Source organism: Micromonospora sp. NPDC093243 (genome assembly GCF_044753725.1).
Lineage (GTDB): Bacteria > Actinomycetota > Actinomycetes > Mycobacteriales > Micromonosporaceae > Micromonospora.
Genome location: NZ_JBIVNT010000010.1, coordinates 170,365 through 264,605 on the forward strand (window position 1 = coordinate 170,365; position 94,241 = coordinate 264,605).

Consider the following 94,241-nt stretch of genomic DNA (forward strand, 5'->3'; position numbering starts at 1 on the left):
TGATGACAACCGATCTTCGCGGGCATCAGCAGAACATGCCGGTGGCACCGTACCGGCTCCTGACCCAGGTCGATTCGCACCGCGGCGACCGCGTGGTCACGGCCACGGTTCGGCACGAGTCGGGAGAGGTCGGCGCCCGCGGCACGATGGGTGTGGCCGGCACGGATGCGGTCGCAGACCGAATCGAGACCATGCCAGCTCATCGCCGCAAGGGCCTAGCCAGCGCGGTCATGAGTGCACTAGCCAGTTCCGCGATCGAAGAAGGCGCGGAACACGGCATTCTCATCGCCAGCGAGGACGGTCAACGTCTGTACCTGACGCTCGGCTGGCAGCCGGTAGCCGAGGTAGTGATCGCAACGACGCCTGGCAACACGTATCCGTCCTGAACGCGCACTCGATGGTGCGCAGGCCGTCGACGTTCCGCTCGAACAGCGTAGTCACAACGTCAGGGCTTGGCCGGCTGAGGTGCGGGGGTGAACGGGGCCAGGAGCAGGTCGGTGAGACGCTGCCTGGCGTGCTTGTCACCGCTCAGGCGCAGCGTGCCGGAGTCCAGTGCCGCTGCCATGGTGATTTGGTGGCCGCAGACGGCACGGAGGGTGTCGATGTCGGTGGTGAGCGTCGCGTCGGGGTCGGGCGCCGTGCCGCGGCGGATCTGAACCGAGTCGTCGGCGACGTCGGCGAGGTACGTCTCGGCGTCGATGTGGAACTCGTAGACGCCGCGTAGGTCCGCGGCTCGCGCCGGATCGAAGGTCGCTTTGATGCTCAGCAGCAGGGAGTCGATGCCGAGGGCCCCTTCGGGTGGCTGCGGTGACTGGCTCCCCCAGCGGCCGAACTGCAGGAGGACGGGCTCCAGGGCGCGGCCCCATTCGGTGAGTTCGTAGAGGTGGACCCGCGTCGGGGGGCCCAGGTCCCGCCGTTGCACCACGCCGTGCTCGGTCAGCTGGCGCAGCCGCTGGCTGAGCACGTTCGGGCTCACGCCGGGCAGGCCGCCGAGCAAGTCGTTGAAACGTCTCGGGCCGAGCAGGAGGTCGCGTACCACCAGCAGCGCCCATCGCTCGCCGATGACATCCAGTCCACGCGCGACACCGCACGGATCCCCATAGCTACGCATGCCGCTCACGACTTCCAGCCTACCCGAGTCCTTTTTTAGGAGTTCCACTTGTTCCTTAGGAGTTAGCACTCTAGCGTGGCTCTCATGAGCCTGCCCGACACCGAAGCGTCGAGCCTGTCGCAAGGTGATCTGAAGCTGCTGGACACCCCGTTAGCGCAGCGCCTGCTCGTCGCGCCCCTGGCACGCCTCGCCTACACCAGCAAGGACGGGACGCCGCGGTTGATCCCGGTGAACTTCCTGTGGACCGGCGAAGAGTTGGTCGTCGGCGCGTTCGCTGGCACCTACAAGATCCGTGACCTGCGCGCACGGCCGGACGTGGCGATCTGCATCGACACCGCAGACGGGCTACCAGAGGTGCTCATGCTGCGCGGCAAGGTCACCCTGATGGAGGTCCAGGGCGTCCTGCCTGAGTACGCCGTTATCCAGCGTGCGGGAATGGGCGACGAGGTGGGCAACGCCTACCTGAAGGCGATAGACAAGCCGGGCCTGCGGATGGTCCGGATCGGCCTGCGCCCAACGTGGGTCGGAGTCGTCGATTTCCAGGAGCGGTTCCCGACGCGGACACCGGAACCCGTCCGATCCGCGCTCAGCGGCGGCCGATAGCCAGCGCAGAATGCACCATGACGGAGGGCGAGAGATGCGCAAGATTGTCGTGTCGATGTGGACCACCCTCGACGGGTTCGTCGCCGGCCCAGACGACGAGATGGACTGGCTGCTGGTCGACGACCAGCTGCAGAAGTACGAGCGTGACCTGGTGGATAACGCCGGCAGCCTGATGCTGGGCAGGGTCACGCACGCCGACTTCGCCGGCTACTGGCCGCTGGCCGCCCAGAACCCCGATGAGCCGGACGAGGTGAGAGGGTACGCCCAGCGAATCGACGTCCTGGAGAAGATCGTCGTCTCCGCCTCAGGAAACACCGCAACCTGGAAGAACACCCGGAGACTCACCCACGTCGACCCCGACGAGATCACCGAGCTCAAGCGCGAGCCCGGCGGGGACATCGTGGTCTACGGCAGTCTCAGAGTGATCCAGTCCCTCGCCGACCACCGGCTCATCGACGAGATCCACCTCCTGGTGCACCCCGTGTACCTGCGCCGCGGCAAGGCGCTGTTCAACGGCGAGCAACCGCCCGCACGACTGCAACTGATGTCCGCCGAACCCTTCGCCTCCGGGGTCGTCCTCATGAAGTACCACCCCGTCAACGACATCCGAACCGCCTCCTGAGCTCCAGCCGACCCGCCAGACCCGGATCTCCTCGCCGGACGAGCGGACGTGCCGGCGCGCATGCCGGCAACTGCGGCGGGGCCCGACGTGCACATCGGGCCCAGCAACGGTGCGCCTCGCCCGCTGTCCCCGACGGGACGCCCGCTTGGCCGTGACTCGGGTTCCCGCGTCGTGCGGTCTGGCACAGGAAGCACTGGCGGTCTCGAGAAGGACTAGGCGGATCCGATGGGGCTGACCGCGTACGCCTGACCCGTCACGGCCGTCAGGAGGGCGGTCAGTGCGGGGGCGGGCGGCGTGTCCCGGGTGACGGCGACCATACGGCGCCTGACCGCGACTTCGGCGACGTCACGGATCGCGACAGCGGGGTCGTTGGCCGGCAGGGTCAGTACCGGCAGGAGGGCGACCGCGGCCGCGGCACGGACGAGTTCCAGTTGCACGTCGGCGTCGCTGCAGCGATGCCGCACGTCAGGCTCGTATCCGCCGAGGGACCGGCAGGTCCCGACGACCATGGCGTGGTGACCGGTGCCCTCGGCGGAAGCTGCCCAGACCTCGGAGCGCAGCTGGGCAACCGCGACGGGCCCTCCCGGCCGGGCCAGCGGATGCGCTGCCGGTAGCACGATCTTCAGCGGCTCTTCGAGCAGGAGCGTGAAGCGCAGTCCGGCCGGGCGGGGCCGGGGATGACCGTCGTACTCGTCGCCGATGACCAGGTCTACCGCGCCCAGCCGCAGACCCGGCAGCGACTGTTCGAGTTCCAGCTCGAAGATCTCCACGCGGACCTGGGGGTGATCGGCTCTCAGTCGGGCCAGGGCCGGGACCAGCAGGCGACGGGCCGCCGATTGCAGGCCCCCGGCCCGCACGGTGCCCCGGATGTCACCGCTCAGCGCGGCCAGGTCGGCCTCTGCCGCTTCGGCCGCCGACAGCAGTACACGTGCGTGCTGGGCCAGCAGGTGTCCGGCGTCGGTGAGGCGTACGCCCCGTCCGGCCTTGTCGAACAGCCGGGCACCGACCTCTTTCTCCAGGATGGCGAGCTGCTGGGACACCGTGGAGGGGCTGTAGCCCAGCGCCGCGGCGACCGCGGCCAGGGTGCCGCGTTCCTCGAACTCCCGCAGGAAACGCAGCCGCCGAAGGTCCAACACGGTCATGTGGGTATCCTAACGAGTTAGCTCCAGGAATCATCGCTGGACCTGATGAGTCCGGTTGCGAATCCTTGGAGCATGGGTCCCGCACTATGTCTTCTGTCCGCCGCAGGCTTCGGCGCGATGGCGATCTTCGGCAAGCTCGCCTACGACGCCGGAGTTTCACCCGGCGCGCTGTTGCTGGTGCGCTTCACCCTGGCCGCCATGCTGCTAGGGGTGCTCCTGCTGGTGAGGCCGGGCCTGCGCCGCGCGGAACCGGATCAGCACCAGAGTGAGGCGCCCGGCCGGCCGGCGATGACGCGCGGCCGCCTTCTGGCCACCGCCATCGGGCTCGGTGCCATCGGCTACGCCACGCAGGCGAGCCTGTTCTTCTCCTCGCTGGAACTGATGGACGCCTCGCTGCTCGCCCTGATCCTCTACACCTACCCGGTCCTGGTCACCGTCGGCGCGGTGCTGCTCGGCCGCGACCGGCTCACCCCGAGACGCGGCGCCGCGCTGGTGGCCGCATCGGGCGGAACCCTGCTGGTCCTGCTCGGCGCCGGCGGCGTGAGCTTCCACCCGCTCGGGGCGCTGCTGGCCTTCGCCGCCGCGATCACCTACACGATCTACATCCTCGTCGCCGACACCGTCGTGCACCGGCTGGCGCCGGTGGTGCTGTCCGCGCTGGTGATGGCCGGCGCCGCCGGCAGCCTCGGCGGCCGCGCCCTGTTCACCGGCGGGGTCGACCTCGACTTCGGGGCGTGGGGATGGTTCTGGCTGGCCTGCATCGCGGTGGTTTCCACCGTGGTGGCGATGCTGGCCTTCTTCGCCGGCCTGAAACGGACCGGCCCGTCGACCGCCGCCATCCTGTCCACCTTCGAGCCCGTGGTCACCGCCGCCCTGGCCACGCTCATCCTCGGCGAAACCCTGACCCCGGTGCAGTTGGCCGGCGGCGCCCTGGTGCTGGCCTCCGTCGCAGTCCTCCAGCTCCGGCCCACCCGAACACGAACCGAAACTCAGCTCCTTGGCGTGCCCGACAGCTCCGACCCCAGGAGCCCCCGGCTGGAGCCGGCGCATGACGGCTCAACCGAACCGACGGCGGTCGCGCGGTAGGCCGCACGAGCCCGTGTGGAGTCGTGATCACCTGGCCGGGAAAGGACTGGACGCGATGATGCTCGGGCTTGTAGCTTGCAGCTGACCGAGACACCACCTGAGGAGGTGAGACCCATGAACGCTGTATCGATGTGGGTGCTCCCCCTTGCCGTCACGGTCGGGCGATTGACGTAGGTGTCGCCGGGAGCGCCTCGCCAACAGGCCCTCCCGAAAGGCAACACCTATGCACTCTCCGCAATTCACCGCCGAGCCGCCGTCGACCGATACGGTCAGGCGCGACTCCACCGTGGTCGACGTTTCCGGGCTCCCATCGCCGGCCTCCGCCACCGGTCACCCGCCCCTCATGTTCGACGTGATCATTGCCGGGTGCGGGCCCACTGGTGCGATGCTGGCCGCCGAACTGCGGCTGCACGATGTGCGGGTAATCGTCCTGGAGAAGGACACCGAGCCCGCGTCGTTCGTCCGCATAGTCGGTCTGCACATTCGCAGCATCGAGCTGATGGCCATGCGCGGGCTGCTGGAGCGCATTCTCGAACGCGGAAGACAGCGTCCGGCCGGCAGCTACTTCGCCGCCATCGACAAACCCGCCCCCGAGGGCCTGGATTCCGCGTACGCCTATCTGCTGGGCATCCCGCAGCCGGTCATCGTTCACCTGCTCGAGGAACATGCGATCAAACTGGGTGCGCAGGTCCGGCACGGCTGTGCGGTGGCCGATTTCGAGCAGGACGACGACGGTGTGACCGTCAAGCTGGCCGACGGGGAGCAGCTGCGTTCGCGCTATCTCGTCGGCTGTGACGGCGGGCGCAGTACGGTGCGCAAACTGCTCGGCGTCGGCTTCCCCGGCGAGCCCTCGCGGACCGAGACGCTGATGGGCGAGATGGAAGTGGGTGCGCCGCAGGAGGAGATCGCCGCCAAGGCGTCCGAAATCGGCGAGACCGACAAACGATTCAGCCTCAGGGCCGCAGGCGTTGGGGTCTATCGCGTCGTGGTCCCCGCCGCGGGGGTCAGCGACCGTGCGGAACCGCCCACCCTCGAGGATTTCAAGCAGCAGTTACGCACCATCGCCGGAACCGACTTCGGCGTGCACTCCCCGCGCTGGTTGTCCCGCTTCGGTGATGCCACCCGGCTAGCCGAACGTTATCGGGTCGGGCGGGTGCTGCTGGCCGGCGATGCGGCACACATCCATCCACCCATCGGCGGACAGGGTCTCAACCTGGGCGTTCAGGACGCATTCAACCTCGGCTGGAAACTGGCCGCACAGATCCGCGGCTGGGCGCCGGAAACACTGCTGGACACCTACCAGGCCGAACGTCATCCGGTAGCCGAGGACGTGCTGGACAACACCCGCGCCCAGATGGAACTGCTGTCCACCGGACCGGGCCCGCAAGCGGTGCGCAGGCTGCTCACCGAGCTGATGGACTTCGACGAGGTGAACCGCTACCTGGTGGAGAAGATCACCGCGATCGGCATCCGCTACGACTTCGGCGAAGGCCCCGACCTGCTCGGCCGCCGCCTGCACGACATCGACGTGAAACAGGGCCGCCTCTACGGTCTGCTGCATCGCGGCCGCGGCCTGCTGCTGGACCGCACCGAACGCCTGACCGTCGGCGGCTGGTCGGACCGGGTCGACTACCTCGCGGATCCCACTGCGGTACTGGATGTTCCGTGCGTCCTGCTACGCCCCGACGGCCACGTCGCCTGGATCGGTGACGATCAGCAGGACCTGGCCGACCACCTTTCCCGCTGGTTCGGCAAGCCCGCCGACTAGTTTCGGACTGATGCGAGCACGCCTGTCCGGGGTCGAGACCATGACCGGGACGGGGCCGTGTGGTGGGGCCGCATACGCGGCGGGACAGCGAGCGAATCTGCGGCGCTGCCGGCCAGGAGTTGGAAGTCGTTCTCGTCGGACATCCACCGCCCGCTGGCATGGCGGAAATGGCCATGCCAGCGGCGGTGCCGGTCGCGCCGGCGTCGACGGCGCGATGGGTGACCTTGCCTCGCCATACCCGACGCCAGCGGCGCGTTGCCAGCTCAGGGCTGTCGCACGAGGCTCCACTACCGGACCACGTGGCGAACACGTCCACCAGGTGGTCGGGTTCTCGGTGCGATGTCAGTCGGGCAGGTCGGCGATCCGGGTTGACAGCTTGCGCAGCATCGCGAGTTCGTCGGGGTTCAGATGATCGAGGAAGCGTGAGCGGACTGAGACGACGTGGTGCGGGGCGGCGTCCTCCAGAACCCTGAAGCCGTCGTCGGTCAGGTGCAGGATGCAGCCCCGCGCGTCCTGCGGATCGGGCTCCTTGTCGATGAGTCCCCTGCCCTGCATGCGTGCCGCGTGGTGGGACAGCCGGCTGCGCGACCACTCCATCTTGGCGGCGAGGTCCTTGAGCGCCCACCGACGGTTCGGCTTCTCCGACAACGTGCTCAGCACCTCGTAGTCGGCCGGTGACAGCCCCGAGTTGCGGGCCAGGTCCCGGCCGAGCCGCGCCGGCAGCGCGATCAGTAGGCGCCGGAATGCACGCCACGCGTGTTCTTCGTCCTCGCTCAGCCAGGCTGCGTCCACGTGCTCACCGTACACCTCGTTGACACGTCATAGAAATTCCGGGTACGGTCGTTGACATGTCATCGAATACCTCGAGCGAGCCCCTGCAGGTCCTTGTCATCGTCGCCAGCACCCGACCCGGGCGCCTGGGACCCGCAATCGCCGACTGGTTTGTCCGGGCAACCCTGCCGGAAGCCGCAGGTGGCGGAATCAGCCTCGACGTCGCGGACCTGGCCGACATCGGGCTGCCGCTGCTCGACGAGCCCGAGCATCCCTCCAGCGGCAGGTACGTTCACGAACACACCCACGCATGGAGCCGCCGGGTGGCCGCGGCTGACGCCTTCGTGGTGATCACACCGGAGTACAACTACGGCATGCCCGCGGCACTAAAGAACGCGCTCGATTTTCTCTACCACGAGTGGGCATGGAAGCCGGTGGGGTTCGTCAGCTACGGCAACACCTCGGCGGGCACCAGGTCGGTACAGATGACCAAGCAGGTCGTCACGACCCTGAAGATGATGCCCATCGGTGCCACCGTCGCCCTCCGCATCGCCGACAGCACCCGCGACGGGCAGGTGCTCGAATCCGCGGGACTGCAAGAATCCGCTCGTAGAGTGCTTTCTGAGCTGAGCCGGGTGGCCCGAGCGATGCGATCCTTGCGCACCGGGACCGACGGTGAAGACACCAGCATTGCTGTGCCGGTCGAAGGGCTGAGGCTGAGCACGGCCCAGCCCGACGACCTGGCCGAACTGCTCGTGCTCCAGCGGTGCTGCTGGGTGCAGGAAGCCCTCGCGAACGACACCCTGGACCTGGCTCCGCTACGGGAGACACTCGATGACCTGCGCGCGTCGATGTCGACCTGGCAGCTGTGGTGCGTACGCCGGCACGGCCGCCTCGTCGCCGCGGTCCGCGCCAGGGCACACGGGCGGGCGTGGCTGATCGGTCGCCTCATGGTGGCCCCCGACCAGGCCGGCAATGGCATCGGTTCCTGGCTGCTCTCGTACGTCGAAGCACAGGCCCCTCAGCAGACCACGCACTGCGAGCTGTTCACCGGCCACCGCAGCACGCGCAACATCGGCCTGTACGAGCGCGCCGGCTACGCCCTCACTGCCATCGGCGGAGCCCCGCACGGCAGCGTCCACCTCACCAAGCAGCGACAGCTGACCGCCTGAATCCCATGCTCGACAGGCAGTTCCGTGGAAGGCGGGCTCACTGCTGCGCGATTCGTCGAGGCCCGGCGGCCCTCCGAGGGGCCGCCGGGCAACGCGGGTGTGCCGCCGAATCAGCTCTGCTTGTCGAGGAAGGCGAGCGTGACCGCGGCGAACAGCGGCGAGTCGGCGAGGTCGTAGTGGGTGAGTCCGGGCAGAATGGCCAGCGCGTGCCCGCCCTTGGGCCGGCCCTCGCCCATCCAGCCCCCGTCGCGCAGGCCCCCGTCAAGCAGCTCGAAGACCCCCACGTAGTGGCTCGGCGGCGCCATGTCGGCGTCGGCGGCGACGATCAGCGTCGGCACCTGCAGACCGCGGACGTCCTCCGTGTAGTCGAAGTCCTTCGCCATCGCCGAACCGATCTTGTCCAGCAGCCGGGGGAAGTCCTCGGGACGCGGCGCCACCCGCTGGTAGAGCTCGTACATCGGGGTTTCCTTCATGAACTCCGCGGCGGCCGCGCCGACCTGACCCTGCTGGTCAAGCATCTCCGGGTAGATGGCGTCGCGGCGGATGTGCGTCGACGCCGCCACCAGGCGGCCCACCAGGTGCGGGTGCCGGACCGCCGCCAGGAGTGCGACCCCGCCGCCGAGGGAGTAGCCGACGACGTCCGGCTTCTGCAGCCCGAGGTGCTCGATGAGCGCGGCGACGTCGTCGGCCATCAGCGTCACGTCGAGCGGCCGGTCGATGTCGGCGGTCCGGCCGTGACCCTGCAGGTCGACCAGGATGATCTGGTGGTGCTCGGCCAGAGCGGGAAGGATCGGCGCGAACATCTCGCCCGAGCAGAGACCGCCGTGCAGCAGGACCATCGGGCGCCCCGCGCCGTGCGTCTCGTAGTACAGGTTGATGCCGTTGACGTCGGCGTACTGTCCCGTGCCGGCGCTCCACTGCGTGGCGGTCATGATGGGCTCCTCGCGTGTCAGGTCGAACAGACACCGGTACTGACCGGCCGGGCCCCGGGAACTCATCGCTGCCGGCCGTGAAATTTCCGAGCCCGTCCGGGATCGAGCGCCGCGACACGGTCAGCCCCGCGGCCGACCGGTCCGCACGCGGGAGGATCCTCGGCTACCTTCGTCGGGGTGAGCGACGTGACGACCAGCGCACCCATCGAGTCGCAGCTTGAGGCGTACCGGTCGGAACTGACCGGCTACTGCTACCGGATGCTGGGCTCGGTCTTCGAGGCCGAGGACGCCGTACAGGACACCTTCGTGCGGGCCTGGCGCGGCTTCGATCAGTTCGAGGGGCGTTCGGCGCTGCGGTCCTGGCTCTACCGGATTGCGACGAACGTGTGCCTGACCATGCTCTCCAGCGCGCAACGGCGGGTCCTGCCGATGGACCTCGGCCCGGCCGGGTCCGGCCGCGCCACTGGGCCTGGTGAGCCACGCCCGGACGAGTTCTGGGTGGGCCCCGCGCCGGACAGCCGGCTGCTGCCGGAGCGCAGCGATCCGGCCGACGTGGTCGCCGAACGCGAGTCGGTCCGGCTGGCCTTCGTCGCGGCGCTGCAGCACCTGCCGTCGCGGCAGCGGGCCGTGCTGATCCTGCGCGAGGTGCTGGCCTGGTCGGCCCAGGAGGTCGCCGACCTGCTCGACACCTCGGTGCCAAGTGTCAACAGCGCCCTTCAGCGGGCCCGGGCCACCCTCGCGGCCGCCGACACCACCGCCGACGTGTACAAGCCGATGGACGACGAGCAGAAGGCGCTGCTCGCGCGCTACGTGAAAGCCTTCGAGGCGTACGACCTGCAGGCGCTCACGACGCTGCTGCACGAGGACGTGACCCTGTCGATGCCGCCGCTGCCGCTGTGGCTGCGCGGCCACGACGACATCGTCGCCTGGATGTCCGGAACGGGCAGCGGTTGCCGCGGGTCCCGGCTGGTGCCGGTGGTGGCCAACGGCATGCCGGCGTTCGGCCAGTACCGGCCCAGCCTCACCGGCTCGGGACACGACCCGTGGGCGCTGATCGTGCTGGAACTCTCAGCCGGGCGGATCGCGGGGGTCACCAACTTCCTCGACACCGACCGCCTGTTCCCGATGTTCGGGCTGCCGGCCCGACTCGGGTAACGCGCCGGTCAGCCCTAGCAGGCCGACGAGCCGCAGCAGCTCCGCGCCGGCGCCGCTGACGACCAGGCGCCAGCCGTGTCGCCGCGCGGTCAGGCCCAACCGGGCCAGCGCCTCGACCGTCACCACGTCGGGCCAGGTGACCCCGGTGACGTCGCAGGTGACGACGCCGGGGCCACGGCCGCGCAGCAGCTCGGCGAGGTCGGCGCACAGATCGGGGATGTCGGCGCGGGTCACCGCGCCGACAGCGAAGGAGATCGCGGGGGCCGCCATCTGGGTAGGACCACCCGCGCCCGGGAAACTCATCGCACCCCGGACCGATGAGTTGCCAACGGCCCACCGGTCTGACGGATATGACGATCCGACAGACACTGCGTACCGACGGCCCGGTCCTCCTGCCCGGAGACCAGGGCTACGACGATCACCGCAAGCCCCTCAACCCGGCGCTCGACCCTCGGCCCGCCGTCGTGGTCCGGGCAGCCGGCACGGCCGACGTACGCCGGGCGGTGCTGGCCGCCCGTCGCCACGCGCTGCCCTTCGCCGTCCAGGCCACCGGTCACGGCACCCACGTCGCGCACGACGACGCGCTGCTGCTCTGCACCGGGGCGATGGCGTCGGTCCTGGTCGACCCGGACCGCCGCGTCGCCCGCGTGGGCGCCGGCGCCCGGTGGGGCGACGTGCTGGCGGCAGCCGCACCGTTCGGGCTCACGGCCCTGTCCGGATCCTCACCGGATGTGGGTGTGGTCGGCTACACGCTGGGCGGCGGCCTGGGCTGGTTGGCCCGCAGCCACGGCCTCGCCGCCGAGAGCGTGCTGCGCGCCCAGGTCGTCACCGCCGACGGTGAGCTGACGACGGCCAGCGCCGACCGGAACCCCGAGCTGTTCTGGGCGCTGCGTGGCGGCGGAGGTTCCTTCGGTGTGGTCACCGCTCTCGAGTTCCGCCTCTACCCGGTCGCGCGGGTGTTCGCCGGTGCGGTCACCTTCGGCCGCGAGCGGGCGGCGGAGACGATCGCCTTCTACCGGCAGTGGATCGAACGAGTGCCGGACGCGCTCAGCACCGCCCTGCTTCTCACCCGCGACGGCTCGATGGTGATCAAGGCCCTCTACGCCGGTGACCCCGAACGAGGGCGGGCGCTGCTGGCGCCACTGTGGAAGGTCGCCGGAGCGGTCGCGGCGGACACCATGCGCGTCGTGGACTACGCCCAGGCCGCGATGGGTGGCACGTTCGCCCGTACGTTCGACCAGGTGCGCACGCTCGACGACGACCTCGTGGCCGCGCTGGTGGCCGAGCCGGACGCCACCGTTGAGATCCGCCACTGGGGTGGTCGCATCGCCCGCGACGACGGGGCCGCCGCCCACCGCGACGCCCCGCTGTCGATCATCCTCGACACGATCCCGTCGCCGCGGACCACGGAGGCGCTGTCCCGCTGTGGTCGCGGCAGCAGCTTCCTCAACTTCCTGTACGACCCGTCCCGGACCGCGTCGGCTTTCACGGCGCGGAACTGGGCGGCGTTGCGCCGGATCAAGGCCACCTACGACCAGGAGAACGTCTTCGGCGCCGGCCTCGCCGTCCCACCGGCCGCGATCTCGGCCTCCGCCTAGGCTCACCCGGCAGCGGGCTGGCGGAGGCCCTACGCGCTCAGCACGGTGATCCACTCGGCTGTTCTCGGGCGGTAACCGTGCCGGTCGACGAGTCCACGCACGATCGCCGGCACGTGACCGGCGCCGTAGACGATCGCCACGTCGATCGGCTCCGACGAGCGTGTGCGGATCAGCTCGGACAGCGCGGCGAGCAACCGCTCATCCCGATCGCCGCCGAACGTACGCTCGAAGTGCTCGGCGAACTCGCTGACCGCGTACGTCTCGTCGGTGGCGCTGGGTAGGTCGTTCAACTCGACCTCCGGCGAGAGCAGGCGCCGCGTGCCACCGAAGAACTGCGCCACAGCCACGAACGGGATGACGCACCACATGAGCGCCCGGTGCCGCAGCGGCATGGCCCGCCAGCCCTGGGCGAACTCCGCGGCCGTCACGTCCGGGTTGATCAGCTCCACGCCGAGCGACCGGTACGCGATGTTGTCGACCACGAGTCCGGAACGCTTGTTCGCGGGCATGACCCGGTAGGTGAGCGTGATCGCCCAGCCGAGCACTGAGCGTCCGCTGACGCCCTCGACGACGAGCACGTCACACCGCCGGAGCCGTTCGGCCACCGCCGTGTAGAACTGCGGACTTGCCACGTGCAGCATGGGGAAGAGAACGAACTGCAACTGGCTGCCGGGGCGCCGAAGGCGCACGACCGCGGACCGGGTGCCGATGATGCTGTGCTCGATGATCTGCATGTCTGCCTACCTGGCGTCTCGAGCCCCGAGAGTTCACAAGGTAGGTCCGGACGGCAACCGGCCCACGCCGCGCGTGTGTGGTCAGCCCTCCGACTGCTCCAGCCTTCAGCACACCGCCTAGCCGCGGTCGGGGACGGCCATCTCGCCGAGTTCGGACCAGTCGTTCTGCGGAATCGTCGTGTTGACGATCCGGGGAGTCTCGGCGAGGTGCGGCGGCAGGGTCCGCTGGGCGGTGCGAAAGTGCTCGGACTGCACGTGCGCAGCGCCGGCGTCCCCGTCCCGGAACGCCTCGACCAGCACGTACTCGGTCGGGTCGTCGATGCTGCGGGACCAGTCGAACCACAGGCAGCCCGGCTCCGCCCGGGTGGCCCGGGTGAAGTCGCCGGCGATCTCGGGCCACCGGTCGGCGTACTCCGGCAGCACCCGGAACTTAGCGGTAATGAAGATCATCTGGCGTCTCCCCTTTGGCTGGCTGCCGAGCGGCCTCGGGGCCGTGATGGCTGTCGGGCCGTGGTGGTCAAGCTACCGGGCGGACCGTGCCGCGTCGGGTCAACCTGCCTGGATCGAGAGCGTCAGGTCGGTGAACGAGACAGCCGTGACCCCGTCCACCGTGTACGCCCGGAACGCCGCGTCCTTGGCCAGGTCGACCACGAACGGCGGCGCGGTCTCCGCGGTCGTCCCCGCCGTCGTGGAGGAGAGCCCGGCGTCGGCCAGGTCGAGCGCCGCGTCACGCAGCGCGTACGCGCCGAAGACGTCCGTGGTCGGCGGGGCCGCCGGGCGGCTGTCCGGGACCAGCGGTGCGTTGGTCGCGCCCTTCGTGACCTGCCACTGGCCGGGATCGTAGGTGTCGCCGTCGGTGAGATAGCTCCAGCGGACACCGCTGATCGACCAGTGCCCGGCAACCTGACCCACCTGGGCCGAGCGCAGGTCGAGGATCGACACCCCGTTGCTGCCCACCACCCGGGCCGTCTCGTTGACGGTGCCGGCGCCGGTGACGATCAGAGCGGTGTCCTCGCCCACCCCGTACACCCGGTCGTGGCCGGTGTCGGCGGCGAGCCGGATCGAACGCCCGTTGCGACCGCGCGCGTCGAAGTGGGTGTCGACCAGCCCGGAGGTGAAGAAGTTGAACCCGCCGGCCGGCCAGTAGCCGAGGACCTCGTCGGTGTCGAAGTAGCCGGGCTGGGCGCCGTCGCGTACGCCGTGGTAGCTCGAACCCCCGGTGATCATGTCGGGGCCGGCGAAGATCTGCATGCCGGCGCTGGTGCCCGCGACCGGCGCGCCGGCGAGGAAGCGTTGCCGGACGGCGGCGAGCACGGCGCCGTCGGAGCCGTCCGGGTGGATCATGGACTGGACGTAGCGGAACTGGTCACCGCCGGCGAAGAAGAAGCCGGTCATGGACGCGGCCAGGGCTGCGTGCTCCGGGTCGTCGCCGCTGCCGTCCCGTTTGACGTTGACCGGGATCCAGGTGGCCTCGGCGGCCCCGTACCGCTCGAGGAGCTTGCCGACCTGGTTGGCGCTCGAGTGTGGCGTCGCCGACGACGCGCTCAGCACGCCGATGCGGGCCTGCGCACCGCCGGCCTGGCGGACGAACTCCCCGTAGACGGCGCTGTTGTCGTCGTCGAGCGCGCCACCGATCAGCATCACCGTGCCCGGGCCGGTGCTCGCACCGGCGGGTGCGGCGGAAGCGGCGGACGACGGCACCGCCGCCGCGGCTACAGCGATGATCAGGGCGGTCAGCAGCGGCAGAAACCTCGGCCGGTTCATGGGCTGACGCTAGGTCGTCCGGTCGACACGCGTCAAGGAAGGCGAATCTGTCGATGCGCGCGGGTGTGCCCGTGGTCGGCCGCGATACAACCTTTCCTGCCCTGGCCCTCCCCTGGCTCCGGGCCGCCTAACGGGGGCGTGAGCAGAAGAGGGCGGGTAACGACACGGTGCGGACCGCCCTTCCCCGGGAGGGATCGCGCCCAGCGCCGACGCGGTGTGGGCAGTGATTCGCGATTTCGGAGCTGCCGGAGTCGGGGTGGAACGCGGCGTAGGAAATGCGCCGCATCGACCAGACGCTGATCGGCTACATGGGTCGCCGATCTTCACCCGTCAGGGTCGGTGAACGCCCGCAATTGCAGCCGCGCGCCCACGTTGCCGGTGAACCAGGAGAAGACGTCGATGTCTGGGCCGAAGCCGGCACGGACCATGTCACACCAGTCGTGTCGATCGAGCACCGCGAGGTACTGCCGCACCAACTGGTCTCGCTGCTCGGCGGTGCATCCGGACCGATCAGGCGTCTTCTCTACCAGGTGGTCGGCGATGACAGCCGCGTCGACGTACCTTCCGACGGTCGGTGCCTGCCGACTGAGGTGAGCCACATGCGCGGCGAGCACGGCCGGCGCCGGCGGGTAGTGCTGAAGGGTCATGCCCATGCCACCGCAGCGAGCCATGGTCTTCAGTAACCGGCCAGTGTGATCCACCAGGTCATCGTCGACCTCGGTGCCGACGATCGCCTCGTGTAGGTGGGCTGCCGTGGCGACCTGGCCAGCGAAGTAGCCGTTGAGATAGTCGCCGTCGCAGGCATGGCGCAGCAGCCACCGACGGGAAGCGTAGACAGCGTGTCGGCAGAGCGCCTCGACGACGTAAACCCGGCCCCAACCGGCGACCCGCTGAGCCAACCACAACAACGCTTCTTCGCCGCCGTGACGACGTCGCAGCGCCTCCGCGGCCAACGGCCCGAACCGGTCCGACAGCAGGCCGATGGTCTGGATCAGCGGGATGTCTTCCTCCGCCCAATCCGTGGCGAGCAGTGCCAGCCCGACTGTCGCGGAGCATCGATCAGTGCTGTGCCGCACCAGCCATCGGCCGGTCTGCCGGACCTGCTGCCGGTCCGCGCGCAGCGCCGCCGAGGCGATGTGCTCGTTGTGATGAATCGGGACGTCGACATCGTGGAACGCGTCGGCGAGTTCGCTCGGAGCCCCATGGGCCTTACCGAAGTGCACGTCGAGGATGGCAGCAACGGCAGCCCCATCGAGCCGCCGATCTTTCCGGGTCTGTGGTCGACGCCGCCGGCGGTGAAGATCGTCGTCCGGATATGGCGCGCCATCACGCGCAAGCGGAGAGCCCGGATCCTGCTGATGCAGGGACAGAGCGTGCTCGAACAGGGAAATCTGGGTTCCGAGCGATCCAGGCTCGGTCGTCACGCTCACCGGCGGACGGGGGACTCGATTCTCTCGATCATGGTCGGGACCATGCCAGCCCGGACCCACCCCGTCAACTAGCGCGAGCACCTCTCACCCTCAGAGTTGACGCCCAGAGGCGCGCTGACATGCGCCGCTGAGCCTGGAGCGTGTCCGTCATTCGCGTCTCACCCGCACACCCGCCTCAACCCTCGCTGCGGCGTCGCTGGCGCCGTCGATGGTCATGAGGCGCGTCTCAGCAAGGCGGCCCCGGCTCTGACTGCTGCCCAGTCGGTTTCCAATCGCCGGTCCAGGGCGTGCTGCCACCAAGCGGCGCGGTCACGATGCTCGGCACGCAGCGCGGTCAGGTCCAACTCGACATCAGGCAGTACGACGCGCCGCTCTTCCAGCACCGTGATCCGCTCGTGCATCGCCGCCATCAAGCCACGGTCAAGATCCCGCACGGCGTCCACGAACTCCTCGGTGGTGAGGACCAGTCGGCCACTCGCCGGGCCGGCGAATGTGACATCGATGTCCTGCCCGCAGCGTCGGTTCCACCAGTCGATCGTCACCGCGTCGAACCCGTTGATGATGGTGCGCCACCATCGAATCACCGGACCGTTGCGTAGGTAGCCCAGATCAAGAACGTGGTCGCCGTACCAGACCTCGGCGGTGAAGTCCTCTTCATGCTCACCCCGCTCCAGCCAGCCGATGGAGTCAGTTTCGATGAACGGCACCAGGTCGGCGGGCACCGGCTCGAGCACCGCGGGCAGCATCTGCAGCAGGTCCTCCCACAGCCGAACTACGTAGTAGTCGACGTGGGGCGAGCCTCGCCAGCCGTCGGCCCGCCAGCGGTGCACCGTTTGTTCGGAGTAGCGCAGCAGCCGGTGACCGTTCAGTTCGATCCAATACCAGCCATCGGTCAGGGCAAACCAGTGCAGCGTGCGCCGGTCCCCGCCCCAGGGATGCACCTGGTTCAGCGGGCGCAGCTCGAACCGGAACCGGAGCCGACCGATTCGGCCGACGGACCTATCGAGGCACGCCATGATTACCCTGCTCGGGACAACGCCCACCGCGCCCGCGCAGGCGCTGCAGCCTCGCCTCCAGCTGGCCTCCTCGGCCGCCTTCCAACTGCTGCCGACGTTCCAGGGCCGCCGCGACGTGGACAGCCAACGGTATGTCCGGCCACTTGCGCCACCGGCGCCGGCGCTTGACGTAAAGCGTCTGCTCGACCATGTCGGCACCACGCTCGTCTACCGGACCGGCCGCTGCGTCGAGCACCTGCCGCTCGTGGTGGCGGTTGGACCGGTTCGGGTAGCGCTTGTTACGGCGGACGCTCTTGCGGGAGCCCTTGTCGTTCCCGCCATAGTTGTTCCGCCGGTCGTGCTCGTAGCTCAGCTGCTTCTTCTCCTGCGGGGTCCGCCGGGCCCTGCGACGCTCACCCACGCTCGTTCCCAGCCGCCGATTCCACGGCTGGTCCTGCGAAGCGTTCCACGAACGTGCGATACACGGGTGTGCCCGGCAGGCCGTCGCGGATGGCGAACACGACGTGGTCGAATCGGTCGACCACCCGCAGCGCATCGGCGAACGCGCCGGCCACCGTCGCGGGGTCGTTGCGGAACACCCCGCACCCCCACGCGCCCAACACGATCGCCCGATGCCCATGCGCAGCCGCGACCTCCAGCACCCGCCGGGCACGCCGGAGCAGCACCGCCGGCACATCCGCAGCGTCCGTGGGCTGATTGCGTACGACCGCACCGAGGTTCGGGGCCGCAGCGGTCAGGAACGACGTCTTGTACGGCTGGTCGAGAAGGTTGCCCTTGTCGTCCCGGAACACCGGCACACCCGGGGAGTAGATGACCCGGTCGCTGTACCGCAGATCGCGCTGCTCGCGATGGAACGCATAGAACTCCGGCGCGGCAAGGAGACACGGGTACAGCGCCGACGAGCGCGCGATGCTCTCCTCCTGCGCCTTCGCCCCGCCGAGGAAGCCGCCACCCGGGTTCTTCGCCGAGGCGAACACCAGACACGCCGCGTCAGGCCCAAGCCGCAGGGCCGCCTGCAACGTCGACTCGTACGTCACCTCCACCCTGGCGGCGCCGGGCTCCGCGGTTCCCACCGCAAGCACCTCGTCCGGAAGGTGATGACAAGTGCCGGCGACCGCGGCACGCACCGCCTCGCCGATGCCGACCTCATCGCCGGCGCCATTGCGATAGCGCCCCGACTCGGCGATCGCGACCGTCTGCCGAGCGATCTCGCGGAGACGACCACTCACCCGGCGCACCCGTAGGCACCAGCAACAATGTTGTACACGATGAGCAAGCTAGGCAATCCCGCCCCGACCGGCAACCGGTTAGTGGCTCCCGTTGGCATGCAGGTTGCGGCAGCGATTGGCCGCCGTAGTAGTTGATCGATACTGTGCGTCGGTGGCCCGTGCACAACTCACCGCCGAGATGGTGGTTGATGGGCGTGTTCCGCAGGCACTGGCGCTGTCGCCGGACGGCAAGTGGGTCGCCTACGTGGTCGCCCCGGTCGGGCGGGCGGGTGATCACCCGGTCAGCGAACTCTGGGTCGCCGCCGTCGACGGGACCGGGTCGCCGCGACGATTGACGTCGGGTGAGGCGTGCGATTCAGCGCCGCGGTGGGCCGGTGACTCGCTGTTGATCTACTTTCTCTCCGACCGGGCCGAGCGTGGCACGGCGCAACTGCACCGGGTGGGGCTGGTCGACGGCGTCGTGGAGGCGGTCACGTCCTGGGCCGGTGGGGTGTCCGGTCACCTCCCACTGGCCGATCCGGACCTGGTCGTGGTGATCGCAGCCGATGAACCGTCCGCTGAGGACGGACGTCGGGGCAGGGAGCGTGACGACGCTCGGGTGTGGGGTGAACGCGTACGCCCGGACAGGCTGCGGCTGCTCGACGTACGGAGCCGCGAGATCCGTACACCGGATGCGTTCGGCGATCGCCACGTCGTCGAGGTGGCCCAGCGGCCCGACGACCGAATCCTGGCGGTACTGACCTGGTCGACCCCCGACGTGGACCCGGGCCTCGTGGAGCCCGCTCTCCACCTCCTCGATCCGGACAGCGGCGGAACGCGGGACCTCGGCCCGGCCGCGGCGGACGCCTCGTCGCTCGTCTGGTGGCCCGCCTACGATGGCTGGCACCTGGCATATGTCGCGATGACCCCGCCTGCTCTGGTGGGCGGGCACGCGATTCTCGACGTCGCCGTGCCGGTGAACGGGCCGGTGGGCGAGCATCGCAACCTGACCTCCGGCACGACTGTCTGCCCGAGCGACCTGGTTCAGGTCGACACCGGTCTGCCGCTGGTGCTGGTCGCCGACGGGCTCGATTCCGCGATCCACCGGCTCGATCCAGCCGGTCCCACCCTTGTCGAGGTGTGCCGGGTCGACGGCCTCGCCACGTCGTTGACCACGAGCCGGCACGGTGACGCCGTCGCGGCGGTGGTGAGCACGTCCTACCAGGCCGGGAACGTCTACGCAGGCCCCACGAGCGGGCCGCTGACGAGGCTGACCGACCTCAGGCCCGAACTTCGCAGCATCCGGTGGGGTGCCCAGAAGCGCCTGTCGTACGAGGCATCTGACGGGCTGGCGCTGGACGGCCTGCTGATCCTGCCCGCCGGCCGGTCCCACAAGGACGCGCCGTTTCCGCTGGTGACGCTCGTTCACGGCGGCCCGTACGAACGGCACGCCGACCGGCTCATGCTCGGCTGGCACCCGTCAGGCCAGTGGTTGTCGACCGCCGGCTACGCCGTGTTTCTGCCGAACCCTCGCGGTGGCCAAGGGCACGGCCACGACTTCGCCGTACGCGTCGCCGGCGCGGTCGGCCTCGACGAGTGGACCGACATCTGCGCCGGCATCGACCTGCTCGTCGCCGACGGCGTCGCCGACCCCGACCGGCTGGGCATCGGCGGCTGGAGCCACGGCGGGTTCATGGCCGCCTGGGCGGTCGGGCAGACCGACCGGTTCAAGGCCGCTGTGATGGGCGCCGGAATCAGCGACTGGGGAATGCTCGCCGCAACCGGAGAACAGGGGCCGTTCGAGGCTGCCCTCGGCGGCAGCAGCGGCTGGGAGGGAACGGGTCCGCACCGCCACGACCAGCTCAGCCCGATCTCGTACGCCTCCAAGGTCCGTACGCCGGTGCTGATCCTGCACGGCGAGAACGACACGAACGTTCCGGTGTCACAGGCGGAGTTCTTTCACCGTGCGCTACGCAGGTTCGGCGTCGAGCACGAGTACGTCGTCTATCCCCGAGAGAACCACTCGATCCGCGAACGCAACCACCAGCTCGACGTGCTGCGCCGCACCCGCGCATGGTTCGACCGGTGGCTCGGATGACCCAACGGCCGACCGCCCAGCCGATGCGGCTGACCGCGGCAAACCGGGCCACCTAATGTGGAAACAGTCAGTTCACACTCACGACGACCTTGCCGAGGGCGCGTCCCTCACCGACGTGGGCTAATGCCTCGGGCACCTCGTCGAGGTTGAAGGTGCGGTCGATGTGGATACCGAGGTCACCCGCTACGCAGAGATCGGCCACCGGTTCGAAGTGCTTCGGCCCCTCCTTGACGGCGAGGACGCCCAACCGGCGGTGCGTGAGCCGACCGGCCACCGAGCCGACCGTCAGTACGCGCAGCAGCGCCGGGACCGACCCGCCAACGCACCGGTAACGGCCACCGGGAGCCAGCGCCCGGCGGTAGGCGAACACCGACCGGTGCGCGACCAGATCGAGGATGAGATCGTACGGGCCGCTGCGGGTGAAGTCCTCGCTGCGGTAGTCGATCACCTTGTCCGCGCCGACCGACCGCATGAAGTCGAGCTTGCCTGCGTTGTCGACTCCGGTCACCTGAGCGCCGAGTCGCTTGGCAAGCTGAATCGCGAATGACCCCGAACCCCCGCCGGCACCGTTGATCAGGACCCGCTGTCCGGCCACGGCGCCACCGGTACCCTGCCACGCGATCACGCCCGCCTGCGGAATCGTCGACGCCTCGGCGAAGGTCAGTGCTGGAGGCTTCCGGGCCAGCACCGACTCAGGGGCGATCGCGTACTCGGCGAAGCCGCCCTTGAGCATGAGGTTGTCGCCATACACCTCGTCACCGGGTCGGAACCGTGTGACGGCCTCGCCGACCGCATCGACCCGCCCGGCAATGTCCGAGCCGAGTGTCCGGCGTGCCGGGGAGCGCAGCCCACCGATGCGCGAATACAGTGGCCAGCCCTGCAGCGTCTCCCAATCGCTCAGATTGACCGAGGTTGCCGCAATCCTGACGAGCACCTGCCGAGCGGCGGGAGACGGCTTGGGAACGTCCTCGACCCGCAACACGTCCGGAGGCCCGTAACGGTCGTACACGACGGCTCTCATCCGCGTACCCCTAACCCTCCGGTGGGAGGAGGCCAGTCTCGTACCCGATGCGTCCGGGGCCGGCGGCCCCACATCGTCTTTAGCACCCCGGGACAAACGGTTGCCGACGAGGAGAGCCGCGATCCCTCCCGGCTGCGGTGGCGCAGCTCTGGCAGGCGATTGTGCTATGCAGCCGATGCCGTATCGGCGAAGGTTTGGCGGAGCGCCGGGCCCAGCGACCGGCCAGACGCCGGCTCGATGAACAGCTCGGCGAGCAGGAGGTCGGCGAGGTGGTCGAGGTTGATGCCCGACTCCTTGCGTCCGAGGGTCTGCAGCATGCCGCCAAGTCGTAGTGAGGCCCGCACGGCGCTCGCAGGTAGGCGACTGACCCGGCGGCGCCGGCCGACTGCCTCGGCAATGCGCGCGATCATTTCGTTCCACGTGAGGTTCTCGTCGGCGACCGGGATGTCCTCGCCGCGGGCCTGCTCAAGAGCATCCACCGCGATCTCGGCCACGCTGCGCGCCGAGGTCGTCGCAGTCCCGCCCACGGGGACGGCCAGCGGTGTACGAGATCTGGCCCAGCGGTCCAGTGGGCCAGCCCAGTTCGGTAGGCGGTCGCCGGCCCGGCCGAAGACGAACGGCAACTCGATCACCGCGACCGGCAGATCCGGACCGGCGGCCACCCGTCCCTCCTGTGCCTGCTCCAATCGGCACCGAACGTAGGTGTGGCGGGCTGCGAGACGCCACTGTGGATGCAGCCGATCGAAGTAGGTGTAGTAGGAGCCCATGATTGCCCCGCGGGTGAGACCCTCGTGGCGGGCCGCAGTGAACAGGCGCACCACCGGATCGACGATGTCTCGGCGGAACACCGGATAGATCGGCTTGCGCAGCGGTCGCTGCTCATCGGTGCGGGCGGCGTACACCACGCCGTCGTGGCCGGCGAGCAGCGGACGCAGTTGGTCGATCGACGCAGAGTCGAGATCAAGTAGGTGATCAACTCCCGGCTGAGCAGTACGGGCCAAGGTGGTCACGGCATGGCCTCGTTCGCGTAGCACCTCCGCGACATGGGCGCCGATCAGACCGCTTCCGCCGACCACAAGAATCCTCACACCGAATCGTCCACGCCGGACCCGGCTGCCTGTCAAGCCACAATCTGGTCGAAGCGTCGGCAGACGCCAGTCCGCTGAGGTGTTCCCCTACGAGTCGTCCGACCCCGACCACGTAGCTGATGCTGATCCACGAGAGCCCGGTTGCTGCCTCCGGGTCCTTATGGACCGACGCGGATGACCGTCTTCCCCTTGGTCCGCTCGGTCGGGTTGAGAGCGGCGACGGCGTCGTCGAGGGCCGCCACGGTGCCGATGTTCGTCCGCAGGCGTCCGTCCCGGACCCGCTGGGCGATTTCACCCAGCTGGGCGCGGTCGGACAGGACAACGAAGTCGATCGCCAGGCCGTCAGCGGGCCGCGCCTCGGGCGGCCCGGTGACGGTCACCAGCGTTCCTCCGGCTCGAACCAGACCCGCGGACCGCTTCTGGATGTCGCCGCCGATGACATCGAAGACCAGATCGACGCCGCCGACGTCTTCCAGGGTGTCCTTGTCGAGGTCGACGAACTCGTGCGCGCCGAAGTCGACTGCGGTCTGCCGGCCGCTGGCACGTCCGGTGCCGATGACGTAGGCGCCGGCCTGACGGGCGAGCTGCGTCGCCATCGAACCGACAGCGCCGGCCGCACCGTGCACCAGGACGCTCTGCCCCTCCCGGAGGCGGCCGTGATCGAACAGACCTTGGAGGGCGGTCAGGCCCGCCATCGCGACGCCTGCGCCCACCGTGAAGTCGACGTCGCCCGGCAGCGGTGCGAGGTTGCGTGCCTCGACGACTGTGTACTCCGCGAGACTGCCGTCGCGTGTCCAGTCCGTGATGCCGAAAACCCGCTGTCCCACCGACAGGCCCGTTGTGCCATAGCTGAGGGCGGTGACCACACCGGCGACCTCGTGGCCGGGGATCGACGGCGTCCGGTCACGCCCGAGGCGATCGATCCAGGTCGAGGGCCACTGCAGCTCATTCCCGGTGAATCCCGACGCATGAACTTCAACGACGACATCGCCGTAGTTCGCGCCCTCCAGGCTGGCGAGCCTCACTGCGTCGGGGTCTGGCCGCTCCGCCAGGGTCATCCCCGCCGTTCCCGCGGCCTGGTCCGTCACCACGATCGCTTTCATCCGAATGCCTCTCTGTACCAGTCCTCGCCTGATAATGGTCTTGCCCTTGACCGGCCCGGTCGGGTTGACGGCGTCGTCGGACGGCTACGTCACGTCGTTCGCGAACGCGGTGAGCTCCCCGTCGTGGTCGCCTTCCGCGGGTGCGTGCTGGGGGTAGGCGCCGGCGCCGGGATGGACCTTGTCGATGAGATCGAGGTATTCCGGGTTGCGGGCAATGAACTTACCCACGACCGGGCAGATGACGGTGATCTTTTTCCCGCTCTCGCGGATCTCGTCCAGCACGCGAGCGACGAGCTCCGTGGCCACCCGATTGCGTCGGTAGGCGGGATCGACCCAGGTCGTGAGCAGCACGACACGGCCGCCGACGAACCGGTACGGGAGCTCGGCGATCGCTTCGGCGCCGAGGGCGGCGATCCAGCGACCGCGCTCCGCGTCGTTGATGACATCAAGCTCCCAGCTGGATTCCGCCTCGCTGAGACTTGTCTCGTTCAGGGCAGCGATGAGCGCCGCGTTGTTCTCTTCCCGGGTGGCCGCCTCGGCCTCGAGATTGATCGTCATCGTCACACTGCCTGCCAGGGAGCTAATAGGTGGGGTTTACGACAAATGGGTGTAGCCCTGGGCTACTCCCGGGTGCTCAGGGTCGATGAGGTCGGCGTACTCGGGGTTGCGCTCGATGAAGGTGCGCACGATCGGACACCTGGGGGTGATCGTCTTGCCTTGCACGCGCACGTCGTCCAGGACGCGTCGGATCAGCTCGGTGGCGATGCCCTGCTTGCGGAACTCGGGGAACACCGAGGTGGCCAGCAGCACGAGCCGATCGTTCCCGGCGACGTTGTAGGCCAGCCCGGCCACCTCCCGATTTCCGACGATGGCGTCGTAGATGCCGAGTTTCTCGTCGTTGACGACGTGGAAGTCGAACGCGGGGGGGTGGGGATCGTCGATTACCTCGTCGATGAGTACGGTCTGGTCCTGGCCGAGGGCGCCCTTCTCGTCGGGGTACTCGAAGGCGTAGCGGGTCGGCTCGGTTGGGTCGGTCATGGGGATACGCCCTCGTTGATGGTCAACAAATCACTTCCGGGTCGTGGCACGTGTGCCGAGTCCTACGAGCGAACGCGGATGATCGTCTTTCCCTTGGTCCGCTCGGTCGGGTTGAAGGCGGCGACGGCATCGTCGAGGGTCGCGACGTTGCCGATGTTCGTCCGCAGCCGACCATCCCTGATCCGCTGGACGACCTCACCCAGTTGCGCGCGATCGGCCTCGACAACGAAATCAACCGCCAGGCCGTCCGCCGGCCGAGCTTCAGGCGGGCCGGCAATGGTCACCAGCATTCCGCCGGCTCTGACCAGACCCGCAGAGCGCTTCTGGATGTCGCCACCGATCACGTCGAAAACCAGGTCGACGCCGGCAACGTCATCCAGGGCGTCGTTGCCGAGGTCGACGAACTCGTGCGCGCCGAAGTCGAGCGCGCTCTGGCGGTCGGCGGCACGTCCAGTGCCGATGACGTAGGCGCCGGCCTCTTTGGCGAGCTGGGTCACCATCGAGCCGACTCCACCGGCCGCGCCGTGCACGAGGACGCTCTGCCCCGCCTGAAAACGGCCGTACACGAACAGTCCCTGCCACGCGGTCAGGCCCGAGATCGGCAGGCTCGCCCCTACCGTGAAATCGACATCGCCCGGAAGCGGCGCAAGGTTGCGCGCCTCGATGGCCACGTACTCGGCCAGGGTGCCGTCGCGACTCCAGTCCGCCAGGCCGAACACCCGCTGCCCCACCGACAGACCCCTCGTGCCATAGCCGAGCGCGCTGACCACGCCAGCCACCTCATGGCCGGGGATCGACGGCGTGCGGTCCCGCCCGAGGCGATCGGTCCAGGTGCCGGGCCACGTCAGCTCGCCCGGGGTGAATCCCGACGCATGTACCTCGACGAGGACGTCGTTCACCGCCGCCTGCGGCTCCGGTCGCTCCGCCAGCGTCATCCCGGCCGTTCCCGCGGCCTCGTCCGTCACCACTATCGCCTTCATCCGGCGCCTCCTGTATCCGGTCCTCGTTTGCACGGTCACGAGGTGCAAGTCCCGTTTCACCAGCGTTAGCGGCGTCCCCACCGAATCGCGATCTGTGTTGGCAGCACCCGGATCCCCGGGAGTGGCGCGACGTCCGTAGAACTCGGCGCCGGTGGGCAAGCCGGACAGGTCGTCGCTACCGGATGCACCCAGTCGGACGCCCCGAACCTAGCCGCAGGAAAACTGGTCGGTCAAGTCCAGTCCTGGGCTCGATCGGATGTCACTGAGCCGGCAACTTACCCCAGGACATCCCCCGTAGCGATGGCACCAGGTCGGTCACCTCCGGGCACCCCTTTAGGACTTGGAGGTCCAAGATAGGTAGGGGCTACGGGAATACAACCGACCCGTAGGGTGTCTGTACATCTGCGCGTTCAGGTGCGCTTCACCTGGTTCCCCAGCTTCACGGCGAAAAGCCCGGGAAGGGAGAGCTGTGCCACAGCAGACCCAGTACCACAAGAACCCGGAAGCCGTTTCGCGGCTCGACCCGGAGCAGTACCGCGTGACCCAGCAGGACGGCACCGAGCGCCCGTTCGCCAACGCCTACTGGGACAACCACGAGCCCGGCATCTACGTCGACGTCGTGTCCGGCGAGCCGCTGTTCGCATCGGTCGACAAGTACGACAGCAACTCCGGCTGGCCGAGCTTCACGAAGCCGATCGCCAAGACGAACGTTATCGAGCGCGAAGACTCCAGCCACGGGATGATCCGGACTGAGGCCCGCTCACTGCACGGGGACAGCCACCTCGGCCACGTCTTCAACGACGGTCCCCGCGACAAGGGTGGACTGCGCTACTGCATCAACTCCGCGTCGTTGCGGTTCATCCACCTCGACGACCTGAACAACGCAGGGTACGGCGAATACCGCACCCTGTTCACGAGTGACACCAACACTGACACCGACGACAAGTAGGGAGACGACGTGACCACCGAAAAGGCGATCCTCGCCGGCGGCTGCTTCTGGGGCATGGAGGAGCTGTTCCGCCGCCAGCCCGGCGTCGTGTCCACGCGCGTCGGCTACAGCGGCGGCGACGTCCCGAACGCCACCTACCGCAACCACGGCACCCACGCGGAGTCCATCGAGGTCGTCTACGACACCGAGAAGACCGACTTCCGCGCGCTGCTCGAGTTCTTCTTCCAGATCCACGACCCCTCGACGAAGAACCGCCAGGGCAACGACATCGGCACCAGCTACCGCTCGGCGATCTTCTACACCAGCGACGAGCAGAAGCGGGTCGCCGAGGACACGATCGCCGACGTCGACGCCTCGGGCCTGTGGCCCGGTAAGGTCGTCACCGAGGTCACCCCGGCAGGCGACTTCTGGGAGGCCGAGCCCGAGCACCAGAACTACCTGCAGACCTACCCCAACGGTTACACCTGCCACTTCCCGCGCCCCGGGTGGAAGCTCCCGAAGCGGGCGACGGCCTGACACCTCCGGCGCGCGGACCCCGGGTCCGCGCGCCGGCCCAGGCCGAAGTGGTCGGCCTGGACGAGGAGTCGGCCGGATAGGTGCGGGCCCTCTGCGGCACCGGTGCCGCTGACCGTCGGCGCGCCGCTCACGACGCATCGCCGAGCAACTCCTGAGCAGCAGCCTGCCCAGTCTAGGACTAGATAGTCCAGGAAAAGATTCGCCCCACCGAGGATCTCGCGGACATAGCACCCAGTTAGGTCAGGTAGGCGGCTAATGCGTTCGTCCTTCACCACCACGAATGCGACATGGTGCCGGCTGGACTCCAAGGTCCCATTCTAGGTGGGTTATCTGGCACGCTGGATACACTTGACCGATGGGCGACGAGCAGGGGGCTGCGCCGACGAAGCAGCGAAGGATCAGCCAACGCGGCATCGCGACGCGAGAGCGGATCCTCGAGGCGGCGAACCGGCTGATGTTCGTGCGCGGAGTGAACGCGACGACCCTCGACGACGTCCGCGAGGCAAGCCAGACGAGCAAGTCTCAGCTGTACCACCACTTCGCCGACAAGCAGGAACTCGTACGCGCGTTGGTCAAATATCGAGGCGAGCTTGTGCTTCAGCGTGAGCGCGGAGGGCTCGAACGACTGAGATCGTTCTCAGGGCTGGTTCGGTGGCGTAACGCGCTGGTCCAAGCCAACTCGCTGAACAACGGTAAGTACGGGTGCGGCCTCGGGTCGATGGCTGTCGAGCTGTCCGATCAGGATGAGCAGGCTCGATCGATGCTGTCTGAGACGTTTGCGGCATGGGAAAAGCTGATCAGTGATGGTCTGCACCGGATGCGGGAAAGCGGTGCACTGCGCGAGGACGCCGACCCGGAGAAGTTGGCCACCGGGTTGATGGCAGCCCTGCAGGGCGGCTACCTGCTGGCGAACGCCGCGCACAACATCGCACCCATGGAAGTTGCTCTGGACATGGCGCTGGAACACATCAAATCGTTCCTCTCGGAGCCGTCCGGCGAGCCGACCCGTTAATTGGGCCCTTTCATCGTGATCAGGTTGGTCACGGCGGGCGCGAGCAGTCCGGATCGCTGAGGGCGAGAATCGATCCCGGTGGCGGCGCCTGGACCCGGCCGGCAAGCCCTACTCCCCCTCACCCATCTGCGCAACGGCGACTCCTACGCCTTCCTCGAGTCCGCCGAGTCGCGGGAGGCGACGACGATTGCCGCCCAGATGCGTGAACATCCTAGCCTCAACGGACTGGTTGGTCCATCTCTGGGCATGCTGTTGAGCGAGTGAAGCTGGGACGGCTTGATCCTGACTACCTCTTAGTGCAGCTTAAAACACCCCGAGGCGATGGCTAGCGGGGCCGAGCGGTTCTGGCGGCGAGCGATCAATTGGACTATCCAGTCCGCCGGGGCTAGCCTGCGGAGGTACCCGGTCGTGGGTAATACGCCCGGCCATAGCCCCCGCTCAGACTGCGGCTCGGCTGCTGCTGGATCCGCGTACCTGGACCGTCACTACCAGGATCTACAGGAAGGCGCGGCTGATGGAAACCGATCAGGATCGTGTCGTCGCATCCGCCCGAGCTGTCCTTCCGGCCACTGAGCGCCGGCGCACGGACATGACGACCCGCGGCTTCACGTTCGTCGCCGATGAACCGCACAACGGCGCACTCGGCGAAGGCCCGACGCCGACGGAGTACCTGTTGATGGCGCTCGCGTCGTGCACTGCTCAGACGCTGCGGCAGTACGTCGACTACAAGTACGACACCGCCGGTGACATCACCGTCGAGATCGACTACCACGAACCCGCGCAGGAAGGCGCAGAGCGCTACCTGCAGCGCACGATCACGCTGAGTGAAGAGCCTGACCCTGACGACTTGAAGGTGATGCATGAGATTGCCGAGAGGTCCCCGGTGACCCCGCTGATCCAGTTCGCGTGGAGCGTGCGGACCGAGTTCGTCGGCCCGCGCTGACATCAGGGCGGTTACTGCTCGGCGATCACGGCCGAGCAGCAAGTGGTTGCGTTCCGCCCCAGGTGGCGACAGTGTTTCCGTCGACCGCGACAGCTTGAACGCGATGTGGTGCCGTGCATGCGGCGCAGGTCCTGGTGGCGTGCGCGAGCCGTGCGGGTAGAGGCCGGCGTCGCGCACGGCTCGCAGTGTGATCAGCGGCGCCACGGTGGACGGTGCGCCGGGTTCGAGCGAGCATCGCAGTGCCTCGTCGAGCACGGTCGCCCCGACCATGACCTCACCTGATAGTCGTCCGCATCCTGCAGGTCATCTGCGGGCTCTCTCCGCAGCCGGCCGCAGCTGGGGCAGCGCGATCACTACTGAACCGCGGGTCGCTTGCCCGCACTGCGGCACGTGATCTCGCTGTCCATGCTGGCCCGGCCAGCGCGTCGGAAGGTGACGTGTGACCGAAACCAAGATGAGCGGCCGAACGATCCGGGTGCGGAATCTAGCGGCACCGGTGCGAGCCTTCCTGCGAACTGAGTCCGGCAGCGCCCGCGTGCTCGTGGCCGCCATCGTCGCCGCACTGCTCTGGGCCAACATCGACCTCGGCTCCTACGAAGCCGTCTGGCGCACCCAACTGTCCCTGCGCCTGGGGCACCTCGAGCTCTCGCGCGACCTGCACACCTGGATCAACAGCGGCTTGATGACGTTGTTCTTCCTGGTCGTCGGGCTTGAGGCGCGGCGCGAGTTCGACCTCGGCGACCTACGCGATCGGCGACGTTTCGTGCTGCCCGGCGTGGCCGGCGTGATCGGCATGCTGATCCCGGTGCTGATCTTCCTGGTGATCAACCACGGCGGGCCGGGCGCGCACGGCTGGGGCGTGGCCATGTCGACCGACACCGCCCTCGCATTGGGCCTGCTGGCACTGCTCGGCCGGGGCGTGCCCGACCGGGTCCGGATCTTCCTGCTCACCGTGTTCGTGGTCGACGACTTGATCGCACTCATCGTCATCGCCCTGGTCTACAGCGACGACATCAAGATGATGCCCATCGTGGTGGCCGTAGCGGCGTTCGCGGTCATGCTGGCCATCCGCGCAGCCGGCGTCCGACGCGGCTCGGCGTACGTGCCGGTCGCCATCGTGATGTGGGGCGCGCTGCTGGTCAGCGGAGTCGACCCGGTGGTGGCCGGACTGGCCATCGGGTTGACCGCGTTCGCCTACTCTCCCGGCCGAGCTGAGCTCGAGCAGGTCAGCGGGCTGTTCCGGTCGTTCCGTGAGCAGCCGACGCCCAAGCTCGCGCGTACGGCTTCGATCGGCCTCGCGAATACGCTGTCGCCCAACGACCGTCTTCAACGCATCTACCACCCCTGGTCCAGCTACGTCATCGTGCCGCTGTTCGGGCTGGCCAACGCTGGCATCAGCATCGACGGCCCGTTCCTGGCCCAGGCGTTCGCGTCGCCTGTCACCTGGGGCGTGCTGCTCGCCTATGTCGTCGGCAAGCCGCTCGCCGTGATCGGCACCTCGGCCGGGCTCACCTGGATCTCAAACGGCCGCATCCGTCCGGCCGTGGGCTGGGTGGGCGTGCTGGGCAGCGGCACGATCGCCGGTGTCAGCTTCACGGTGTCGCTGCTGATCGCCAGCCTGGCCTTCACCGGCGACCAACTGGCCGAGGCCAAGGTCGGGGTGCTCAGCGCCGCGATCGTATCCTCGGCGCTGACCTGGGCCGCGTTCCGCGTCACCAACATGCTGCCCAAGGACAAGCGCACCCGGGCGCTGTTCGGCGACATGACGGAGCTGATCGACCTCATCCCAGGGGTCGACGAGAAGCGGGACCACGTCCGCGGCCCAGCCGGTGCGTCGGTAACGCTGGTGCAGTACGGCGACTTCCAGTGCCCGTACTGCGGCAAGGCCGAGCCGGTCGTCCGGCAGTTGTTGGGCCACGCCGACCTGCGTTTCGTGTGGCGTCACCTGCCGCTGTCAGACGTGCATCCGCAAGCCCGACTAGCAGCCGAGGCCGCCGAGGCAGCGGCCGCTCAGGGCAAGTTCTGGCAGATGCACGACCTGCTGCTCGACCACCAGGACAAGCTGAACATCACTGATCTCATCAGATACGCCGGCGACCTCGGCCTGGATCAGAAGCGCTTCCACGACGATCTGATGAGCCAGGCCCACGCCGGCCGCATCGAAAGCGACATCGAATCGGCCGACAACAGCGGGGTGTCCGGCACCCCGACGTTTTTCATCAACGGCCGCCGCCACTACGGCGCCTACGACATCACGACCTTGACCGCCGCCATTCGTACGGCCCGAGCCCGGGCCCACCTCGGCCGCGAGGCATCACCGAGCCGTAGGTAAGCGCGTCCGTCGACTCGACAGCACGCCGGTCGGCCCTCGGATCCCTGTCGCGCGGACTCTTGCCTTGACGCGAAGCGGTGGGAGCGTCAAGAGGAGCCGCGACCTCATCGAGGTGCAGAAGCGGGCGGCGGCCAGAGCGGCTGTGGAGCGGTGTGCATCGAGGATCGGGGCGGGAAGTGGCCCAAGGCGCATGCGGCGACCCTCGTTACGCCGCTTGCCGCCAGCCTCGGCATCAGCCGGCGACAAGCGGTTGGCGGCCGCGCGTCGCGATGCACTTCACGGGCACGGACGACCAGGTGTGTTGGTCGACGCCTCCTTATGACCTGGTACGCCAGGACCCGTCGGTCGCCGTGTCAGCGACCGTCGCGCGGATGCTGCGGCGGCGTTGGGTCGTCCGGTGGTGGCGGTGGTAACTCTTCGAACACATCGTCCGTCTGCGTCGGCTGCTTCGGGCCGAACGCGTAACGCACCAGCCAGAACCCGATGAGCGCCACAAGGACGACGATCAGAAAGAAGCATGCTATCCCCCCGGTGATGCCCATATCGCGAAATTATCGTGTTATCCACAGCGGGGGACTCGGTTTCGAGGATGTCGATCAGGTGAGCGGCGGCCTCGGCCAAAGGTGACGACTCAGCCCCGCCTCCTGGACCGGCCGGCACCGCCAGGTCACCCCGGGAATGCTGGGAGTGACTTCGCAGGTCAAGCAGCGAGTCGGTAGCGGGCCCGGTGGTTGCGCTGGTGCTCTTGGCCCAGATGGTAGGTCCAATAGCGGTCGAAGTCGCCGTTGGCGAGCAGTGCGCGGAGTCTTAGGACGGCTTCGGCGCCGGCGCTCCGCCCGGCCGTCGACGCGTTCGTCCGACAAATTCGCTACCCGACGGCCGGAGCGCAGTGATACACCACCGACGTGCAAAACATCTTGGAGTTCCCCGAGGTCCTGCGGCTGATCGAAGACCGCGCGGCCGCGTTCCGCGCCGCGGTCGCGTCCGCCCCCGACCTTGACGTCCAGGTCCCGACCTGCCCGGACTGGACGCTGCGCGAACTGGCGCAGCACCTCGGCGACGGCCGCCGCCGCCAGGCCGCCATCATCGCGGCGGGCCCGGGCGCTGAGCCCCCGGCGAGGACGGACCCGAAGGGCGCCCCGACCGCGCCCCGCGACCGCGAAGCACTGGACGCCTGGCTCGCCGAGTCGACCGAGCTCATGCTCGACGCGATGCGCAAGGCCGGCCCCGACCGCGGCTGCTGGACCTGGTGGGGCCGCTCGCAGGCCCCGGAGACCAGCGGAGCCGTGGCCCGGCACCAGATCCAGGAGATCGCCGTCCACACCTACGACGCCCAACTCGCCCAGGGGGCCGCACAACCGCTGCCGACGGACGTCGCGGTCGAAGGCGTCGACGAGTTCCTGACGACCGTCTCGGCGACGACCGTCCCCTGGCCGTTCAAGCCGGCGACCATCGACCTGCACACGACCGAGGGCCGCTCCTGGCGCCTGACCCTCAACGCCGACGGCGTCCGCTGCGACGACCTCGCCGCAGACGCGGAGCCGGGCGACATGGCGATGCGAGGCGCAGCGAGCGAACTGGTCCTCTACTTCTACGAGCGCGTCCCGCTCGACGGCCTGGAGACCACCGGCGACACCGAGCCGATGGAGCAGCTCGCAGACTGGGACCCGAACGCGTAAAACGGGCACTTGTGACGCATCTGTCGGCGGTCGCCGGTCACACCGTCTGTTTGAGCTCGTGCTCGACAGCGTGAGGTTCAGAGGATCTGCGCTTCGAGATCGAGGGTCAGACCCGTGGATCACAGTGAGCATCGACCTCGCCTGGTGACCCGACAGTCAGGATCGGTGCAGCTGAGCCGACGCAGGTGCGTGAGAGGCGGTCGCGCGGGCTTCTACCCGTCGGAATTCGGGTGAGGTGACCGTTCGTAACGTCGCTGCGAGCACGAGGCAGCAGAGTGCTGCTCCGCCCCAGAAGACCGCTCTCACGCTGATCAGTTCCGCGGTGAGGCCGGCGAGCAGAGCCCCGAGCGGCATCGATCCCCAGCTGGTCAGGCGGCTGACTCCGCTGTAGCGGCCCATCATCTCGTCGGGCACGACGAGCGCGCGCAGCGAGCTGTAGGTGACGTTCCAGGCGCCGGAGCCGGCCCCACCCAGAACGGTCGTCACGGCGATCAGCCGGGGCGACGAGGTGATCGCCGGTGCTGCCAGCAGCACGGCGAAGCTGGCCATCGACGTGGCGAGGACGACCCGCCGTCCCAGCCGGCGGGTGAGTGCGGGCGCGGCGGAGGCTCCCACGACGCCGCCCACTCCCAGGGCGCCGATCAGCAGCCCGTACTCCGACCGGCTCAGGTCCATCGGCCCGGGTGCGACCGCATAGACGACGATGACCGCCATCCAGGCCGCCCAGCATCCGCTCGCCGCGCCGGCCACCAGCAGTAGGGTCCGCAGAATCCTTTCCCGCCACACGTACTGGATTCCCTCCCAGATGTCGGCGCGGAGGCCGGATGCTCCCGTCGCCGGTCTGGGGTAACCGTTGCTGCGGTAGTGGCCGGTCATGATCGCCAAGGCGAGCAGCGCGCCTGCGTAGCCCAGGCCGCCGGCGCCGAGCGCGGCGGCCAGTCCGGCGGCGGCCAGCAGGCCACCCAGAGGTGGCCCGATGAACTCGTTGGCCGCGGTCTCGGTCGCGGTCAACTTCGCGAACGCGGATTCCATGCGATTGCGGGGCACCACCATCGGCACGACCGACATTCGGGTTGTGTCGGCGAACACCTCGGCGGTGCCGAGGAGCAGCGCCCCCGCGTACAGGCCGGCCAGCGGGAGGACGTCCGCGAGGATGGCACCCACGAGCACGGCGAGGACCAGGGCGCGCGCGGCGGCCATCGTCATGATCAGGCGTCGGCGGTCGGCCCGGTCGGCGAGCGCGCCGGCGGGCAGCGAGAACAACAACCAGGGCAGAGTGTTGGCCAGGGTGATACCGGCGACCAGCGCCGGGGAACCCGTCATCGAGACGGCCACCAGAGGCAGGGTCAGCTTGACGACACCGTCAGCCAGGTTGGTGACCGCGGCGCCGGCCCACAGAGCCCTGAAGTTTCGCGCGCTCACGGACGTCGGTTCGCTCGGCTGGGTCTCGCTGTGCATGGCCAGGAGCTTGCAGCGTCGCGCGGTGCCACCCTAGAGTTTCGACTGGAGGCGAAACGTGGCGGTGTTCCTGGTCGACGCCGAAGTGATGGCGCAGGCGCGTTTCGGCACTTCACAGCTCACCGAGACGTTGGGGGCGCTCAATATCCTGCGCCGGGGTCAACCGCTTCCGTGGCACCGAGCCTGGCGGGACCAGCATGTCGATGCGTTCCATGGCTATCTCGACGACGATCCGGTGACCGCGGCCATTCTGGGGCACGCGATCTCGTCCTCCTGGATGGCTGACTTCCTGACGGTGCCGCCTGCCCGTCCGGACATGACGCTGGACGACGAGCTCGTGGCACTGGAGTCGTTGCCGGACGACCGGATCCGTGGGGACCTGGCCCACGTACGGTCCCCGCTGGCCCCGGAACTACGCGGTACGGGGTTAGCGAGCCGGACGGCCGCTCTGTTGCGCTGGGTCTGGCAACACACGATCGAGCCGGACTGGCCGCGCCGACAATCGGTGCTGCGCGCCGATGTGGTGTCCCGGATCTCCCGCCTGAGCAGGGACGGATGGTCCGGGGTCATCAACGACATGCGGCCGGGCATGCACTGGCTCGGCGACGGCCGGCTGCAGGTCGAGCAACGGCCTTACCCACCATGCGACGTGCGGGGCGGGACGCTGACGTTCTTCGCGGCTCACTGCCGGGGAGGCTGGATCTCCTGGAGGTTGCCCGATCGCTTCGGGATCGTCTATCCGGTGACGGGGATCTTCACCGAGACTGCTCTCACCACACCGGATCCTCTGCGCCGCCTGCTCGGGAACGCACGGAGCACGATTCTGGTGCAGGCGGCCGAGCCGGTCAGCACCACGGCCGTGGTCGCCGCGACCGGACTGCCGCTCGGCACGGTCGGTGGTCACCTGCGCGTGCTGACGGAGGCCGGTCTGCTCCAGAAGCGCCGGTCGGGCCGGGAGGTCCTCTACTGGTGGACGGATGCGGCCCGGGCGCTCCTGGCCGGAGCCTCATCGTTCTGACGGGGGTCGACGTGTCGACATGACCTTCGGGATTGACCACGTGAACCGGGATGATCAGGTACCCCGGTGGGTGCACTGGTCAGGATTGCGGCTCCGCGCAGCGGCCCCCTGTCGGCGTGCCGGCTCTCGTCGCCGGCTTTCCCGGGCGCCGCTCCAGGGCCCGTCCTTTACCGTCCCGGGCTGATGTTGTGGTTGACGCGGAACATGTTGCGCGGGTCGAAGGCACGCTTGACCTCCACCAGACGCTGGTAGGTGTTCGGATCGTAGGCCCGCGCCACCGCCTCAACCGTGGTGTCGTAGCCGGTCAGAAAGTTGGCCTGCTTGCCGCCCGTTGCCCAGCGGGCCATCGCGTCGGCGAGCGCGGCCAACGGCGCGCCGAACTCCTCCGCCATGCCGGGCGTGCCGAACGCGGCGCCGGAGAGCTGGAAGGCAGCGTCGCGGTTGCCGACGGCGTTTGGCACGCGCGGTTCGCGGCCGAGCGCGCCGCCGAGCTGGCGGATCTCGATCGTCGCCGGGGTGTCGACGCCCGGACCGGCGACGGCGATCAGCGCGTCGGCGGCCTCTGCGGGAAAATCGCGGAGCAGGGTCGACATCTCGTACGTCGGCGCCGGCGCGACCGGATCCGCGTGGATGGCGGCGATCGCCGTGTACGCCATCTCGGTCACCGTGTCGATCAGGGCCGGCGCCGCGCCGCGAAGGTCCGCGACGAGCCGTTGACCGTTGGCGGCTGGACCCAGGTAGGCGATCCGCACGTGGACGGTGAAGCGGTCGCGCAACGGTTCCGGCACGGACGGCGCCGACGGCAGCCGCAGGAACGCGAACGACACCGTCAGCTCCTCCGGGGCGGCGGCAACCAGCCGGCGGTACGCGTCGATCACCTCCTTGACGTGTTCGCCGGCGAAGTACAGCCCGCCGCCGTACAGGCTCGTCACCGGCACCAGGCCCATGGTGAGCGAGGTGACCACGCCGAAGTTGCCCATGCCACCTCGGATTGCCCAGAACAGGTCCGGCTCGTGGTCCGCGTCGATCCGTCGAAGCGAGCCATCCGAGGAGACGATCTCGGCGGTGTGCACATGATCGGCGGCGTAGCCGTACGTGCGGCCGAGGGTCGGGCTGAGCCCGCCGCCGAGGACGTAGCCGACCATACCGACGTTGGGCGACGAGCCGGCCAGCGGCGCCAGGCCGGCCTCGGCCGCCGCGTCGATCAGTCGCTGGGCTGTGACGGCAGCGCCGATCGTCGCCGTACGCGACCCCGCATCGACGCTGACGCCATTGATCCGGCGCAGATTGATCATTACGGCACCGTCCGCGGGCACGACCGCACCGTGCCCCGTCGCGACCGCGGCGACCGGCAGACCGTTCGCGTTGGCGAAGCAGACGGCGGCCTGCACGTCCGCGACGGACGTGGCACCGACCGCGACGATTGGGCGTTGCGCCAGGGCCGTGTACCACGTGGCGGTCTCCGCGCGGTAACCCTCGTCGCCGGGGACCAACACCGGGCCGGCGACCTCCGCGGTCAGCCGGGCCAGACTGTCCCGGTCGATGACGTACGTCATTCCGTAGCCTTCCCGGTCCCGTCTCCTGCCGGCCTCGGGTTCGCGCTGCCGACGGTCACTACGGGCGCCGACGGGCGGCACCGCGGGAGCCTCGTGCGGGCTTTGTGGGCGGACGATTCCGGCGTGCTCAGCGACCTTCGATGGCGGAGGCGATCTTCGCCGGGGCGTTCAGGGGTGCAAGCTGATCCTCGCCCAGTCCGTACCGCTGGGCGAGGTACGCGGGATCCTGCCAGGTGACCAGCGAGCCGGGCTGGCCGTCGTCGCGCACCATGAGTCGCATTGGCAGGTCGATGGCGATCTCGGGTCGGGCCTGCATGAGCGGAGTGCCCGCCTGCGGGTTCCCAAAGATGATGACCTGCGTGTCGGGCATGCTCAGCCCGGCCTTGCGAGCGGCCGCCGCATGGTCGACCACCGCCGCCACCGCAGCGCCTACGCGTTCGGCCTCAGCCCGCAGCGCCGAGATTGTCTCCCCGACATCGTGGGCGCTCCGCCTGGTCACCAATCCGTCGTTCACGGCCGACCCCCCGATCACCGTGTCGCTGGGCGAACCCGTCTCATCTTGCCCGCAACCGAGGCCGGTACGGGGAGGTTTGCCACAAACGGCCGCCGGTGCTCCCCGATGGGGAACTGCCTGCCGCGCCCAACTCGCCGGTCCCGCCCCTCGGTGCTCGGCGCCAGGACAAAAACGGATCGCCTCGCCAGCCCGTCCCGCCCTACCTTGTAACTGGATCTCTTTCTCCGACCCAATCACGAGAGGACGTCATCCCGCGTGACACCGCCCGCTCTTTAGACCTGACACCTTCCCCGCGCATCGGTCGCCGACGTCGCCGTCGGCTCATTTCCCATGCCTTCCGTCAGGTCTTGAGAGAGATCATGTCTACGCGTCTTCATATCGTTTCGCCCTGGACCCGTGCGCGCACGGGCCTTCCCGCGCTCGCATTCCGCTGCGTCCACTGCCTTTCCGTTCACCATCGAATCCCGGTCCGGTGCCTGGATCCGATCCTTCTGGCGGGCTACTCCGACAACTCCTCCCCCCTGGTCGCCCGCGTGCTTCTCGACCCGCTGATCGCCCGGGACAACCGGTTCACCCTGAAGTGGGACTCGCCCCTTCGACACGAACGGTTCACCGCCCAGAGGGCTGGGCATCAGCCGCGGGGAGATCGCTCGCTGCGTCAAGATCGGCATTCCGCTCGACCGCAGAACCCACAGTGGCTACTCGTTCGTCCTGCCATGACCCGCCGCCGTGGGCCTGAGCCGCAGAAAGAGGCAAGGTGGCCTTGCCCCGGACTGCATCACGCGGCGGTCCGCGCGCGGTCGCTCATGACCGGGCGCGAACGAAGGTCAGGGCCAGCCCGATACCGGCGACGAGGGTGAACGCCCGGTTCCCCTGACGGGGTCGGGCCACGGATCTCGTTCCAGGTGCTCGGGGTCACTCGAAGGCGTGCCACCGCTGCCGCCTACCTGCTCACCGTCGAGGAACCCGCCAGCTCCCGCGCGACGTGCACCCCGGACCCGGCCCGACCCGCCCCGTCGTCCTGACCGCGGTCATCACCCTTCCCACCCCGCGTACGCCTCGGTAAGCCGCCCCCGCCGGCGGCCCCGAGGCCTGCGCGTCTCACCCTTCTTGTTCCTGGGTGACGGGTCCGAGGTCGTCAAGACTAATGACCTTCGCCACCGCGCTCAGGTCATTGTTCAGCTGGTGATCGCGCCCGGGCAGTAGGTGCAGCTGTGCCTGCGGGATGACGCGGGCGTAAAGGTCAGCGTGCGACGGTGGGGCAGTTTCGTCCTGGAGTCCATGGAACACATGCACCGGCACGCCTTGCGGCAGCCTTGCCCCGGGGTTGTGCGGCAGCTCGAACTCGTCGCCGGGCCAGCCGCCCGCACCGACGAACGGGGCGGCGATCAGCACGATCGCCGCGAGCTCCCGTTCCGGTGGCCGTTCGGCGAGCGCGTTGATGAGGATCGTTCCGCCCACCGAATGGCCCGCGACGACGGCGCCGTCGTCCAAGGCCGCCATTTCACGACGGATGGCCGCGCTCCACCCGGCGTAACTCGGCTCGTCCTCGTCGGGCATGCGCGGGTAGCGGACCTCATACCCGTCGCCGAGCTCGCGCCTCAGGCTGTCGAACAGCTTGTTGTCCCATTCGTCGTGCACGCCCGCGCCGCCGCCCTGAATGAACAGGAACTGCCGAGTGCCTGCCATGACGATCCTCCTTCGCGCCCTCGTGACGATCTGGTTCGATACGCGCTGCCGGCTCCTGCGAAGCCCGGGCGTAGATGCAGGTGGCCGTTGACCCGGCGGAACTGCTTGCCGGACTCAAGCCGTCAACGGACCACCACATGGAGCCCGCATAGGGCATAGTATTCTAGTGCTAGATTACGGCTGTGGAGTTGACTCCCGCTGAGCTGACCGTGTTGGGCCTGGTCATCGAACGGCCGCAGCACGGTTACGACCTGGAGCAGGTGATCGAGCAGCGCGGCATACGGCAGTGGACCGACATCGGGTTCTCCTCGATCTACTACCTGCTCACCAAGCTGGAGCAGCGCGGCCTGCTCCATGTCCCGCAGGCTCCGGCCGCCGCCAAGTCCCGCCGCGTCTTCCACGCCACCACCGAGGGCCGCCGGGTTGCGGCACGCAACGCGCTGGCCTTCGTCGCTGAGGCGCGACCGGTCCCACAATCACTGCTGGTCGGCGTCGCCAATCTGTCCCTGCTCTCGGCGCAGCAGTACGCAGAGGCACTGCGCACCCGGCTGACGCAGCTCGAAGCTCGGATCGCCGCAGTCCAGGCGGCGCAGCAGGCACAAGCCACTCTCCCGCTCGCAGCGCTTGAGGTGTTCTCCTACACCCTGAGCCTCATGGATGCAGAAAGGCAGTGGCTCGCCACCCGAGTCCAGGTGCCCCGTGACCAAGAAGACTGACGACAAGATTGACTTCAAGAAGACCCTTGACGCCTACCAAGCGCAACGAGGCCGGTTCCGGATAGTCGACGTACCCGACATGCAGTACCTCATGATCGGCGGCCACGGCGACCCCAACACCTCGCCCGCCTTCACCGAGGCGGTCGAAGCGCTCTACCCGGTGGCGTACAAGCTGAAGTTCGCCAGCAAGCGAGACCTCGGGCGCGACTATGTCGTTCCGCCTCTGGAAGGCCTGTGGTGGGCCGAGGACATGGCCTCTTTCACCGTGGCACGGGACAAGTCGCGGTGGGACTGGACGTTGTTGCTCATGGTCCCCGACTGGGTCAACCAGACCATGTTCACCACTGCCGTTGAGCAGACCGCTGCCAAGCGCCGGCCGACGCGTCTCGACGACGTCCGCCTTGAAACGCTGTCAGAGGGGCGGTGCGTGCAGACGTTGCACGTCGGTTCCTTCGACGACGAGGCCGAGGTCCTCGCACAACTGCATCATCAGTTCATCCCCGGCAACGGGCTTCGTATGGCCGGAACCCACCACGAGATCTACCTCAGCGACTACCGCAAGGTCGCATCCGACAAACAGCGCACCATCCTCAGGCAGCCGATCACCATCGACACCGAGGTCTGATCGGGAGCCTGGCCGCCACCCGGTGACGGGCGGGTAATGGGCTCATCGGCGTGGGCGGACGGCGCCCGCGAGCCGTCCAGATCCTACGTTTCGGGGCGTGATCGGCTGATCAGAAACGCTGGTCGCCCGTCAATGCGCAGACCCAGCCGAACTTGACGCTATCGAATCGGAAGGCGCACGTGTTTCAATCGCGGTGCGCATCTGAGAGATGCGCCCTGACAGCGGCGGATTGTCGAAGAGCTCACCGACCCCGCCGAGCACGAGGACACGCGCCGCCGCGCCGACGGCGGCAGTGACGACAATCTGCTCGCCTCGCGCCACGGCGGTTTCCCTGACGGCCAGCAGTGCAGCAAGCGCGGCGCAATCGAGATGCCGCAGCGCTGTCAGGTCGAGAGCGAGACACGTCACCCAAGAGGGAGCCAGCAGGCGCCTCAGGTCGTCCTCAAGCTGATCGGCGGTAGCTAAGTCGGCTTCACCGCTCAGGGTGACATACCGAGTGCTTGCGCCTACGTCCCGGTAGTCGCATCGCAGCACGCCGCGACCAATGGCATCGTCCATCGAAGGACTCAGTCCCCGCCCGGCGAAGGACGCTAGGAGGGCCGGCCGAGGTAGCACCATCGATCCGGCGCCGAAGAGGACAGAGCTTGAGTGCGGCGGTGCCGGCCTCGACGTGGCGCTTCGGGCGCCAACTCGAACGGTACCCGCGACCGCCGGTACCCGCCAGATCGGGCAAGCCCTGCTCACGGCAGAGGCCACCGGACGAGGCTGCGCCTACAGGCTCCGCATCTATGCGCCCCCACAGCTTTTCGAGGGCTGCGCCGGATTGGCGTGGCGGTCAGCCCGGGGTTGGTCGGTTCCTACGTGCGTGGGCCGCGCCCAGCCACTCGCCGAGCCGACGGCGAACCCGGATGCGGCGATACCCGCCGTGCACGGCCCCGGTTGGTGGTGGATCGAACAGCGATCCCAACCCGGGTGCGGCTGCGGCGGGCTTGGTCAAGAACGTCGCGCTCCACCGGGCGACTAACGACTCGGTGACACGAGGTGCCATTCGGTGAGCGATCAGCGCCAGGTGCGAGACCGCCCCGGTTGTCACCTGCCTGCGCGGGCGGCGGGCGCAGGCGAGGATCGTGGCAGCGAGGCGCTCCGGTGCGTACGCGGGCGGGATAGCTCGTAGTTTCCGGCCCGAGTGGTTGGCGGCCCGCTGGAAGAACGGCGTGTCGACCGGCCCGGGTAACACGAGACAGACCCGTATCCGAGGATGACGGGCAACCTCCTGCTGAAGGTTCAGGGCCAGCCCTCTGATGGCGAACTTCGTCATGGAGTAGAGCGGCACAAGCGGATTCGGGAACACAGACAGCAGTGACCCGACGAGCACGAGGATCCCGCTGCCCTGCGCCTGAAATACAGCTAGGGCCGCACGGGCGCACAGCACGGTGCCGAATACATTGGTGTCCACCAGCCGACGAATCTCGTCCACCGATTCAGAGCCCAACGGCCCGGCAACGCCGACGGCCACCGCTTCAACCCAGACGTCTATCTTCCCGAACCGCTGCACCGCCAGTCTGGCCAACCGCTCCACAGCCACTGGATCTGCGATATCGGTCGGCACAACCAGCACCTGCCCACCCCGTGCCCGGCAGTCGTGCTCGACCTCCGCAAGCGCTTCTTGGCCGCGCGAGACGAGTACCAACCTGGCCCCTTCGGCAGCGAACGCCAACGCGGTCGCGCGGCCAATCCCGCTCGACGCCCCCGTGATCAGCACCACGGCGTCACGGAAGGTTCTACGCTTGACCATCACACCTCCCGCAACACGGCAGAACGAGATCAACCATCTACCCGCGGGCGTGACAATCACTCCCAGGGTGCATCACGCTTGCCTGCCGAGCCGCGGCGAACCGCTGGGAAGGCCAGGAGACTACAGGCCACCTGTCGGCCCAGTGCCTTGACATGGCGGCGGCTGATCCTGCTCCTCGAGCTGACCATGCGGCTGGCCCCGAGGAAGTCTTGCCGCCGGGTTAGGCGCGGGCGGCTGGCTCGGCGGGCGTGGCGGCAGGATCACCGGCTGACTCGGCCTGTTGTGCGCCGGCAGCGCGGGCGAGGGCTACCACCTCCAGCCCGCGGACGTCCCGGCTGGCCAACATGCCGAGGACGGCCAGCACCACCATCGTGGCGAGAATCAGCAGCGTGTCGCGGGTGCCGATCGCCGCGGCCACCGGTCCGACCGTCACCTGGCCGAGTGGGATGGCGACCCACGAGCCCAACATGTCGTAGGAGTAGACGCGGGCCAGGTGGTCGGCCGGGATGTGCTGCGCGATCGATGTGTCCCAGGCGACGGCGAACTGTTCGACGGCGATGCCGACCGCCACTCCGGTCGCCAACAGCACGACGATGGTGGGTGCCAGGGCCAGCCCCAGCAGCAGGAACGACTCGGCGAACATGCAGGCCACCCCGAGCAGCAGCAGCCGGCGAACCCGGATGCGCAGGGCGATCAACCCGCCCACGACCATGCCGGCGGTTTCCGCCGCCAACACCACACCCCAGGCGCTACGACCGATCGTCTCGTCCGCGACGGCCGGGCCGAGCACGTTCACGCCGCCGGCGAGGGCCCCGTTGAGAATCATGAAGCCGAGCACCACCACCCAGACCCAGGTCCGCGCGGTGAACTCGGCCCAGCCATCCCGAAGGTCAGCGACGATGCTCGTGCGGGTGCTCTTCGCCGGCGCAGCAGCGACCCTGACCCCGGTGAACGCGATTGCGGCGACAGCGAATGTGAGCGCGTCAACGGCGAGACCCCACCCTGGCCCGACGGCGGCCACCAGGAGACCACCGAGCGCGGCCCCGCCGATCATGCCCGCGTTGACGCCGAGCCGGATGAGCGCATTGGCCGGCTGAATCAACTCCGGCGGCACGGTCTGCGGCGTCGCTGCGGCCGAGGCTGGCTGGGACAGGGCGCTCACGATGCCGTTGGCCGCACCGAGCGCCAGCAGCAGCGGGATCGTCGCTGTGCCGGTGAGTACAAGGGCGGCCACCGCGGCCTGGGTCAGCGCACCCATCACGTTCGAGCCGACCAGGACCAGCCGGCGCGAGATCCGGTCGGCCACGACCCCGCCGAAGAGCACGAACAGCACGGTCATCAGCGATCTCGCGCCGACCACCAGGCCCAGGTCGCGCACCGAGCCGGTCAGATCGAGTACGGCGAAGGCCAGCGCGATGGGAGCGACGCCGTTGCCCAGCATGTTGATCAGCCGGCCAGCAGCGAGGTAGCGGAACGCGCCATACCGCAGCGGAGCCAGCATCAGTCCTCCATCCGAAGGTGACTCACAGCTGGGTGGTGCAGGGGACTCCCGCAATGATCGGCTTCCGGTGCGGATCGATCGAGTCATTCTCTTGAGAGCAGAAAGGGCGGTGCGATCCCACGTGTACAGCGCGATCCCACGAACCAACTCCCTTCGGAGCCGCCACGGTTGCGGTCGGGGTCACGCAAGGGCCAGGGGCAGGGCGAGGATGGCGAAACGGGCTACGCGTCCGAGCAGGCAAGCGATGGCGAACTCCCAGTGTCGCAGGCCGGCGGTTCCGGCTGCGATGCTGACCAGGGCGAGTGGTGGGACGCCGACGGAGGCGGAGAGGAGCACCGTCGGCAGACCGGTGCGGCGGTGAGAGAGCCAGCGCCGGACGGGCTCGGCCCACCGGGCAGCCCGGGCAGCCACGCGCCCTGATTGGTTGCGTCGTGCGAGCCTCCGGGCCAACCGGCCAGTTTCTCGACGAGCAGCTTCCAACAGCAGCACCTTCCCGACGGTTTGCCCGACCGCCAGAGCGATCACGGCGATCACCGCGTACCCGCCCGGCTGCCCGGCGACTACGGCGTAGGCCTCCGCGTTGACGACCGGGACAAGGGCCGAAGCGAAACCGTATCCGAGCGCGGCCGCGGCCTCCATCACACCGTTCATGCCCGGCTGTCCCGGTTCAGGAGGTTGGCTACCGCCACGGCGGACCACATCTTGATCACAAGGACGGCCAATGCCACGGTCGCTGCCAACGAGTATTGGCCGAACGCCACGGCGCCGATGACCCCAGCGGTATTGACCGCCTTCGCCACCGGCGACCAGTTCAATGCCCATACGCGCCGGTCAACAACGTGGAAGTAGTTCGGACTGATCACCGGCCAGCACAGGAACGCCAGTGACAGCATCGTGTCCAGGACCATGAACGATGGCAGGAACACCACGGCGACCAGCGAGACATCGGGCATCAGGGCGACCAGGCCCATACAGAGCACGGCGGTGCATGCCCGGTCGCTCACGATGTCGAGGACAGCACCGGCCCGGGTCTCCTGGCCGAGCCGCCGCGCAGCCAGGCCGTCGAGCATGTCACCGAGCCAGTAGACGCCGTACGCCACTGCGATCAAGGCGACAGAACCGGAAACGAGGGCGACGATGCCGAGTGTGACGGCGGCGAGCGTCCGGGTGATGGTGATGTAGTTGGGGATGGTGAGAAGCGGGCCGACCTGCAGGGCGGACCGGGAGTCGACGAGAGTCACCGCTGCAGCGTGCGGTTGTTGGGCCGTCCGGCGGAACGTACCGGGGTGCCGACCTCGGTGCGGCTGCGGTACCAGGGTGCCGGTTCGGCTGGTACCTGAGTACCTGGCTGACCCCAGGGCGGATCATCGAGACTGTGCAGGTGGTGACAGCGATCGGGCACTGGGTGCGCAGCCTCGAAGGCGTGCGCCGGCTCACCTATGGCGCGGCGGGTTTGATCGTCGTCGCCGTGGTCACGACGGTCGACCAGAACGTGCTCGTACCGGCGGGCTGGGTGTGGCTGGTGCTGCCCGCCGCCCTCACGGCCATGGCCCTACCTCCCGGCCCTCGGACATTGGTCTTCGCCGCCTGCGCCGGGTTCGTGGCGATCGTGAGCACAGGTGAGTCGGTCCAACTGGGCCTGGCGGCGGCCGCTTTCGTATTCGTCTCGACCTGCGAGGACCCTGCCCGCCGGCCTTGGCTGGGATGGGTGGCTGGTCTGGCCGGCGCCGCCGGCGCCCTCGCCATCGCCCTGCTGAGCCATCGTGGGCCCTACGAACAGCCCTTCGTCTTCGTGGCGGCCGGCTACCTCCTTGCCGTCCTGATGCGCTCGTGGTCACGCGGCAACGCCCTCACCCGGGAGACGAGTGCGCTACGTGACCAGGCTGCCTGGCTGGAACAGCGCACCAACCTGGCCCGCGAATTGCACGACGTGGTCGGTCACCACGTCACCGCGATGGTGGTCCAGGCCGAGGCCGGACAGTACAGCAGCGACCCGGCAGTGGCGTTGCGGACAATCGCGAACAGTGGCCGCACCGCCCTACGTGAGCTCGACACGCTCGTCGTACATCTACGCAACCCGGACGCATCGATAACCGTTAGCGCCCCACCGCGCCTGTCCGACATCGACGAACTGCTCGCCGAGCCGCTGCGCCAGCAGGGCGTCACGGTGCACGTCCGGCTCGACGCCGAGCCGGGACTCGACGAGGTGGGGGCACTGGCGGCATACCGCATCGCTCAGGAGGCCATCACCAACATCGCCCGCCACGCGAACGCCACCACCGCCTGGGTTGAGCTGATCCGCGTCGGCGAGCACGCCCGGCTACGGGTGAGCGACGACGGGATCGGGCCGCCCACGGCCGCAACACGCGGCTCGGGACTGCTCGGCATCGAGGAACGCGCGCGGGCGCTCAGCGGCAGCTCGCACGTGGGCCGGCGCCCCAGCGGCGGTACGGTGCTGGAGGCCCTCCTGCCGGTGGCGAAGCCGTGATCCGTGTCGTGATCGCCGACGACCAGCAGCTGGTCCGCGACGGCTTCAGCCAGATACTGCGTTCCCAGCCGGACATCCACGTCGCCGCCGAAGTCGCGGACGGGCGGCAGCTCCTCGATGCCGTCCGCCGCGATCCCCGCATCGACGTCGCCCTCGTCGACATCCGCATGCCGGTACTGGACGGCCTACAAGCCACCCGGGAACTGGCCGCGATCCCCCACGCCCCGGCCGTCATCATCGTCACCACCTTCGACGATGATGCGTACGTCCTGGACGCCATCGCCTCCGGAGCGCGTGGGTTCCTCCTCAAACGCAGTAGCGCCCACGACCTCATGTCCGCCGTACGCACAGTCGCGGCCGGCGGAGCGATCCTCTCGGCCGACATCACCGGCGCCGTCCTGGAACGCGTACGGTCGACCGGCCCGGCTACCCGCGTGGACCTCGCCGCCTACCAGCTGACCGCGCGCGAGACCGACGTGCTCACGTTGATCGGCGGCGGGCTCAACAACGACGAGATCGCGCGAAGTCTCCATCTGTCGATGAGCACAGTCAAAACCCACGTCGCGAACGTGTTGGCGAAGACCGGCAGCCGCGACCGCGTGCGAGCCGCCATCCTGGCCATCCAGGCTGGCCTTTCATAATTCAAGGCGCTCAACCGCGGAGATGTGGAGATCGGCGACCTGACGGGCGCCCGTTTCAGAGCTGTTCCTGTCGTAGGTCTGCGGCCCACTGCGCCAGGGCGCCTTCGCTGGTGACGTGGTCGAGGCCGACGATCGCGGCGCCGTACAGAGCCCCCTTGTCGCCGTGTGCGGCGTCCACCACGGGTGGCGGTTGTGTCCGGTGGAAGGCCATCAGGCCGTCGGCGTACGCGGTGTCGAAGGACGCGGCGGCGGCGCTGCGCAGTGGTGCGCCGATCCCTCCGAGGGTGACCACGTCAGGGTCGTGGAGGTTGACGAGACCGGCGACACCGGCGCCGAGGGCTGCCGCGACAGCTGACACCGCCTGCTGGGCGCGCGGGTTGTCGTTCACGCGGGCGAGGATCTGGCGGGTATACCTACGGGGGTCGGCGGGAGGCGGCTCGTCGAGGTGGCGGGCCAGGGCGCGCCCGTCGACGTCGAGGTCCCAGCAGCCGCGGGCGCCGCAGGGGCAGCGTCGGGTCCGGTCGCCGAACGGCAGGTGCCCGTACTCGCCGGCGGCCCCGTGGGCGCCGGTCATCGGCCTTCCGTCGACGGTGACCGTGCCGCCGACACCGACCTCGACGATGAGGTGCAGTGCGGTAGTGGCTGTGGTGGCCGCGCCGGTGCGGGCCTCGGCGACGCCGGCGAGGGTCGCGTCGTTGCCGAGCAGGAACGGCAGTTGCCCTCCATCGGTGACGACGCTGAGGTCGACCGGTCCCCAGCCGAGCGTGGATGCCTGTACCAGGTGATGGTTGTGAACCGTGCCGGCCACGGCCAGCGACACCGCGCGCAGCCGTCGGCCGTATCGGGCGCGGCCCTGCTCGACGCCGCGGCGCACGGCGGCCAGCACCGCGGTTGGCTCACGGCTGCCGTGCTGGCGGACCTGCAGGTCATGCAGCTGCCCGTCGATGGCCGCCACGGCACAACGCCAGTCCTCCTGCCGCAGGTCGGCCGCCAGAACGACCGGGCCCTCGGGATGCGGCCGCAGGACGGTCGTGGGTCTTCCTCGTCCCTGCACCGGAGCCGGCGCCTCCGCGAGCAGTCGCAGGTCACGGAGCCGGGCGGTGATTTCCGTGGCCATCCCGCTGGTCAGCTGCAGCCGCTGGGCCAGCAGGGCGCGGGTGATACCGGGCTGGCGGTGCACCTGTGCCAGTACCTGCGACGCGGTGTGCCACCGGGCTGCGTCGGCGCGCTGACGGGAAGGGCTTGCCACCGAAATCATTCCTCCCTTATCCTCGCCTCACGAGCATATTAGTGGGAGCGTGGTCGTGGACCTGTCAGGCATCGACGCGGTGCTGTTCGACATGGACGGCACTCTGGTGGACTCAGACGCCGCTGTCGAGCGGGCCTGGCGAGCATGGGCGGCCGAATACGGCGTCTCCCCCGCAGATGCCCTGGCGATCGCGCACGGCAGTCCCGCCGATCACACCGTTCGCCGGCTGCTGCCCTGGCTCGACGACGCCGCGGTCACCGCTGCGGCGGCGCGGCAGCTGGCGCTGCAGTACGACGACCTGTCCGACGTCAGACCCACCCCCGGCGCCCACGACCTGCTGGCAACACTGGCCCGGCTGGGGCTGCCCTGGGCGGTGGTGACCAGCGCCGACGCCCGGCTAGCCAAGGTCCGGCTCGGCGCCGCCGGCATCGATCCGCCCGTGCTGGTCACGGTGGAAGACGTCAGCGCGGGCAAGCCGGATCCGCAGGGCTACCTGCGTGCCGCCGAACTGCTCGACGTGTCGCCGGCGCGGTGCCTGGTCGTCGAGGACGCCGAGGTGGGGCTGCAGGCGGGCCGCGCGGCCGGTGCGATGACCGCAGCGCTGAAGGGCCTCGACGGCGACCTGCGCCTCGACGGCCTGGCACATCTGACACGCCGGCTGCAGTCGACCCCGGCGTAACGGCACCCTCGCGGACGTGTAGTCCTGATCGGTGATCGGTTTCACCAGGTCAGAGGCGCCGTGAAACGCGCCGTCAGCCGCGCAAGCCGTTTCGTGATCGACGGACGTAGGAGACCGTCGTCGCGACCATCAACACCCCGCCCACGAAGAAATAGGTGTTGATGCCAATGCCGGCCCAGAACTCCGCAGTGGAGATGTCCTCCGCACCCACGAAACCGCCTCGGCGGACGCCAGCGGCCATGAGCAGGTTCTCGACCATCCCTGGGACCCCCCGGACAACCAGTAGCGCGCTGCCGAACCACAGCGGCGTAAGGAGCACCCACCGACGGACGCGCCGTCCCCACGGCCGGACGGTGCCCACGACGACAACCGCCCCCACGGCCGACATGAGGATGAGAATGACGTTGAAGATCACGTAGGCCCGAAGATCCCACGGTCCGCCACCGGTCGGATCATCACCGGGAAAGCACACCGCCGCCACGTGGGACACGACGAAGAAGATCAACCACACGAACGCGCCGTACGCCCAACGAGGGCCGCAATCAGTTCTCACACCAGCAAGATCGTGGATTCGGGCGCTGTGGCGCCTCCCATCCTGAGGTGAGTCGTCTAACGCGCGAGAGGGACCCTCGCAGCGGTGACCCCTTCGGGCGCGCCGAGGTGCCCACGCCGTCAATGTCCGAGGTCGCTCAGGCGCCAACCGGGCACTGGATCAGCCATGCCGACCGACGCGAGTGATGAGTTGTCGTGCCCGCACCCGTCATACCTACGACGGCACACGACGAGGCGGAAGGATGACGTGATGAGTGCGGACACACGGCTGGAGGAGCTGGGCGTGAGCGGTCTGGGCGAGGTCGACGAGCCGGCGTTCTCGGGTCTGGCGGAGCGGCACCGGCGGGAGCTGCACGTGCACTGCTACCGGATGCTCGGGTCGTTCGAGGACGCCGAGGACACCGTGCAGGAGACGTTCCTGCGTGCCTGGCGGCGGCGGGAGACCTTCGCGGGGCGGTCGACGTTCCGGGCCTGGCTCTACCGGATCGCCACCAACGCCTGCCTGGACCTGCTCGCCAAGCGCCGCCCGGAGCCCGCGACCGGCGGCGAGGTGCTGTGGCTGCAGCCCTACCCGGACCGGCTGCTCGACGAGCTGCCCGCGGGCGACGCGGACGAGCCGGAGGCCGTCGCCGTCGCGCGGGAGACGATCGAGCTGGCGTACCTGGTCGCGGTCCAGCACCTCGCGCCGCGCCCGCGGGCCGTGCTGATCCTGCGCGACGTGCTCGGCTGGCCGGCGAAGGACGTCGCGGAGCTGCTCGGGGACTCCGTCAACTCCGTGAACAGCGCGCTGCAGCGGGCCCGCGCCGGCATGCGCGAGCACCTGCCCGCCGAGCGGCAGGACTGGACCGGCGGCGAGGAGGACGCCAGGACGCGCGAGCTGGTGCGCCGCTTCACCGACGCCAGCGTGGCCACCGACGTCGCGACGGTCGCCACCCTCCTGCGGGACGACGTCCGCTGCTCGATGCCCCCCACCCCGGGCCTTCACGTCGGCCGCGACGCGGTGGTGCGGGACTGGACCGAAAGCGGCTTCGAGAGCCTGGGGCGCCTGCGCACCGTCCCCACCTCCGTGAACCGCCAGCCCGCCATCGCCTTCTACCTCTGGCGCGAGCAGGAGCAGGCGTACCTGCCGCTGACCATCGACGTACTGCGCATCACCGGCGGCGCGATCACCGAGATCACCATCTTCCACAACGACCAGTTCCCGCGCCTCGGGCTACCCGAGCGCCTGCCGGCGGACGGCACGGATTAGTCCGGTGTGGACGCTCGCGCTGCGCGCCGGCGCGCGCGTCCCGGTGGTCGCGGTGGAGTGGTCCCACGCCTTCGCCGTCGTCACCCGGGGCCAGGTCCAGCTGGAGCTGCGCGACGGCGAGCCCGGACCGGTCCTCGGACGCGGCGCCGGGTTCTGGCTCCGTGGCACCGGCGTCCGTGCCCTGCGCAACCCCGGCCGTCGCACGGCGACGGTACGCATCGTCACACCCAGAGCAGGCACGTCACCTGCCGGTCAACGCCCCCTGTGCGGCAGCTGTCGACCGATGGAGGAACGACATGAACAGCATGAGTGACAACGAGGTCGTCGCAAACCCGGCATCAGGCCAGACCAGCCACACCCACCGATTCCGCGGGCTCGTCGGCACCGGCTTCGTCGCCACGCTCGCGGCGATGGTGGCCACCACCCTGGCCGCTGCGCTCGCCCAGGCCGCCGGCGTCGACTTCGAGGTCCCCGATGGCGGCGAGACGATCCCGTTGCCCGGGTTCGCCGTCGTGACCGGCTTCTTCTCGGTCGTGGGCATCGTCATCGCCGTCGCCCTGCTTCGGTGGAGCGGCCGCCCCGCCGATCGATTCGTGTGGACGGCAGTGTCGCTGACCGCGGTCTCGTTGGTCCCGCCCCTCCTCGCCGGGGCCAACACCGCCACCACCAGCGCCCTCCTCGGGCTACACCTCGTCGCCGCGGCGGTGATGATCCCACCCTGGCGCGGAGCCTCCGCAGCCGGACCGATTGAAGATCCCGCAACGGGACGACGCGGGGCGCGAGGGCGTGCCGGCCTCTTCGACGACGTACGGTTCGGCGGGCGGGACGCAGGCTGAGCGCAGCTCAGGCCGGCTGGCGTGCGGCGTGAGTGCGGATGAGTCCCTCGACGCCGCGGAGGAAGGTTTCGCAGATCAGTACCCGGTCGAAAAGGCAGCCGGCCGCCATGGCGCCATCGCGGAGCATGACGAAGTGCTGCGCGGCGGGCTCCGCCTCGGTCTTCTCGATGCTCGCCATCAAGGTGTTGATCGTGTCGAGGAACCACTGTCGATGCGTGAGGACGGCCTGGTGCACGGGATGGTCGGGGTCGGGATACTCAGCCACGGCGTTCAGGAAGGCGCAGCCGCGAAAGCCGGCGGACTGGATGCCCTGGGCAATCGACTCCGCAACGGCCCGCAGGGTGTCGGGCGCCGGTAGGCCGGCGGCGATGGCCGTGTCGACCTGGCCGCGAATGGCTTGATCGGCCGCCTGCAGATAGGCGAGGACGAGATTCTCCTTGCCGGGGAAGTGCCGATAGAACGTGGCCCGGGTCACTTTCGCCTCGGAGATGATCCGGTCGACGCCGACCGAGTGGATGCCCTCCCCGTAGAAGATCCTGGTCGCCGTGTCGAGGAGCCGTTGTCGCGCCTCGGACGGCCGGATGTCGGTCTCGCTACCTGCCATGAACCCATGGTAGCGGATAGAACGTTCAGTCTTGTACTTCCATCAGGCTCGGGCCAGTCCTCGCGCATGGCTTCGGCGGCCGCGCCCAGCGCGAACCAGCTGCGGCCGGGTAGGGGGTAGAACGTTCTGTCTTGACAGGTCGGCGTGGAGTCGCCATCATTGGCAAGGCAGAACGACCGTTCTACAGGGCGGTGCTTCCGACCCGCGGCGCCCGCTGGTCGCCGTTCCCCTCTCAGTAACACCGAAGGATCACCATGACCACCGTTACCGCACCCGGGATCTCGACGACCGCGTCCACCCTGCGGCGGCTGTACTTCGTCCGCTTCGCGTTCGCCATCGTCTGGGCCCTCGTGATGTTCACGACCGCCGAGCACCTCGGGCCCCTCGCGATGACGCTGCTCGTGCTCTACCCGCTGTTCGACGTGGCCGCCGCCGTCGTCGACGCCCGCGCGTCGCGCGCCACCGGATCGCCCAATCTGCTGTACGTGAACATCGCGGTCAGCCTGCTCGCCGCGGTCGGCCTGGCCTTCGCCGGCGCGTCCGGTATCCCGGCGGTCCTGCGCGTCTGGGGTGCCTGGGCGATCGTGGCCGGACTGGTTCAGCTGATCGTGGCGGTCAGCCGCCGCACGATGGGCGGCCAGTGGCCGATGATCATCAGCGGTGGCATCTCCGTACTCGCCGGCGGATCGTTCATCGCCGCTGCCTCCGCGGACAACCCGGTGCTGACCAACGCGATCGGCTACGCCATCCCCGGCGCCATCTTCTTCCTCATCTCGGCCATCCGCCTCGGGCGCGCCGCCAAGGCGAACTGACGTGGAACTCGCTACGTACGACGTCGTCGTGATCGGCGCTGGACCGGTCGGCGAGAACGTCGCCGATCGGGTCGTGCAGGGCGGCCTGACCGCTGCCATCGTCGAGCGGGAGCTGGTCGGCGGTGAGTGCTCATACTGGGCCTGCATGCCGACCAAGGCGTTGCTGCGCAGCGCGACAGCGCTCCGGGCGGCACGTCGGCTGCCCGGCGCGCGTGAGGCGGTAACGGGCGACCTGGACGCCGCCGCCGTGCTGCGCCGTCGCGACTCCTTCGCCTCGAACTGGTCTGACAACGGCCAGGTGGCCTGGCTCGACTCGGCCGGGATCGCGCTGTATCGCGGCCACGGACGGATCAGCTCCGACCGGGTCGTCGAGGTGTGGGCCGGCGAAGACGGCCCGAGCATCACGCTCACCGCCCGGCATGCGGTCGTCGTCGCGACCGGAAGCAGCGCACTGATCCCGGACCTCACCGGTATCCGCGAGGCGACACCCTGGACCAGTCGGGAGGCAGCCGCCGCGACCGAAATTCCCGGTCGGCTCGCCGTCATCGGTGGTGGCGTGGTGGCGTCGGAGATGGCGACCGCGTTCGCGAGTCTCGGATCCAGGGTGACGGTGCTGGCCCGTGACGGTGTGCTGCACCTGGCGGAGCCGTTCGTCGGCGAACGGGTCACGCAGTCGTTGCGGGAAGCCGGCGTGTCCGTGAGGCTCGGGGCCGAGGCCGCGGCAGTGAACCGGGACGGCGACGGCACGGTGCACATCACCCTCACCGACGGCGAGCAGGTCGAGGCCGACGAACTCCTGGTCGCGACCGGCCGTACGCCGAACACCCGCGACATCGGCCTCGACAAGATCGGCCTGAAGCCCGGCGCGTGGCTCACGGTCGACGACACGTTGCGGGTCGTCGACGAGGACGGGGCGTTGATCGGCGACGGATGGCTGTACGCCGCCGGTGACGTCAACCGGCGCGTACTGCTGACTCACCAGGGCAAGTACCAGGCTCGCGCGGTGGGCGACGTCATCGTGGCGCGCGCCAAGGGCGAAGCGGTCCAGGACGGTCGGTGGGGCCGGCACGCCGCCACCGCCGACGAGCGTGCCGTGCCGCAGGTCGTCTTCACCGACCCGGAGGTCGCGTCGGTGGGGCTGACCGCGGCCGCCGCCGAGGCCGCCGGGCTGCGGATCCGGGTCGTCGACTACGACCTGGCCGCCGTCGCGGGATCCGCTCTGCACGCCGACAGTTACCAGGGAAACGCCCGGATGGTCGTCGATGAGGACCGGCAGGTGATCGTCGGCTTCACGCTCGTCGGTCCCGACGTCGCGGAACTGCTGCATGCGGCGACGATCGCGGTCGTCGGCGAGGTGCCACTGGATCGGCTGTGGCACGCCGTTCCCGCGTTCCCGACGGTCAGCGAGGTTTGGCTGCGCCTGCTGGAGGCGTACGGCCGCTGACAGCGAGCCGAGTACCGCTCGACCGGTCGCGGTTCGTGGCGGGACGAGGCGCGCTGAAGTGGCGCCGGCCAGCGGCTGCTTCTCGGCCCCACCGACGCGGGGCTCACGGGCGCTGCAGTTCCTCGACCGTGAGTCCCGCGGGACCGTCCGCGTGTTGATCGCGGAGTACCGGAAACCACGCGCGGCTCCCGCCGGTCGGGTGCGGCGGGGTCCGTGGCAGACGTGGTCGACGCAACCCTGTCGGCAGCCGACTCGTTGCTGCCACAGGGGCGGACGGGGGCGGACGATGGTGGCGGGACGCGGTGCCGAGCTGCTGCGCTCTACGACGACTTCTGGACGCGCCACATTCCTGGAGCTCTTCTTCGACCTGGCCTTCGTTGTCGCCCTCACCCGCGTCTCGCAACGGTTCGCCGACCTCGGCAGCGACACCGGCTGGACGCTCGTTGCCGGGCTCGGTCGCACCCTGCTGCTGTTCCTGGCGCTCTGGTTGATCTGGTCGCACACCACCTGGATCACCAGTCGCTACGAGCCCGAGCGGTCGATCATTCAGGCGGTCGTGGTCGGCACCATGTTCGCCGCCCTGGTGATGGCGGTGACGCTGCCGCGCGCCATGGAGGAACGGGCGTTGCCGTTCACGGTCGCGTACCTGATGGTGATGGTCGTGCGGCCGCTGGTGGTCGCTGCCGCGCTGCGTGGCCATCCACGACGGCTGGTACCGTTTCGCCTCGCCGCATGGGCAGCGGTTTCCGCGCCGATCTGGCTGGTCGGCGCGTTGGGCCCCGACCACCTTCGCCTGCCGCTGTGGGCTGCCGCGCTTGCCGTGGACTACCTCGCCTGGGCTCTGGGCTGGCCGCTGCCGCGGCTCGGGGCCGCGGCGATCGGTCAGTGGCGAATCGCCGGGGAGCATCTGGGCGAACGTCACCAGCAGATTTTCCTCATCGCGCTCGGTGAGACGATCTTGGTCATCGGCGTCGTCTTCAGCGGTGCGGACTACTCCGCGCAGCGCGCCGCCGCCTTCACGGTCGCGTTCACCACCAGCGCGCTGCTGTGGCGGATCTACTTTCACCGCGCCGGTCGGTTGCTGCACGAGGCGTTGGGTCGGGCGCGTATGCCCGGTCGGTTGGGTACGGCGTCGGGTCGGACGCATGCGTTGATCGTGTTCAGCGTGCTCGTCACCGCCGTTGGCTACGAGCTGGTGATCGCCCATCCGTTCGGGCCGCCGCGGCCGACGTGGCTTCTGTTCGTGGTGGGCGGTCCGGCGCTCTTCCTCGTCGCCCTGGTGCGGCTGGAGTACGAGATCTTCGGCCGGCTCTCCGGGTCACGGATGATCGGCTTGGTGGTCCTGCTGCTGATCACGGCGGCGTTGGCCCAGTGGTCGCCGATGGTCGGACTGAGCGTGGTGGCCGGAGTGCTGGCCCTTGTCGCACTGCTCGACGCGTTACGAAGCCGACAGCGGCCGCTCGAGGAATCCGCCTCGCCGATCGGGCGGGAGACGCCCGGCAATCCCGGGTCCGAGGCGTGACCGCTCGGTCTACTGAAGCGCTCCGTCGCCCCGGAGCTGTACCAACCAGCGGCAATGAAGGCCAGTCCGCCCGGAGCGGCAGAAGGAAATACCGGCTGGCGCGGCGTGCAGCCCGTGAGCCATGGTTTGCGGGTGATCGTCATCCAGCGGGTGCGCGTGCGATGGAGCGCGGCCGGGCGCGGCGCGCCACAGGCCGACGCCCGTCGAGGACTCAACCGCCCGTTGACACTTCCTGCGCCGCTGCCAGCAGGCGATGTTGTGGTCCATGACGTCCTAGCTGACGAGGCCGCCAGCTACGCACGACGCGCCGACGTACTGAGCGGCGGCGTGAGCATCGCCCGCAGCCTCACTCTAGGGCTCACCCTCGACGGCTCGGCGCTAACCGTCGAGCGCCTGCCCGGCAGGGCTGCGTTTCCCCGCACGGGAGTGAAGACCCGGCTGTTCACCCTCACGCACGGGCAGGTCGGCCGGTACAGAGCCAACTTCCGGTTCCGGTTCACCGACTGCGCGTGCGATCCCAGCTGGTACTACGAGGACTGGGTGATCCATGTCAGCAACGGCGATGTTGCACATGACCGGTTTCTGAGCGGCGAACCGGACCGCGATGTCGACAACCGTGTCAGTCTTTACGGCGGCCCCGCACGCCGAGATCGGGTGTAGTCAGAGCCGCCTGAAGACGACTTCGCCCCCCGGTCAGTCAGGGGTTACCCGGGTGGTCGGGCCGCTACTCGATTGTGGAGCGCAGGCTCGTGGGCGTTCGCGTCGAAGTCGACCTAAGGGTGGCGGCGCAGGATGGTCTCGGTTTGCTCGTCGGCAGGGAAGAACAGCTCGATTGACAGGTCCGACAGGGTGACGTCCATCGGGGTCCCGAATGTGCTCAGGAGGCTGAACATCGATAGTTCCTCACCGCCGAGCGACAGCCGCCATGGGAGGACCGGGTCGTCCGCTTCGTCTGAGGAAAGGTGGCCCCAGGTGTGGCGTTCCGGGATGGCGGGCCAGGTCGCGATCTCGTCGGCGAGGGCGGCAAGCCGGGGGTCTTGGGTCCGCACGACGGCCCGATCGAGCCGGCGCAGCAGGTAGGCGGACCACTGCGGGAAATTTCGGGTACGGCCGGCGAGCCCGGCAGGGTGCAGAGCCGTACGGAAAATGTTGGTCGGCACACCCCGCGCGTCCTCAGGGATGCCGGCAACCAGTCGGCGCGCAGCGCGGTTGCTGAGCTGTACATTCCACTGCCGGTCGATTGCAAGGCCGGGGAACGGGTCGTGCGTGTCCAGGAGCGCTTGCACCGAGGCCCGGATGCGGGAAAGCGCCGGCCCGGTGAGCGGCGTCTCCGGATAGCGGGGAGCGTATCCGGCCGCCAGCAGCCAGTCGTTGCGCTCCCGCAGCGGCAGATCCAGATGCTCGGCGATCTTCATCAGCAAGCCGACACTCGGCTTCGACTTGCCCAGTTCGACGAAGCTCAGGTGGCGAGGTGAGATGCCGATCTCGTACGCCAGGTCCATCTGGCTGCGCCGAGCCAGTCCCCGTTGCCGGCGGATCAGGGGTCCAACGTCCGCAGCTGTCACGAGACGTCACGATAGCCGGGCGGCGCGCTTCGAAACGAGTACCTGCCAGGTATTCGCATCTGCGTCCCCCAGGCGGGCAGGATGGCGACACCCCAAATCGGCATCAACAAGAAAAGGGTGCAACGGTGACCGCCACTGTCCTTCAGCTGCTACGTGACCGCATGCGACAAGCAAGCATTCCCGGACAACGCAGCGACGACGCGCGCTTGGTACTACTGGTCGAAGGCGGCAGCTCCCGTGGCGCCTACTCGAGCGGCATGACAATCGCCGTCGAACAACTCGGGCTGCTACCACTGTTCGACGCCGTCTATGGCAGCTCCGCGGGAGCGCTGAACGCAGCGTGGCTGCTGTGTGGTCGCGCGGCAAGCAGCAAGCACGCCTGGTGGGATCCGATCATCATGCGGACGACCATCAACCCAAGGCGCGCATTGCGCCGGCTGCCGATAGTGGACACTCGTTTCCTGGTCCACACCGTCTACACCGAGATCTTGCCGATGGGGTTCCAGGAAATCCTGGAAAGCGCTGTTGAATTCCACCCGATCGCCACAGACGCGCTCACAGGCCAGGCCATTGATCTGCACGGACAGATCCGTGACCGATCCAGCTTGCAGGCCGCGCTGCGCGCGTCGACTGCGATGCCGCTTCTCGCAGGCGAACCGATCGAGATCGACGGGCGACCGTTCGTTGACGCCGGGCTGAGCGAGGCGGTCCCGGTACGGACAGCACTCGCTCAGAAGGCCACCCATATCGTTGCGCTGCGTACTCGACGCACGGACGAGGTTGCGTCAGCTCCGTCCCGCGCCGAACGCCTGGTGATGTCGCGATGGTTCGCCCGACGCGCACCGGGAGCCACCGAAACGTGGCTGCGCCGCGAAGCCATCAGAGCCGAGGAAGAGCAGCTCCTGGCGTCGCATCCAGCGACCTTGCAGATCCGTCCACCGATCGGCAGCGCGAAGATCGGCCGTACCGAGCGACGCCCACACCTGCTTCGCGCAGCTGTCGACACAGGCCGGCAGGCGGCACTGAACGAACTACGCTGCCTCGAAGATGCCCCTATGAGGTTCGCCCCCAGGTGACGTCGATTCCCGGGGAGGTCGGCATGCTCGACACAGCTCTTGGCAACGGCAAGACCGTGGCCCTGCCCAGCGGCCGGGTCGCCTACGCCGAGCGCGGCTCCGGCCCGCCCGTCGTGTTCGTGCATGGTCTGCTGGTCAACGCCAACCTCTGGCGCAAAGTCGCGCCGGCCATCGCGGACGCGGGCTTTCGCTGCATCGCGCCGGATTGGCCGCTCGGCGCACATCGGGTGCCCATGCCGGCCGACGCTGACCTGACGCCCTCCGGGGTCGCCACGCTGATCGCGGAGTTCCTCGACGCACTTGACCTGACTGACGTCACCGTGGTCGCCAACGACACCGGCGGCGCACTCACCCAGATCCTGATGGCCAACCATCCCGAGCGGCTCGGCCGTGCTGTGCTCACCCCGTGCGACGCATTCGAGGACTTCCTGCCCGAGCCGTTCACCTCGCTACCCGAGTTGGTCCGGCTGCCCGGTGCGGTCTGGCTGGCCAGCCGACTGCTCCGGCTGCCAACGGTGCAGCGCCGGCCGTCTGCGTTCGGCTGGCTGGCCAAGCGCGGCATCCCCGCAGAGATCATGGACTCCTACCTGCGGCCAAGCTACGACAGCCGGCAGATTCGCAGGGACGCCAGGCGGTTCATCGTCGGTGTGCACAACAGGTACACGCTGGCCGCCGCCCAGACGCTGATCGGATTCAACAAGCCGGTGCTGTTGGTCCGCGCGCAGGACGATCGGATCTTCCCTGCCCGGCTCTTCGAACGACTCGCGGCAACCCTGCCCGACGCCCGACTGGTCACGGTCGCCGATTCGTATACCTTCGTGTCGGAGGATCAGCCGTCCGAACTGGCCCGGCTGGTCATCGAGTTCGCCGCATGAGACCGGCGGCTGTTCGCCGAGGGGCAGGACATGGACCAAGGCATTCGCGACGAGGTGCTCGGCCGCCTGGCTGAGGCAGTCGGGTCCGTCACAGTCACACACCCGACGCGGGTTGCCATCGACGGACCGCCCGCCGCAGGCAAGACCACGCTCGCCGACGAGCTGGCCGTCGTCCTGCGGAAACAGGGCCGCGACGTCATCCGCGCGACGATCGACGACTTCCTCTTCCCCCGGGCGCAGCGCTATCCGCGCGGCGAGTACTCGGCCAAAGGCTGCTACTTCGACGCCCACGACTACGAGTCGCTGAACCGGGTTCTGCTCGATCCGCTCGGCCCGGGCGGAGATCGGCACTTCCAACACGCGGTCTACGACCGCACCACGGATACTGCGCTGTCCCCGCCGGTCACGACTGCCCCCGCCGACGCCGTGCTGGTCTTCGACGGCGTCTTCCTCATGCGCCCGGAACTGATTGATCGGTGGGATCTGCGCATCTTCGTGTCGACTGCGCTCGAGAAGACCGTGGACCGTGCCGTGATCCGAGAGCGCCAGGTGGTATCTCGGGCCGATGTCGAACGGCGCTGGCGCGAGCGTTACATCCCCTCCCAGCAGTTCTACTTCGCTACGGTCCACCCGACCGATCACGCCGATATCGTCGTGCACAACGACGAGCCCCAGCAGCCGGTCTGGGAGACCCGACAACACTGACCGCACCCAATTCGGCAGATCCGCTTGATGTGCTTGCTACGTTCCGGAGGCCATGTAGGCGGCGTGGGGCGAGGGCCCCGAGCGCGTGCGCGCTCCTGTGGTTTCTCACATGTCGGCGAGGCTGCGGGGGCCCGGGGGGTTCAAAGCCCCATAGACGAACTTAAGCCCTGACCAGCGTTTCCGCTGGTCAGGGCTCTTTGTCTGTCGGGACGGCCGGATTCGAACCGACGACCCCTTGACCCCCAGTCAAGTGCGCTACCAAGCTGCGCCACGTCCCGATGCTCCCGCGCGATCTCCCCGCGACAGCCGGTACAGCTTAGCGCAGCACCTCCCCCTCGTCCGCACAGGCCCCACTCGTCCCGCCAACCGGCGTGGCGCCGTACCAGGCCGAGCGCGACCCACCTCACCACCTCTAAAGCATCCTAGGAGGGTGGGGTGAATGGGAATGCAGAAGGGCCGGGTGGGAGAAGACTCCCCACCCGGCCCTTCTGGATCGATCAGCCGTGTGCCTTGCCCCGGCCGCCGGGGCCGAGCTTCTTGCGCGGGCGTACCGAAATCTCGATCGGGCTGCCCTCGAAGCCGAACTCCTCACGCAGCTTGCGCTCGACGAAGCGCTGGTAGCCGGCGTCGATCGGCCCGGTGGTGAAGAGCACGAAGCGCGGCGGCGCCACCCCGGCCTGGGTGGCGAAGAGGATCCGCGGCGCCCGACCGCCCCGCACCGGGTGCGGGGTGGCCTGCACCAGCGCGGTCAGCCACTGGTTGAGCTGCGCGGTCGGTACCCGGGTCTCCCAGCTGGCGAGGGCCTTGCGCAGCGCCGGGGCCAGCTTGTCCACCGCCCGGCCGGTCATCGCCGACAGGTTGAGCCGGAGCGCCCAGGGGATGCGGCGCAGCTCCCGGTCGATCTCCTTGTCCAGGTAGTACCGACGGTCGGCGTCGACCATGTCCCACTTGTTGAAGGCGATCACCAGGGCCCGACCGGCCTCGGTCACCATGGACAGGATCCGCTGGTCCTGCTCGCTGATCGGCTCGCTGGAGTCGAGCAGCACCACCGCCACCTCGGCCGCCTCGATCGCAGCGGCGGTGCGCAGGCTGGCGTAGTACTCGGTGCCGCTGGCCTTGCCGACCCGCTTGCGCAGCCCGGCGGTGTCCACCAGGTGCCAGGTCTCCCCGCCGATCTGCACCAGGCTGTCGACCGGGTCGACGGTGGTGCCGGCGACCGAGTCGACGACCGCCCGCTCCTCACCGGAGAACCGGTTGAGCAGGCTGGACTTGCCCACGTTCGGCCGGCCGACCAGCGCCACCCGGCGCGGCCCGCGCGGCCGGTTCTCCACGATCGGCGGCGCGTCCGGCAGCGCGTCCAGGATCGCGTCGAGCAGCTCGCCCGAACCGCGCCCGTGCAGCGCCGACACCGGGTGCGGCTCGCCCAGGCCGAGCGACCAGAGGGAGGTGGCCTCCATCTCGATCGCGGTGTTGTCGGCCTTGTTCGCCACCAGGATGACCGGCTTGGCGCTGCGCCGCAGCATCTTCACCGCGGCCTCGTCCACATCGGTCGAACCGATCACCGCGTCGACCACGAAGAGCACCACGTCTGCGGTGACCACCGCCGCCTCGGCCTGCGCGGCGATCGCCGCCGCCCGGTCCTTGGCGTCCGGCTCCCAGCCGCCGGTGTCCACCACGGTGAACGCCCGGCCGGACCACTGCGCGTCGTACGGCACCCGGTCCCGGGTCACCCCGGGGACGTCCTCGACGACCGCCTGCCGGCGGCCGATGATCCGGTTGACCAGCGTCGACTTGCCCACGTTGGGTCGGCCGACCACGGCCACCACCGGCTGCGGGCCGGACTGCTCCTCAACTTCCACGTCGGGTTCGCGCAACTCGACCCAACCACCAGGCTCGGTCATGCCACTCCCCGTTCGGTGAGCAGGTCGCGCAGCTGCTGGACGACCTCGTCGATGCCCAGCTCGGTGGTGTCCAGCACGACCGCGTCCGCGGCCTGCTGCAACGGCGAGACCTTACGGGTCGAGTCGAGCCGGTCCCGGCGGGCCAGGTCGGCGGCGGTGGCCGCCGCGTCGGCGGCGTCCTCGGCGCTGCGCCGGGCCGCCCGGGCCAGCTCGGAGGCGGTCAGGTAGACCTTCAGGTCAGCATCCGGCGCCACCACGGCACCGATGTCGCGTCCCTCGACCACGATTCGGCCGGCGTTGAGGATCATCTCCTGCTGTCGGGCGACCAGCAGCGCCCGCACCGCGGGCACCGCGGCCACGGCGGAGACCGATCCGGTGACCTCGGGCCCACGGATCTCGGCGTCCACGCTGACGCCGTCGGCGGTCACCCCGTACCCCTGGGGGTCGGTGCCGATGCGCAGGTCGACCTCACCGGCGACCTTGGCCACCGCCTCGGCGTCGGTCAGGTCGACCCCGGAGCGCAGCACCGCCCAGGTGATCGCCCGGTACATCGCCCCGGTGTCCAGGTAGCGGGCACCGATGCCGGCGGCGAGCCGCCGCGAGACGGTGGACTTTCCCGAACCGGACGGCCCGTCCACAGCGACCACGCATCGCCCGGCCCGTACGTTTTGCTCCACCGTCGTCCTCCTCAGCCCGTACCTCACGGATCGCCGGCCTTCCGGCGCCGCAAGCGGATGTCCCTCGTCAATGATGCCCGCCGCCCCCAGCGAGGCGCGCGCGACGCCGCCGGGCGCGACCCGCGCCACCGGCGCGGCCGTCGCTCGGCCGCTGCGAGCCTACCGGCAGCCGTACCCCCGTCCGACGGGGTCAGTCACCCACCGCCTTGAACAGGGCGGCGACTTCGGCGTTCGTGAGCCGCCGGGTCCGCCCGGCGCGCAGGTCACCGAGGCGGATCGGCCCGATCGAGGTACGGATCAGCCGGGAGACCGGGTGGCCGACCTCGGCCAGCAGTCGCCGGACGATGTGTTTGCGCCCCTCGTGCAGGGTCAGCTCCACCTGGGCGGTCCGTCCCAGCGTGTCCACCACCTTGAACGCGTCGACGCTCACCGGGCCGTCCTCCAGCTCGACGCCGGCCATGAGCCGCTTGCCGAGGTTACGGGGAATCGGACCGGCAACCTCACAGAGGTACGTCTTGGGCATCCCGTAGGAGGGGTGCATCAGTCGGTGCGCCAGGTTGCCGTCGTTGGTGAGCAGCAGCAGGCCCTCGCTGTCCGCGTCGAGTCGACCGACGTGGTAGACCCGCTGCTCGACCCGGTTGCCGATGAAGTCGGCCAGGGCCGTGCGGCCCTTCTCGTCGGCCATGGTCGACACCACACCGCGCGGCTTGTTCATCGCCAGGTACACCAGGGTGGTGTCCGCGACCAGCCGCTCACCGTCGACGTGGATCACCGCCGTGGCCGGGTCGACCTTGTCGCCGAGCTGCGCGACCCGCCCGTCCACGGTCACCCGCCGCCGGAAGATCAGGTCCTCGCAGGCACGCCGGGAGCCGACGCCGGCGGCGGCGAGCACCTTCTGCAGGCGCTCGGCCCCGTCGGGAGCGGGGGCGTCGGGTCGGGGGGTGCGGTCATCGCGTCGCATCGGTCAGCTCTTCCACATCGTCGGGGAGGAACGGCGCGAGCGGCGGTAGCTCGTCGACCGTGTTCAACCCCAGCTTCTCCAAGAACAGGGTGGTGGTCCGGTAGAGGAACGCGCCGCTCTCCGCTTCGGTGCCGCACTCTTCCACCAGTCCGCGAGTGACCAGGGTACGGATCACCCCGTCGCAGTTGACGCCCCGGATCGCGGAGATCCGCGACCGGGTGACCGGCTGCTTGTAGGCGACCACCGCGAGGGTCTCGAGCGCGGCCTGGGTCAGCCGGACCGACTGCCCCTCCAAGACGAAGCGCTCGACATAGCTGGCGTATTCCGGCCGGGTGTAGAGACGCCAGCCACCGGCGGCCCGGCGCAGCTCGAAGCCGTGCCTGGCGGCGGTGTAGCCGGCAGAGATGTCGTCCAGCATCGCGCCGACCCGCTCGGGCTGCTGCTCCAGCACCTGGGCCAGGGTCAGCTCGCTGACCGGCTCGTCCACCACCAGCAGGATCGCCTCCAGCGCCCCGCGCAGCTTGGCGTCGTCGAGCACCGGCGCGGGCTCCGGCAGCGGTGCCGCCCGCCGCCGACCGGTCCCCTGTCGGACCGGTACGGCCGGGGTGTTGCCGGCTCGGCCCGTCTCCGCCTGCTCGGCCGCGGCCGGCTCGGACGCGACCTGCTCGAACGCGACCTGCTCGGACGTGACCTGCCCCACCTCGGCCTGCTCGGTCGCGACCGGCTCCGCCTCGGGCCGCGGTCCGGCATGCGGCTCCGCCTCAGGCTCCGGCCCGGCAGCCGGCTCCGCCTCGGGCCGCTCTCCCCCGGGCTCCCCCGGCGTCGCGCCGACGTCCGTCGCCTCGGGGTCGGCGTCCTCCGAGATCTTGGCGGATTCCGGCCCCTCCAGGGACCGTTCGGTATCAAGATCTGCGGGGGCGTCGATCGGCGGCGAGGCAGGGCGCTCCCAGGGTGGCACCCAGGCGGCGGCCTGGTCGGCCAGGGAGTCGGGGCGCTCCTCGTTGCTCATCGCGGTCACTCCTCGCTCGTCCCCGCCTCCGGGGTTGCCGCCACCTCGGGCCCGGTGCTGCCCGAATCCGCGGCGGCATCGTCCGGCTGCGTCCCGGGGGTTGCCGGCTCGGCGTCGGGTTCGGCCGGGGTGCCGGCGTACTCGTCGATGTGCAGGGCGGTGCCGCCGTCGGCGGGGCCGGTCCAGCGCACGGTCAGCTCGTCCAGCGCCTGCTCCTGCACGAAGGCGACCAGGCCTTCCCGGTAGAGCTCCAGCAGCGCCAGGAAGCGGGCCACCACCTCGAGGGTGGCCTCGCAGTCGGCGCAGAGCAGCGAAAAGGTCGCGGTGCCGGCCCGGCGCAGCCGCTCGGTGATGATCGCGGCGTGTTCCCGGACGCTGACCCGGACCATGTGCACGTGGGCGATGGAGACCTCGGGCACCGGCTTCGGGGTCAGCGCCTTGATCGCGAGTTTGAGCAGCCGCTGCGGGCCGATGCCGAGGACCAGGTCGGGCAGCGCCTCGGCGTAGCGGGGTTCCAGGGTGACCGCCCGGGGGTAGCGCCGGCCGCCGACCGCCTCCAACTCGGCGATGTGCGCGGCGGCCTCCTTGTACGCCTTGTACTGCAACAGCCGGGCGAAGAGCAGGTCCCGCGCCTCCAGCAGGGCGAGGTCCTCCTCGTCCTCGACCTCGGCGGCGGGCAGCAGCCGGGCCGCCTTCAGATCCAGCAGGGTGGCGGCGATGAGCAGGAACTCGCTCGCCTCGTCCAGGTCCCACTGGTCGCCCATGGCCCGGATGTAGGCGATGAACTCGTCGGTGACCCGGTGCAGCGCCACCTCGGTGACGTCCAGCTTGTGCTTGCCGATCAGCTGCAGCAGCAGGTCGAACGGGCCGGTGAAGTTCGCCAGCCGGACGGTGAAACCGGCGCCGTCCTGCGGGGCCTCGGCGGGTTCGCCGGCCTGCTCCTGGGCGTCGGTCCCGTTCCCGTCGGCCCCCGCGTCCGCCGTCGCACCGGTCCCGGCCGGGCTGGTGGCGCGCGCGGGGAGCGGCTGCTCGGGCGCGGCGGGCGGGTCGAGGGGTGGGGCGGTCACCGCACGACCGTAGTCGACGGGCCGCGACGGCGGGCGCGACGGGGCACCCGGGCCTACCGCTCGGCCTGCGCGGCGATCACCTCGCGGGCCAGCTGGCGGTAGTTGCGGGCGCCGGACGAAGCCGGATCGAGCGTGGTGATCGGGGCACCGGCGACGGTGGACTCGGGGAACTTGACCGTCTTGGTGATCACGGTCTGGTAGACCTTGTCGCCGAACGCCTCCACCACCCGCTGGAGCACCTGCCGGCAGTGGGTGGTGCGGCTGTCGTACATGGTGGCGAGGATGCCCTCGAGCTCCAGGTCGAAGTTGAGCCGCTCGCGGACCTTGTCGATGGTGTCCAGCAGCAGCGCCACACCGCGCAGGCTGAAGAACTCGCACTCCAGCGGGATGAGCACGCCGTGCGCGACGGTCAGCGCGTTGATGGCCAGCAGGCCCAGCGACGGCTGGCAGTCGATCAGGATGTAGTCGTACTCCTTGCGCACCGAGCGCAGCACCCGGGCCAGGGCCATCTCCCGGGCGACCTCGTTGACCAGCTGGATCTCGGCGGCGGAGAGGTCGATGTTGGCCGGCAGCAGGTGCAGCCCGGCCACGTCGGTCTTGATCAGGACGTCCTCGGCGGTGACGTCGTCCTGCATCAGCAGGTTGTAGACCGACAGGTCGAGGTTGTGCGGGTTGACCCCCAGCCCGACCGAGAGCGCGCCCTGCGGATCGAAGTCGACCAGCAGCACCTTGCGGCCGTATTCGGCGAGCGCGGCGCCCAGGTTGATCGTGGTGGTGGTCTTGCCGACCCCACCCTTCTGGTTCGCCATCGCGATGATCCGCGCCGGCCCGTGCCGATCGGTCGGCATCGGCTCGGGGATGGGCTTGCGCATCGTGTAGGCGGCCGGATCGGCCGGGCCCAGGTCCGCGCCGAGCGTGGCCTGCTGCTCGCGGAGCTCCGACGTCCAGGTCTCGGCACGGTCACCGTTGCCAGCCATGTCCTCGTTGCCCCCTCCCGACGACCACCCGGCGTCGGAGCCGTCCGACGTCCTTCGCGGCGCCGCTGCGCACCCCGGTTGAACACCCCAGGAGGTCCGCGCCGATGCCGACTGTACGCCACCGACCAGCAGGCCGTTCGCTAGCCGCTCGGCGTGTCGGGCGACGCCCACCGGATCAGCCGACGGCGCCGCCCGCACCGGTGTGGGCCACCGCCCGGATCCGGCGACGACAGCGCCGGATCAGCCCAGGGCGCGGGGGTGCGCGGTGGCGTACACCTCGCGCAGCCGCTCGACGGTGACCAGCGTGTAGACCTGGGTGGTGGTCACCGAGGCGTGCCCGAGCAGCTCCTGCACCACCCGCACGTCCGCGCCGCCGTCGAGCAGGTGGGTGGCGTAGGAGTGGCGCAGTGTGTGCGGGGAGACCGCCGCCGGGCCCTCGACCGGCAGGCCGGCGCGCTGGGCGGCACGGCGCAGGATCGTCCAGGCGCCCTGCCGGGAGAGCGCGCCGCCGCGGGCGTTGAGGAAGACCGCGGGCGTGCCCCGGCCGGCGGCGGCCAGCGAGGGCCGGGCCCGGACCAGGTAGGCGCGCAGCGCCTCGACCGCGTACCCGCCGATCGGGACCAGGCGGGTGCGCCCGCCCTTGCCGTGCAGCAACACGGTCCCCTCGGCCAGGTCCACATCGTCCACCGCGGCGCCGACCGCTTCGGAGATCCGCGCTCCGGTGCCGTACAGGAACTCCAGCAGCGCCCGGTCGCGCAGCGCGAGCGGCGCCGACTCGCCGGTCGCGGTGATCGGGCCGGCCGTCTCCACCAACCGGACCACGTCGTCGAGCGGCAGGGCCCGGGGCAGCCGGCGCGGCGGGGTCGGCGGGCGGACGTCCCGGCTCGGGTCGGCGCCGGCCAGTCCCTCGCGCAGGGCGAAGCGGTGCAGGCCGCGGACCGCGCTGGCGGCCCGGGCGGCCGAGGAGACGGCCAGCGGCGGGTGTTCGCCGTCGCCGGCGCGCAGCCGGGCCAGGTGCGACTCGACGACGCCGGCGCCGACCGACGCGAGGTCGGTGACGCCCGCGTCGGCCAGGGTCGTGAGATAGCGGTCCAGGTCCCGGCGGTACGAGGCGAGGGTGTTCGCGGAGAGGCCCCGCTCCACGGTCAGGTGGTCGAGGTAGCCGCGCACGGCACGACGCAGGGCCGGCGCAGGCTGCACGCCCTCGCCGGCCCCGTCCGTCGTTCCGGTCAGCCCGCCGCCTCTCAGGCCAGCACGTCGGCCAGCGGGAGCACACCCATGCCGTGCGCCTCGGCGACGGGGCCGTAGGTGACCTGCCCGGCGTGGGTGTTCAGACCCAGCGCCAGCGCCGGGTCGCGGCGCAGCGCCTCGCGCCAGCCGTGGTTGGCCAGCTCCAGGGCGTACGGCAGGGTGACGTTGGTCAGCGCGTAGGTGCTGGTGTGCGGCACCGCGCCGGGCATGTTCGCCACGCAGTAGAAGATCGAGTTGTGCACCTGGTAGGTCGGGTCGGCGTGAGTGGTGGGGCGCGAGTCCTCGAAGCAGCCGCCCTGGTCGATGGAGATGTCCACCAGCACGCTGCCCGGCTTCATCCGGGAGACCAGCTCGTTGGAGATCAGCGTCGGGGCCTTCGCGCCGGGCACCAGCACCGCGCCGATGACCAGGTCCGCGTCGAGCACGGCCCGCTCGATCTCGTACGCGTTGGAGGCGACCGTCTGCAGGTGGCCGCGGTAGATGGCGTCGGCCTGGCGCAGCCGCCCGACGTTCTTGTCCAGCAGCAGCACCTCGGCCTGCAGGCCGAGCGCGATGGCGGCGGCGTTCATGCCGGAGACACCGGCGCCGATGACCACGGTCTTGGCCGCGTAGACGCCGGAGACGCCGCCCATCAGGATGCCGCGCCCGCCGCCCTGGCGCTGCATGTGGTGCGCGCCCACCTGCGGGGCGAGCCGGCCGGCCACCTCGGACATCGGGGCGAGCAGCGGCAACGAGCGGTCGGGCAGCTCGACGGTCTCGTAGGCGATGCCGGTGACCTTGCGGTCGACCAGCGCGTCGGTGCACTCCTTGGACGCGGCCAGGTGCAGGTAGGTGAAGAGCACCTGCCCCTCGCGCATCCGGTGGTACTCCTCGGCCACCGGCTCCTTGACCTTGAGCACCAGCTCCGCGACGTCCCAGACCTCGTCGGCGGTGGGCAGGATCTTCGCGCCGGCGGCGGCGAAGTCGTCGTCGGTGATGCTGGACCCGACCCCGGCGCCGGACTCGACGAAGACCTGGTGACCGCTGCGGGTGAACTCGTTGACGCCCGCCGGCGTGATCGCCACGCGGTACTCGTGGTTCTTGACCTCGCGGGGGATTCCGACCTTCACGATGCAGACACCTCTCTCAGGGGGCTGCGCTCCCCCGACTGCTCGGTGCGCGGCGGCCCCTTTGCCGACGCGGTCCACCGGTCCCGCCGGCGGCAGTCTAGGCGCGCCGCCGGCCCGGGAGGGCCAGCACAGTGGCATCCGGTGCCGGCACGCCCTGACGGAGTGTCAGGCGTGAGCCCGGGCCTGCGGTGGAGGGCGCCTCAGCCGTCAGGACAGTATTCGTCCATTATCGTCCCACTCACGGGGTGCCGCTGCGGACAGGACGCCAGTGGATCTATATGGTGTCGCCTCATGACCACTCCTCCTTACCAGCCCGGCTACCCCCAGGGCGTTTCCGACAAGAGCAAGGTCGTCGCGGGCATCCTCGGCATCGTGCTCGGCTCGTTCGGCGTCGGCCGGTTCTACATGGGCCACACCAAGATCGGCGTGCTGCAGCTCGTCGTGACCGTGGTGACCTGCGGCATCGGCGGCCTCTGGGGCTTCATCGACGGCATTCTCATCCTGGTGAACGGCGGCGTCGACGGGCAGGGCCGCCCGCTGCGCGACTGACCTGGCAACACCGAAGGGGCCGTGCGGCGTGCCGCACGGCCCCTTCTCGTCGTCCTCCGGTCGCCGCCGTGGCGGCGACAGCCCGGTCCGCGCCTCCTCGACGCCGCTGCGGCTCAGCGCGGCAGCGGCGCGTCCGCCCGGCGCAGCACCGACCAGCCGGTGTCCCGGGCCCGGGCGGCGGCGAGCAGCCCGGCCACGCAGGAGGCGTTGGTGATCTCGCCGGCCAGCACCATGGCGACCGCCTCGTCCAGGCCGATCCGAACCACCTGCAGGTCGGCCTCCTCGTCGCGGCGCTCGTGGCGCTGCTCGGCCGGCACGTCGTGCAGGTCGCGGGCCAGGAAGACCCGGACCAGCTCGTCGGTGAAGCCCGGTGAGCTGTGCAGGTCGACCAGCACGTCCATCTGCTTCGCGGTCAGGTCCGCCTCCTCGGCCAGCTCGCGCGCCGCCGCGGCGGCCAGGTCCTCGCCGGAGACGTCCATCAGCCCGGCGGGCAGCTCCCAGAGGTGCCGCCCCACCGGGTGGCGGTACTGACGGATCAGGACCACCTGACCCGCGTCGTCCAGCGCCACCACCGCCACCGCGCCGACGTGCCGGACGATGTCGCGCAGCCCCGTCCCGCCGCCCGGCATGCTCACCTCCTCGGTCACCACGTCGAAGATCCGGCCGGACCAGCGCTGCTGCCGGGACCGGACCTCGTAACGGTGCTCGACGGCGCTCACGACGCGGACGCCGCCCTGGCCGCGGCGCCGTTGCGGGCCGCCTGCTCGGCATCCGGCGCGTCCAGGTCGACCGGGAGCTGGTCGGCCTGCGAGTAGGCGAGCGCGGCCTTGACGAAGGAGGCGAAGAGCGGGTGCGGCCGGGTGGGCCGGCTCTTCAGCTCCGGGTGCGCCTGGGTGGCCACGTAGAACGGGTGCAGGCTCCGGTCCAGCTCGACGAACTCGACCAGCCGCCCGTCCGGCGAGGTGCCGGAGATGTGCAGCCCGGCCTTGGTCAGCGCGTCCCGGTAGGCGTTGTTGACCTCGTAGCGGTGCCGGTGCCGCTCGCTGACCTCGGTGCTGCCGTACGCCTCGGCGACCAGCGAGCCCTCGGCGAGTTTCGCCGGGTAGGCCCCGAGGCGCATGGTGCCGCCCAGGTCGCCCTTGCCGGCGACGATGTCCTCCTGGTCGGCCATGGTGGCGATGACCGGGTGCCGGGCCTCCTCGTCGAACTCCAGCGAGTTCGCCCCGTCCAGGCCGGCCAGGTGCCGGGCCACCTCGATGGTCATGCACTGCAGGCCGAGGCAGAGGCCGAGCAGCGGGACGCCGTTCTCGCGGGCGTACCGCGCGGTGCCGATCTTGCCCTCGATGCCGCGCACCCCGAAGCCGCCCGGGATCAGGATGCCGTCGACGCCGGCCAGGGCGGCCGCCGCGCCGGCCGGGGTGACGCACTCGTCGCTGGGCACCCAGCGCAGCTTCACCCGGGCCCGGTGACCGAACCCGGCCGCCCGGATCGCCTCGCTGACCGACAGGTACGCGTCGGGCAGGTCGACGTACTTGCCGACCACCGCGACGGTCACCGTGTGCCGCGGCTGGTGCACCCGGTCCAGCAGGTCGTCCCAGCTGCCCCAGTCCACGTCCCGGAAGGAGAGGCCGAGCCGGCGCACCACGTACGCGTCCAGCCCTTCGCGGTGCAGCACCTTGGGGATGTCGTAGATGCTCGGGGCGTCCGGGGCGGCCACCACCGCCTCGGCGTCCACGTCGCAGTAGAGCGAGAGCTTGTGCTTGAGCTTCTCCGGGATCTCCCGGTCGGAGCGGCAGACGATGGCGTCCGGCTGGATACCGATGCTGCGCAGCTGCGCCACCGAGTGCTGGGTCGGCTTGGTCTTCAGCTCCCCGGAGGGCGCCAGGTAGGGCACCAGCGAGACGTGCAGGTAGAAGCAGTTGTCCCGACCCAGGTCGTGGCGAACCTGCCGGATCGCCTCCAGGAACGGCAGCGACTCGATGTCGCCGACCGTGCCGCCGACCTCGGTGATCACCACGTCCGGCACCTGGCCGTCGGCGTCCGGGTCGGCCATGCCGAGGATCCGGGCCTTGATCTCGTTGGTGATGTGCGGGATGACCTGGACCGTGTCGCCGAGGTACTCGCCGCGCCGCTCCTTGGCGATCACGTCGGAGTAGATCTGCCCGGTGGTGACGTTCGCCTTGCCGGAGAGCGCCCGGTCCAGGAACCGCTCGTAGTGCCCGACGTCGAGGTCGGTCTCGGCGCCGTCCTCGGTGACGAAGACCTCGCCGTGCTGGAACGGGTTCATCGTCCCCGGGTCGACGTTCAGGTACGGGTCGAGCTTCTGCATGACCACGCGGAGACCCCGCGCGGTGAGCAGATTGCCGAGGCTGGAGGCGGTGAGGCCCTTACCCAGCGAGGAGGCCACGCCCCCGGTGACGAAAATGTGCCTGGTCGTCCGTGCTGAAGGGGCCAAGGCCTGCTCCCGTGTCGTCCGTAGCGGTCGTGCAGAACGCCGAGCCGATCAGCAAAGTGATCACGCGATCCACGGGATTCCACGGTAACACCTCACCGGGGGTGACTCGCATCCCGCACCGAGGTCACGCCCCCGAGCCGGGTGGTTGACGACGCCCCGTCAGGGCGTCGTGACCTGGCGCGACGAGCGATCGGCCTGACGGGGGGCCGGGGTGCCGCGATCCGCCTCCGGCGCCCCTGGCCCGGTGTCCGGCGCCCGGGTGGCCGGTGTCTGCGTGTCCGGCGCCACAGCGCCCGGGTCGTCCGGCGGCGTCACCGGGGCCGAGCCGCCCGACGGACCGCCGCCGCCGGCCGGGCCGTCGTCCGTGCCGCCGCCGCAGCCGCCCTCACCGCTGCCGCCGAGCCCTTCGTCGCCGGCCACGCCCGAGCCGTCGGCGGACGGGCGGCCGGCGCCGGGCAGGGTCCGGTCGGTCGAGTGGTCGAGCACCCGCAGCGAGGCCAGCGCGGCCATCGGCACCACCAGCGCGCCGGCGGCGCCGGCCACGTCCAGCGCCGAGCCGCTCAGGACGCCGCCGATCACCGCCGCGACCGCGGTGCCGGCCATCGCGGCCCGGATCGCCGGGTAGATGCCGAACAGCCGCATCAGCCCGCCCCACGGTTGCAGCAGCGCGAACCAGACCAGCAGCGCGCCGGCCAGGGCCAGCACGGTCAGCGGGCTGTCGACCAGGGTGTCGAAGTTGGCCGTGCTGGAGCGGTGCACGGTGAGCCCGCCGGTGCCGTCGCCGATCGAGGCCAGGAACCGGCCCAGGCTGCCCCGCTCCGCGGCCGGGCGGCGCACGTCGAGCACCGCGAAGCCGATGGTGACCGCGAGCGCCGCCATCGCCGCCCAGGCCAGTCGGCTGACCGTCAGCCATCCGCCGGCGCTGATCGCCGCCGCGACGCTCAGCCCGGCGGTCAGCGCTATCGCGCCGATCGGGTCCGCCCCCAGGTAGGGGCTGCCCACGATCACCACGGCGACGCCGCCGACGGCGACCATGACCGCCGGACGCCAGCCCCGCTGCATCCGCTGGGCCAGCCAGCCCGCGCTCAGCAGCGCGCCGGCCAGGAACACCCCGAGCCCGACGGTGCCCAGCCCGGCGTACCGGCCGCCCTCCAGCGCGGAGTAGCCGACCACCCCGTTGAGCTGCAACCGGGCCCCGGTCAGCACGTCCAGGCCGATGGTGAGCGTGGTCAGGCCGGCGACCGCGCCGAGCGGCCCGAGGGTGCTGGCGTGCCCGGGGGCGAACCGGACCGCGGCGGTGCCGGCGATCACCAGCAGGGCGGTCACCCCGGCGAAGGCCCAGCCGGGCCGGTCCGTCCGCCACCAGGGCACCACGTCGGCGAGCAGCGCCGCCGGCACGGCCAGCGCGGCGGCGACGAGCAGCAGCTCCACGCTCGCCACCACCCGCCGGGCGACCGGCTTCGGCCCGTACGGGCCGGCATGCCGGCGGGCCCGGCGCAGCAGCGGCAGCACGGCCACGGCGAGCAGCATCTGGGCGGCGGCGAGCAGGGTGAAGAACCAGCCGACGATGCTCCGCCGGGCGGCGGCCTCCCGGTCGGCGTCAGCCGGCTGAGCGATCGCGGCGGCCAGGTCGGCGGGGCGGCCGTCCACGGCGAGCGCGGGGCGGCCGAGGAAGAGCCGGTCGGGCATCGGGCGGCCCAGCGCGGCGAGCGCCGTCGGCGCCAGGTCGACCAGTTGCAGGTAACCGTCGCGGCCGGTGCTGGCCGAGGTCAGCCAGCCCTTCTCCCAGCCCGGGCCGTCGGCGACCGCCACGTGCAGCCGGGCCGGCTGCTCGGTGTCGGAGATCCCGGCCACCAGCACCAGCGAGCGCGGCGGTCGGGCGGCGAGCACCCGGGCCAGCTGCGCGTCGGCCGCCCGGGCCGCCGCGGCCCGGTCCGTCTTCGAAACGCCGTCGACCGTGCCCAGGTCGACGATGCTGAGCACGCAGGAGCCGAGCAGCCCGGCCGGGTCGGCGGGCAGCGCCGAGGCGTAGCGGTCCACCCGGCCGAACGGGCGGGCGGCGGCGACGGCGGCGCCGGGGCCGACCGCCACCGAGCAACGCACCGACTCGGCCAGTGACCCGGGCATGGCGCCCCAGGGCAACTGCTCCTGGTTGTACTGGACCACGCCCTCCTGCTCGGGCAGGTTCGCCCCGATGCCGTCCGGCTGCTCCACCGTCACCGCGGCGGGTGGGCAGCCGCCGGCCTGCCGGCTGCCGTTCCAGGCCGCGAAGCTGCCGGCGCCCACGGTCAGCCAGCCGTCCACCGGGCAGGTGGGCCGGTGCGCGGAGCGCACCGACAGCGAACCGATCGAACCCCGCTCGGCCATCCGCCACAGCGTCGGGGTGGTCTGCGGGTCCACGTCCTCCCAGCGCAGCCCGGCGACCCCGGCGAGGACGACGAAGTCGGCGGTGCGCTGCGGCGCGCCGTGCTCGGGCCGGGCGCCCAGCGCCGCGATGCCGAGCGCCACCACCATCAGGGTGAGCAGGGCGGGGACCAGTCGGCGCAGCATCACCGGTGTCCCGTCGACGGGGCGCCCGCGTCCGGGGCGGTCGGGCCGCTGCGCTGCGCGGCCAACTCGGCGTAGAGCGCGCTCAGCGCGGCGACGGTGTCCGCCTCGGTGGGCCAGGTCGCCGCCCGCTGCGCGCCCAGCCGGCTCAGCGCCGCCCGGCGCTCAGGGTCGTCGAGGAGTTCGCGTACGGCGGCGTCGAGCGCGTCCACGTCGCCGGGGGGCACCAGCACCGCGGCGTCGCCGACCAGGCCCGGCAGGCCGCCGACCGAGGTCGCCACCAGCGGTACGCCGGCGCGCAGCGCCTCCTGGGCGAAGAGCTGGCGGGCCTCCCAGTCGCTGGTGACCACGGCGAGGTCGGCGCCGGTGAGCAGCTCCGCCACGTCGGTGCGGTGCCCGAGCAGGGTCACCGGCGCCCGGGCGGCGGAGATCCGGGCGGCCAGCGGCAGGTACGCCGGGCCGCTGCCGGCGATCACCACGACGGGCGCCGGAGTTCGGGTACGCCACCGGGCGGCCGCGTCGATCAGCAGGTCGTAGCGCTTCTGCGGGTGCAGCCGGCCGACCGAGACGATCAGTGGCCGCGCGGCGTCCACCCCGAACTCGGCGCGTACGGCGGCGCGGCGGCGGCGCGGGGCGGGCAGGGTCGGCGCGGCCACCGGGGCCAGCCGGGCGTCGGTGGCGCCGAGGGCGGCGGCCCGGTCGACCAGGTCGGCGGAGGCGCCGAGCGCGACCCGGGCGCCGCGGGCGACGACCCGCTCCGCCAGCCGGGACAGGGCGCCACGCAGCCCGCCGGCGAGCACCGCGTTGTGCCAGGTGACCACGAGTGGTGCCGCCGGTCGGGCGAGTACGGCGACCAGGCCGGCCCGCAGCCCGTGCGCGTGCACCACGTCCACCTTGGTGCTGTCCAGCGCGCGGCGCAGCGCGGCGACCGCGCGGGCGTCGGCCGGCGTGGGGCTGGCCGGGATCTCGACCGGCTCGAACCGCGCGCCGACCGCGGTGAAGTCGAACTGCTCCTCGGTGGCTGCCGGCCCGCAGACCACGACGGTGGCGCCGGCCGCGGTGAGCCCGCGGGCCACGGAGCGGACGTGCTGCCCCACCCCGCCGGTGCTGGAGGCGAGTACCAGGGCCACTGAGCCGGGCCACCGCGGCGCCGACGAGGCGTCCGTCATGAGGAAACGGTCTCCTTCCCGTCACCGCGCTTTCCGGGGCGCTGGTCGTCTTGCGGGTCGGCCGGTGGCCGTCGGCGGCCGAGCCGGCGGGTCACGGCCGCGAGCAGCGGTCGGACGTCCCGCGCGTCGGTCAGCCAGGCGACGGTGAGGAACAGGGCACCGACCACGACACCGGACAGCATGCCCTGCGCGAGCGCCCACGGTGCGGTCGGGGTCCCGTCGCCGAGGCTCGCGAGCGCGCGTGCGGTGCCCGCCCCGGCGAGCCCCGCGACCGCGGCGGCGAGCATGCCGGCGGCCCCGGCTCGGCCGACGCCGAGCAGCGCGGCACGCCCGGCGCTGCGCAGCACCGCGGCGATGAGCAGGCCGCCGAGCAGCAGCATCCCCCCGGAGGTGGCCAGGGCCACCGCCAGCACCCGATCGGCCAGCGGCAGCAGCTGCCCGAGCAGGAGCGCGAGCAGGGGCACGGCCAGCCAGCCGACGGCGGTGGCGACGGTCGCCGAGCGGGTCTCGCCCCGGGCGTAGAGGGCTCGGGTGAGGATGGCGAACAGGCCGTAGCCGAGCAGGCCGGGGGCGAAGCCGGCGACCGCCGCGGCGGCGGTCGCGGCGACCTGCGGGTCGTCGGCGAAGAACACGTGCCCGACCGGCCCCGCGGTGCCGACCAGCGCCGCCGCGCCGAGCAGGCTGAAGAGCACCACCCCGCGTACGGCCGGGGCGAGGGTGTTCCGGTAGGTGCGCTCGTCGCCGGTCGCCCGCGCCGCTACCAGGGTCGGATACGCGGCCACGGCGAGCGGCACGGCCAGCACCGCCCAGGGCAGGAAGTAGATGGTCTGCGCGATGTTGTAGACGCCCGGGTTGGCTCTCGACCCGTACGTCACCTGGTTGAGGGTCACGATCAGGGCGATCTGCTGCGCGGTGACGGTCACCACACCGGCGACCGCGAGCGCGCCGACCCGCGCCCGCGCGTCGGTCGGGAACCGGTAGCCGGGCCGCAGCCGCAGCCCGAGCCGGCGCAGCGGGATCAGCAGGGACAGCGACAGCACCACCACGCCGAGGGTGGTGCCGCCGGCGAGCAGCACCTCGCCGCCGGGGTTCACCGAGCCGACCGTGGCCAGCCGGCCCTGCCACGCCGTGAAGCCGAGGTAGACCGCGATCACGGTGATGCTGGACAGCAGCGGGGCGATCACCGGCCAGGCGAACCGCCGGTGCGCCTGGAGCACCCCGGTGAGCACGATGCCGACGCCGTAGAGCGGCAGCTGGGGGGCGAACAGCAGCAGCATCCGGGCCCCGGCCTGCTGCTGCTCCGGGCTGAGGCCGGGGCCGAGCAGGCCGATCAGTGGATGGGCGAGCAGGGCCAGCGCGAGGGCGAGCGGCACGAGCAGGCTGAGCGTCCAGGTCAGCAGCGCTCCGGTGGTGGCGGCGACGGCCCGCCGGTCCCCCGCCTCGACGGCGCCGGCCAGCAGCGGTACGACGAGGCTGGCGAGCGCGCCACCGGCGACGATCTCGAAGATGAAGTTCGGCAGGTTGTTCGCCACCACGTAGGTGCCGCCGAGGTCGGTGCCCGCCAGCGTCCAGGTGAACACGGCCGTGCGGCCGAAGCCGGCGAGCCGGCTGACCACGGTGAGTACGGCGATGAGCGCGGCCGCTCCGGCCACCCGGCCGGCGCCGGCGAGGGGTGCCGGTCTGGTCACGTCAGTCGGCGCGTCGGCCCAGCGCGTCGAGCTCACGCAACCCGGGGGTTCGTTGGATCACCTGGGTGAAGCTGACCTTCTCGCTGGCCGCGGTGAGACCGGCGAGCACGGCGAGGACGCCGGCGCGGCCCAGCGGGCCGGTGCGGGCGGCGAGCGCGACGCCGAGCAGCGCGCCGAGGGCGTTCGCGCCGCTGTCGCCGAGCATCACCTCCTCGCCGAGGTCGGCCGGGAGCAGCCCGGCGGCGGCGCCGACCGCCCCGGCGGCGATCCCGCCGTGCGGGCCGCCGGTCAGCGGCGCGCCGAGCAGCAGGCCGGACTTGAGCGCCCGGCCGGGGCGCAGGTCGAGCAGGTTGAGCAGGTTGGCGGTGCCGGCGACCACGCCGGCGCCGAGCAGGACGTCGACGCCGCGCCCGAGCGCCCCCTGCTGCTGGCGGCGGCGGTGCCCGGCGACCCGGGGGTCGGCGGCGAGCAGCGCGGCCGCGCCGAGCCCGGCGGCGCCCACCCCGACGATCTTGACGAGGCCGGCGGTGACCCGGCCCTCGCGCAGCGCGGCGAGATGCCCGGTGAAGCCCTTGGCGGCCTTCTGCTCCGGTCGGGCGCCGACCACGTCGTCGTAGAGCCCCACGGCGCCGGCGCCGGCCCCGGCGACCAGCGCCGCGGCGCCGGCGGCGACGCTGGTGGCGCCGAGCGCCCCGGCGCCCGCCGCGCCGGCCGCGAGCGCGGGCCCGGCGGCGAGGGTGACCGTACGGCCGCGGAAGTTGGTCCGTTGCAGGGCGGGACCGGCCGGGGAGGTGCGCACCTGGCGCAGCGCGTACCGGGCGGCGGCCGCCCCGGCGCCGGCGGTCAACAGCCGGGCCAGCATCCTCACGCGGTGACTCCGATCGGCTCGTCGGCGGACATCCGGGGCTTCGGTTCGCTCACTGGGGCAGTTTAGGCAGCAGCGACGCGACGTTGTCGCCGACGCCGTACTGGCCGGCCTTCTTCTCGGTGAGCTGCTGCACCAGCGCGAGCGTGGTGACCAGCTGGCCCTGGATGGTGTTGGCGTTGTCGACGGTGGAGATGGTCTGCGAGAGCACCGGGTCGCCGCGCACGACGGCCACCAGGTTGCCGCCGGCCGAGCCGTTGCCGCCGACCACGATGGCGCCGGTCCGGTCGAACTGCTCGGCGATCTTGACGACCGACTCGTCCTTCTTGGCGGAGTCCTTGTCGACGTACGGCTGGCCGCTGACCACCACGACCGCCTCCGCCGGGCCGGTGACCCGGTCCTCGGTGGTGAGGTAGCCGGCGTTGGTGTAGGCGGCGACCACCGCCCGCCGGTCGGCCTCGCTGACCGGGGCGACCCCCGGCCGGTCCAGCAGCACGCTGGCCAGCAGGGCGCTGGAGGTCTCCACGCCGTGCCCGTTGCCGGGCAGGCCGCTGGTCTGCGCGCTGGTCGGGCGGGCGGCGGTGACCGCCAGCTCGAGCAGGTTGTTGTTGTTGTCCGGGTTGATGAACTTGTCCTGCAGGTCGACCCGGCCGGTGACGTCCGCCCCGGCCATCTGCAGCATCTTGAGCACGCCCTCGGTCTGGTCGCGTCCGGTGGGCAGGCTGAGCACCAGCACCCGGCGGCCGGCGAGCTTGCCGGGCAGGACGACCTGGGAGATCTCGGCCGCGAAGGCCTCCTCCGACTCCAGCTGCTTCTCGACGTTGTTGACCGTCTGGCGCATCTGCTGGTTGTCCTTGCGCAGCGCGGTGACCTGCTCCTTGAGCGAGTCGGCCACCGGACCGTTGAGGGCGGCCGTGCCGACCACCAGCCCGATGGCCAGGGCCAGGAACACCGCGGTCAGCGACACCACGTGGTACCGGAAGTTGATCACGCTTGCAGCCTCTTGATCGTCGGGGGAGCTAGAAGAGCTGGCCCAGCTGGAACACGAAATTGTCCCACCACTCGGAGACCACGCCCAGGTATGCCTTCCCGACCGTGGAGACGGCCACCGCGGAGGCCATCGCGGCGACCGCCGAGAGCACCAGCAGCAGCAGCGAGGAGCCGGAGATGCTCTGCCGGTAGAGCCGGCTCACGCCCTTGGCGTCGACCAGCTTGCCACCGACCTTGAGCCGGGTGAGGAACGTCGAGGCCATGCCGCCGCGGCCCTTGTCGAGGAACTCCACCAGGGTGGCGTGGGTGCCGACGGCGACCAGCAGCGAGGCGCCCTTCTCGTCGGCCAGCAGCATGGCGAGATCCTCGCTGGTCGCGGCGGCCGGAAAGAGCACCGCCGGGACGTCGAGCCCGGTCACCCGGGGCAGCCCGGGCGCCCGCCCGTCCGGGTAGGCGTGCACGATCACCTCGGCGCCGCAGCGCAGCACGTCGTCGGTGACCGAGTCCATGTCGCCGATGATCATGTCGGGGGTGTAGCCCGCCTCGACCAGCGCGTCGGCGCCGCCGTCGACGCCGATCAGCACCGGCTTGAACTCCCGGATGTAGGGGCGCAGCACGTCCAGGTCGGCCTTGTAGTCGTAGCCGCGGACCACGATCAGGCAGTGCCGCCCCTGGATCTGGGTCTCGATCTCCGGCACGCCCACGCCGTCGAGCAGCAGGTCGCGCTCCTGCTTGAGGTAGTCCATGGTGTTGGCGGCGAACGCCTCCAACTGCACCGAGAGCCCCTCCCGGGCATCGGCCATCGACTTGGCCACCGTCTCGGCGTCCTGCAGGTTGCCGTGCGCGACCGGCTCGTCACCGACGTAGACCGTGTTGCCCTCGATCCGCACGGTGTCGCCCTCGCGGATCCGCTCGAAGACCCCCTCGCCCAGGTCGTCCAGGAGCGGGATGCCCGCGCCGACCAGCACCTCCGGACCGAGGTTCGGATAGCGGCCGGAGACCGACGGCTTCGCGTTGAGTACCGCCGCGACGCCGACGGCAACCAGGGAATCCGCCGCGACCCGGTCCAGGTCGACGTGGTCGATCACCGCGATGTCACCGGGGCGCAGCCGGCCGACCAGGCGTTTCGTCCGGCGATCGAGGCGCGCGGTGCCGAGGAGAACACCGGGTACCGCGTTCCGGGTCCGGCGCAACGTGGGTAGACGCATCGTGACCATCCTGGCATGTGAGGCAGGCATTTCTGTCGCGACATGCCTGAGCAGGGCCGCCTACCCAGGGAAGCACACCAGAGCGCAGGCTGGTGTGCTTGCGCTCACAATACCGGCGGTCACGACCGCCTTTCCTTGGCGGCCACGGCCAGAAGCTCCTCGGCGTGTGCGATACCCAGATCCGAGTCTGGCAAACCCGCGAGCATCCGGGCCAGCTCCCGGGCGCGCTCGGTGTCCTCCACCACCCTGACCCCGCTCGTGGTCACCGCGCCCCCGGTGTCCTTCGCCACCACCAGGTGCCGGTCGGCGAACGCGGCGACCTGCGGCAGGTGGGTGACCACCAGCACCTGATGGCTGCGGGCGAGGCGGGCCAGCCGACGCCCGATCTCCACCGCCGCCTGACCGCCGACGCCGGCGTCGACCTCGTCGAAGACCAGGGTGGGCGGGCCGCCGGAGCCGGCGAAGACCACCTCGATGGCGAGCATCACCCGGGACAGCTCACCGCCGGAGGCCCCGCGCTGCAGCGGCAGCGCCGGCGCGCCCGGATGGGCCAGCAACCGCAGCTCGACCTCGTCACCGCCGTCGGGACCGACGCCCACCTCGACGCCGCCCACGGAAAGCGTCGGCTCGGCCCGACCGGCCGGCCGGGGCAGCACCGCCACCTCGATGCGGGCGTGCGGCATGGCCAGCCCGGCCAACTCGACGGTGACCTGCTCGGCGAACCGGACCGCCGCCTCCTGCCGGGACGCCGACACCCGACCGGCCAGCTCGGCCACCTCGGCGGCCAGGCGCTGCCCCTCGCGGTCCAGCTCGTCCAGCAGGTCGTCGGAGGTGTCCAGCTCGGACAGTCGGGTGCGGGCCCGCTCGGCCCAGGCGATCACCCCGTCGACGTCGTCGGCGTACTTGCGGGTCAGCCCGCGCAGCGCGGCCCGCCGCTCGTAGACGGCCTGCAGCCGGGCCGGGTCGGCGTCGAGCGTGGCGAGGTAGGCCGACAGCTCGGCGGAGACGTCGGTGACCAGGGTCGCCGCCTCCTCGAGCCGGGCCGCCAGCTCGCCCAGGGCCGGGTCGGTGCCGGTCTGCGCCTCGAGGGTGCGCCGGGCGGTGCCGAGCAGGGTGCTCGCGTCGGGGGTGTCGTCGGCCGCCTCCGCACCGCCGGCCACGCACTGCTGGGCGAGCTGCGCCGCGGTACGCAGCCCCTCGGCGTGCTCCAGCCGCTGGGCCTCGGCGCGCAGGTCGTCGTCCTCACCCGGCTGCGGGTCGACCCGGGTGATCTCGTCCAGGCCCAGCCGCAGCAGATCGGCCTCCTGGTTGCGCTCGCGGGCGTTGCGCCGCCGGTCGGTGAGGTCGTCGACCACCCGCCGCCAGCCCGTGTAGGCCTCCCGCAGCGCGTCGAGCAGCTTCTCGTGCTCCGGCCCGGCGAACCGGTCCAGCGCGGCCCGCTGCTCGGCCGGGCGCAGCAGCCGCAGCTGGTCGGACTGCCCGTGCACCGCGACCGCCTGCTCGCCGACCTCGCCGAGCATCGACACCGGCATGCTCCGGCCGCCCAGGTGCGCCCGAGACCGGCCCTCGACGGTGACCGTGCGGCTCAGCAGCAACGAGCCGTCGTCGTCGGGCTCGCCGCCGGCGTCACTGATCCGGGCGTGCACCGTCTCGGCCACCCGGCCGGCCAGGCGCAGCCGCCCCTCGACCATCGCCCGGCCGGGCTGGGCGCGCACCCGCCCGGCGTCGGCCCGGCCACCGAAGAGCAGGCCGAGGCCGGTCACCACCATGGTTTTGCCCGCACCGGTCTCGCCGGTGATGACGTTCATCCCGCCGGCCAACGGCAGGGTGGTGTCCTCGATGACGCCCAGTCCGGTGATGCGCAGCTCTTCCAGCACAGCAACCGACAGTAGACGCGAGGCCCGACAGTTGACCAGCCGGCGCGGGGTGCGTCGTGCTCCTGACGGCGGCGTCGTACAGTTCAGCCCCGTGTTGGACGTGATCGGCCTGACCGCAGGCGAGGAGGACCTCTACCGCAGCCTGGTGCAGCTCACCACGGCGCGGGTCGAGGAGCTGGCCGAGCGGCTGCGCCGCCCCCGCGCGGAGATCGTCGCCCAGCTCGACGCGCTGCGCGCGAAGGGGCTGGTGCTGCCGACCGGGCCGGAGCCGGACGCGCCGCTGCGGCCGCTGGCCCCGGACGTGGCGCTCGGTGGGGCGCTGCTGCGCCGGCAGGAGGCGTTGGAGGCGGCCCGCGCGGCGGTCACCCAGCTCACCGAGGATTACCGGGCCGGAATGCGCCGGCACGACGTCGACCACCTGGTCGAGGTGATCACCGGCGCGCAGGCGCTGCGCGAGCGCCTGCGTGACCTGCAGAACGCCGCCCGGGTCGAGGTGCTCTGGTTCTGCCGGGCGAGCCCGCTGGCCATGCTCGGTCAGGAGAACGTCGAGGAGTTCGACGCGCTGTCCCGCGGGGTGCGCTACCGGGCCATCTACGAACGCGAGATGCTCCTCGAACCGGGCGCGCTGGCCGATGTCGAGCAGGGCGTACGCGCCGGTGAGCAGGCCCGGGTCCTCGACCGGCTGCCGGTCCGGCTGGCCATCGTGGACGCTCGGACGGCGATCTGCCCGCTGGTGCCGAAGCCGGGCGACGGTGAGCCGAGCGCCGCGGTGATCGGCCGCAGTCAGCTGCTCGACGCGCTGCTCGCCCTCTTCGAGAGTCACTGGCTGATGGCCACGCCGCTGCGCTCGTCCGTCCCGCCGGTCGACCGCGGCGCCGAGGGCTACCGGCCCGACGCCGACGAGGCCCGGCTGCTGTCGCTCTTCGTGGCCGGGGTGCCGGACAAGTCCATCGCCTCGCAGCTGGGGGTGAGCCGGCGTACCGTGCAGCGCCGGCTCGCCGACCTGATGGCGGTCGCTGGCGTGGACACCCGGCCCGGGCTGGCCTTCCAGGTCGCCCGGCGCGGCTGGATCTGAACCACGAAGGGGCGGGACGGCCCAAGGCCGCCCCGCCCCGCCCCGCCCCGCGTGCGTCAGCGCAGCCCGTACGCGTCGATCACGGTCTGCTCGACGGTGTTGCCGGCCCGGTCGCCGGCGTGCACCCGCAGCGACACCGCGCCGCGGGCGGCGGGCACCGTGGCGGTGAACCGGGTGCCGGAGCCGTGCACCGACACCGACCGCCACTTCTTCCCGCCGTCGAACGACACCTCGACCCGCAGGCTGGTGCCGGTCGGCGCCGAGACGCCGGTCGGCTGGCGCAGGGTCAGCCCGAGCTTGTGCGACGTGCCGCCCCGCACCTCACCGCGCAGGTCGGCGGGGACCTGGTAGTCGACCTGGAGCAGCGGCAGCGCCTTGGCCGCGTCCCCGGCCGGGCGGGCCGAGGTGAACTGCCAGGACGTCTCGGTACGGGTGGCGTAGCGCCACTCGTCCGAGCTGCGCTGCGTGGCCAGGTCCAGCCGGTAGCGGGCCGACTTCTCCGTGGTGGGCACCGGCGCCCAGCCGCCGGAGAGGTCGGCGATCTGCTTGCCGTCGCGGCTGAGCCGGGCCTCGACGGTGTCCGCCTCCTCGCCGCCGCCGGCCGGGCTGTAGTTGCCCGCGGCGTCGACGAACTCGGCCACCCGCAGGTCCAGGGTGTCCCCGGTGCGGGTCGGCACCGGCACCCCGCCGCCGGCCGGCACGGCCGGCCGGACCACCGGGGCGTGCCAGCTCTCGGTGTCCCGGTCGTCGGCGGCGTAGCGCCGGGGCTGCTGGGTCAGCCCGCCGAGCAGCCGCCCCCAGGACCAGGTGATCCGGTGCAGCACCCGGTGCTGCCACCAGGCGTCCCCGGCGCTGACGAACTCCTGCCGGCTGGTGCCGGTACGCACCAGCCGCTGGTCGTCGTTCCAGGAGGTCTCCTGCCACGGGCGCCAGCCGAACCGCTGCTCGGTGGCCCACTCCGAGCCGCCGACGTCACCGTAGTCGGCGGTCACCTCGGCGGTGTTCTTCGCGGTGACCGTGTGCACGATCCGCTCCGGCACCCGGCCCTTCGAAACCTGCCACACGTCGTACAGGTAGGGGCTGTCGACGGTCAGCGTCAGGTCGATCGTCGCCCGACCCTTGCGGGCCGCCACGATCAACCGCTGGCCGTCGTCGTTCGCCACCGCCATCGAGGGAAGGGCCAGCCGTTCCCCCTGCGGGTTCCAGACCGTCCACGCGCTCTGGTCCGCCGGGCGGACGATGAGCACCGACTTCGCACCGGCCGCCGCGGCCGCCGCGATCTGCTCCTCCTCCGAGGCGTCCGGGTCGGTGACCAGCAGCGCCGCGGCGCCGCGCACCCGGGTCAGCTCGGCCGGGGTGCCGGTACCGGCCCAGACCAGCGGCAGCTTCTGCCGGCCGGTCGGCGCCGGCGAGTAGCCCATCAGGTTGATGTCCAGCGGACCGGACACCCCGCTGATCTTGGCGTCCACCATCGGGGCGACCAGTTGCCAGCGCGAGGAGAACTCGAACTCGCCCTGGCGCACCGCGCGGGTCGGCGTGACGTTTACCTGCTGGATCGTGCTGAAGGTCATCACGCCGTGGTCGACCTGCCGGCCGTTGCCGAAGATCCGGTGCTCGTAGAAGCTGATCGCGGCTCGCTGCTCGGCCGGCTTCGGCGTCTCGATCCGCACCGGGGTGCCCTTGCGGGGGTCGAGCACCACCGTGACGTCCCGGGTGACCATCAGCTCCGGGTCGGTGGCCAGGGTGATCTGCTCGTCCAGCGGCGCGCCGTGCTCGATCAGCGCCTCGACCAGGTACGGGCCCTCCTCGACCTGGACCTGCGTCTCACCGCCGACCCAGCCGATGAAGTCGGACTCGGGCTGCTCGCCGAAGAGGGTGAGCACCGGCGCCAGGCCCGGCTGTCCCTGCAGGTCCAGCACCTTCACGGTGACCGTGTGCACCGGGCCGCTCAGGGTGAGCCCGACGGCGGTACGCACCGCGACGCCGTCCGCGCCGGTGGCCACCAGCCACCCGCCGTGCGGGCCGCGGGCCAGCTTCGCCGGGTCCGCGCGCAGCGGCACGGCCACGCTGCCGCCGGCCGGCACGGTCACCTCGCCGCCGCCGACGGTGACCCCGTCGGGCTCGGCCACGCCACTGTCCAGGTTGCGCAGCTCCAGGGCCAGCCGCAGGGTCTGCGGGGCCGCGGTGCCGTTGGTGTACGTGACGCTCCGCTCGACCGTCGCGCCGCCGGTGGAGATGCGACCGAAGTCGGCGGTGGCCGAGCCGTACACCCGCTGGGACAGCGCCCGGGCCACATCGACCCGGCCGCCGCCCTGCTCGAAGACGGTCAGCTCCGGGTTCGCCTTGGTGGTGCTGACCAGCGCGTCCTTGAGCTTCCCGGCGGTCCAGTCCGGGTGGTCCTGGGCGAGGATCGCGGCCGCGCCGGCGACGTGCGGGGTGGCCATCGAGGTGCCGGACGCGGTGGTGTACGCGTCGCCGACCGGCGTACCCATGGTGGTGCCGGCGGCCCGGGCGGCGATGATGCCGACGCCCGGCGCGGTGATCTCCGGCTTCAGGCCGTTGTCGCCGAGGCGCGGGCCGCGGCTGGAGAAGTCGGCGAGGTTGTCGTCGCGGTCCACCGCGCCGACGGTGAGCGCCGCGGTGGCCGCGCCCGGCGAGCCGACGGAACGCGGCGTGCCCTCGTTGCCCGCGGCGATGACGAAGAGCGCCCCGGTCTCGGCGGTCAGGTCGTTGACCGCCTGGCTCATCGGGTCGGTGCCGTCGCTCGCGGAGCCGCCGAGGCTCATGCTGACCACCTTCGCGCCGGAGTGGGCGGCCCACTCCATGCCCGCGATGATGGACGAGCTGTAGCCGGAGCCGCCGTCGTCGAGCACCTTGCCGACCAGCAGCTGCGCGCCGGGGGCGACGCCCTTGCGCAACCCGTCCGAGGCGGCGCCGCTGCCGGCGATGGTGGCCGCCACGTGGGTGCCGTGGCCGTGCCCGTCGCGGGCGCTGCCGCTGCCGGAGAAGTCCTGCGCCTCGGCGATCCGACCGGCCAGGTCAGGGTGGGTCGAGTCGACGCCGGTGTCGAGCACCGCGACCCGGACGCCCTTGCCGTCCCGGCCGGCGGCCCAGGCCGCCGGAGCGCCGATCTGCGGCACGCTGTGCTCCAGCGCCGGGCGGACCTTCCCGTCCAGCCAGATCCGGTCGACACCGGCGCCGAGCCGGGCCGGCGAACCGGCGGTACGGGCCTGCGGGGTGGCGCGCAGCGTCGTCCACAGGCCACCGAGGTCGCCCTTGCCGACCCGCAGCGCCGCGCCGTTGATGCTCTCCAGCGGGCGGGCGTCGGTGGCGCCGGCGAGCGGCCGGACCCGACCGGCCGCCGGCTCCTGGTAGCGGACGATCAGCGGCAGCGAGCCCTGCGCGGCGTCGCCGTACCCGTTGGCGGCCAACTCCTGCACGTCGAACAGGTCGGGGTCGAGCACCCCGGCGGAGAGGTACGGCACGACGTCGCTGGGCAGCACCCGCACCCCGCCGTCGGCCTCGACGGTGTGGAAGGTGATCCGCTCGCGGCCGGGGCCGGGTCGGACGGTGGCGGCGACCCGGCCGGGCGCCGCCTGGACGAGGTCGACCTGGTCGCCGGTGATCAAGGTGATGTGGATGGGCGCGGTGCCCGGGGCGGGCGTGGCCGGGGTAGGGCCAGTGGGCCGGGCGGACGGATCGGCGGACGCCGGTGCGGCGAGTCCGACGACCAACGCGCCGACCGCGCCGGCGGCGAGCCAGCGAGGGGGCCTGTGCATGCGATGCGCTCCTCTACTCCAGGGGCCGGTCTCTGGTAAAGATCGACCGATCGGAGTTTGCGGCGCAGATCACTGCACGGTCACTAGCTGCGGGCCGCCGCACCGGCGACATGTCGCCAGGTGGACATCCGGCGGGCACCTGACGGACCCGCAGATGTCCGGCAGGTTACCGCCGAGATCGTGGTGCCTTCAGGGCCGTCGCCGGGTCCGCGACAGCGCACGATCGGCGCCGGTCCGGCGGCACGAATGCGTCAGCGACGCGAGCCACGCCAGCCGTGCACCGGCAACCCGAACTTGGCCACCAACCGGTCGGTGAACGGCCGGTCGCGCAGCCGGACGATCCGCACCGGCAGCGCGCCCCGGCGCACCGTCACCCGGGCGCCCGGCGGCAGGTCGTAGACCCGCCGCCCGTCACAGGAGAGCACCGCGAGGGTGGTGAACGGGTCCACGGTGATCACGAAGGTCGACGTCGGCGCGGTCACCAACGGCCGGCTGAACAGCGCGTGCGCGCTGATCGGCACCAGCAGCAGCGCCTCCACCTCCGGCCAGACCACCGGCCCCCCGCCGGAGAACGCGTACGCGGTGGAACCGGTGGGGGTCGCGCAGACCACCCCGTCGCAGCCGTAGCGCGACAGCGGCCGGCCGTCCACGTCGACAAGGAGCTCGAGCATCTGGGCCCGCTCCCCCTTCTCGACGCTGATCTCGTTGAGCGCCCAGGACTCGATCGTCGGCCCGCCGTCGAACTCGGCGGTGACATCGAGGGTGAGCCGCTCGTCGACGGTGTAGTTGCGCGAAACCACGTCGCGTACCGCGCTGTCCAGGTCCCCGATCTCGGCCTCGGCGAGGAAGCCGACCTTGCCGAGGTTGATGCCGAGCAGCGGCGCCTTGGCCGGCCGGGCCAGCTCCGCCGCCCGCAGGAACGTGCCGTCCCCGCCGAGCGCGAAGACGATCTCGGCGCCGTCGGCGGCCTCCAGCCCGGTCACCGGGACGACGCCGGGCAGGTCGAGGTCGTCGGCCTCCTCGGCCACCACGCGTACCTCGAAACCGGCGGCGATCAGATCGCCGGCCACCGCCCGGGCGTGCTCGGTGCTGCGTCGCCGGCCGGTGTGGGTGACCAGCAGGGCGGTCCGGCTCACCGGGCCCGCCCTGAGGTCGCGGCGCACCGCCGGCCGGCGACCGGCCGGTCCGCGCCCGCCGTGCAACGCCCGCTCCTCGCGCTCACCCTGCGACCTCCTCCGCCGCCGAGCCCGGCACCGCGCCGGACGTCGTGGGGCCTTCCGGCCCGGCCGCGACCACCGCCCGCACCCGTTGCGGGTCGGCCGGCGACGCGTCCCGGCGTAACCATACGAAGAACTCGACGTTGCCGCTCGGCCCCGGCAGCGGGCTGGCGGCCACGTCCGCCAGGCCCAGCCCGAGCTGCTCGGCGGCCGCGGCCACGTCGAGCACCGCCTCGGCGCGCAACTCCGGGTCGCGGACCACCCCGCCGGCGCCCACCCGTTCCTTGCCGACCTCGAACTGCGGCTTCACCATCAGCGCCAGATCACCGTCGGCCTGGGTGCAGCCGGCCAGCGCCGGGAGCACCAACCGCAGCGAGATGAACGACAGGTCGGCGACGGTCAGGTCCACCGGCCCGCCGATGGTCTCCGGGGTGAGCGAACGGACGTTGGTGCGCTCGTGCACCCGCACCCGCTCGTCGGTACGCAGCGGCCACGCGAGCTGCCCGTAGCCGACGTCCACCGCGACCACCTCGGCCGCACCGGCGCGCAGCAGCACGTCGGTGAACCCGCCCGTCGACGCCCCGGCGTCCAGGCAACGCCGGCCGGCGACCCGCAGCCCGCCGAACGCCGTCAGCGCGCCGGCCAGCTTGTGCCCGCCTCGGGAGACGTACTCGGAACTCGGGTCCTCGCCGGTGACCAGCAGCGGGTCGGCGGGGTCGACCATCGCGGCCGGCTTGCGGGCCTGCACTCCGCGCAGCTGGACCCGGCCGGCCTCCACCAGCGCGGCGGCCTGCTCCCGGGAGCGGGCCAGGCCGCGGCGGACGAGCTCGGCGTCCAGCCGGTTGCGACGTGCCATGGGTGGTTCTCCGGTCTCAGGACTGGTCGATGGTGGCGAGGGTCTCGCGCAGCGTCTGGTAGGCCGCCTCGTACTGGGCGATCTGATCGGCCGGGGCGAGCGACGCCGCGTTGATCATCGCTTGGACGGCCGCGTCGACCGCCGGGTGCCCCCGCTCGTCCAGGTCGTCGCCGAGGGCCGACGACGGCGCACCGCCACCGGGCGGCGGGCCGGGTCGCACCCCGGGCGGCGGTGCGGGCCGGGCTGCGGGCATGCCACCCGGCGGCGGCCCGGGGCGGACCGCTGACGGTTCACCGGGCGGCAGGCCAGGACGGGCCGACGGCGGTGGGCCGGGGCGGCCGGCCGGCGGTGGGCCCGGGGGAAGCGGACCGGTCACGACCGACCCCGGCAGGTCGGGCGGGTCACTCGGCACCGCCCGGCTGCTGCTTGCGGGCCACCTTCTGCGGCGGCCGGGCCGGCTCGGCGTCCCCGCCGGTGGGGGTGAGTGCGGCCGGCGACTTGCGTGCCACCGCCTTGCCAGGCTCGGCCTTCTTGGCCACCGCCTTCTTCGCGACCGCCTTCTTCGCGACGGCCTTCTTCGCCACGGCCTTCTTGGCCGGTGGCGCGGAGACCGGCGCGCCGAGCGACTCGGTGGACGGCACCGGACCCGGGCCGGTGCTCGGCTCCGCCGACGGTTTCGGACCGGTCTGCGTGGCGGTCACCGGGGCCGGGGCGCGCCGCGGCCCGGCCGGCGCCTCCGCGGCGGCCTGCGGCGCGCTGGCGGCCGGCGCGGCGACATCTGGCGTGCCCGCGGCCCGGGCCTCGCGCAGCTGCCGGTCCAGCTCGTGCACCCGACGGGTCAGTTCGGCGACCTCCTCGGCGGTGGCGAGCCCGACCGCGCCGAGCGCCCGGTCGACCTCGAACCGGACGAGCTTGGTCAGCGCGTCCCGGTTCGCCGCGCTGGTGGAGACGAGCTCCTCGCCGAGCGCCTGGAGCTGCGCGGCGGTCGCGCCGCCCGACCCGACCAGTCGGCGGACCACGTCCTGGGCCTTCTTCCGGGGCGCCTCCGTCAGGCCCATGGCCAGCTCGAGGTAGGCGCGCCACGCGTCCTGCATGCCTGAGTCCTTCCACGGGGCGGGCGTGTGCAGGTGTCACGCTACCGGGCACCCGGGACCGGCCTGTGCGGTACGGTGCCGGGGACGGCGTGGCGTAGGGCGAGGAGGCGGCGAGTGGCCAGCGTGGACGAGTGTCGGCAGGCGTTGCGGGAGCTAGCCGCCCGGCTCGACAGCAACGCCGAGACGGTGCGCGAGCGCGTCGACCTCGATCGCACGCTCGCCTGCCGGATCACCGACCTGGAGACCGCGTTCCACGGCCGGATCGCCGACGGCCGGCTGCTCGACCTGACCGACGGCGACGACCCGAAAGCCAAGATCGCGCTCAGCACCAGCAGCGACGACCTGGTCGCGCTGGTCGCGGGCAATCTCGACATCGCCCGCGCGGTCGCGTCCCGCCGGGTGTCGATCAAGGCGAACCCGTTCGACCTGATGAAGCTGCGCAAGCTGCTCTGAGTCGCCCGCAGGCTGAGCCGCGCGCGTCGACGCTCGGCTGAATGGTGCTTCAGGTCGCGAGGCCGAGCGCGGTCAGCGCCCGGGGGCGGTGCTCAGGTCGCGAGGCCGAGCGCGGTCAGCGCCCGGGTGGCGTCCGGCGAGCCGGCGCGGATCGGCGGGACCGCCGGCGCCGACCATGCCGCCGCGCAGAGCGCGGCGAGGGCGTCCAGCGGCCGTCCCGCTCCGCTCAGCTCCAGACCGCCGTCGCGGGCGGTCACCGACCAGCCCTCGGCGTCCGCCGCGCCCGGTACCCGCACCACGGCTGCCGGGTCGAAGAGCCCGGCCAGGTCGTGCGCGACGAAGGTGGGGCGGCGGGCCGGCTCGGCGGCGAGCAGTTCGGGTACGTCGCTGACGCCGGTGAGCACGAGCAGGCTGTCCAGCCCGGCCCGGCGGGCGCCCTCGATGTCGGTGTCCAGCCGGTCCCCGACCACCAGGGTCCGACCGTCGTCGATCCGGCGGGCGGCGGTGGCGAAGAGTTCCGGTTCGGGCTTGCCGACCACGACGTCCGGCTCGCGGCCGAGCGCGGTGCGCAGCACGGCCACCAGGGCACCGTTGCCGGGCAGTGGTCCCCGCCCGCTGGGCAGGGTGCGGTCGGTGTTGGTGGCGATCCAGGTAGCGCCACCGCGGACCGCCACCGTCGCCTCGGCCAGGTTGGTCCAGCCGACCTGGGGCCCGTACCCCTGCACCACCGCGTGCGGCTTCTCGTCGGCCCGGTCCACCGGGCTGAGGCCGACCGCGGCGATCTCCGCCCGCAGCGCCTCGGCGCCGACCACCAGCACGGGGGCGCCGGCCGGTAGCCGGTCCCGGAGCAGCTCGGCGGCGGCCGCCGCGGAGGTCAGCACCTCCTCGGGCCCGGCCGGCACGCCCATCCCACTGAGCAGGTCGGCCACCTCGCTCGACCGGCGGGAGGCGTTGTTCGTCGCGTACGCGACCGCCCGGCCCTCAGCGTGCAGGCGGCCGACCGCCTCGACCGCGCCGGGGATCGGCCGGTCGATCAGGTAGATCACACCGTCCAGGTCGAAGACGACCTGGGCGTACCCGTCGACCAGCCGCGCCCCGGCGTCAGTGGTCACCGGGCGACCGGACCCGTCTCGTCATGGCCCGCCGGAGCGTCCGCTCCGGCGCGCACGGTCAGGTCGGGGTCGTCCGCCCCGCCGCTGCCGAGCGCGTCGTCACGGGTCACCGTCCTGAGGTCAGCATCGTCATCGGATGCCTCGTCGTCGCGGTCGGCCGCGCCGCCACCAACCGATGCCTCGTCGTCGCCGTCAACCGATGCCGTGTCATCGTCGTCGGCCGGCGCCTCGTCGTCGTCGGCCGCCTCCGGGAGCACCTCGGCGGGCGCGTCCGGCTCGGCGTCGTCGCTCACGAGGTCGGTGTCCGGGCGGGCCGGCACGGTGCCGGGCGTACCCGGACCGGCGGCGATCTCCTCCGCCGGCTCCTCGTCCTCGTCGTCGCCCTCGATGACCACCCCGTCGAGTTCGAGCAGCCGCTCGGCGGCGTCGGTCTCACTCTCGGTGTCCACCTCGGAGGCGCGAGCGAACCACTCCCGAGCCTCCTCGCGGCGGTCGACCGCGAGCAGCGCATCGGCGTACGCGTAGCGGAGCCGGGCCGTCCACGGCTCGGCCGCGTCGGTGGTCAGCTCGCGGACCTGGAGCATGGCGACCGCGGCGTCCTTCTGGCCGAGGTCCCCACGCGCCCCGGCGGCGACGATCAGCAGCTCGATGGCGACGGCCTGGTCGAGCGCGTCCCGGTCGGCGCCGCGGAACAGGTCGATGGCCCGCTCCGGCCGGCCGAGCGCGCGCTCGCAGTCGGCCAGCACCGCCAAGTGGCTCTGCAGGCCGGTCATCCGGTGGTACGTCCGCAGCTCGGCGATGGCGGTCTGCCACTCGCCGGCGTGGTACGCGGCCAGGCCGACGGCCTCCCGCACCGCGGAGATCCGAGACGCCAGCCGTCGGGCGGCCAGCGCGTGCGCCAGCGCCTCGGCCGGGTCCTCGTCGATCAGCTGACCGGTCGCCACCAGGTGGCGGGCCACGGTCTCCGCGACCGGCTTGGCCAGCGACAGCAGCTCGGCACGGACGTCCTTGTCCAGGTCGGTCGCGACGATCTCGTCCGGCAACGCGGGGGCCGTACCGCCCTCGCCCGCCCGCTCCGGACGCGCCCCGCGCTCATCCTCGCGGCGCCGGTCACCGAAGCCGCCTTCGCGCCGGCGGTCGTCGAAGCCCCGGTCGTCCCGGCGCGGCCGCTCGCCGCCCCGGAAGCCGCTCTCACGGTCACCACCACGGAAGCCGCCCTCGCGACGGTCACCACCACGGAAGCCACCCTCGCGACGCTCGCCGCCCCGGTAGCCGCCCTCGCGGGACGCACCGCCCTGGTAGCCGCCTTCGCGACGGTCACCGCCACGGAAGCCACCCTCGCGACGCTCGCCGCCCTGGTAGCCACCCTCGCGACGGTCACCGCCACGGAAGCCGCCTTCACGACGATCGCCGCCACGGAAGCCACCCTCGCGCGGAGCGCCGTCACGGTCGCCACCGCGGAAGCCGCCCTCACGGCGGTCACCGCCACGGAAGCCGCCCTCGCGCGGCGGACCCGACCGGTAGCCACCCTCACGGCGCTCACCGCCACGGAAGCCACCTTCGCGGGGCGCGCCGTCACGGTCGCCACCACGGAAACCACCCTCACGGCGCTCGCCGCCACGGAAGCCACCCTCGCGGGGCGCGCCGTCACGGTCACCGCCGCGGAAACCGCCCTCACGGCGGTCACCGCCACGGAAGCCACCTTCGCGGGGCGCGCCGTCACGGTCGCCGCCGCGGAAGCCACCCTCACGGCGGTCACCGCCACGGAAGCCACCCTCACGGCGGTCGCCGCCACGGAAGCCACCTTCGCGGGGCGCGCCGTCACGGTCGCCACCACGGAAGCCACCCTCACGGCGGTCGCCGCCACGGAAGCCGCCCTCGCGGGGCGCGCCGTCACGGTCGCCACCACGGAAACCGCCCTCGCGACGATCGCCGCCACGGAAGCCGCCCTCGCGGGGCGCGCCGTCACGGTCGCCACCACGGAAACCGCCCTCACGACGGTCGCCACCGCGGAAGCCACCTTCACGACGGTCACCGCCCTGGCCCTCACGACGGTCTCCACCGCGGTAGCCGCCCTCGCGGTCACCACCGCGGAAGCCGCCCTCACGACGATCGCCGCCACGGAAGCCACCTTCACGGCGGTCGCCGCCACGGAAGCCACCTTCGCGGGGCGCGCCGTCACGGTCGCCACCACGGAAGCCACCCTCGCGACGGTCACCGCCGCGGAAGCCGCCCTCACGACGATCGCCGCCACGGAAGCCACCTTCACGGCGGTCGCCGCCACGGAAGCCACCTTCGCGGGGCGCGCCGTCACG

90 protein-coding genes and 1 tRNA gene (1 of these 91 running past the window's edge) are annotated in these 94,241 nt (G+C 71.0%); 34 read left to right on the forward strand and 57 right to left on the reverse strand.

Features of this window, described 5'->3' with window-relative positions; genetic code table 11:
* Positions 1–386, forward strand: the 3' portion of a protein-coding gene (locus ACIP9D_RS29165) for a GNAT family N-acetyltransferase (protein WP_350874606.1). The gene continues 298 nt to the left of window position 1, outside the view; the window shows 386 of its 684 coding nt (coding positions 299–684); its start codon lies beyond the left edge, outside the window; it ends in the stop codon at positions 384–386.
* Positions 387–445: 59 nt separating this feature from the next.
* On the opposite strand, the gene ACIP9D_RS29170 is transcribed toward ACIP9D_RS29165, so the two are convergent.
* Positions 446–1,111: a winged helix-turn-helix transcriptional regulator gene (locus ACIP9D_RS29170; protein ID WP_350874779.1), complete on the reverse strand. Its 666-nt coding sequence runs from the start codon at positions 1,109–1,111 to the stop codon at positions 446–448.
* An 84-nt stretch (positions 1,112–1,195) separates the two neighbouring features.
* On the opposite strand from ACIP9D_RS29170, the gene ACIP9D_RS29175 reads away from it, so the two are divergent.
* Both ACIP9D_RS29175 and ACIP9D_RS29180 read left to right on the forward strand, forming a co-directional pair.
* Positions 1,196–1,714 carry a pyridoxamine 5'-phosphate oxidase family protein gene (locus tag ACIP9D_RS29175; RefSeq protein ID WP_350874605.1) on the forward strand — a complete coding sequence of 173 codons (519 nt, stop codon included), beginning with the start codon at positions 1,196–1,198 and terminating at the stop codon, positions 1,712–1,714.
* 34 nt (positions 1,715–1,748) lie between these two features.
* Positions 1,749–2,336, forward strand: a complete 588-nt coding sequence (locus ACIP9D_RS29180; protein ID WP_350874604.1) for a dihydrofolate reductase family protein — start codon at positions 1,749–1,751, stop codon at positions 2,334–2,336.
* Positions 2,337–2,548: 212 nt separating this feature from the next.
* Here ACIP9D_RS29180 and ACIP9D_RS29185 read toward each other — a convergent pair whose 3' ends face one another.
* On the reverse strand, positions 2,549–3,478 hold the full coding sequence (locus ACIP9D_RS29185) for a LysR family transcriptional regulator (RefSeq protein WP_350874603.1): 930 nt from the start codon (positions 3,476–3,478) through the stop codon (positions 2,549–2,551).
* Between the two features lie 117 nt (positions 3,479–3,595).
* Between ACIP9D_RS29185 and ACIP9D_RS29190 the strand changes: the two genes are divergently transcribed.
* Positions 3,596–4,564: a DMT family transporter gene (locus ACIP9D_RS29190; protein ID WP_400451289.1), complete on the forward strand. Its 969-nt coding sequence runs from the start codon at positions 3,596–3,598 to the stop codon at positions 4,562–4,564.
* Positions 4,565–4,907: 343 nt separating this feature from the next.
* On the forward strand, positions 4,908–6,332 hold the full coding sequence (gene rox, locus ACIP9D_RS29195) for a rifampin monooxygenase (RefSeq protein ID WP_350874601.1): 1,425 nt from the start codon (positions 4,908–4,910) through the stop codon (positions 6,330–6,332).
* Positions 6,333–6,674: 342 nt separating this feature from the next.
* Here rox and ACIP9D_RS29200 read toward each other — a convergent pair whose 3' ends face one another.
* A complete protein-coding gene (locus ACIP9D_RS29200) occupies positions 6,675–7,124 on the reverse strand; it encodes a MarR family winged helix-turn-helix transcriptional regulator (RefSeq protein ID WP_350874600.1) in 450 nt (149 codons plus the stop codon).
* Positions 7,125–7,180: 56 nt separating this feature from the next.
* Here ACIP9D_RS29200 and ACIP9D_RS29205 point away from each other — a divergent pair, with 56 nt between their 5' ends.
* Positions 7,181–8,275, forward strand: a complete 1,095-nt coding sequence (locus ACIP9D_RS29205; protein WP_350874599.1) for a GNAT family N-acetyltransferase — start codon at positions 7,181–7,183, stop codon at positions 8,273–8,275.
* A gap of 110 nt (positions 8,276–8,385) precedes the next feature.
* Here the strand turns inward: ACIP9D_RS29205 and ACIP9D_RS29210 are convergent, their stop codons facing one another.
* Positions 8,386–9,207 (reverse strand): alpha/beta hydrolase, encoded by an 822-nt coding sequence (locus ACIP9D_RS29210; protein WP_350874597.1) that lies wholly within the window; start codon positions 9,205–9,207, stop codon positions 8,386–8,388.
* Positions 9,208–9,384: 177 nt separating this feature from the next.
* On the opposite strand from ACIP9D_RS29210, the gene ACIP9D_RS29215 reads away from it, so the two are divergent.
* Positions 9,385–10,362: a sigma-70 family RNA polymerase sigma factor gene (locus tag ACIP9D_RS29215; RefSeq protein WP_350874596.1), complete on the forward strand. Its 978-nt coding sequence runs from the start codon at positions 9,385–9,387 to the stop codon at positions 10,360–10,362.
* Here the strand turns inward: ACIP9D_RS29215 and ACIP9D_RS29220 are convergent.
* Positions 10,276–10,632 carry an STAS domain-containing protein gene (locus ACIP9D_RS29220; protein ID WP_350874595.1) on the reverse strand — a complete coding sequence of 119 codons (357 nt, stop codon included), beginning with the start codon at positions 10,630–10,632 and terminating at the stop codon, positions 10,276–10,278. The two genes, ACIP9D_RS29215 and ACIP9D_RS29220, sit on opposite strands and share 87 nt — an antisense overlap.
* A gap of 80 nt (positions 10,633–10,712) precedes the next feature.
* Here ACIP9D_RS29220 and ACIP9D_RS29225 point away from each other — a divergent pair, with 80 nt between their 5' ends.
* Positions 10,713–11,960 carry an FAD-binding protein gene (locus ACIP9D_RS29225; RefSeq protein ID WP_350874594.1) on the forward strand — a complete coding sequence of 416 codons (1,248 nt, stop codon included), beginning with the start codon at positions 10,713–10,715 and terminating at the stop codon, positions 11,958–11,960.
* 29 nt (positions 11,961–11,989) lie between these two features.
* On the opposite strand, the gene ACIP9D_RS29230 is transcribed toward ACIP9D_RS29225, so the two are convergent.
* From ACIP9D_RS29230 to ACIP9D_RS29260, 7 genes are all read right to left on the reverse strand, one after another.
* Entirely contained in the window at positions 11,990–12,694 is a 705-nt protein-coding gene (locus tag ACIP9D_RS29230; RefSeq protein ID WP_350874593.1) for a hypothetical protein, read from the reverse strand.
* Positions 12,695–12,811: 117 nt separating this feature from the next.
* On the reverse strand, positions 12,812–13,144 hold the full coding sequence (locus ACIP9D_RS29235) for a putative quinol monooxygenase (RefSeq protein ID WP_350874592.1): 333 nt from the start codon (positions 13,142–13,144) through the stop codon (positions 12,812–12,814).
* A gap of 99 nt (positions 13,145–13,243) precedes the next feature.
* Positions 13,244–14,458: a cyanophycinase gene (locus ACIP9D_RS29240; protein ID WP_350874591.1), complete on the reverse strand. Its 1,215-nt coding sequence runs from the start codon at positions 14,456–14,458 to the stop codon at positions 13,244–13,246.
* A gap of 323 nt (positions 14,459–14,781) precedes the next feature.
* Positions 14,782–15,888: a hypothetical protein gene (locus ACIP9D_RS29245; RefSeq protein ID WP_350874590.1), complete on the reverse strand. Its 1,107-nt coding sequence runs from the start codon at positions 15,886–15,888 to the stop codon at positions 14,782–14,784.
* A gap of 212 nt (positions 15,889–16,100) precedes the next feature.
* A complete protein-coding gene (locus tag ACIP9D_RS29250) occupies positions 16,101–16,904 on the reverse strand; it encodes a DUF5984 family protein (protein WP_350874589.1) in 804 nt (267 codons plus the stop codon).
* On the reverse strand, positions 16,888–17,304 hold the full coding sequence (locus ACIP9D_RS29255; RefSeq protein ID WP_350874588.1) for a hypothetical protein: 417 nt from the start codon (positions 17,302–17,304) through the stop codon (positions 16,888–16,890). Before ACIP9D_RS29255 ends, ACIP9D_RS29250 begins: the two co-directional genes overlap by 17 nt.
* On the reverse strand, positions 17,297–18,133 hold the full coding sequence (locus tag ACIP9D_RS29260; RefSeq protein WP_350874587.1) for a TIGR02452 family protein: 837 nt from the start codon (positions 18,131–18,133) through the stop codon (positions 17,297–17,299). The genes ACIP9D_RS29255 and ACIP9D_RS29260 overlap by 8 nt, the downstream gene beginning before the upstream one ends.
* A 178-nt stretch (positions 18,134–18,311) precedes the next feature.
* Between ACIP9D_RS29260 and ACIP9D_RS29265 the strand changes: the two genes are divergently transcribed.
* Positions 18,312–20,210: a S9 family peptidase gene (locus ACIP9D_RS29265; RefSeq protein ID WP_350874777.1), complete on the forward strand. Its 1,899-nt coding sequence runs from the start codon at positions 18,312–18,314 to the stop codon at positions 20,208–20,210.
* Positions 20,211–20,277: 67 nt separating this feature from the next.
* Here ACIP9D_RS29265 and ACIP9D_RS29270 read toward each other — a convergent pair whose 3' ends face one another.
* The 6 genes from ACIP9D_RS29270 to ACIP9D_RS29295 all read right to left on the reverse strand — a co-directional run bounded on the left by ACIP9D_RS29270 (position 20,278) and on the right by ACIP9D_RS29295 (position 25,440).
* On the reverse strand, positions 20,278–21,219 hold the full coding sequence (locus ACIP9D_RS29270; protein ID WP_350874586.1) for an NAD(P)-dependent alcohol dehydrogenase: 942 nt from the start codon (positions 21,217–21,219) through the stop codon (positions 20,278–20,280).
* 176 nt (positions 21,220–21,395) lie between these two features.
* Positions 21,396–22,319, reverse strand: coding sequence for an NAD(P)H-binding protein (locus ACIP9D_RS29275; protein WP_350874585.1), 924 nt, complete (start codon positions 22,317–22,319; stop codon positions 21,396–21,398).
* A 158-nt stretch (positions 22,320–22,477) separates the two neighbouring features.
* Positions 22,478–23,422, reverse strand: coding sequence for an NADP-dependent oxidoreductase (locus ACIP9D_RS29280; RefSeq protein WP_350874584.1), 945 nt, complete (start codon positions 23,420–23,422; stop codon positions 22,478–22,480).
* 84 nt (positions 23,423–23,506) lie between these two features.
* The gene (locus ACIP9D_RS29285) at positions 23,507–23,980 is read right to left on the reverse strand and encodes a GNAT family N-acetyltransferase (RefSeq protein ID WP_350874583.1); all 474 of its coding nucleotides are present in this window, start codon (positions 23,978–23,980) and stop codon (positions 23,507–23,509) included.
* Between the two features lie 36 nt (positions 23,981–24,016).
* Complete coding sequence (locus ACIP9D_RS29290; RefSeq protein WP_350874582.1) at positions 24,017–24,460, reverse strand: GNAT family N-acetyltransferase; 444 nt, start codon at positions 24,458–24,460, stop codon at positions 24,017–24,019.
* A 62-nt stretch (positions 24,461–24,522) separates the two neighbouring features.
* The gene (locus tag ACIP9D_RS29295) at positions 24,523–25,440 is read right to left on the reverse strand and encodes an NADP-dependent oxidoreductase (RefSeq protein ID WP_350874581.1); all 918 of its coding nucleotides are present in this window, start codon (positions 25,438–25,440) and stop codon (positions 24,523–24,525) included.
* Positions 25,441–25,909: 469 nt separating this feature from the next.
* Here ACIP9D_RS29295 and msrB point away from each other — a divergent pair, with 469 nt between their 5' ends.
* From msrB to nhaA, 5 genes are all read left to right on the forward strand, one after another.
* Entirely contained in the window at positions 25,910–26,389 is a 480-nt protein-coding gene (gene msrB / locus ACIP9D_RS29300) for a peptide-methionine (R)-S-oxide reductase MsrB (RefSeq protein WP_350874580.1), read from the forward strand.
* Between the two features lie 9 nt (positions 26,390–26,398).
* A complete protein-coding gene (gene msrA, locus ACIP9D_RS29305) occupies positions 26,399–26,905 on the forward strand; it encodes a peptide-methionine (S)-S-oxide reductase MsrA (RefSeq protein WP_091343884.1) in 507 nt (168 codons plus the stop codon).
* A gap of 355 nt (positions 26,906–27,260) precedes the next feature.
* Positions 27,261–27,917 carry a TetR/AcrR family transcriptional regulator gene (locus tag ACIP9D_RS29310; RefSeq protein WP_350874579.1) on the forward strand — a complete coding sequence of 219 codons (657 nt, stop codon included), beginning with the start codon at positions 27,261–27,263 and terminating at the stop codon, positions 27,915–27,917.
* A gap of 514 nt (positions 27,918–28,431) precedes the next feature.
* Positions 28,432–28,860, forward strand: coding sequence for an OsmC family protein (locus ACIP9D_RS29315; protein ID WP_350874578.1), 429 nt, complete (start codon positions 28,432–28,434; stop codon positions 28,858–28,860).
* A gap of 439 nt (positions 28,861–29,299) precedes the next feature.
* A complete protein-coding gene (nhaA, locus tag ACIP9D_RS29320; RefSeq protein ID WP_350874577.1) occupies positions 29,300–31,192 on the forward strand; it encodes a Na+/H+ antiporter NhaA in 1,893 nt (630 codons plus the stop codon).
* Between the two features lie 353 nt (positions 31,193–31,545).
* Here nhaA and ACIP9D_RS29325 read toward each other — a convergent pair whose 3' ends face one another.
* The gene (locus tag ACIP9D_RS29325) at positions 31,546–31,734 is read right to left on the reverse strand and encodes a hypothetical protein (RefSeq protein ID WP_350874576.1); all 189 of its coding nucleotides are present in this window, start codon (positions 31,732–31,734) and stop codon (positions 31,546–31,548) included.
* A gap of 363 nt (positions 31,735–32,097) precedes the next feature.
* Between ACIP9D_RS29325 and ACIP9D_RS29330 the strand changes: the two genes are divergently transcribed.
* Positions 32,098–32,871: a maleylpyruvate isomerase N-terminal domain-containing protein gene (locus ACIP9D_RS29330; protein ID WP_350874575.1), complete on the forward strand. Its 774-nt coding sequence runs from the start codon at positions 32,098–32,100 to the stop codon at positions 32,869–32,871.
* Positions 32,872–33,027: 156 nt separating this feature from the next.
* On the opposite strand, the gene ACIP9D_RS29335 is transcribed toward ACIP9D_RS29330, so the two are convergent.
* Positions 33,028–34,329, reverse strand: coding sequence for an MFS transporter (locus ACIP9D_RS29335; RefSeq protein ID WP_350874574.1), 1,302 nt, complete (start codon positions 34,327–34,329; stop codon positions 33,028–33,030).
* Between the two features lie 58 nt (positions 34,330–34,387).
* Between ACIP9D_RS29335 and ACIP9D_RS29340 the strand changes: the two genes are divergently transcribed.
* Entirely contained in the window at positions 34,388–35,347 is a 960-nt protein-coding gene (locus ACIP9D_RS29340; RefSeq protein WP_350874573.1) for a helix-turn-helix domain-containing protein, read from the forward strand.
* A 167-nt stretch (positions 35,348–35,514) separates the two neighbouring features.
* Here the strand turns inward: ACIP9D_RS29340 and ACIP9D_RS29345 are convergent, their stop codons facing one another.
* The 3 genes from ACIP9D_RS29345 to ACIP9D_RS29355 all read right to left on the reverse strand — a co-directional run bounded on the left by ACIP9D_RS29345 (position 35,515) and on the right by ACIP9D_RS29355 (position 39,106).
* Entirely contained in the window at positions 35,515–36,903 is a 1,389-nt protein-coding gene (locus tag ACIP9D_RS29345; protein WP_350874572.1) for an FAD-binding oxidoreductase, read from the reverse strand.
* A gap of 127 nt (positions 36,904–37,030) precedes the next feature.
* Positions 37,031–37,417 (reverse strand): DUF302 domain-containing protein, encoded by a 387-nt coding sequence (locus ACIP9D_RS29350; RefSeq protein WP_350874571.1) that lies wholly within the window; start codon positions 37,415–37,417, stop codon positions 37,031–37,033.
* A gap of 1,101 nt (positions 37,418–38,518) precedes the next feature.
* Positions 38,519–39,106 carry an alpha/beta fold hydrolase gene (locus tag ACIP9D_RS29355; RefSeq protein ID WP_350874570.1) on the reverse strand — a complete coding sequence of 196 codons (588 nt, stop codon included), beginning with the start codon at positions 39,104–39,106 and terminating at the stop codon, positions 38,519–38,521.
* A gap of 182 nt (positions 39,107–39,288) precedes the next feature.
* Here ACIP9D_RS29355 and ACIP9D_RS29360 point away from each other — a divergent pair, with 182 nt between their 5' ends.
* Both ACIP9D_RS29360 and ACIP9D_RS29365 read left to right on the forward strand, forming a co-directional pair.
* Positions 39,289–39,822, forward strand: a complete 534-nt coding sequence (locus ACIP9D_RS29360; RefSeq protein ID WP_350874569.1) for a PadR family transcriptional regulator — start codon at positions 39,289–39,291, stop codon at positions 39,820–39,822.
* Positions 39,806–40,447 carry a GyrI-like domain-containing protein gene (locus ACIP9D_RS29365; protein ID WP_350874568.1) on the forward strand — a complete coding sequence of 214 codons (642 nt, stop codon included), beginning with the start codon at positions 39,806–39,808 and terminating at the stop codon, positions 40,445–40,447. The genes ACIP9D_RS29360 and ACIP9D_RS29365 overlap by 17 nt, the downstream gene beginning before the upstream one ends.
* Positions 40,448–40,576: 129 nt before the next feature.
* On the opposite strand, the gene ACIP9D_RS29370 is transcribed toward ACIP9D_RS29365, so the two are convergent.
* The 5 genes from ACIP9D_RS29370 to ACIP9D_RS29390 all read right to left on the reverse strand — a co-directional run bounded on the left by ACIP9D_RS29370 (position 40,577) and on the right by ACIP9D_RS29390 (position 44,984).
* The gene (locus tag ACIP9D_RS29370) at positions 40,577–41,005 is read right to left on the reverse strand and encodes an STAS domain-containing protein (protein WP_350874567.1); all 429 of its coding nucleotides are present in this window, start codon (positions 41,003–41,005) and stop codon (positions 40,577–40,579) included.
* A 277-nt stretch (positions 41,006–41,282) separates the two neighbouring features.
* Positions 41,283–42,242 carry an SDR family NAD(P)-dependent oxidoreductase gene (locus ACIP9D_RS29375; RefSeq protein WP_350874566.1) on the reverse strand — a complete coding sequence of 320 codons (960 nt, stop codon included), beginning with the start codon at positions 42,240–42,242 and terminating at the stop codon, positions 41,283–41,285.
* A gap of 220 nt (positions 42,243–42,462) precedes the next feature.
* Positions 42,463–43,743, reverse strand: a complete 1,281-nt coding sequence (locus ACIP9D_RS29380) for an MFS transporter (RefSeq protein WP_350874565.1) — start codon at positions 43,741–43,743, stop codon at positions 42,463–42,465.
* 180 nt (positions 43,744–43,923) lie between these two features.
* Positions 43,924–44,394 (reverse strand): VTT domain-containing protein, encoded by a 471-nt coding sequence (locus ACIP9D_RS29385; RefSeq protein ID WP_350874564.1) that lies wholly within the window; start codon positions 44,392–44,394, stop codon positions 43,924–43,926.
* Positions 44,391–44,984 (reverse strand): CDP-alcohol phosphatidyltransferase family protein, encoded by a 594-nt coding sequence (locus ACIP9D_RS29390; RefSeq protein ID WP_350874563.1) that lies wholly within the window; start codon positions 44,982–44,984, stop codon positions 44,391–44,393. The genes ACIP9D_RS29385 and ACIP9D_RS29390 overlap by 4 nt, the downstream gene beginning before the upstream one ends.
* A gap of 134 nt (positions 44,985–45,118) precedes the next feature.
* Between ACIP9D_RS29390 and ACIP9D_RS29395 the strand changes: the two genes are divergently transcribed.
* Both ACIP9D_RS29395 and ACIP9D_RS29400 read left to right on the forward strand, forming a co-directional pair.
* The gene (locus ACIP9D_RS29395; protein ID WP_350874562.1) at positions 45,119–46,231 is read left to right on the forward strand and encodes a sensor histidine kinase; all 1,113 of its coding nucleotides are present in this window, start codon (positions 45,119–45,121) and stop codon (positions 46,229–46,231) included.
* 8 nt (positions 46,232–46,239) lie between these two features.
* Entirely contained in the window at positions 46,240–46,872 is a 633-nt protein-coding gene (locus ACIP9D_RS29400; RefSeq protein ID WP_400451293.1) for a response regulator, read from the forward strand.
* A gap of 55 nt (positions 46,873–46,927) precedes the next feature.
* Here the strand turns inward: ACIP9D_RS29400 and ACIP9D_RS29405 are convergent, their stop codons facing one another.
* Positions 46,928–48,130, reverse strand: a complete 1,203-nt coding sequence (locus ACIP9D_RS29405) for an ROK family protein (protein WP_400451294.1) — start codon at positions 48,128–48,130, stop codon at positions 46,928–46,930.
* Positions 48,131–48,176: 46 nt separating this feature from the next.
* Here ACIP9D_RS29405 and ACIP9D_RS29410 point away from each other — a divergent pair, with 46 nt between their 5' ends.
* On the forward strand, positions 48,177–48,800 hold the full coding sequence (locus ACIP9D_RS29410) for an HAD-IA family hydrolase (RefSeq protein WP_350874559.1): 624 nt from the start codon (positions 48,177–48,179) through the stop codon (positions 48,798–48,800).
* Positions 48,801–48,873: 73 nt separating this feature from the next.
* On the opposite strand, the gene ACIP9D_RS29415 is transcribed toward ACIP9D_RS29410, so the two are convergent.
* Positions 48,874–49,311, reverse strand: a complete 438-nt coding sequence (locus ACIP9D_RS29415; protein WP_350874558.1) for a hypothetical protein — start codon at positions 49,309–49,311, stop codon at positions 48,874–48,876.
* Positions 49,312–49,599: 288 nt separating this feature from the next.
* Between ACIP9D_RS29415 and ACIP9D_RS29420 the strand changes: the two genes are divergently transcribed.
* Both ACIP9D_RS29420 and ACIP9D_RS29425 read left to right on the forward strand, forming a co-directional pair.
* Entirely contained in the window at positions 49,600–50,601 is a 1,002-nt protein-coding gene (locus tag ACIP9D_RS29420; protein WP_400451295.1) for an RNA polymerase subunit sigma-70, read from the forward strand.
* Between the two features lie 296 nt (positions 50,602–50,897).
* Positions 50,898–51,437 (forward strand): DUF6069 family protein, encoded by a 540-nt coding sequence (locus tag ACIP9D_RS29425; protein ID WP_350874556.1) that lies wholly within the window; start codon positions 50,898–50,900, stop codon positions 51,435–51,437.
* Between the two features lie 7 nt (positions 51,438–51,444).
* Here ACIP9D_RS29425 and ACIP9D_RS29430 read toward each other — a convergent pair whose 3' ends face one another.
* Positions 51,445–52,041, reverse strand: a complete 597-nt coding sequence (locus ACIP9D_RS29430; RefSeq protein ID WP_350874555.1) for a TetR/AcrR family transcriptional regulator — start codon at positions 52,039–52,041, stop codon at positions 51,445–51,447.
* A gap of 254 nt (positions 52,042–52,295) precedes the next feature.
* Between ACIP9D_RS29430 and ACIP9D_RS29435 the strand changes: the two genes are divergently transcribed.
* The 4 genes from ACIP9D_RS29435 (at position 52,296) to ACIP9D_RS29450 (ending at position 56,479) form a co-directional block, all read left to right on the forward strand.
* Positions 52,296–52,853, forward strand: a complete 558-nt coding sequence (locus ACIP9D_RS29435) for a hypothetical protein (RefSeq protein WP_350874554.1) — start codon at positions 52,296–52,298, stop codon at positions 52,851–52,853.
* Between the two features lies 1 nt (position 52,854).
* Positions 52,855–54,297 (forward strand): NAD(P)/FAD-dependent oxidoreductase, encoded by a 1,443-nt coding sequence (locus ACIP9D_RS29440; protein WP_350874553.1) that lies wholly within the window; start codon positions 52,855–52,857, stop codon positions 54,295–54,297.
* 58 nt (positions 54,298–54,355) lie between these two features.
* A complete protein-coding gene (locus ACIP9D_RS29445) occupies positions 54,356–55,819 on the forward strand; it encodes a low temperature requirement protein A (protein WP_400451296.1) in 1,464 nt (487 codons plus the stop codon).
* 132 nt (positions 55,820–55,951) lie between these two features.
* Positions 55,952–56,479, forward strand: coding sequence for a hypothetical protein (locus ACIP9D_RS29450; RefSeq protein WP_350874551.1), 528 nt, complete (start codon positions 55,952–55,954; stop codon positions 56,477–56,479).
* A gap of 113 nt (positions 56,480–56,592) precedes the next feature.
* Here the strand turns inward: ACIP9D_RS29450 and ACIP9D_RS29455 are convergent, their stop codons facing one another.
* Positions 56,593–57,384, reverse strand: coding sequence for a helix-turn-helix domain-containing protein (locus ACIP9D_RS29455; protein WP_350874550.1), 792 nt, complete (start codon positions 57,382–57,384; stop codon positions 56,593–56,595).
* A gap of 125 nt (positions 57,385–57,509) precedes the next feature.
* Between ACIP9D_RS29455 and ACIP9D_RS29460 the strand changes: the two genes are divergently transcribed.
* Genes ACIP9D_RS29460 through ACIP9D_RS29470 form a run of 3 tightly spaced genes read left to right on the forward strand, consistent with a single transcriptional unit; the run spans position 57,510 to position 60,040 of the window.
* On the forward strand, positions 57,510–58,460 hold the full coding sequence (locus ACIP9D_RS29460) for a patatin family protein (RefSeq protein WP_350874549.1): 951 nt from the start codon (positions 57,510–57,512) through the stop codon (positions 58,458–58,460).
* Between the two features lie 56 nt (positions 58,461–58,516).
* Complete coding sequence (locus tag ACIP9D_RS29465; RefSeq protein ID WP_350874548.1) at positions 58,517–59,335, forward strand: alpha/beta hydrolase; 819 nt, start codon at positions 58,517–58,519, stop codon at positions 59,333–59,335.
* Between the two features lie 30 nt (positions 59,336–59,365).
* Positions 59,366–60,040 carry a cytidylate kinase family protein gene (locus tag ACIP9D_RS29470; RefSeq protein WP_350874547.1) on the forward strand — a complete coding sequence of 225 codons (675 nt, stop codon included), beginning with the start codon at positions 59,366–59,368 and terminating at the stop codon, positions 60,038–60,040.
* A gap of 204 nt (positions 60,041–60,244) precedes the next feature.
* Here the strand turns inward: ACIP9D_RS29470 and ACIP9D_RS29475 are convergent.
* The 9 genes from ACIP9D_RS29475 to ald all read right to left on the reverse strand — a co-directional run bounded on the left by ACIP9D_RS29475 (position 60,245) and on the right by ald (position 68,992).
* Positions 60,245–60,318, reverse strand: a tRNA-Pro gene (locus ACIP9D_RS29475).
* A gap of 219 nt (positions 60,319–60,537) precedes the next feature.
* Positions 60,538–61,941 carry a ribosome biogenesis GTPase Der gene (gene der, locus ACIP9D_RS29480; protein WP_350874546.1) on the reverse strand — a complete coding sequence of 468 codons (1,404 nt, stop codon included), beginning with the start codon at positions 61,939–61,941 and terminating at the stop codon, positions 60,538–60,540.
* A complete protein-coding gene (cmk, locus tag ACIP9D_RS29485) occupies positions 61,938–62,618 on the reverse strand; it encodes a (d)CMP kinase (RefSeq protein ID WP_350874545.1) in 681 nt (226 codons plus the stop codon). Before cmk ends, der begins: the two co-directional genes overlap by 4 nt.
* 190 nt (positions 62,619–62,808) lie before the next feature.
* Entirely contained in the window at positions 62,809–63,579 is a 771-nt protein-coding gene (locus ACIP9D_RS29490; RefSeq protein ID WP_350874544.1) for a pseudouridine synthase, read from the reverse strand.
* Positions 63,566–64,588, reverse strand: coding sequence for an SMC-Scp complex subunit ScpB (scpB, locus tag ACIP9D_RS29495; protein WP_350874543.1), 1,023 nt, complete (start codon positions 64,586–64,588; stop codon positions 63,566–63,568). The genes ACIP9D_RS29490 and scpB overlap by 14 nt, the downstream gene beginning before the upstream one ends.
* A gap of 5 nt (positions 64,589–64,593) precedes the next feature.
* Positions 64,594–65,655 carry a ScpA family protein gene (locus ACIP9D_RS29500; RefSeq protein ID WP_350874542.1) on the reverse strand — a complete coding sequence of 354 codons (1,062 nt, stop codon included), beginning with the start codon at positions 65,653–65,655 and terminating at the stop codon, positions 64,594–64,596.
* 53 nt (positions 65,656–65,708) lie between these two features.
* Positions 65,709–66,632, reverse strand: coding sequence for a ParA family protein (locus ACIP9D_RS29505; protein ID WP_121397670.1), 924 nt, complete (start codon positions 66,630–66,632; stop codon positions 65,709–65,711).
* A 240-nt stretch (positions 66,633–66,872) separates the two neighbouring features.
* The gene (locus ACIP9D_RS29510) at positions 66,873–67,865 is read right to left on the reverse strand and encodes a site-specific tyrosine recombinase XerD (protein WP_400451307.1); all 993 of its coding nucleotides are present in this window, start codon (positions 67,863–67,865) and stop codon (positions 66,873–66,875) included.
* Between the two features lie 11 nt (positions 67,866–67,876).
* Complete coding sequence (gene ald, locus ACIP9D_RS29515) at positions 67,877–68,992, reverse strand: alanine dehydrogenase (RefSeq protein WP_350874540.1); 1,116 nt, start codon at positions 68,990–68,992, stop codon at positions 67,877–67,879.
* 171 nt (positions 68,993–69,163) lie between these two features.
* On the opposite strand from ald, the gene ACIP9D_RS29520 reads away from it, so the two are divergent.
* Positions 69,164–69,541, forward strand: a complete 378-nt coding sequence (locus ACIP9D_RS29520; protein ID WP_396702150.1) for a TM2 domain-containing protein — start codon at positions 69,164–69,166, stop codon at positions 69,539–69,541.
* Between the two features lie 113 nt (positions 69,542–69,654).
* Here the strand turns inward: ACIP9D_RS29520 and ACIP9D_RS29525 are convergent, their stop codons facing one another.
* The 9 genes from ACIP9D_RS29525 to recN form a co-directional block, all read right to left on the reverse strand.
* On the reverse strand, positions 69,655–70,260 hold the full coding sequence (locus ACIP9D_RS29525; RefSeq protein ID WP_350874539.1) for an NUDIX hydrolase: 606 nt from the start codon (positions 70,258–70,260) through the stop codon (positions 69,655–69,657).
* Complete coding sequence (locus ACIP9D_RS29530) at positions 70,257–71,996, reverse strand: CTP synthase (RefSeq protein ID WP_350874538.1); 1,740 nt, start codon at positions 71,994–71,996, stop codon at positions 70,257–70,259. Before ACIP9D_RS29530 ends, ACIP9D_RS29525 begins: the two co-directional genes overlap by 4 nt.
* Positions 71,997–72,155: 159 nt before the next feature.
* Positions 72,156–74,546, reverse strand: coding sequence for a hypothetical protein (locus ACIP9D_RS29535; RefSeq protein ID WP_350874537.1), 2,391 nt, complete (start codon positions 74,544–74,546; stop codon positions 72,156–72,158).
* Positions 74,546–75,712 (reverse strand): glycosyltransferase family 4 protein, encoded by a 1,167-nt coding sequence (locus ACIP9D_RS29540; RefSeq protein WP_350874536.1) that lies wholly within the window; start codon positions 75,710–75,712, stop codon positions 74,546–74,548. The genes ACIP9D_RS29535 and ACIP9D_RS29540 overlap by 1 nt, the downstream gene beginning before the upstream one ends.
* Complete coding sequence (murJ, locus tag ACIP9D_RS29545; RefSeq protein WP_350874773.1) at positions 75,709–77,400, reverse strand: lipid II flippase MurJ; 1,692 nt, start codon at positions 77,398–77,400, stop codon at positions 75,709–75,711. Before murJ ends, ACIP9D_RS29540 begins: the two co-directional genes overlap by 4 nt.
* Before the next feature lies 1 nt (position 77,401).
* Positions 77,402–78,262 (reverse strand): hypothetical protein, encoded by an 861-nt coding sequence (locus ACIP9D_RS29550; RefSeq protein ID WP_400451308.1) that lies wholly within the window; start codon positions 78,260–78,262, stop codon positions 77,402–77,404.
* 55 nt (positions 78,263–78,317) lie between these two features.
* Positions 78,318–79,256, reverse strand: a complete 939-nt coding sequence (locus ACIP9D_RS29555; protein WP_350874534.1) for a copper transporter — start codon at positions 79,254–79,256, stop codon at positions 78,318–78,320.
* Positions 79,257–79,284: 28 nt separating this feature from the next.
* Positions 79,285–80,463 carry a putative cytokinetic ring protein SteA gene (gene steA, locus ACIP9D_RS29560; RefSeq protein WP_350874533.1) on the reverse strand — a complete coding sequence of 393 codons (1,179 nt, stop codon included), beginning with the start codon at positions 80,461–80,463 and terminating at the stop codon, positions 79,285–79,287.
* A 119-nt stretch (positions 80,464–80,582) separates the two neighbouring features.
* Positions 80,583–82,340: a DNA repair protein RecN gene (gene recN, locus ACIP9D_RS29565; RefSeq protein ID WP_350874532.1), complete on the reverse strand. Its 1,758-nt coding sequence runs from the start codon at positions 82,338–82,340 to the stop codon at positions 80,583–80,585.
* A 91-nt stretch (positions 82,341–82,431) separates the two neighbouring features.
* Between recN and ACIP9D_RS29570 the strand changes: the two genes are divergently transcribed.
* Complete coding sequence (locus ACIP9D_RS29570; protein ID WP_350874531.1) at positions 82,432–83,415, forward strand: helix-turn-helix domain-containing protein; 984 nt, start codon at positions 82,432–82,434, stop codon at positions 83,413–83,415.
* A 56-nt stretch (positions 83,416–83,471) separates the two neighbouring features.
* On the opposite strand, the gene ACIP9D_RS29575 is transcribed toward ACIP9D_RS29570, so the two are convergent.
* From ACIP9D_RS29575 to ACIP9D_RS29595, 5 genes are all read right to left on the reverse strand, one after another.
* Positions 83,472–87,194, reverse strand: a complete 3,723-nt coding sequence (locus ACIP9D_RS29575; RefSeq protein ID WP_350874530.1) for a S8 family serine peptidase — start codon at positions 87,192–87,194, stop codon at positions 83,472–83,474.
* Positions 87,195–87,445: 251 nt separating this feature from the next.
* Positions 87,446–88,330, reverse strand: a complete 885-nt coding sequence (locus tag ACIP9D_RS29580) for an NAD kinase (RefSeq protein WP_350874529.1) — start codon at positions 88,328–88,330, stop codon at positions 87,446–87,448.
* Positions 88,331–88,412: 82 nt separating this feature from the next.
* Complete coding sequence (locus ACIP9D_RS29585) at positions 88,413–89,267, reverse strand: TlyA family RNA methyltransferase (RefSeq protein ID WP_350874528.1); 855 nt, start codon at positions 89,265–89,267, stop codon at positions 88,413–88,415.
* A 16-nt stretch (positions 89,268–89,283) separates the two neighbouring features.
* Positions 89,284–89,520 carry a hypothetical protein gene (locus tag ACIP9D_RS29590; protein ID WP_350874527.1) on the reverse strand — a complete coding sequence of 79 codons (237 nt, stop codon included), beginning with the start codon at positions 89,518–89,520 and terminating at the stop codon, positions 89,284–89,286.
* Positions 89,521–89,668: 148 nt separating this feature from the next.
* Positions 89,669–90,361, reverse strand: coding sequence for a hypothetical protein (locus ACIP9D_RS29595; protein ID WP_350874526.1), 693 nt, complete (start codon positions 90,359–90,361; stop codon positions 89,669–89,671).
* A 114-nt stretch (positions 90,362–90,475) separates the two neighbouring features.
* Between ACIP9D_RS29595 and ACIP9D_RS29600 the strand changes: the two genes are divergently transcribed.
* The gene (locus ACIP9D_RS29600) at positions 90,476–90,814 is read left to right on the forward strand and encodes an SCP2 sterol-binding domain-containing protein (RefSeq protein WP_350874525.1); all 339 of its coding nucleotides are present in this window, start codon (positions 90,476–90,478) and stop codon (positions 90,812–90,814) included.
* Positions 90,815–90,906: 92 nt separating this feature from the next.
* On the opposite strand, the gene ACIP9D_RS29605 is transcribed toward ACIP9D_RS29600, so the two are convergent.
* Both ACIP9D_RS29605 and ACIP9D_RS29610 read right to left on the reverse strand, forming a co-directional pair.
* Entirely contained in the window at positions 90,907–91,926 is a 1,020-nt protein-coding gene (locus ACIP9D_RS29605) for an HAD-IIA family hydrolase (protein WP_350874524.1), read from the reverse strand.
* On the reverse strand, positions 91,923–92,885 hold the full coding sequence (locus ACIP9D_RS29610) for a Replicase polyprotein 1ab (protein ID WP_350874771.1): 963 nt from the start codon (positions 92,883–92,885) through the stop codon (positions 91,923–91,925). The genes ACIP9D_RS29605 and ACIP9D_RS29610 overlap by 4 nt, the downstream gene beginning before the upstream one ends.
* On the opposite strand from ACIP9D_RS29610, the gene ACIP9D_RS29615 reads away from it, so the two are divergent.
* A partial coding sequence (locus ACIP9D_RS29615) for a hypothetical protein (protein ID WP_350874523.1) occupies positions 92,874–94,241 on the forward strand: 1,368 nt, incomplete at its 3' end. The two genes, ACIP9D_RS29610 and ACIP9D_RS29615, sit on opposite strands and share 12 nt — an antisense overlap.

Bases quoted from the DNA above. Each gene is read 5' to 3' on its own strand.
- ACIP9D_RS29170 (WP_350874779.1), bottom strand. From the start codon at position 1,111: ATGCGTAGCTATGGGGATCCGTGCGGTGTCGCGCGTGGACTGGATGTC.
- ACIP9D_RS29175 (WP_350874605.1), top strand. From the start codon at position 1,196: ATGAGCCTGCCCGACACCGAAGCGTCGAGCCTGTCGCAAGGTGATCTG.
- ACIP9D_RS29180 (WP_350874604.1), top strand. From the start codon at position 1,749: ATGCGCAAGATTGTCGTGTCGATGTGGACCACCCTCGACGGGTTCGTC.
- ACIP9D_RS29185 (WP_350874603.1), bottom strand. From the start codon at position 3,478: ATGACCGTGTTGGACCTTCGGCGGCTGCGTTTCCTGCGGGAGTTCGAG.
- ACIP9D_RS29190 (WP_400451289.1), top strand. From the start codon at position 3,596: ATGGCGATCTTCGGCAAGCTCGCCTACGACGCCGGAGTTTCACCCGGC.
- rox (WP_350874601.1), top strand. From the start codon at position 4,908: ATGTTCGACGTGATCATTGCCGGGTGCGGGCCCACTGGTGCGATGCTG.
- ACIP9D_RS29205 (WP_350874599.1), top strand. From the start codon at position 7,181: ATGTCATCGAATACCTCGAGCGAGCCCCTGCAGGTCCTTGTCATCGTC.
- ACIP9D_RS29210 (WP_350874597.1), bottom strand. From the start codon at position 9,207: ATGACCGCCACGCAGTGGAGCGCCGGCACGGGACAGTACGCCGACGTC.
- ACIP9D_RS29220 (WP_350874595.1), bottom strand. From the start codon at position 10,632: ATGGCGGCCCCCGCGATCTCCTTCGCTGTCGGCGCGGTGACCCGCGCC.
- ACIP9D_RS29225 (WP_350874594.1), top strand. From the start codon at position 10,713: ATGACGATCCGACAGACACTGCGTACCGACGGCCCGGTCCTCCTGCCC.
- ACIP9D_RS29230 (WP_350874593.1), bottom strand. From the start codon at position 12,694: ATGCAGATCATCGAGCACAGCATCATCGGCACCCGGTCCGCGGTCGTG.
- ACIP9D_RS29235 (WP_350874592.1), bottom strand. From the start codon at position 13,144: ATGATCTTCATTACCGCTAAGTTCCGGGTGCTGCCGGAGTACGCCGAC.
- ACIP9D_RS29240 (WP_350874591.1), bottom strand. From the start codon at position 14,458: ATGAACCGGCCGAGGTTTCTGCCGCTGCTGACCGCCCTGATCATCGCT.
- ACIP9D_RS29250 (WP_350874589.1), bottom strand. From the start codon at position 16,904: ATGGCGTGCCTCGATAGGTCCGTCGGCCGAATCGGTCGGCTCCGGTTC.
- ACIP9D_RS29265 (WP_350874777.1), top strand. From the start codon at position 18,312: ATGGTGGTTGATGGGCGTGTTCCGCAGGCACTGGCGCTGTCGCCGGAC.
- ACIP9D_RS29280 (WP_350874584.1), bottom strand. From the start codon at position 23,422: ATGAAAGCGATCGTGGTGACGGACCAGGCCGCGGGAACGGCGGGGATG.
- ACIP9D_RS29285 (WP_350874583.1), bottom strand. From the start codon at position 23,980: ATGACGATCAATCTCGAGGCCGAGGCGGCCACCCGGGAAGAGAACAAC.
- ACIP9D_RS29290 (WP_350874582.1), bottom strand. From the start codon at position 24,460: ATGACCGACCCAACCGAGCCGACCCGCTACGCCTTCGAGTACCCCGAC.
- ACIP9D_RS29295 (WP_350874581.1), bottom strand. From the start codon at position 25,440: ATGAAGGCGATAGTGGTGACGGACGAGGCCGCGGGAACGGCCGGGATG.
- ACIP9D_RS29310 (WP_350874579.1), top strand. From the start codon at position 27,261: ATGGGCGACGAGCAGGGGGCTGCGCCGACGAAGCAGCGAAGGATCAGC.
- ACIP9D_RS29315 (WP_350874578.1), top strand. From the start codon at position 28,432: ATGGAAACCGATCAGGATCGTGTCGTCGCATCCGCCCGAGCTGTCCTT.
- ACIP9D_RS29325 (WP_350874576.1), bottom strand. From the start codon at position 31,734: ATGGGCATCACCGGGGGGATAGCATGCTTCTTTCTGATCGTCGTCCTT.
- ACIP9D_RS29335 (WP_350874574.1), bottom strand. From the start codon at position 34,329: ATGCACAGCGAGACCCAGCCGAGCGAACCGACGTCCGTGAGCGCGCGA.
- ACIP9D_RS29345 (WP_350874572.1), bottom strand. From the start codon at position 36,903: ATGACGTACGTCATCGACCGGGACAGTCTGGCCCGGCTGACCGCGGAG.
- ACIP9D_RS29355 (WP_350874570.1), bottom strand. From the start codon at position 39,106: ATGGCAGGCACTCGGCAGTTCCTGTTCATTCAGGGCGGCGGCGCGGGC.
- ACIP9D_RS29370 (WP_350874567.1), bottom strand. From the start codon at position 41,005: ATGGACGATGCCATTGGTCGCGGCGTGCTGCGATGCGACTACCGGGAC.
- ACIP9D_RS29375 (WP_350874566.1), bottom strand. From the start codon at position 42,242: ATGGTCAAGCGTAGAACCTTCCGTGACGCCGTGGTGCTGATCACGGGG.
- ACIP9D_RS29380 (WP_350874565.1), bottom strand. From the start codon at position 43,743: ATGCTGGCTCCGCTGCGGTATGGCGCGTTCCGCTACCTCGCTGCTGGC.
- ACIP9D_RS29385 (WP_350874564.1), bottom strand. From the start codon at position 44,394: ATGAACGGTGTGATGGAGGCCGCGGCCGCGCTCGGATACGGTTTCGCT.
- ACIP9D_RS29405 (WP_400451294.1), bottom strand. From the start codon at position 48,130: ATGATTTCGGTGGCAAGCCCTTCCCGTCAGCGCGCCGACGCAGCCCGG.
- ACIP9D_RS29425 (WP_350874556.1), top strand. From the start codon at position 50,898: ATGAACAGCATGAGTGACAACGAGGTCGTCGCAAACCCGGCATCAGGC.
- ACIP9D_RS29430 (WP_350874555.1), bottom strand. From the start codon at position 52,041: ATGGCAGGTAGCGAGACCGACATCCGGCCGTCCGAGGCGCGACAACGG.
- ACIP9D_RS29435 (WP_350874554.1), top strand. From the start codon at position 52,296: ATGACCACCGTTACCGCACCCGGGATCTCGACGACCGCGTCCACCCTG.
- ACIP9D_RS29470 (WP_350874547.1), top strand. From the start codon at position 59,366: ATGGACCAAGGCATTCGCGACGAGGTGCTCGGCCGCCTGGCTGAGGCA.
- der (WP_350874546.1), bottom strand. From the start codon at position 61,941: ATGACCGAGCCTGGTGGTTGGGTCGAGTTGCGCGAACCCGACGTGGAA.
- ACIP9D_RS29490 (WP_350874544.1), bottom strand. From the start codon at position 63,579: ATGCGACGCGATGACCGCACCCCCCGACCCGACGCCCCCGCTCCCGAC.
- scpB (WP_350874543.1), bottom strand. From the start codon at position 64,588: ATGAGCAACGAGGAGCGCCCCGACTCCCTGGCCGACCAGGCCGCCGCC.
- ACIP9D_RS29505 (WP_121397670.1), bottom strand. From the start codon at position 66,632: ATGGCTGGCAACGGTGACCGTGCCGAGACCTGGACGTCGGAGCTCCGC.
- ACIP9D_RS29535 (WP_350874537.1), bottom strand. From the start codon at position 74,546: ATGCTGCGCCGACTGGTCCCCGCCCTGCTCACCCTGATGGTGGTGGCG.
- ACIP9D_RS29540 (WP_350874536.1), bottom strand. From the start codon at position 75,712: ATGACGGACGCCTCGTCGGCGCCGCGGTGGCCCGGCTCAGTGGCCCTG.
- ACIP9D_RS29550 (WP_400451308.1), bottom strand. From the start codon at position 78,262: ATGCTGGCCCGGCTGTTGACCGCCGGCGCCGGGGCGGCCGCCGCCCGG.
- steA (WP_350874533.1), bottom strand. From the start codon at position 80,463: ATGCGTCTACCCACGTTGCGCCGGACCCGGAACGCGGTACCCGGTGTT.
- ACIP9D_RS29575 (WP_350874530.1), bottom strand. From the start codon at position 87,194: ATGCACAGGCCCCCTCGCTGGCTCGCCGCCGGCGCGGTCGGCGCGTTG.
- ACIP9D_RS29585 (WP_350874528.1), bottom strand. From the start codon at position 89,267: ATGGCACGTCGCAACCGGCTGGACGCCGAGCTCGTCCGCCGCGGCCTG.
- ACIP9D_RS29590 (WP_350874527.1), bottom strand. From the start codon at position 89,520: ATGCCCGCAGCCCGGCCCGCACCGCCGCCCGGGGTGCGACCCGGCCCG.
- ACIP9D_RS29595 (WP_350874526.1), bottom strand. From the start codon at position 90,361: ATGCAGGACGCGTGGCGCGCCTACCTCGAGCTGGCCATGGGCCTGACG.